Source organism: Hoeflea algicola, assembly GCF_026619415.1.
In the GTDB taxonomy this organism is placed as follows: Bacteria; Pseudomonadota; Alphaproteobacteria; order Rhizobiales; family Rhizobiaceae; genus Hoeflea; species Hoeflea algicola.
This window is the reverse complement of record NZ_JAOVZR010000001.1, coordinates 1,024,951-1,138,196: the sequence shown is the minus strand read 5'-3', so window position 1 is coordinate 1,138,196 and position 113,246 is coordinate 1,024,951. Positions and strand designations below refer to the sequence as shown.

Below are 113,246 nucleotides of genomic sequence, written 5' to 3'. Positions count from 1 at the left end.
CCGTCCGACAACGCCACAGGCAATTTCGTGCGCGTAGTGCAACGTGTGCCGATCAAGATCACACTGGACGACAATCCGCTGTCCGGTCGACTTGTTCCCGGGCTTTCGGCGCGGGTTTCGATCGGCGTAACCGACACCGAAGGGCGGCCTCGATGACCACCGGTTGCCCGGACACCCCCGTGGCGGGTGTCCCGGGGGTGGACACGCGGAACAATGCCAGCGATTTTGCTGGTGACGGGTGTCGTGCTTTCGGCATTCACCGAGGCACTTGCGGCCACAGTCCTGTCGTTTGCGCGCTTTGACATGCCGGGCGATATTCATGCATCGCCCGACGAATTTTCATTGCTTGATGTCAGTTATGCTGCTGCCAAGCTGGTGGCATTTCTGCTCGCACCCTGGTTGATGCAACGGCTGTCGGCGCAAACCTGCCTCCGTGCGGCGACCGGCGTTCTTGCGCTTGCATGCGGGCTGAGCACCTTGACTTCTGATCTTGATCTGCTGCTTGCCTTGCGGGCGATTCAAGGTGTGGCCGGCGCAGTGCTTCTGGTCAGTGGGCAGACCATGTTGCTCCAGAGTTTTCCCCGTTCGAGCCAGCCTGTTATCCAGGCCTTGTTTGCGTTGGGGGCAGTGGTCGCCCCGGCAACGCTGACCCCATCCATGCAGGGTTGGCTGGTGGACACACTGTCATGGAGCTGGATCTTTCTGTTGATGGTAATCATCGGTTCGATCGCGACAGTGCTTCTTGCCCTGACCGATTTCGGCCGCGAGACGGAAATATGCAAGTCGCGCTTCGATTGGGTTGGGCTTTGCCTGTTTACGACCGCCGCTTTCTGTTTGACTTATGTGCTGAGCCGGGGAAACCGTTGGGACTGGCTGGAAGAACCTTTCATCGCCGCTCTGGTGGCGCTTGGCGGAACAGCGTTCGTGCTCCTTGCCATCCATCATTTTCGTTCGTCCAGCAGCGATACTCTCATGAACCTGTCGGTGTTTCGAAATCAGGGATTTGCCTTTGGTTTCGCTGTGAGCTTTGCAGCCGGTTTCGCGCTGTCCGGGAGTTCCTATCTCATTCCGTCGTTTGCGATTTCAGTGCTGGGAATGACAGCTACGGATGCAGGCTTGCTGTTGCTTCCAAGCGCAGTGATGTTTGCAAGCAGCCTGTTGCTGATGGCGTTTCTCATAAGGAGATTTGGGGTTTCGCCTTTCGTATTCGTTCCGATCGGAATCCTAACCTTTATGCTGACAATGTGGATGCTGTCCGGCTCCAGTGGCGAGAGCGGTTTTCCGGACATGATGCCGGCGATCCTGCTGCGGGGGATGGCGCTTGGGTTCCTGTTTCTGGCGATCACGCTGATCACGCTAGTCGGGCTTCCCCGATCCACAGTGGCCCACGGTATCGGCCTTTTCAACGCCGGCCGGCAGACGGGTGGGTTGGCCGGTGTGGCTTTCATGCAGACGCTGATCGAAAACCAGACTGCCCTGAACAAGAGTGTTCTTTTGGCCCACATTGTGCCGGGCCGGGTTGCCGTGTCTGACCACCTCGCGATGCTGACAAAGCTATTGATTGCACGTGGCATGGAAGTGGGCGCTGCTACACGGGCTGCGATGCAAATGATGGGCCGCGAGATCGGTGTTCAGGCAGCTGCAATCGCTTATGACCGCGCCTTTTTCACCATTGCGGTGTTTTTCCTTGCTGCTGCTCCGGTGCTGATCACAACAAGAATTGTCATATCAAAAGTCATACCCAAGCTCGGTTCCGGCTCGGACTGAAACGTCACACAGGCAAGTTGCCGCGCGGCGCTTTGGCGTGATGAGAGGAGGGGCCTGTGCCGTATCAGCTCGCGAGCGCCAGCACGGTTTGCGGAGCAAAATGCAGGTCGATGGTCTGCCCAGCTGACGGCGGCGGGCGAGTCGGGTCGTTGAAGGTGTCGACCGACAGCCGGGCCTCGCCGACTTCAAGCTTGATGCGAATAACAGCGCCAAGAAAATCGACGGCAACGATGCGCGCCCGCAGCGTCTGGTCGCCGTCGCGGTGCTCCAGCCGCAGCGATTCAGGGCGTAGCGCCAGCCGGAGGGTGTCGCCAGGTTTGGCGTTTTCTGGCAACGACATGCCGGAAATGCTGGCGGAACCGACGCTGGCTTCACCGCGGCTGGCATCAACCACGGTGGCGTCGAGTTGGCTCAGGGTGCCGACAAAGCCTGCGACAAAGGCCGTGCGCGGATGATTGTAGATCTCGTAGGGCGTGCCAATCTGCTCGATCCGGCCCTCATACATGACCATCACGCGGTCCGACATCGATAGCGCTTCTTCCTGGTCGTGAGTGACGAAAATCGTGGTGATGCCGAGTTCCTGCTGGATCGCGCGGATTTCCTCGCGCAGCGACACGCGGATCTTGGCATCCAGCGCCGAGAGCGGCTCATCAAGCAACAGCACCGACGGGCGCGGCGCCAGCGCACGGGCCAAGGCGACTCGCTGCTGCTGGCCGCCGGAAAGCTGCCAGGGAAACCGCTCGGCCAGTTGCGGCAGCTTGATCAGCGCCAACATTTCGGTGACGCGGGAATCGATCTCGGCGCGGTTGGCGCCGGCCACCTTGAGGCCGAAACCGATATTGCCGGCCACGGTCAGATTCGGAAACAGCGCATAGGACTGGAACACCATGCCGATGTTGCGCTGGCTGGGCTTGAGATAGGTGACGTCGCGGCCGTCGATGCTGATCGAGCCAGAACTGGGTGTCTCGAAACCGGCGATCATGCGCAAGATCGTGGTCTTGCCGCAGCCCGAGGGCCCGAGGAACGAGACGAACTCGCCGCGGCCGACCTTGATGTCGGCGTCGCGCACAACCCGCATTGATCCGAAGGATTTCGAGATGCCGTCAATGGCAATATAGGGCGTGTCGGTCATCAGTCTTTCACCGGTGTAGCTGGTTTGGGCGCAAGCCGCGCAACAAGTTGGATGAGGCCCATGCAGCCCCAGGTGATGGCAAAGGCGATCACTGCCAGCGCTGCCGGCTCATAGGCGCGATTGGCGCCCAGCAGTTGCATGTAGGGCCCGAAGGCGGGGCGGTTGAGCAGTGCGGCAAGGGTGAATTCGCCGATGACGATGGCCAGCGTCACAAACGCGCCTGAGAGCACGGCAATTAGCACATTTGGCAGGATCAGCCGGCTGAGAATTGTAAACCAGCCGGCGCCAAGTGATTGTGCCGCTTCGGTGAGCGTCGCCACATCGATGGTGCGCAGCCCGGTATCGACCGCGCGATACATGTAGGGCAGCGAGAGCATCGCGTAGCCGAACATCAGCAGGATGTTGGTGCCCATGGCGGTGCCGGTCAGCGGCAGCCAACTCGAGGTGTTGTAGAGCCGGATATAGCCGAACACGACGACAATGGCCGGAATCACCAGTGGCAAGAGGGTGATGAATTCGACATAGGGCCGCGCGCGCGGCAGCTTGAGCCTGACCCAGTAGGCCGTTGGCACCACCAGCAGCACACCGAACAGGATGGTGAAGATCGCCATGATGACGGAATAGCTGAAGGTTTCCTGAAACCGCGGGTCGGCCATCACCTTGGCATAGGCATCGAGCGAATAGACGCCGCGCCGCATTTTCAGCGAAAACTCGGTCATGCCCATCAGCGGCAGGATGAAGTAAAGCGCCCCGAAGGCGATCGCGGCCCAGGCCGAGAGACGAATCATCATTGCTGCCACCTCTCCGAGCGCGCCCGGAGCACGATATAGATTGTGTTGGCGATGCCGGTGACGACGATCATGCCGAAGGCCAGCGCGTAACCCAGATAGGGATCGCCCAGCACATCGCCGCGGATCTGTGCAAACAACAGGATCGGCACGATGTTGAGCGATGAACCGGTCAGCGCGATGGCGGTGGCGACAGCGCCAAAGGAATTGGCAAACAACAGCGCCATGGTGCCCAGAATCGACGGAAACAGAATCGGAAACGCCACCATCCGCCAATATTGCGGTCCGGTGGCGCCGAGAATGGCGGCAGCTTCACGCCATTCGCGCTTTAATCCGTCAAGTGCGGGCGTGATGATCAGGATCATCAGCGGAATCTGGAAGAACAGATAGGTTATCGTCAGGCCCCAGAAGCTCAGGATATTGAAGCCGAGCAGGCGCAGGTCGAGGCCGAAATTGGTTTTCAGGAACACCGTCACCAGCCCGATCGGGCCCAGCGTGGCGAGGAAGGCAAAGGCCAGCGGCACCCCGGCGAAATTCGAGGCAACCCCGGAAAAAGTCAGCAAGGGGCCGCGGACGAATTTGGGCAGGCCGCCCAGCGTCATCGCCGCGGCCATGCAGAAGCCGATCAGGCAGCCAAGCGATGATGAGGCGAGCGATATCTTGATCGAGACCCAGTAGGCGGAACGAGATCGAGGCGGTGTTGAGGCCGATCACATTGTCGAGGGTGAAACCGCCGTTAGCGGAGCGAAACGCACCGATGACGATGTACATGGTCGGCATGATCAGAAACAGAATCACGAACGCGGCGAATGGCGCCAGCCCGAGCCAGTGCAATGGCAGCCTTTTGCTCAGCGGAGGGCGCGGGCGGCTGGAGGTGTCGGATAAGGATTGGGATGTCATCAAGCCATGTTCGAAAAGCGGAAAATGAGGGTCGCCCCGCGGCGGGCGCGGAGCGACAGGTCAAATGGCCTGATTACTGGACGTTGGCACCGACGACGGCGTCCCATCCGGCAACAACGGCTTCCTTGTTGGCGTTGACTTCATCAAGCGTCGGGAAGTAGGCCTTGGCATAGCCTTCTGCCGGCGGCAGCTTGTCGAGCAGATCCTGCGGGATCACGCCGCGTGCAGCCATGTCGTTGAAGCGGATCGGGTGGCAATACCCGGCGAGCCAGCCAAGCTGACCTTCATCCGAATAAAGATACTCCATCCACAATTTGGCGGCGTTGGGGTGCGGCGCATAGGCGCTGATTGCCTGCACGTAGACGCCAGCCAGGACGCCCGTTGCCGGAACAATGACTTCAACCGGCGGGTTGCCTGCAAGCGTGTCCTTGGCTGCAAGCGCGTTGTAATCCCACATCGCCACGATCGGCGTTGCGCCTTGAGCCAAAGTGCCGGCCTTGCCGATGACCGGGACAAAATTGCCGGCCTTGTTCATTTCGGCGAAGAACTCGAGGCCCTTCTCGCCAGCGTCCGTGCCGGAAGCGCCGCCCCTTGAAAGACCGGCAGCCAGCGCTGCCAGAATGGCCTGGTTGGAAGCGCGCGGATCACCGGCAAGCGCCACCTGGCCAGCATACTCGGGCTTGAGCAGATCGGCCCAGTCCATCGGGGTGTTGGTGACCAGGTCCTTGTTTACCAGGAACGCCATCACGCCGTAGTAATCGCCGTACCAGAAACCGTCGGCATCCTTGGCGCCATCGGGAATCGAATCCCATGTCGAGACCTTGTAGGCCTGTGTCAGACCTTCAGCCTTGGCAGCGGGGCCGAAGGCGAGGCCGACGTCGATGACGTCCGGTGCCTGCGGGCCGGTGTTGTCCTTGTTGGCCTTGATGGCTTCAAGTTCGTCGGCTGAACCCGCGTCCGGGTTGAGCTCGTTGACGGTGATTTCGGGATATTTGGCCTTGAAGCCGGCAATCACGCCGCCATAGCCGCACCAGTCATGCGGAAGTGCGATCGTAGTGAGCATACCTTCGGCCTTGGCGGCGGCAACCAGTTCATCCATCGACTGGCTGTCGGCCGCACCGGCAAAGTTCATCGTGAAAGCGGTGGTGGTTGCAAGCACCACGCCAAGCTTGTGAAGTCTGGACATTTTGAACGCTCCTGTTGCCGCCGAGGCGGTATGTTGTTTGTTTTACGAGCGGCCTGTGGCTGTTTCAGCGGCCGCTGTGCAGCCATCTATCCTCTCAGTGTGAAGGTTAGACGACATCGGTACGTTCGTCGTCCGGAGCGAAGTCAATCTCAATTCCGCACATTCTGCAAGCGCCATGCGGGCGCTGATATATAAGAGTGTGGGAAAACGGTGTGTTGGCATCGTTATCGCCCGAAAAACGACACGTGGGCTGACGTTGTCTTTCGGGTCGGAGACATCCACGCCATCATGCTTGGCCTTGTATTTGTAGATAATTGTACTGCTGATCCTAGGCTTGCGGCAAACCTCAACAATCGGAAGAACCGCCTCCTGCTCTTTCGATGTTCCGATAATTTGTTGTTCCGTAACCGTCATTGCTTCATCCGCCCGTCTTCTTGTTGTGACGAGATCTGTCGATTTGTGTAGTGATTTCAGTATAATAGGCCTCGGTCAGTCAGCGTCCGACGGATGCGCTCGTTAAGATGGGTCGACGCCTCTTGACAAGCGTGGTGGTTGTGGTGCGAGATAAGGTGTTCTCAGATTAGGTTGAGAATTTTTTTAAGGAATTGAAAGACATAGCTCTTCAGAGTGCTTATGGAGATGGTTTGCCGATACGGTTTGGCGAATTTTTCACGGAATAGCCAAATATGTTCGACTTGGTCGCGGGGGCGCCAAGTTGCCGACCGGCTCCAGAAGCAACAAATGCAAGTGTTGATGTTTGAAGAAGGGCTGTAGGGGTAGCAGGCATGCAGAAATTGAAGGCTGCACTTGATGGTGCAGTCAAAGACGCCAAGCTGTGGAGAGGCGTTTGCGACGAAGCCGCCCGAGTTATTGGCGGGACTGGTGGAGTGTTTTTACCCTTCAATCCCATAATAGATCCAAAGAGAATTGCGTTTTCAGAAAACCTCGGCCCGTTTGTCGAGCATTATGCGTCTCTCCAGGTGGGTTTTTACGATATCAGACCTGAAACAACATCGTTGTTGAAGGGCCTTGGTATCATTTGTCATGAGGACATTCCGGTCAGTGAAAGGCCTTCCGCGTCAGAAGGGGCGGTGGTTTTTGACCGCTACAAATTCGATCATTTTACATCGATGCACATTCGATGCGGGAATGAAGACTGGTGCCTTGCAATACGTAATCCAAGAGGTTGGAGTTGCCCCCTGAAAGTGGTCCACCAACTGGGATAGATTATCCCTCAAATTGGAGGATCAGCGATGGCTGGAAAACGAGAGAAGCCGGAAGAGATTGTATCGAAGCTTCGGCAGGTTGAAGTTCTGCAAGGGCAAGGTGCGACGATTGCTGACGCGGTGCGCCAGATCGGCGTGACACAGCAGACGTTTTATCGATGGCGGAAGCTCTATGGCGGGATGCAGCGATCTCAACTCACTCGGCTGAAAGAGCTGGAGAAGGAGAACCAGCGGCTTCGGCGGGCGGTGTCTGACCTGACACTGGACAAACTCATCCTGACCGAGGCGGCAAAGGGAAACTTCTAAGCCCTTCGCGTCGGCGCAAGTGCATCGACCATGTGCGGCGGGAGCTCGGCGTATCAGAACGCCGCGCCTGCCGCACGCTCGGACAACACCGATCCACACAGCGCAAGGTGCCACAGGGCCGGGCAGATGAAGAACGGCTGACCGATGATATCATCGAACTGGCCGACAAGTACGGGCGCTATGGGTATCGCATGGTCACCGGTCTGCTGAACAACGCGGGCTGGCAGGTAAACCATAAGCGGGTTGAGCGCATCTGGCGGCGTGAAGGGCTGAAAGTGCCACAAAAGCAGAAGAAAAAGGGGCGGCTTTGGCTGAACGACGGATCATGTGTGCGTCTCAGACCGGAACGGCCAAACCACGTCTGGTCCTACGACTTCGTCCAGGATCGAACCGCTGACGGCCGCGTCTATCGGACGCTGAATATCATCGACGAATACACCAGGGAGGCACTCATGATCCGCGTGGACCGCAAGCTCAACTCAACGGACGTGCTGGATGCTCTGACAGACCTATTCATCCTGCGCGACCCGCCGGAATACATTCGGTCGGACAATGGGCCGGAATTTATCGCCCAGAAAGTGCGGGATTGGATTGCAGCTGTTGGAGCCAAGACGGCCTACATAGAGCCAGGCTCACCATGGGAGAACGGATACTGCGAAAGCTTCAACGCCCGGTTCCGCGACGAGCTGCTGAACGGCGAAATCTTCTACAGCCTAAGGGAGGCGCAAATCCTGATCGAGCAATGGCGTATCCACTACAACACCGTCAGGCCGCATAGCGCTCTGGGCTACCGCCCGCCCGCGCCGGAAAGCATTGTCCCGATGGACCAGACGCCCATGATGCACTAACAATCAAACCGGACCACCTGATGGGGGCACGCCACGGTGCGCACCTCTCCCGTTTTGGGGCAGACAACATCAACTGTCGGGCCCGCGTAATCGACAAACAGCCGCTCGCCTGCAGGATGACGCTGACGCATCACCGGAGACAGCTTGCCTTCCCAGCGGGTGTAGAGCTCACAGTATCGGCTATAGCCGTATCCATCGTGATGAACCCCGCGATACTCCTCCCACAGCAGCGACAGCGTCACGCCCTTGCGCCGCAACTCGGCATGCACATGCGCCCAGACAGGCTGAGGAACCGCGCGACGGACATCGCCGGGGCAAACGGGAAACAGGCGGTTCTCAAGGTCGGCGTCCGACAGATCAGCAGACAGAGGCCAGCTCAAACCTTCCAGATCAGCGCGCCGAAAATATTCCGAAATCGTCGCACGGGCCACGCACAGGCTTTGCGCCACCTGGCGGCCTGAAAATCCATCCGCCCGAAGCCGCAGGGCTTCCCTTATCTTCCGCATAGGCAATCTCTTCATAAAGGGCTCTCTCCATCCAAAGGAACGGAACAGTAGCCCTGTTACAGATCGCCTCGCAGCAGCCTAAACTGGGTTGAAATGGGGGTGGCCGGATGCCCCGGAATCCCCGGCCGGATCAAATCGGAATGGGTGGCCGGATGCTATCGGAATCAGTGGCCGGATCGCCCCGGAATACGCAATAGACCCCTGTCTTGGGGTGCTTCTCCGGTCCCGGCATTCTCAACCCCATGTGTCCACCTCTGTGTACAACAGTCGGTGGCTGATAACCTTGGGTATTCAAATAGTTGAATGAAATCAACCGGAAAGAATGGTGGGCGATGAGAGACTCGAACTCCCGACATCCTCGGTGTAAACGAGGCGCTCTACCAACTGAGCTAATCGCCCCCAGTTCGGTGGCGCTTCCTTTAGGATGTTCGCGGCGAATGCGCAAGAAAAATTCACGTTGTACGACGCATTAATCTTGGTTTGCGCTGTGTGGCGTCGTGAACTGACACCGGGAGGCGAGGCCGTGTTTGTGGAGAGAATGTATGTTTGTTGTTTTCCTTTGCACTCGGCGCTTGACACCCTCGAACGAACGCCGTAATCAGCCGCTCACAGGTCGCCGGTAACGGACGATCTGAAGAGCGCGGGTGTAGCTCAGCTGGTTAGAGTGCCGGCCTGTCACGCCGGAGGTCGCGGGTTCGAGCCCCGTCACTCGCGCCATTTTTTCATAGACTTGAATATGTTTTCTCAACCATCTCCTTCAGGGGGATGGTTGCCCTGCGGATCGGGGTTTTTGTCGGCCAAAAATCTTTCGGGCCGGGGCAATAAGATTTACCGGTGGACCAAGGCTGCGAATCAACTCGCCTTGCAAATGCGGCAACCACCGTGCGGGCGTAATTCCCCTGTGCTCTCAGGAACTTCCCAAACCGTCCTGTGCTGTTGAAAATATCAACGCTCGCAGCCGAATTGCGTCACAATGGCGCGAAAGCTGATAGTATCGCTCCAATCGACCCGCGCGCTCTTGCACACATTAGCGGGCTGCGGTAACCACGCCGCGTTGCAACATGATAAACCGTGAGGGCAGGGGCCGGTTCCATACCTTGAGGCAAGGGCCGGGGCTTTGACTACAGCGGGCACAGGAATGGACGTCATGACGGAACTTCTGGGCGCATATTTGCCGGTGGCTATTTTTATTGGCGTGTCGCTGGTGATCGGGGTGGCTTTGCTGATCGCGCCGTTCGCGATCGCCTACAAAAACCCTGATCCGGAAAAGCTTTCGGCTTACGAATGCGGTTTCAACGCCTTTGATGACGCGCGCATGAAATTCGATGTGCGCTTCTATCTGGTTTCAATCCTGTTCATTATTTTCGATCTCGAAGTGGCGTTCCTGTTTCCCTGGGCGGTGTCGTTCAGTGATATCGGCTGGATGGGCTTCTGGTCGATGATGATGTTTCTGGGTGTGCTGACGATCGGTTTCGTCTACGAATGGAAAAAGGGAGCGCTCGAATGGGAGTAAGCAACCAGACGCTGGTGGCGCCTGCGCCCAAGGGCATCATTGATCCCAATACCGGCAAGCCGGTGGGCCAGGACGATGCGTTTTTCGGCGACGTTAACAATGAGCTTGCCGACAAGGGATTTCTGGTCACCTCCACAGACGAGCTGATCAACTGGTCGCGTACCGGTTCGCTGATGTGGATGACCTTCGGTCTTGCCTGTTGTGCGGTCGAAATGATGCAGATGTCGATGCCGCGCTATGACGCAGAACGATTCGGATTTGCGCCGCGCGCCAGTCCGCGCCAATCCGATGTGATGATTGTCGCCGGTACGCTGACCAACAAGATGGCCCCGGCGCTGCGCAAGGTTTACGACCAGATGCCCGAGCCACGCTATGTGATCTCGATGGGCTCCTGCGCCAATGGCGGCGGCTATTACCACTATTCCTATTCGGTGGTGCGCGGCTGTGACCGTGTGGTGCCTGTTGACATTTATGTTCCGGGCTGCCCGCCGACGGCGGAAGCCTTGCTCTACGGTGTGCTGCTTCTGCAGAAGAAGATTCGCCGCACCGGCACGATCGAGCGCTAGGAGACCTGATGATGAGCCAAGCCCTCCAGGAACTTGCCGATTATCTGAGCGAGGCCAAGCGCGATCTGATCGATGGCGTTGAAATCGCCTTTGACGAGCTGACGCTGCTTGCGCAGCCGGCCAACCTGATCGATCTCATCACCTTCCTGCGCGACGACGCCCAGTGCAAATTTGTCAGCTTCATCGACTGTTGCGGCGTTGACTGGCCGGGTCGACCGGAGCGTTTCGACGTGGTCTATCATCTGCTCTCGCCCCATCAGAACATGCGGATCCGGCTGAAGGTGATGACCAGCGAGGATGTTCCTGTGCCGTCGATCACTTCGGTCTATCCGGGTGCCGACTGGTTTGAACGGGAAGCCTACGATCTTTTCGGGATCCTGTTTACCGGACACCCGGATCTGCGCCGGATTCTCACCGACTACGGTTTTGAAGGCCATCCGCTGCGAAAAGACTTCCCGCTGACCGGGTTTGTCGAAGTGCGCTACGATGACGAAGTCAAGCGCGTGGTCTACGAGCCGGTGGAGCTCAAGCAGGAATTCCGCAACTTCGATTTTCTCTCCCCTGGGAAGGCACCGATTATGTGCTTCCGGGCGATGAAAAAGCCAAGGGGTGAGGACCGGAACCATGAACGAACACAACGTCCGCAATTTCAATATCAATTTTGGCCCCCAGCACCCAGCGGCGCACGGCGTATTGCGCCTGGTGCTCGAGCTTGACGGGGAAATCGTCGAGCGCGTCGACCCGCATATCGGGCTGTTGCATCGCGGCACCGAAAAGCTGATCGAGGCCAAGACCTATCTTCAGGCGCTGCCCTATTTCGACCGGCTCGATTATGTCGCACCGATGAATCAGGAGCACGCCTATTCGCTGGCAGTTGAAAAACTGACCGGCGTGACGGTGCCGAAACGCGGCCAGTTGATCCGGGTGCTTTACTCGGAGATTGGCCGGATTCTATCGCATCTGCTCAATGTCACCACCCAGGCGCTCGATGTCGGCGCGTTGACGCCGCCGCTCTGGGGTTTCGAAGAGCGCGAAAAGCTGATGGTGTTTTACGAGCGGGCCTGCGGCCCACGACTGCATGCGGCCTATTTCCGGCCCGGCGGTGTGCACCAGGATCTGCCGCATGATTTGGTCGAGGATATCGGCAAGTGGTGCGATCCGTTCCTCAAGACCTGCGATGACATCGAGGTGCTGCTGACCGACAACCGGATCTTCAAGCAGCGCAATGTCGACATCGCCGTGGTCAGCCTCGACGATGCTTGGGCGTGGGGCTTTTCCGGCGTGATGGTGCGTGGTTCAGGCGCTGCCTGGGACCTGCGCCGGTCGCAACCTTATGAATGCTACTCGGAACTCGATTTCGACATTCCGGTTGGCAAGAATGGCGATTGCTATGATCGTTACCTGATCCGCATGCAGGAAATGCGTGAATCGGTGAAGATCATGAAGCAATGCGTCGAGCTGTTGCTGGGCAAGGAAAAAGTCGGCCCGGTAACCAGCGCCGATGGCAAGATCGTGCCACCCAAGCGCGGCGAGATGAAACGCTCGATGGAAGCGCTGATCCACCATTTCAAGCTTTACACCGAAGGCTACCGGGTACCCGAAGGCGCGGTTTACGCCGCCGTCGAAGCGCCCAAGGGCGAGTTCGGCGTCTATCTGGTGTCGGATGGTTCCAACAAACCCTATCGCTGCAAGATCCGGGCGCCGGGTTATGCGCATTTGCAGGCGATGGATTTCATTTGCCGCGGCCACCAGCTGGCCGATGTGTCAGCGGTGCTCGGTTCGCTCGACATCGTGTTTGGCGAGGTCGACCGGTGAAGCATTACGCAGCGCCATCGACGCTTTTCATCTGCGCGGTTGAACCCGCGAACGCGCCGCGTTGCGGCGAGATTTCATAGGCCGGTAGAAAGACCAAAGAGAACCCCATGTCCGTTCGTCGACTTGCCGAAGATAGTGTCCAACCCGAGCAGTTCGCCTTCAACCGCGATTATGCGGCCCAGGCCAAGGTATGGATCAAGAAATATCCCAAGGGTCGTCAGCAATCGGCGGTGATTCCGCTGTTGATGCTGGCCCAGGAGCAGGATGGCTGGGTGACCAAGCGCGCCATCGAGGGCGTCGCCGACATGCTCGGCATGCCCTATATCCGGGCGCTGGAAGTAGCCACGTTCTACACTCAGTTTCAATTGAAGCCGGTGGGTACACGGGCGCATATCCAGGTTTGCGGCACCACGCCGTGCATGCTGCGCGGCTCGGAAGAGCTGATGGAAGTCTGCCGCTCGAAAATTCATCCGAAACCACTCCATCTTAACGACAGCGGAACGCTGTCTTGGGAGGAGGTCGAATGTCAGGGTGCCTGCGTCAACGCGCCGATGGTGATGATTTTCAAGGATTCCTACGAAGACCTGTCACCGGAGCGGCTGGCCTATATCATCGACCGCTTTGAAGCCGGGCGGCCCGAGGAAATCAGACCCGGTCCGCAGATCAACCGGACCTATTCGGCGCCTGAAAGCGGGCTGACCAGCCTGACCGAAGAAATCAAGCCGGGCGGCAAGGGGACTGCGAAGTCGGCCAGATCCAAGGCCAAGTCGCCGGAAGCAACCAAGGCAGGGCGGCCAAAGTCGCCAGCCACCGAGTCAGTGGCAAGATCGCCTTCGGCCGCGAAGGCCAATGTCAAGGCAGACGCGAAGACCGCCGCCACTGCCACTCAGGCGCCGGAGATGAAGGCTGTCAGCAAGGCTTCGTCCGCCGCAGGCACAGCCAAGACCGCCAAGGCGCCGGTGCTTGACGACAAGAACCGGCCCGCTGGAATCGAAAAACCAGCACAACCGGATAATCTCAAGATGATTTCGGGCGTCGGTCCGAAAATCGAGGGCACGCTCCATTCGCTTGGCATCTACACCTTTGCGCAGGTGGCTTCGTGGAAGAAGGCCGAGCGCGAATGGATTGACGGATATCTTAATTTCAAGGGCCGCATCGATCGCGAAGACTGGGTCGCGCAGGCCAAGGCGCTCGCCAAGGGTGGCGAAGCCGAATACATCAAGGTCTTCGGCAAGAAGCCGCGATAGAGGTGAATGATGTTAGCTGACAAAGACCGGATTTTCACCAATCTCTACGGTGTCTATGACAAGTCGCTGAAGGGCGCGATGGCGCGTGGCCACTGGGATGGCACCAAGTCGATCCTGGAAAAGGGCCGCGACTGGATCATCAGCGAGATGAAGGCTTCGGGCCTGCGCGGCCGCGGCGGCGCCGGGTTCCCGACAGGCCTGAAATGGTCGTTCATGCCCAAGGAAAGCGATGGTCGCCCGCATTATCTGGTGATCAATGCTGACGAATCCGAGCCCGGCACCTGCAAGGACCGGGACATCATGCGCCATGATCCGCATACGCTGCTCGAAGGCTGCGTGATTGCCGGTTTCTCGATGGGCGCCTACGCCACCTACATCTATGTGCGCGGCGAATATATGCGCGAGCGTGAAGCGCTGCAGGCGGCAATCGACGAGTGCTATGAGGCGGGGTTGCTGGGCAAGAATTCCAAGCTCGGCTACGACATGGACATTTATCTCCACCATGGCGCCGGCGCCTATATCTGCGGTGAGGAGACGGCGCTGCTCGAAAGCCTTGAGGGCAAGAAGGGCCAGCCGCGGCTGAAGCCGCCGTTCCCGGCCAATGTGGGGCTTTATGGTTGCCCGACCACAGTCAACAATGTCGAATCGATTGCTGTGGCGCCGACCATTCTGCGCCGTGGCGGCGCCTGGTTCGCCGGTATCGGCCGGCCCAACAACACCGGCACCAAGCTGTTTTGCGTGTCGGGTCACGTCAATACGCCGTGCACCGTGGAAGAGGCGATGTCGATCCCGTTCCGCGAACTGATTGAAACCCATTGCGGCGGTATTCGCGGCGGCTGGGACAATCTGCTGGCGGTGATCCCGGGCGGCTCATCCGTACCGTGCGTGCCCGGCGCTGACATCATCGACACGCCGATGGATTTTGACAGCCTGCGTGATCTCAAGTCGGGTCTTGGCACTGCGGCGGTGATCGTGATGGACAAGTCGACCGATATCGTCAAGGCGATCTGGCGGCTGTCGGCGTTCTATAAGCATGAGAGTTGCGGCCAGTGCACGCCGTGCCGTGAAGGCACCGGCTGGATGATGCGGGTAATGGAACGCATGGTCAAAGGCAACGCGCAGAAGCGCGAGATAGACATGCTGTTTGATGTCTCCAAGCAAATCGAAGGCCACACCATTTGTGCGCTTGGCGATGCTGCTGCCTGGCCGATCCAGGGTCTGATCCGGCATTTCCGTCCGGAAATGGAAGCGCGGATCGACCAGTACACACGCAATGCCACCCAAAGCCGCAACACGCGGCTGGAAGCGGCTGAATAAGAAGTCCGTATAAGTCGGACCTGCAAGGTAAGGAAACGTCACGAGGGATGCGAGCCAACAGACGACTAAGGAGAGACTGATGTCGATGTTTTCCATTCCCACAGACAAGAACATGAATGAGATGATGAAACCGATGAACAGCAAGACCGATCGGACCAAGGGGAGTGAATTCACCGTTACGCCCCTGATGGTTTATCCGTTGGGTGCTGCGGCGGCAGCAACCGCGATCGGTTTCGGTATTGCTGGTCAGATGACCGGAATGATGATGGGCGCAGTACAGGCCGCCGCTAAGTCCCAGGGCGCGCTCTTCGGCGCGACGCCGGATCTGAGCTGGATGGTGCCGGGTCTTGCCGAAGACCTTCCGCCGGAAGTCTCGGAAGAACCCGAAGCATCGGAAACCAGCGCCCGCGCCGATAGTCGGGCGGGCGAGAAGGCCGGAACAGGTGATGTCGTCACCTTGAAGCCGGCGGCCAGATCGGTTAGCTCTGCAGCCGACGTTGCGCCGACCGAGGTCAAAACGAAGCCGGTCGCGGCGAAGCCTGCGAGGGCGAAGAGTGCAAAGTCGGCGCCTGCCGCTTCGCGCAAGAGCGGGACGACAAACGGCAAGGGCAAAGCGGTACAGCGAGCTGCGGTCGCCAAGCCTGCCGACACGCCCTCGGTCGATACACTCCATCGTCCGGCAGCGCTTGAGAAGCCGGAAGTGCCGGATGATCTGAAACTGATTTCCGGTGTCGGGCCGAAACTCGAACAGGTGCTCAACGGGCTTGGCATCTGGACTTACGCGCAAGTGGCCGACTGGACAGTAGAAGAGACTGCCTGGGTGGAGAATTACTTGCAGCTCGGCGGACGAATTGGGCGTGACGACTGGATCTCCCAGGCGCGCGCGCTGGCAGAGGGCGGCACAGCCGCCGGATAAGATTTACCGGGTCGGGCGGCGTGATCGCTGCCCGGCTGAACACACTCAGGTCCCGTCAGGGGATGGTACGCGGTCGTATCGACCGTCTGCAAAGGTAGGACTGCTTGCATGGCCAAGGTCAAGGTTGATGGAAACGAGATCGAAGTGCCGGATCACTACACGCTGTTGCAGGCGTGTGAGGACGCCGGCGCGGAAGTGCCGCGGTTCTGTTTCCACGAACGGTTGTCGATTGCCGGCAATTGCCGCATGTGCCTGGTTGAGGTGAAGGGCGGACCGCCCAAGCCGACGGCTTCCTGCGCCATGGGTGTGCGCGATCTGCGCCCCGGACCCAACGGCGAGACACCGGAGGTGTTTACCAATACGCCGATGGTCAAGAAGGCACGCGAAGGGGTGATGGAGTTCTTGCTCATCAACCACCCGCTGGATTGTCCGATCTGCGACCAGGGTGGCGAGTGCGACCTGCAGGACCAGGCGATGGCGTTCGGGATGGACAGCTCGCGCTTTGCCGAAAACAAGCGTTCCGTCGAAGACAAATACATCGGCCCGCTGGTCAAGACGATCATGAACCGCTGCATTCACTGCACGCGCTGCGTTCGCTTCACCACCGAGGTCGCCGGCATTTCCGAACTCGGCCTGACCGGTCGTGGCGAGGACGCCGAGATCACCACTTATCTCGAGCATGCGATGAGCTCGGAATTGCAGGGCAACGTGATTGACCTGTGCCCGGTCGGTGCGCTGACTTCGCGACCCTATGCCTTCCAGGCGCGGCCATGGGAACTCACCAAGACCGAATCGATCGACGTGATGGACGCCGTTGGCTCGGCGATCCGGGTTGATACCCGCGGTCGCGAAGTGATGCGGGTGATGCCGCGGGTTAATGAGCAGGTCAATGAGGAATGGATTTCCGACAAGACCCGCTTCATCTGGGACGGGCTGCGCACGCAGCGGCTTGACCGGCCTTATGTACGGCGCGACGGACGGCTGCAGGCCGCTTCCTGGAGCGAAGCCTTTGGCGCGATTGCGGTCGCAGTCTCGGCCGCCAAGCCCGAGCGGATCGGCGCGATTGCCGGCGACCTGGCGACGGTTGAGGAAATGTATGCGCTCAAATCGCTGATCAGTTCGCTCGTATCGACCAATATCGATTGCCGTCAGGATGGGACTGCGCTGGATCCGTCGCTTGGACGCGCCAGCTATATTTTCAATCCGACCATCGAGGGCATCGAGGATGCCGATGCGATCCTGATCATCGGCTCCAATCCGCGCCGCGAGGCCGCCATTATCAATGCGCGGATCCGCAAACGCTGGCGGATGGGCGAATTGCCGATCGCGCTGATTGGCGAACAGGCCGACTTGCGTTTTGCGCATGAATATCTGGGCGCAGGGCCTGAGACGTTGAAGGAACTGGTCGACGGCACAAACAAGTTTGCCGCCAAGCTCAAGCGCGCCAAGAAGCCGATGATCATCATCGGCCAGGGTGCGCTGGCGCGTAGTGACGGTGGCGCGGTGCTGGCCAATGCGGCCAAGCTCGCCGATGCGGTTGGCGCGGTGAAGGGCGACTGGAACGGCTTTGCGGTGCTGCACACGGCAGCCGCAAGGGTCGGCGGCCTGGATCTCGGTTTCGTGCCGGGCGAGGGCGGGCTTGCAGCTGCGAAAATGCTGACCGACACGGATGTGTTGTTCCTGCTCGGCGCCGATGAACTTGACTTCACCAGGAAGACCGCCGGGTTTACCGTCTATATCGGAACCCATGGCGATAACGGTGCGCATCATGCCGACGTGATCCTGCCGGCGGCGACGTACACGGAAAAATCCGGCACCTATGTCAACACCGAGGGCCGCGTGCAGATGACGAATCGGGCGGCATTCGCACCGGGTGAAGCGCGTGAGGACTGGGCCATATTCAGGGCGTTGTCGGAAGTTCTGGGCAAGAAACTGCCATTTGATTCACTTCCCGAATTGCGGGCGGCGCTTTACGCCGAATATCCGCATTTTGCCGAAATTGACGAAATTCTGGCCAGTGATAGCGGCGCAATTGCCGCAGTTGCGAAGAAACCGGCGAAGATGAACAAATCGGTGTTTGCGTCGACGGTCAAAGACTTCTATTTGACCAATCCGATCGCACGCGCTTCGGCGGTGATGGCTGAATGCTCGGCCTTGGCGAAGACCGCCAAGGCAGTGGCGGCGGAATAGGGGCGAGAAACATCATGGACGGTTTCATCACAACTTATGTCTGGCCAGGAGTCATCATGCTGGGCCAATCCCTGCTGATGCTGGTCGCTCTGCTGCTGTTCGTGGCCTATATTCTTTACGCCGACCGCAAGATCTGGGCTGCCGTGCAGCTTCGCCGCGGCCCCAATGTGGTCGGCCCCTGGGGATTGTTCCAGTCCTTTGCCGACCTTTTGAAATTCGTCTTCAAGGAACCGGTGATTCCGGCAGGCGCCAACAAGGGCGTGTTCCTGCTGGCGCCGCTGGTGTCGGTGACGCTGGCGCTTGCAACCTGGTCGGTGATTCCGGTCAGCGCCGGTTGGGTGATCGCCGACATCAATGTCGGCATCCTGTTCGTGCTGGCGATTTCCTCGCTCGAGGTTTACGGCATCATCATGGGTGGTTGGGCCTCGAACTCGAAATATCCGTTCCTGGGCGCGCTGCGCTCGGCGGCGCAGATGGTGTCCTACGAGGTGTCGATCGGCTTCGTGATCGTTGCGGTTTTGCTGACCGTGGGCTCACTCAATCTGACCGATATCGTGATGTCGCAGGCCAATGGCATCGGTACTGGCGTGGGCCTGCCCAATTCGCTGCTCGACTGGAACTGGCTGGTGCTGTTCCCGCTGTTCATTATCTTCTTCATTTCGGCTCTGGCCGAAACCAACCGGCCGCCCTTCGATCTGCCGGAAGCTGAATCCGAACTTGTCGCCGGCTTCATGGTCGAGTACGGCTCGACGCCTTACATGATGTTCATGCTGGGTGAGTATGCGGCGATTGTGCTGATGTGCGCGCTGACCACGATCCTGTTCCTGGGTGGCTGGCTGCCGCCGCTGGATGTGTGGTTCCTCAACTGGGTGCCGGGCATCATCTGGTTCGTGCTCAAGACCTGCATGGTGTTTTTCATGATCTCCATGGTCAAGGCGTTCGTGCCGCGCTACCGCTATGACCAGCTGATGCGGCTTGGCTGGAAGGTGTTTCTGCCGATTTCACTGGCGATGCTGGTGATCGTTGCCTTCGTGCTCAAGCTGACGGGGACGGCTCCTTGATCATGACATTCCTTACCCCCAACCGGTCCATCGGACCGGACAAGAGCGGAGACTGACAATGGCCTTGGCTCAAGCTGCAAAATCGCTTTTCCTGAAAGAGTTCGTCGCCGCGTTCGTGCTGTCGATGCGCTACTTCTTCGCGCCAAAGGCGACCCTGAACTACCCGTTCGAAAAGGGGCTCGTGAGCCCGCGGTTCCGCGGCGAACATGCGCTCAGACGCTATCCGAACGGCGAAGAACGGTGTATTGCCTGCAAATTGTGCGAGGCCATCTGCCCGGCACAGGCGATTACCATCGAGGCCGGCCCGCGCCGCAATGACGGCACCCGCCGCACGGTGCGCTACGACATCGACATGGTGAAGTGCATCTATTGCGGGTTCTGCCAGGAAGCCTGCCCGGTCGACGCCATCGTCGAGGGCCCGAATTTCGAATTCGCGACCGAAACGCGCGAAGAGCTCTACTATGACAAGGACCGGCTGCTCGCCAACGGCGACCGCTGGGAACGGGAAATCGCTCGCAATATCGCGATCGATTCACCCTACAGGTAATTATGGACGGTGCGCATCCGCGCACCGATCCTGAGGACGCACGGGGAGGGACGTGGCTTGTGCCACGCCAACCTCAATCGGGGCAGGGGCCAAGCGCTACTGTCACTCGGGGAAAGACGAAAAGGCGCCGATCATGGGTCTGCAGGCTCTGTTTTTCTATTTGTTTGCCTTCGTGGCAGTGGCATCCGCCTTCATGGTGATCACGGCACGCAATCCGGTGCATTCCGTGTTGTTCCTGATTCTCACCTTCTTCAACGCAGCTGGATTGTTCCTGCTTACAGGCGCCGAATTCCTGGCGATGATCCTGTTGGTGGTCTATGTCGGCGCGGTGGCGGTGCTGTTTCTGTTCGTGGTGATGATGCTCGATGTGGATTTTGCCGAAATGAAGGCGGGTGCGCTCGAATATGCGCCGATGGGCGTGGTGGTCGGGTTGATCCTGGCTGCGGAACTGATCGTGGTTCTGGCTGGCAACACCTTTATCTCGTCGGCGGCGGTCAGTGGCGCCAGCCCGATCCCGGCGCTGTCGCAGCGAACCAATACCGAAGCGCTCGGCGATGTGCTGTATACGGACTTCATCTTCTACTTCCAGACAGCCGGAATGGTGCTGCTGGTGGCCATGATCGGGGCCATCGTGCTGACACTGAGGCATCGTGAACATATCAAGCGGCAAGACATCTCCCATCAGGTTGCCCGGACGCCGGAGACCGCCATCAAGGTGGTCAACGTCAAGCCTGGCCAGGGCATTTGAACGCGGAGGCGTGAAGGAACAAGCGAATGGAAATCGGACTTCCCCACTATCTGACAGTCAGTGCGATCCTGTTTACGCTCGGCGTCTTCGGGATCTTCCTGAACCGCAAGAACGTGATCATCATGCTGATGTCGATTGAACTGATCCTGCTTGCCGTCAATGTGAACATGGTTGCGTTCTCGATGCACCTCAACGACATGGTCGGCCAGGTGTTCGCGCTCATGGTGCTGACGGTTGCCGCAGCGGAGGCCGCCATCGGGCTCGCCATTCTCGTCGTCTTTTACAGAAACCGCGGCTCGATCGCCGTGGAAGACGTCAACATGATGAAGGGCTGAGAGAGCCATGTACCAAGCTATCGTCTTTCTTCCCCTTATCGGCGCGCTCATTGCCGGTCTTGGCGGCCGTGCGATCGGTGCCAAGGCGTCGGAATATGTGACGACCCTGTTTCTGATCGTTGCGGCGCTGCTGTCGTGGGTGGCGTTCTACTCGGTCGCCATCGGGGATGGCGAAACTGTCCGCATCCCGGTGATGCGCTGGATGGAATCGGGTGCTTTCAGCGTCGATTGGGCGCTCAGGATCGACACACTGACCGCGGTCATGCTGGTGGTGGTCAACACCGTGTCCTGCCTGGTGCACGTTTATTCGATCGGCTACATGCATCATGACCCGCACCGCCCGCGGTTCTTTGCCTATCTCTCGTTCTTCACCTTCGCCATGCTTGCACTGGTGACATCGGACAACCTGCTGCAGATGTTCTTCGGCTGGGAAGGGGTTGGCGTCGCCTCCTATCTGCTGATCGGTTTCTGGTACAAGAAGCCATCGGCCAATGCCGCGGCGATAAAGGCGTTCGTCGTCAACCGGGTCGGTGACTTTGGCTTCCTGCTGGGCATCTTTGGTCTGTTCGTGCTGTTCGGTTCGGCCTCGTTCGAAACGATCTTTGCCGCTGCCGTGGATTTCCTGCCGGCAGAAGGTGCACCGGCCGGCGATGCGGTGATCAACCTGTTCGGCATGCAGCTCGACAAGGCGCACGCGATCACCGGTGTCTGCCTGCTGCTTTTCATGGGCGCGATGGGCAAGTCAGCCCAGTTCCTGCTGCACACATGGTTGCCTGACGCGATGGAAGGCCCGACTCCGGTGTCGGCGCTGATCCATGCCGCCACCATGGTGACGGCGGGCGTGTTCCTGGTGGCGCGGATGTCACCGATTTTCGAACTGTCGCCCGACGCCTTGACCGTAGTTGTCTCAATTGGCGCTATCACGGCGTTCTTCGCCGCTACCGTCGGTCTGGTCCAGAACGACATCAAACGGGTGATTGCCTATTCGACCTGTTCGCAGCTCGGCTACATGTTCGTAGCGCTCGGCATCGGCGCCTATGGCGCGGCAATCTTCCATCTGTTCACGCACGCCTTCTTCAAGGCACTGTTGTTTCTTGGTTCCGGCTCGGTGATCCACGCTGTCTCCGACGAGCAGGACATGCGGCGCATGGGCGGGTTGCGGAAAAAAATTCCCGTAACTTACTGGATGATGATTATCGGTACGCTGGCGCTGACCGGCGTCGGCATTCCCGGCACCATGCTGGGTACCGCCGGCTTCTTCTCCAAGGACATCATCATTGAATCCGCTTATGTTGCGGAAAACCCGGCTGCCGGCATCGCCTTCGGACTGTTGGTGATCGCGGCGATGTTTACCAGCTTCTATTCCTGGCGGCTGATCTTCATGACCTTCCACGGCAAGCCGCGGGCATCAGCCGACGTGATGCATCACGCGCATGAATCACCGTTGGTGATGCTGGTTCCGCTGTTCATTCTGGCCGCGGGCGCGTTGTTTGCGGGTGTTCTGTTCGAGGGATACTTCTTCGGCCATGAATATGCAGAATTCTGGAAGGGGGCACTGTTTACGCTGCCCGACAACACGATCCTCGATGAATTCCATCACGTGCCGTTGTGGGTCAAGCTGAGCCCGTTCGTGGCCATGCTCCTGGGACTGCTGACGGCCTGGTTCTTCTATATCCGCTCGCCCGAAACGCCCAAGCGGCTGGCCGAGGATCATCGCGTCCTCTACCAGTTCCTGCTCAACAAATGGTATTTTGACGAGCTTTACGACTTCATCTTTGTCCGTCCCGCCAAATGGCTTGGCCAGTTTCTGTGGAAGCAGGGCGATGGTCGCGTCATTGACAGATACGGCCCCGATGGCATTGCCGCTCGGGTTCAGGACATCACCGGCCGGGTCGTCCGACTGCAGTCCGGTTATCTCTACCACTACGCCTTCGTGATGCTGATCGGAATTGCAGCGCTTGTCACATGGATGATGCTCGGGAGTGCATTCTGATGACCGATTGGCCTCTTCTGTCCGTCGTCACTTTCATACCTTTGATCTGTGTCCTGTTCATCCTGCCAATCAAGGATGACACAGAGATTGGTCGTCGCAATATTCGCCAGGTGGCGTTGCTCGGCACCACCGCGACCTTCATCATGTCGTTGCTGATCTGGGCGAATTTTGATGCAGCCGATCCCGGCTTCCAGATGGTGGAAGCCATCGATTTGCCCGGATCGATGTTTTCCTACGCGATGGGTGTGGATGGCATCTCGATGCTGTTCGTTATCCTCACTACCTTCCTGATGCCGCTGTGTGTGCTGGCCAGCTGGAAGTCGGTGGAGACGCGCGTACGCGAATACATGATCTCCTTCCTGATCCTGGAAACAATGATGATCGGCGTGTTCTGTGCGCTCGATATCGTGCTGTTCTACGTCTTCTTCGAGGCCGGCCTGATACCGATGTTCCTGATCATCGGCGTATGGGGCGGCAAGCGCCGTGTCTATGCGAGTTTCAAGTTCTTTCTCTATACGCTCGCCGGTTCGGTGCTGATGCTGCTGGCGATCATGGCGATGTTCTGGGATGCAGGCACGACCGATATCCGGGCGCTGCTGGCGCATGATTTCCCGGCGGAGATGCAGACCTGGCTATGGCTTGCGTTTTTCGCGTCGTTTGCAGTCAAGCTGCCGATGTGGCCGGTTCATACCTGGTTGCCGGATGCGCACGTGGAAGCGCCGACCGCGGGGTCGGTAATCCTGGCAGGCATCTTGTTGAAGCTCGGCGGCTACGGCTTCCTGCGGTTTTCGCTGCCGATGTTCCCGCTGGCTTCCGCCGATTTCGCGCCGTTCATGTTCACCCTTTCGGTGGTGGCGATCATCTATACCTCGCTGGTGGCGATGATGCAGACCGACATGAAAAAGCTGATCGCCTATTCGTCGGTGGCGCATATGGGCTACGTGACTCTGGGTATCTTTGCCGCCAACCAGCAGGGCGTGCAGGGGGCAATCTTCCAGATGCTCAGCCACGGTTTGATCTCGAGTGCGCTGTTCCTTTGTGTCGGCGTGATCTATGACCGGCTTCACACCCGTGACATTGCGGCGTATGGCGGGCTGGTCAACAACATGCCGAGATACGCTGTTGCGTTCATGATCTTCACCATGGCCAATGTCGGCCTGCCGGGCACCTCCGGCTTCGTCGGTGAATTTCTGACGCTGATGGGCGTTTTCCAGGCCAATACAATGGTGGCGCTGTTTGCCACGATCGGCGTGATACTGTCGGCTGCCTATGCCTTGTGGCTTTACCGCCGTGTCGTCTTCGGCGCGCTGGAAAAGGAAAGCCTGAAAGCCATGCTCGACCTGTCGGGCCGCGAGAAGGCGATCCTGTATCCGCTGATCGTGCTTATTATCTTCTTTGGCGTCTATCCGGCGCCGATCTTTGATGCGACGGCGGCTTCGGTTGACGCGCTGATCAACAACTACTCGGCTTCGCTGCAAGCAGCGCGCGATCTCGCGCTGACTGTGAACTGAGCCACGGAGACTGCGGGACCATGACGCCAGATATCCTCTTTTCGAGCCTACAGCTTTCTGTGCCCGAGCTCATGCTGGCCGGGGGCGCCATGCTGCTGTTGATGGTGGGTGTGTTCTCCGGCGAGAAGTCGGTGACACTCGTCAACGGATTGGCCGTGGCGCTGCTGATTGCCGCCGGCCTGGTGCTTGTGCTGCTCACCGGCAATGGCGAAGCTTATAACGGGGCCTTCCTGTCCGACCCGTTCGCACGCTTCATGAAGGTGCTGGTGCTGATCGGCTCGATTACCGCGATGGTGATGACCGTGGGTCATGCCAAGGCAGAACGGATCGACAAGTTCGAGTTTCCGGTTCTCATCGTGCTGGCGACGCTCGGCATGCTGCTGATGATTTCGGCCAATGATCTGATTGCGCTTTATATGGGCATGGAACTGCAATCGCTGGCGCTTTACGTGGTCGCCGCGATCAACCGTGAGAGCTCGAGGTCGACTGAAGCGGGCCTTAAATATTTTGTTCTCGGGACCTTGTCCTCAGGGCTTTTGCTGTACGGCGCATCGCTGGTCTACGGCTACACCGGCTTTACCGGGTTTGACGAGATTGCCACGGCGATTGCCAGCAACGACCGCTCGCTGGGGCTGGTGTTCGGCCTGGTGTTCGTGCTTGCGGGTATCGCCTTCAAGATTTCGGCCGTGCCTTTCCACATGTGGACCCCGGATGTGTATGAAGGTGCGCCAACACCGGTGACGGCCTTTTTCTCGGCTGCGCCGAAGATTGCCGCCATGGCGGTATTCATTCGCATCGTGATCGAGGCGTTCGAACCGATCTCGCTCGACTGGCAGCAGATTGTCGTCTTCATGTCGATTGCCTCTATGGTGCTTGGCGCGTTTGCGGCGATCGGTCAGAAGAGTATCAAGCGACTGATGGCCTATTCGTCGATCGGTCATATGGGGTTCGCGCTGGTCGGTCTCGCTGCTGGCAGCCAGGCCGGGGTGCGCGGTGTCATCCTCTACATGCTGATCTACATGGTGATGACGCTCGGCACATTCGCCGTCATTCTGGCGATGCGTCGCAAGGAAGAGGGCAATGTCGAGCAGATCACCGATCTTGCCGGTCTTGCCAAGACCAATCCGTTCATGGCGTTGATGATGACGATCATGATGTTCTCGCTGGCCGGCATTCCGCCGCTGGCAGGGTTCTTCGGCAAGTATTTCGTCTTCGTTGCAGCCATCGAAGCCAAGCTCTACGCGTTGGCGATCATCGGCGTGCTGGCTTCCGTGGTAGGGGCCTACTACTATCTCAGGATCGTCAAGATCATGTGGTTCGATGAGCCGTCTGACAGTTTTGTTCCGGTGGCGGGCGAACTCAAACTGGTGTTTGGAATCGCCGGCCTGTTTGTGCTGTTCTTCGTGGTTATCTCCAACCCGCTGGGCCTTGCCGCCGATGTTGCCGCGAAGACATTCTTCTAGCATGCCGCGGTTGCCCGCATGAGGGGTCCAGATTTTCGACATATCGAGTTGGGGGATGTGGCATCCACCAATGCCGAATGCATGGACCGGGCGCGGTCGGGCGATCAGGGTGGATTGTGGATCACCGCGGCGCGCCAGACCGGTGGTCGTGGCCGCAGGGGGCGGGTCTGGGTATCCGAACCGGGCAATCTCTATGCATCGCTGTTGCTGATTGATCCAGCACCGTGGGAAGCGATGGCAAGCCTGCCGCTGGCTGTGACAATTGCTGTCCACGACGCGATATCGACGGTGTTGCCGAGCGATGCAGGCAAGCTGCGGATCAAGTGGCCCAACGATTTGTTGCTTGATGGCCGCAAGACCGCAGGTATTTTAATTGAAGCCGAACAGCTCCCTGGGGGCGGCACCGCGGTGGTAATCGGATGCGGCATCAATATCGCTCATCGTCCCGAAGCCGGGCTCTATCCGGCGACATGCCTTCACGAGCGGGGAAGTGCTGCTACGCCGCAGGAACTGTTCGCACGGTTGGTGGTGTCGATGGATTTGGCACTGTCAAAATGGGATCAGGGACGCGGCCTCACCGCCATCCGGGATGTCTGGATGACGCGTGTCGACGGGATCGGAAAACCGGTAACGGTGAATTTGCCAGACCGCCAAATACATGGTCTGTTTGACAGTATAGACGGCGAGGGCAGGCTAATTCTTGCAACGCCGGACGGGAACAAGCAGATGATCGCCTCCGGCGACGTGTTTTTCCCCGCTCATGGAAATGACCAGACAGGATAATTGATGACAAAAGACCAGGATCTCGTATTCATCCCGCTCGGCGGCGTTGGCGAAATCGGCATGAATCTCGCGCTTTACGGCTATGGCTCTCCCAAACAGCGTGAATGGATCATGGTTGATTGCGGGGTGACGTTTCCCGGGCCGGAACTGCCCGGTGTGGATCTGATTCTGCCCGATATCGATTTCGTCAAGAAGCTTGGCAATCAGCTCAAGGCAATCATTATCACCCACGCCCATGAGGACCATTATGGCGGGCTTGCGCCGATCTGGCCGCAGCTCAAGGTGCCTGTCTATGCCTCGGCGTTCACCGCCGGCATGCTGGAAGCCAAGCGCGCCTATGAGCGGACTCGGGCCGAAGTGCCGGTAACCGTTTTCAAGGCGGGTGAGCGGTTCCAAGTCGGTCCCTTCGAAATCGAACCGGTGGCGGTTAACCACTCGATTCCCGAGCCGTTCTCGCTGGCGATCCGGACGCCGCTGGGCAATCTCATTCATACCGGTGACTGGAAGATCGACGCCACGCCGTCGCTCGGACCGTTGACCGACGAGAACCGTTTCCGGCAGTTGGGCGAGGAGGGAATCCTTGCCATGATGTGCGATTCCACCAACGCCATGCGCGAGGGAATTTCGCCGTCGGAAAAAGAAGTCAGCCAGGGTCTGCGCGAAGTCATCGAGCAGGCTGAAGGCCGGGTGGCGATCACCACGTTCTCGTCCAATGTCGGCCGAATCCGGTCGATCGCCGAGGCTGCGCGCGACGCAGGACGGGAAGTTCTGTTGCTCGGCAGCTCGATCAAGCGGGTTGTCAATGTGGCGACCGATCTGGGCATGATGGACGGACTGCCCGGCTTTCTTGCCGAAGACGAATACGGATATATTCCGCGCGACAAGGTCGTCGTGATCCTGACCGGCAGCCAGGGTGAGCCGCGTGCGGCGCTGGCCAAACTGTCGCGCGACGAGATGCGCAATGTTGCGCTTGCTGCCGGCGACACGGTGGTGTTTTCGTCACGAACCATTCCCGGCAACGAGAAGGGCATTATCGAGATCAAGAACGCGCTGATCGATCAGGGCGTGAAGGTGATCTCGGACGGCGACGCACTGGTGCATGTCTCCGGTCACCCACGGCGCAGCGAACTGGTGCAGATGTACGAGTGGGTCAAGCCGAAGATCCTTGTGCCGGTGCATGGTGAGGCGGCGCATCTGACCGCGCAGGCCGCTCTGGCGCAGGCTTCCGGCATCGCGCTGACCCCGCGTGTGCGCAACGGCTCGATCCTGCGGCTGGCGCCAGGTGCGCCGGAAGTAATCGGCGAAGCGCCGCATGGCCGGGTCTACAAGGATGGCCAGCTGATCGGCGATTATGACGAGATGGGGATTTCCGAACGGCGCAAGCTGTCGTTCGCAGGCCATGTCTCGGTCAATGTGATGCTTGATCAGCGTTTTGAATTTCAACGCGATCCGGTGGTCTCGGCAATCGGCCTGCCGGCATTCGACAACAGCGGCGACGACATGGAGGATATTCTCTATGATTCCGTCCTGGGAGCGGTCGAGAGCATCCCGCGTGGGCGCCGCAAGGACATCGACGGGGTGCGCGAGGCAATCCGTCGCTCTGTTCGTGCAGCTGCGAACGAGGTATGGGGCAAGAAGCCCGTGGTGACAGTGTTCGTCAGCAAGGTGTGAGAGGACGATCATGCTTGGACGACTGAACCATGTTGCCATTGCGGTGCCTGATCTCGCCGCGGCAAGCGCCCAGTACCAGACCATGCTGGGCGCCGAGGTGACAGAGCCGCAGGTGCTGCCCGAGCACGGTGTCACCGTGGTGTTCATCATGCTGCCCAACACCAAGATCGAACTGCTTGAACCGTTGGGACCTGACTCACCGATTGCAGCGTTTTTGGCTAAGAACCCCTCCGGCGGGATGCATCATGTGTGCTACGAGGTCGAAGATATTCTGGCTGCCCGTGACAAGCTCAAGCAGGAGGGCGCGCGGGTGCTGGGCGACGGCGAACCGAGGATTGGCGCCCACAACAAGCCGGTGCTGTTTCTGCACCCGAAGGATTTCAACGGCACGTTGATCGAGCTCGAACAAGCCTGAGGCGATGCCGGCACGGCTACGCCGGCGGGGGTACCGCATTTGCATGGTTTTACCGCATTCAGGCGGTATGATGCGCATCAATGACTGGGCTAAGCCTGTAGAGACCGGCGCTGTAGAGGAATGAGACAATGGTTTTCGGAACCAGCTTTGCGATTTTTTTCATCATCTGGTGGGTGGTGCTGTTTACCGTGTTGCCGTTTTCAGCACGCAGCCAGGCCGACGAGGGGGAGGTGACGCTTGGAACCACCCACAGCGCGCCAGCGCATTTCCGCTTCGCGCCAATCTTCTGGCGCACCACGCTGATCTCGTTGGTGCTGCTTGCCATCTATTTGCTGATCACGCTGGGCGGCGGCTACACGCTCGATGACCTGATTGCCTTGGCTCCGGACTTCAAGTCCTGATTCCAAACTGATCTGCCTGCCAGGCGCCCGAGCGCAGCGGCTTACCCCGCGAATCACATTTTCATTGGAACTTTGCGAACCTCTCTCCGTTCACGAGAGGTACGCAACAACCAATGGAGACCAGGTATGGCGGAGACACCAGGCAAAACACCGACATTGACGGAAACCGACCTCGCTCAGGACAAGATGGGCGACAATGACCTGCAGGGCAACGATCAGGCCAGTGTACGCAACCAGCGGCACGCGGTTCCTGACGTTAAGCAGAAAGCAGATGACAGCGTCAAGGACAGCCTCAGGAAGATGGATAAGGACACTCGCGCCAAGGAAGAACTCGGCAAGGGCGCACGTAAGCAGGATTGAGCGGGTTGAATCCGGCGGCCGTGCGCGCGCTCTATGCGCTGCGCGGCAGGTGCCGTCACGGTGTCAGAGCGCCGGTTTGATCGGAACTCGCCAAATGCGGGCAAAAAAAACAAGGCAGAAGCCTTGTTGTTCAGGTGTCGCGTGATCTGTTTCCCGGTTGCCCGGGGGCTGCGAACAAAGCGCGCCTGAGATCTTATCCTCCCAAGACTTTGACCGCGAATTGGGCATTTCCTCAAAGGAATGCCTCATTTGTGTGCTTTATTTAACTCAATCCAAAGCGCTTGTCACGCGCTTTTTGGGTGGTTTGTAACATGAAGTGATTGGTTGGGACGAAGTGCCGCCGGATGGCGCAAGCTGGCGGCACTACGGGTTTTCTTTACCCCGCGAAGCGGATAAGAACGCACTGCGTAACTACCCTCATTTTGCCCGATTCTGCCTTCAAGGCTCAAGACCAAACCGGATCATCCCATGCGCTTGTCGAAGTACTTCCTGCCCATCCTCAAGGAAAATCCCAAGGATGCGGAAATCGTCTCCCACCGGCTGATGGCGCGGGCGGGCATGATCAAGCAACAATCCGCGGGGGTCTATTCTTGGTTGCCGCTGGGCAAGCGGGTACTCGACAAGGTTTGCAACATCGTCCGCGAAGAGCAAAATCGGGCCGGCGCCATCGAGATCCTGATGCCCACCATTCAGCCCGCAGACCTCTGGAAGGAAAGCGGCCGCTACGATGATTACGGTCAGGAGATGCTGCGCATCAATGATCGCAATGACCGCGAGATGCTCTACGGGCCGACCAACGAGGAAATGGTCACCGACATTTTCCGCTCCTACGTCAAGTCCTACAAGGATCTGCCGCTCAATCTCTATCATATCCAGTGGAAGTTCCGCGATGAGCGCCGGCCCCGCTTTGGCGTGATGCGCGGTCGTGAATTCCTGATGAAAGACGCCTATTCTTTCGATCTCGATTACGAGGCCTCGAAGGCTGCTTACAACCGAATGTTCGTGTCCTACCTTCGTACATTTGAACGTTGCGGGCTCAAATCGATCCCGATGCGCGCGGACACGGGGCCGATTGGCGGCAGCCTGAGCCATGAATTCATCGTGCTGGCCGAAACCGGCGAAAGCCAGGTCTTCTGCCACCGCGACTTCGAAGGCTTTGCCGTGCCAGGCGCGGACATGAACTATGATGATGCCGCCGCCGTCGCCGCCGTGGTCGAGAAGTGGACAACGCCGTTCGCCGCCACCGACGAAATCATGGAGGCGGAAGACTGGGCGCGCGATGCCTGGGATGGGCTCAGCGAAGATACCCGCGTCTCGGCCCGTGGCATTGAAGTCGGCCACATATTCCATTTCGGCACCAAATATTCCGAGCCGATGAATGCTTCTGTTCAGGGGGCAGACGGCAAGCAGCATTTCGTGTCGATGGGCTCTTACGGTATCGGTCCGTCGCGCTTGCTCGGCGCCATTATCGAAGCATCGCATGATGAAAACGGCATCATCTGGCCAAAAGGCGTGGCGCCGTTCGACGTCGGGCTGATCAACATGAAGCCAGGCGATGCGGGTTGCGATGCTGCCTGCGAGCAGATTGAGACAGCACTGGAGAATGCCGGGCTTGAGGTGCTTTACGATGACACTGATGAGCGCGCCGGTGGCAAGTTCGCCAGGGCCGATCTGATCGGTTTGCCACTGCAGGTCATCGCTGGACCACGGTCCGTCGCCGACGGCAATGTCGAAATCAAGGTCCGGGCAACCGGCGAGCGCGAGACACTGTCGATCGAAGCCGCCATCAACCGCCTCGCGCAAGCCCGCTAGGCGAAGGTTTGTCCAAAGGATAGCCACATGACCGATCCGGACGTCGCCACAGCAAGCAGTCCCCATCCAGTAGTCCCTGCGGGCCATGCAGATGCGCCGTCGGCCAAGCCGTTTTCTGCGTTTGAACGGATGGTGGCCTGGCGTTATCTGCGGGCACGGCGCAAAGAGGCCTTCATTTCGGTGATCGCCGGATTTTCCTTTGTCGGCATCACTCTGGGTGTGGCAACGCTGATCATCGTGATGGCGGTAATGAACGGGTTTCGCGGTGAGTTGATCACGCAGAATCCTGGGCATCAACGGGCATATGGTGGTTCAGCCGATCGACCGACCGCTTGATGATTATGTTGCTCTGGCGGAACGGTTGAAGGCAGTCGACGGCGTGATTACCGCGATCCCGCTGGTGGAAGGCCAGACGCTGGCTTCGGGAGTGGGCGGCGCGGGAACCGGTGCGCTGGTGCGTGGCATCAGTCCGGAAGACCTGCAATCGATGAAGATTGTCGCGGAGAATGTCAGGTCCGGCGACCTGGTCGGATTTACCTCAGGTGAGGGTGTGGCGATTGGATCGCGGATGGCGCAGTCGCTGGGGTTGGTCGCGGGTGACCTGATCACGCTGGTGGCGCCGGAGGGCGATGTCACGCCATTCGGCATGACGCCGCGGGTCAAGGCCTATGCGGTGTCGGCGATTTTCGAAGTCGGCATGTCGGAATATGATTCCTCGATCATCTACATGCCGCTCGAGGAGGCACAACTCTACTTCAACTCCGAAGGGCTGGTGCAATCGATCGAGATCTTTGTCAAGAATCCCGACAATATCGACGAGATGCGGCCGCTGATCGAGGCTGCGGCGAACCGGCAGATCTTCATTACCGATTGGCGGCAACGCAACCAGACCTTCTTCTCGGCATTGCAGGTCGAGCGCAACGTGATGTTCATGATCCTGACGCTGATCATTCTGGTGGCGGCGCTGAATATCATTTCGGGGCTGATCATGCTGGTCAAGGACAAGGGTCACGATATCGCCATCCTGCGTACCATGGGGGCGACGTCCGGAGCGATCATGCGGATCTTCTTCATGACCGGCGCGGCGATCGGCGTGACCGGCACCTTTGCCGGTTTTCTGCTCGGCGTGGTGGTCTGCCTCAATGTCGAGAGCATCCGACAGTTCTTTTCCTGGATTTCCGGCACATCGCTGTTCAATCCGGAACTCTATTTCCTCAGCCAGTTGCCTGCCGACATGGATTCGGGCGAGACCGTGGTTGTGCTGGTCGTGGCGCTGGTTCTGTCTTTCATTGCCACGTTGATTCCCTCGTGGCGGGCTTCCAAGCTCGATCCGGTACAGGCGTTGCGATATGAATGAAACGGCCTCTGGCGGCGTCCGCCCCGTTCTTGAACTGGTCAATGTCGGACGCCATTTCGTCCAGGGTACAAACCAGATATCAATTCTGGACGGTGCGAATTTTGCGCTGCAGCCCGGCGAAACGGTTGCGCTGGTTGCGCCATCGGGCACCGGCAAATCGACTCTTTTGCATCTGGCGGGGCTGCTTGAGCGGCCCGATGAGGGCGACGTGATCATCGACGGCGAGGCTTGCGGCCAGCTTTCTGATGACCGCCGCACCGCGATCCGGCGCTCCGAGATCGGCTTCGTCTACCAGTTTCATCATCTTTTGCCCGAGTTTTCGGCGCTTGAAAACATCATGATGCCGCAACTGATTTCGGGCTTGTCGAATGCCGACGCCAAGGAGCGCGCCGCGCAATTGCTCGATTACATGCGGATCGGCCATCGCGGCGAGCACCGGCCTTCGGAGCTTTCGGGCGGCGAACAGCAACGGGTGGCGATTGCCCGGGCGGTGGCCAATGCGCCGCTGATCCTGATGGCGGACGAGCCGACCGGCAATCTCGACCCCGAGACCGCCGGCTATGTGTTTGAAGCGCTCGACGCGCTGGTCCGGCAATCGGGATTGTCGGCGGTGATAGCCACCCACAACCACGACCTGGCCGGTCTGATGGACCGCCGCGTGACATTACAGGATGGCATGGTCGTCGAACTGGATTGAAGCTTGTCCGCGCTGAAGTGCCTGTCGTTGATCAAGGCAGTTGGCGATGTGAAATTGGTCGTGTTTGCGGCTTCTAAGCTGTTGCCAGCAACGCAACACCCATCAAAATCAGCAGGGCCCATTTCATTCGCCGCGCCAGATCACCTTCGCCGAGCAACAGGCTCCCCATCAGCACGGTCAGCAAGACGCTGATCTCACGGGTAGGAGCAACATATACGACTGGCGTGAAGGTAAGTGCATACAGAACAAGCACATAGGCAAGCGAACTGAATACCGCGACTGCCACCACATCAAGCCTGTGTTCCCGCCAATAGTATGCCACGCGCTCTTTGCGTTTTAAGGCGATTGGCGTGAGAAGTATGGTGCGTCCGATGTTTGAAACGAAGTCGAGAAGAATTGGCGAGACCAACACGACAGAAACGGCGTACGCATCCCAGATGGTGTAGCTCCCAATCAGCACGCCCGCACCGATGCCAAACCCGATCGACGTGGTCAGGTTTTTCGCGCGGCTTTTTATTCCCCCTGTCAGACCAACCACGCCGATAATCACAGCGCCCGCTCCAAGCGCGACTTGAGCGGTCATGTTCTCGCCAAGAAACAAAACGGCGAAAGTCGTCGACAGAAAAGGTCCGGTGGCGCGCGCCGTCGGATAGACCAGTGACAAGTCGCCTTTTCGGTATCCTGTCTGCAAGAGCAGGAAATAACCAAGGTGGAGCGGTATGCTGCCAGCCACGAACAGAATTTCCCAAAACCCGAAATGTGGCCTGTCGGTTATGATGATGTAGCCGGCAATCGGAATGTATATCAGCACCGAAACAGCTGAGAAAAGCCAGACGAGTTCTGGTCCGCCATTTATACGTTTGACGAGGAAATTCCAGGTTGCGTGGCAAAAGGCGGCCGCAAGTACGAGCGTAAATCCGAAGACAGTCATGATATTCCTCAGGGGGCGGAGTCAGACGTGTTTCATCACGCTCTTGCCGCTTCCTCCAGCCTTTTTCGTTCTTGGGTGTCGCTTCACGAGCCTCACAATGGCCCTCGGACCGATCTGCATAAGCAACCGGACCAACATCTGCGCTTTGATAGGAAAATTGGCATTATCAGTTTTTCGGGAACAATCAAAACCGCATAGTTGCTTGATCAGGCTGCGACAGAATCCGTAAGATTCGAAATACTGCAAAGCTGTCGTCCGACCGCCATTGGTTCATGGGGTCCGACACCAAGAGGCCGATATCAACTCTCAAACAAAAAAGGCATGGCGAGCGCCGCCATGCCTTTGCATTCGTATTGATTGTGGCGGTGTCAGCGCAGGCGCTTGGCAGCCGTTGCCGGGACCAGTTCGCCGGCCAGGCGGCGGTCGAGATAATCCTCGCACTCGCCGATCAACTCGTCGACCTTACCGGTGAAGAAGTGGTTGGCGCCGGGCATGGTCTTCTGGGTGATCAGAATGCCCTTTTGCAGCTTGAGTTTTTCAACCAGGCCAATGACGTCCTTTTCCGGCGCCACTTTGTCTGCATCGCCATGGATGATCAGGCCGGACGAGGGGCAGGGCGCCAGGAACGAGAAGTCATAGGTGTTGGGCTGGGGCGCGATCGAGAAGAAGCCCTCGATTTCCGGGCGGCGCATCAGCAACTGCATGCCGATCCAGGCGCCAAAAGAATAGCCGGCAACCCAGCAGCTCTTGGAATCGGGGTGCAGGCTCTGAACCCAGTCGAGCGCGCCTGCGGCGTCGGACAATTCACCCGCGCCATGGTCGAATTCGCCCTGGCTGCGACCGATGCTGCGGAAGTTGAAGCGCAGCGTGGTGAAACCGCGCTGCTGGAACATATAAAACAGGTTGTAGACGATCTGATTGTTCATAGTGCCGCCGAACTGTGGGTGCGGATGCAATATGATGGCGATGGGCGCGTTCTTTTCCTTGCCCGGCTGGTAGCGGCCTTCGAGGCGGCCGGCGGGGCCATTGAAAATGACTTCAGGCATTCGTACTCCATACGTGAGCTGGGTTCGCGCGCCTGCGGTGCGTCAACTTGGACACGGGCCGGCGGGTGGATATCGCGTCCGCGCTCTTGACGGCGGCGGGGCGGCTCCCTAGAACCTAGTTTAGAATCATTCGAAACTGCAGCGGGTTTGCTGAAAGTGTGAGTGTCTTACGGCATTGGGCACTGAAAATTCAAGAAAAATGCGCCTGCATCTTTATGCAGGCCTTGCAACAGGTGAAGGACACCATGGCGAACGGGCGCCTCTACCTCGATCACAACGCAACCGCGCCGCTTTTACCAGCGGCGAGGGCAGCGATGATTGATGCGATGGCGCTGCCGGGCAACCCTTCCTCCGTGCATGCGGAAGGCCGCAAGGCGCGGGCATTGGTGGCCAAGGCCCGTGATGCCGTCGCTCGGCTTGCAGGCGTTCCGGCTGCTCAGGTTACCTTCACGTCGGGTGCCACCGAGGCTGCCAACCACGTGCTGACCCCGGATTTCAGAATGGGGCGGGCGCCGGTCAGGCTGTCGCGACTGTTTGTCTCGGCGGTTGAACATCCGGCGGTCCTTGCCGGCGGACGATTTGCGCCCGACCAGGTCACGATTGTGCCGGTTGACGGCCATGGGCGGATTGATCTTGGGGCGCTTGAAGAGGCGTTAGCGGCGCAAGACCCGTCTGACGGACAGATCATGCTGGCGCTGCAACTTGCCAACAATGAGACTGGCGTGATCCAGCCTGTGCGGCAAGCGGCCGATCTGGTGAAAGCGTATCACGGGTTATTGGTGGTCGATGCCGTGCAGGGCGCTGGCCGGCTGCCGTTATCGATTGCGGAGCTGGGAGCTGATTTCCTGATTCTCTCGGGTCACAAGGTCGGCGCGGCCAAAGGGATTGGCGCCTTGATTAGCGCCGGCGAAACGCTGATGCCGGCGCCGCTGCTGGCCGGCGGAGGCCAGGAGAAGGGCCATCGCGGTGGCACCGAGAACCTGACCGGGATCGTCGGCTTCGGCGCTGCAGCAGAGGCCGCGATCGTTGCGCTTGGCAGCGTGGTCGAACTTTTGGCGCTACGTGACCAAATGGAATCGGAAATGCGCGCCATTGCGCCGGATGTCATCATCCATGGTGGCGAAGTCGAGCGGTTGGCCAATACCTGCTTCTTCGCACTGCCCGGTCTCAAGGCCGAAACGGCGCAGATCGCCTTCGACGTGGAAGGCGCTGCGGTGTCGGCGGGGTCGGCGTGTTCGTCGGGCAAGATCGGGCCGAGCCACGTGCTCGCGGCGATGGGCGCCGATGCTGAACTGGGCGCGATCCGGGTCAGTCTGGGTCGTGACCACGGCCAGGAAGACATTGCGCAATTCCTGGATGTGTTTAAACGCATCAATGCCCGGCGGATTGCCCGCCAGGGCGCGTAAGCCGCGGCCTGACGCCGCGCACGAAATTCCATTCGCGAACCAAGTTATTTCGCGAATGACATGGCGCAGACAACCGTCTCGCCCTACATAGTGATGGGCCTGCAAGGGCGTATCACACGACGTTAACAAGCTGCCGGCCTTGACCCGGCGAGATTGGAGAGCGCCATGCCTGCGGTGCAGGAGACCATTGATCAGGTCCGCCAAATTGATGTGGACCAATACAAGTACGGTTTCGAAACGGAAATCGAGAGCGATACCGCGCCGAAGGGTCTTACCGAAGACACCATCCGGATGATATCAGCCAAGAAAAACGAGCCAGAATGGATGCTCGAATGGCGTCTCGACGCTTTCAAGCGCTGGCTCACGATGGAGGAGCCGACCTGGGCACGGGTCGACTATCCGAAGATCGATTTCCAGGACATCCACTACTACTCCGCGCCCAAGAGCACATCGGGGCCGAAGTCGCTTGACGAGGTCGACCCGGAATTGCTCCGGGTTTACGAGAAGCTCGGGATTCCGCTCGGCGAGCAGGAAATTCTGGCGGGCGTTGAAAGACCGAAGATCGCTGTCGATGCGGTGTTCGATTCAGTGTCAGTGGTCACCACCTTCAAGGCGGAGCTAGCGAAGGCCGGCGTGATCTTCATGTCGATCTCGGAAGCGATGCGCGAGCATCCGGAACTGGTGCAGAAATATCTCGGCACCGTGGTGCCGGTGACCGACAATTACTACGCCACGCTCAATTCGGCGGTATTCACCGACGGCTCGTTCGTGTTCGTGCCCAAGGGCGTGCGTTGCCCGATGGAATTGTCGACCTATTTCCGCATCAACGAGAAGAACACCGGCCAGTTCGAACGCACGATGATCATCGCCGAGGAGGGGGCCTATGTCTCCTATCTCGAGGGATGCACCGCGCCGCAGCGCGACGAGAACCAGTTGCATGCGGCCGTTGTCGAACTGATTGCGCTCGACGATGCCGAGATCAAGTACTCGACCGTGCAGAACTGGTATCCGGGCGACAAGGAGGGCAAGGGCGGGATCTACAATTTCGTGACCAAGCGCGGCGATTGTCGTGGCAAGAACTCGAAAATTTCATGGACCCAGGTCGAAACCGGTTCGGCGATCACCTGGAAATACCCGTCCTGTATCCTGCGCGGCGACGGTTCGCGCGGCGAGTTCTATTCGATTGCGGTGTCGAACGGCTATCAGCAGATCGATTCCGGCACCAAGATGATCCATCTGGGCAAGAACACCTCGAGCCGCATCATCTCGAAGGGGATTTCGGCGGGCAACTCCAACAACACCTATCGCGGCCAGGTTTCGGCCCACCGCAAGGCGTCAAATGCCCGCAACTTCACACAGTGCGACAGCCTTCTGATCGGAAACCAGTGTGGCGCCCACACAGTGCCCTATATCGAGGCCAAGAACTCGACCGCTCAGTTCGAACACGAAGCAACCACTTCCAAGATTTCCGAGGACCAGCTGTTCTACTGCCTGGCTCGCGGCATTCCCGAGGAAGAGGCGATCGCGCTGATCGTCAACGGCTTCGTCAAGGACGTGATCCAGGAACTGCCGATGGAATTTGCGGTCGAAGCGCAAAAGCTGATCGGAATCAGTCTTGAAGGAAGCGTGGGATGAAACTTGAACCGGAAACCAAGGTCGAAATCGACAAGCTCAAGGGCCGTTACAAGGACCTGGGCGGTTCCATTGATGATCTTCTGGAAGCTATTTCCAGAGGGTCAACAGGAACCAGCGAGAAGATGCTGAGTACCGAGTTGCACCGCGCGCGCATGGAATTGGCGTCCATTGCGCGGCGTTTGCAAGGTTTGCAGAACGATGATGACTGAGGCACCGGGTCAGATCTGGAGTGCAAGATGAGCGTCGATATGACAGCTGTGGCCTGGTATGCGGTGATCTGCGGTGGTCTGTCGGCGCTGGCGCCAAGCTTTGGCGGACGCGGGTTGCGGATAATCATCGGCGGGATTGTCGGCATCATCGCCGCAACTTTGCTGCCAGCAGTCAGATCGACTCTGGGATTGTAGGGCACGTCGGCGGGAACGGACCGGAAACCAGATCGATGCTCCAACTGCCTGTGCGGATGGTTTCGGTCGGTTTATTGTAACGGGTTTGGGGCCTGCGCCGACGGCCAAGAGATAAACGTGAATTCGATTTGGGAAATAACGACATGCTAGAGATCAAGAACCTTCACGCCCGCATCGCCGAAGACGGTACGGAAATCATTCGCGGCCTCAACCTGAAGGTCAAGGCAGGCGAAGTGGCGGCCATCATGGGGCCGAACGGCTCGGGTAAATCGACCCTGTCCTACATTCTGGCGGGCCGCTCCGATTACGAAGTGACCGAGGGCGACATTCTGTACAATGGCGAGAGCATTCTTGGGCTCGACCCGTCCGAACGTGCAGCCAAGGGCATTTTCCTGGCGTTTCAGTACCCGGTGGAAATTCCCGGCGTCGCCACCATGCAGTTCCTCAAGGTGGCCATGAACGAACAGCGCAAGGCGCGCGGCGAAGAAGAGCTGAAGACCCCGGATTTCATCCGCCTGGTCAAGGAAGCAGCCGCCGGCCTGCATATCGACATGAACATGCTCAAGCGTCCGCTCAATGTCGGGTTTTCCGGCGGCGAGAAGAAGCGTGCGGAAATCCTGCAGATGAAACTGCTGGCGCCGCAGCTGTGCGTGCTCGACGAGACCGATTCGGGCCTTGATATCGACGCACTGAAGATCGTGTCCGATGGCGTCAACGCGCTGCGCTCGCCCGATCGCGCTGTGATCGTGATTACCCACTACCAGCGGCTGCTCGAGCACATCGTGCCCGACAGCGTGCATGTGCTCTACAAGGGCCAGGTGATCAAGACCGGCGACAAGGACCTTGCGCTCGATCTGGAAGCCAATGGTTATGCCGGGATTATTGAAGCCGCCGCCTGAGTGGCGTTGATGGACGGGCCGGAAAGCCGGTCAGGAGAGACAGCATGAATTTGCAGACAAAACCGCCCCGGACCGCCGCAGAACAGGCGATCGTGGACAGCTTCACCGAGATGATGGGCGATTTGCCCGGCGATGCGCCCGTGACCAAGGCGCGCGACCAGCTGCTTTACGATATCTCCCAGGCCGGGCTTCCGACCCGGCGGGTCGAGAGCTGGCATTACACCGATTTGCGCAATCTGTTGCGTGGTGTGGCCGATCCTGAAAGCGGGGCGGCCAAACAGATCGACCCGCTGGTTGGCGGCAGTCTGGTGCTGCCGGTGGTACAGGGCCGCAGCGCCGAGCTAACGTCTCCCGACGGCCTGAGCCTCGAACCATTCATGGATCTGCTGGTGTCCGGCGAAGCAGCCAAAATGCTGACCGAGCGTGGCGCTGACGATCTGATCGGGCGTTACAATGGCGCCTTTGTCGGTGACGGGTACCGAATGAGCGTTGCCGCCGATACCGAGTTCGAAGAAATTGTCGAACTGCAGTCGGTGCAGTCAGGCGGGCAGGTTCACAACCGTTTTGTTGTGAATTTCGAGCGTAAATCGAAGGCGACCGTGATCGAGCGCCATCTTGGCGACGCCGGCCAGACCGGTCTGTCGACCTCGATCAGCACGCTCGATGTGGCCGATGGCGCCGAGGCGACGTGGATCATCCTGCAGGGGCGCGGTAACAATGATCAGCACCTGGCCCAGCTCAATGCCCGGCTTGGTACTGACGCGCGGCTCAAGGTGTATATCGTCAACGCCGGTGGCAAGCTGGTTCGCCAGGAGGTGCATATCGAGGTTGCGGGCGAGGGCGCCCATCTCGACATGCGCTGCATCAATCTGCTTGCCGGCGACAGCCATACCGATGTGACGCTGACACTGGGTCATGATGTGCCCAACACAACCTCTTCGGAGATCATCCGCAACGTGGTGCTGGATCGCGCCCGCGGCGTGTTCCAGGGGCAGATCCGGGTTAACCGCGAAGCGCAGAAAACCGACGCGCAGATGGCCTGCAACACGTTGCTTCTGTCCGATGACGGTGAGTTTGCGGCCAAGCCGGAACTGGAGATTTTTGCCGACGACGTGATTTGCGCGCACGGGGCAACGGTGATCGATCTCGACAGCAGTCATCTGTTTTATCTGATGGCGCGCGGCATCACCGAAAAATCAGCGCGCTCGCTGTTGGTCAACGGCTTTGTCGACGAGTTGATTGATGAGCTCGACAATGAGGATCTGGTTGAGGTGCTGAAAACCCTTGTTGAACAATGGCTTGTCGACCATGCCTGAGATCTTGAATCACGAGTATGATGTTGACGTGATCCGCAAGGATTTTCCAATCCTTTCGCGGATGGTGCATGGCAAGCCGCTGGTCTATCTCGACAACGGCGCTTCGGCGCAGAAGCCGCAGGTGGTGATTGACGCGGTCAGCCGTGCCTATTCGAACGAATATGCCAATGTGCATCGTGGCCTGCATTTTCTCTCCAACGCCGCCACCGACGCCTATGAGAATGCCCGCGAGATCGTGCGGCGATTTCTCAATGCGCCATCGGTCGACAATGTGGTGTTCACCAAATCGAGCACCGAGGCGATCAACACGGTGGCCTATGGCTATGGCATGCCAAAGATTGGCGAAGGTGACGAGATCATCATTTCGGTGATGGAGCACCATTCGAACATTGTGCCCTGGCACTTCTTGCGCGAACGTCAGGGCGCCAAGATTGTCTGGGTCGGCGTTGATGATCAGGGCCGGCTCGACCCGGATGATTTCCGCAAGGCGTTGACCGACCGGACCAAGATGGTGGCGGTGACGCATATGTCGAACGTGCTCGGCACCGTGGTCGACGTCAAGGAGATCTGCCGGATCGCCCACGAGCAGGGCGTGCCGGTGCTCATCGATGGCAGTCAGTCAGCGGTGCATTTGTCGGTCGACGTGCAGGATATCGACTGCGACTGGTTCGTGATGACCGGTCACAAGCTTTACGGCCCTTCCGGAATTGGTGTGCTCTACGGCAAGACCGAGGCGCTGAAGGCGATGCAGCCATTCATGGGCGGCGGCGAGATGATCGTCGACGTGTCCGAAGATGGTGTCACCTACAATGATCCGCCGCACCGTTTTGAGGCGGGAACACCGCCGATCGTGCAGGCGATCGGGCTCGGCGTTGCGCTTGATTACATGGACGGGATAGGCCGCGAGCGGATTGCCGCCCACGAGGCCGATCTGGCGCGGTATGCAACGGAGAAACTGTCGGCGGTCAATGCACTCAGAATGATCGGTACAGCGCCGGACAAGGGAGCGATCTTCGCCTTCGAGATCGAGGGCATTCACGCCCATGATGTCTCGATGCTGATCGATCGGTCCGGGGTTGCCGTGCGGGCGGGAACGCATTGCGCGCAACCGCTGCTCAAGCGGTTCGGGGTAACGTCGACTTGTCGTGCCTCATTCGGGATGTACAATACCCGCGCGGAAGTAGACGTGCTGGTCGAGGCGCTTGACAAAGCGCGATCTTTTTTCGCTTGAAGGAGCAAAGCCGATGAGCGACGCACCCACAGATGACACCAACGAAACCGGCAATGCGGTGGCGGAATCAGCGATTCCGCGCGAAGAGCTGGCGCGGCTGAGCGACGATATCATTTCGGCGCTGAAGACCGTCTATGACCCGGAAATTCCTTCCGACATCTACGAGCTCGGGCTGATCTACAAGATCGACATCGAGGATGACCGGATGGTCAAGATCGAGATGACGCTGACTGCACCGGGCTGCCCGGTGGCAGGCGAAATGCCGGGCTGGGTCGAAAACGCGGTCAACACGGTTGAAGGTATCTCGGGCGTAGAAGTGTCCATGACATTTGACCCGCCGTGGTCGCCTGACCGGATGAGCGAAGAAGCCCAGGTTGCCGTCGGCTGGTATTGATCTACGCGCTCGGGCATGTCAGCTTCTTGTTAAGTTGACTGCTCCACACTACATTCATGGAACGAAGCAGCGGGCCTTGAACCCGTTCTGCGGAAGGAGACCGTAATGGGTTTTGCCGTGATGAGTTTGACGCAGGCTGCGGCCGACCGCGTCAAGACAGTATTGAAAGCGGCGTCGGGTGCCGAAGGCATCCGCGTCAGCATCAAGAAGGGTGGCTGTGCCGGGATGGAATATGCCATCGATCTGGCCACCGAGGCCAATCCCAAGGATGATCGGATCGAGCGCGATGGTGCGGTTATATTCGTGGCGCCGGAAGCGGTTTTGTACCTTCTTGGCACCGAGATGGATTACGAGGTGACCAAGCTGCGCTCCGGGTTCACCTTCAACAATCCCAACCAGACATCGGCCTGCGGCTGCGGTGAATCGGTCGAACTTAAGCCTGCCGATCTGGCCAAGCTGGCAGCCGAGGGCAACCCGGTGGTGCGTACCGATTGAGTTGGCCAATATCTCACGCAGGTTGAGTTAAGACGTTTGCAAGTTGAGTCCTGAAGTGCCCGCAAGTCGCTGATTTTGCGGGCATTGTTGTCTTTAGGACGTGTGTGACGGCAATGCCAGTGCTGGAGTTTGGCGGGATCTCCCGTCATCGTCTTGCCAGACTTGATCCCGCATTCAGCAGGCGACCGTTCGCGAGCCGGGGGCCCAAACCTGTTCAACACATGAAAGCGTGTCTCACCGCGCTGACGCGCGGTGGCTGGTATCCGGATCAAGTCCGGGGTGACGGAAGCCGGAGATGATCAGACCTCTTCCGGATTCCTGAAGTGTGCTGTGATTTGGCTTGCCTAACTCCGCATCTTTTCGCCCATCGGGTCGAACGGTGCTTCCAGCGCGATCCGGGCCGGGCGGCGGATGCCCATGATCTCTATCTCGAACATGCCGCTGCCGCCGTTGCTGGCAAGTGCTGCCGGGATGTAGCCCTGCGCCATCGATTGGCCGATGGTGTGGGCATAGCCGCCGGAGGTAATCCAGCCAACCACGCGCCAGTCGCCATCGCGCAGCGTGCCGCCTTCGGGCTTGGCGATTTCTGTGCCGTTCGAATCAAAGCGCGGCGCACCATAGCCATGCGGTGCCTCGACGGTGCCGTAGTCGGTGTCGCCGACCTTGGCCCAGACCGGCTCGTCTCCCATCACATCGGCGTCGAGCGCATCAACCAGGAACGAGGTCCGCATCAGTTTCGGACCGTCGGCATGTTCCTTGGCGGCGGCTTCGCGACCGATGAAATCGTTTTTCGTGAGTTTGATGAAGCGATCCATGGCGGCTTCGTAAGGGCCGTAGATGGGTCTGAGTTCACGGAACCAGGTCGGGAAATTCTTCTCAAGCCGCATCGACAGCAGCGCGCGCATGCCGAAGTCGGTGATTCCGAACTCTTCGCCCGCTGCCTTGATGGCGCGGTAGACGGCCTGCTGGTAGGCCGGTTCCATCCAGATTTCGTAGCCGAGGTCGCCGGTATAGGTGACGCGATTGACCATGCATGGCGCTCCGCCAACATCCATCTGACGGAAATCCATGAAACGGAAGGCCGCGTTGGAAACGTCGTCATCGGTGAGTTTTGCCAGCAGATCGCGGGCGCGGGGGCCGGCAATCGATAGTCCTACCAAGGTAAGGTCATAGCGGTGGATGCGGACGTTGCCATCAGCGGGCAGGTGCTTGTTGAACCAGCGCATGTGATAGCGTTGTGCGGCTGAGGAACCCCAGACCATGAAGTCCTCGTCGCCAGCTTTGGCGATGGTGAAATCGCCGATCAGCTTGCCGAATTCATTGAGCATCGGGGTCAGTACGATACGTCCGGGCTTGGGCATGGTATTGGTCATCAGGTGCGACAGCCAGGCCTCGGCGCCCAGACCGCTGACCCGGTATTTTGCGAAATTGGCGATCTCGGTGACGCCGACCCTCTCACGCACAGCACGGACTTCGTTGCCTATGTGCTTAAAATCATTGGATCGGTGGAAGGACAGCACGTCATGAGCTTCGTCCGCAGTGGGGGCGAACCACAAGGGTGTCTCCAGTCCCCAGCTGTCGCCCATCACGGCGTGATTGTCGCGCACCATGACATCGTAGAGCGGTGTGGTCTGCTGCGGGCGGGCGGCGGGCAGTTCCTCGTTGGGAAAGGAGATCGAGAATCGGCGGGAGTAGTTCTCGCGCACCTTGGCATTGGTGTAGCGCAGAGTTGCCCACTCGCCGTAACGCGATACGTCCATGCCCCAGATATCGGCACCGGGATCGCCATGGACCATCCAGTTCGACAGCGCCAGGCCAACACCGCCGCCCTGGCTGAAGCCGGCCATCACCGCGCAGGCGGTCCAGTAATTTGTCAGGCCCGGCACGGGGCCGACCAGCGGGTTGCCATCGGGCGCAAAGGTGAAGGGGCCGTTGATGATCTGCTTGATGCCGGCGTTTTCCATCGCCGGGAAATGCTTGAACCCGACTTCCAGTGACGGCGCGATGCGGTCGAGATCCGGCGCCAGCAATTCGTGGCCGAAATCCCACGGCGTGTCGATTGGCGACCAGGGCTTGCTGGCTTTCTCATAAGTGCCAAGCAGGATGCCGGAGCGTTCCTGCCTGGTGTAGATCTCGCCCTTGAAGTCAATGACGCCAACCAGTTCGCGGCCGGTCTTGGCGTTGAACTCAAGCACTTCGGGCATTTCCTCGGTAAGCAGATACATGTGCTCCATGGCCAGAAGCGGCAATTCAAGACCGACCATGCGGCCGACTTCGCGCGCCCACAATCCGCCGGCATTGACCACGTGATCGGCTTTCACCGTGCCTTGCTCGGTAATGACATTCCAGGTGCCGTCGGCCTCCTGGGTCAGCTCGGTGACGCGGTTGCGCAGTACGATCTCCGCGCCAAGCTTTTGCGCGGCCTTGGCGTAGGCATGGGTGGTGCCGGAGGGGTCAAGATGGCCTTCGACAGGATCCCACAGAGCGCCGACGAAATTGCTCTCGTTCATCAGCGGGAACATCGCCTTGGCTTCGGATGGGGTGATCAGTTCGGTTTCCATGCCGAGATAGCGGCCCTTGGCGTGGACCAGGCGCAGGAAATCCATGCGCTCGGGGCTGTCAGCCATCATCACGCCGCCGGTCAGGTGCAGGCCACAGGACTGGCCGGAGAGCGCTTCAAGTTCCTCGTAGAGGCTCACCGTGTAGGCCTGCAGCTTGGCGACATTGGGGTCGCCATTGAGTGTGTGAAAGCCACCCGCCGCATGCCATGAGGAACCAGAGGTCAATTCCGAGCGTTCAATCAGCATGACATCGCTCCATCCGGCCTTGGCAAGATGATAGAGCACTGAACAGCCAACGACGCCGCCCCCGATCACAACTGCTCTGACATGCGATTTCATGGTCCACCCCCGGCCTGATTTAGGCGGCAGATTGCGAAATCGTATCCCGCCGCACAAGAGGTAATTGCGACATCGCCGCTAAAACCGAGCAGCGCAGGCTTGCCATTATCTTTGACGACCATAGTTTTTTCACAACGCCCTTATTTAAATCGGATTTTTTGGGCTAAAAGGATTCAGGGCCTGTTCACCATGGCGCTGTAGATTGGAACGGATGACACACGCGCGGACCATAGATTGCCGAGCGCGCGGTCCCTTGTGGCCGCGAAGGCTGCCGCATGTCTTGTGTTTGGCCATGGCACTCGCAATCCCGTCCACGGCTGGTCAGGCGCTGGAAATCTTTGGGCTGAAACTGTTCGAAGACGAGCAGGCTGACACCGTCGCAGTTGTCGATCCGTTGTCTTACAGCGTTTCGCTGGAAGTCAGCGGTGCCGATCCCGACGGTTCCTTGCGCAGCGAACTGGAAGTGGCGTCGCAACTGGTCCAGGGTGCCGAACGCCCGGTTTCCGGCTCGATCGGGCTGATTCAGCGGGCCAACAGCGATTTTGAGCAATTGGTGGCGGCGCTTTATGAAAACGCCCGTTATGGCGGGCAAGTGCAGATCCTGATTGCAGGCAAGCGCCTGGCCGATCTGCCGCCTGACGCCGATTTGCGAAGCACCGGACCGGTTCCGGTGCGGATCATGGTCGTACCAGGGCAGCAATTCCGTTTTGGCGACGTGAACATCCGCGATGTTGATGGTCGCGCCTATACTGCCGATGCGCAGGGACTGACCCCGGGCAGCCTGGCAAAATCGACAGTGATTCTCGATGCCGAGAAAGCGCTGGTGAAAGAACTTGAAAAGACCGGCCACCCGCTGGCGCGGATTTCCGACCGCGATGTGGTGGCTGATCACGCAACCGGTGTGATCAATGTGTCGCTGACGCTTGAAGCCGGGCCAGTGGCGCCGTTCGGGCAGACCGCTGTCGACGGCGCCCAGTCGGTGGATTCGGATTTCATCGCCATGATGGCCGGCATTCCCGAAGGCGAACAATATGATCCGGCAGCTCTGATGGCGGCTGCCAAGCGGCTGCGGGCGCTGGAGGTGTTTTCCAGCGTCACCGTGCGTGGCGGCGAAAACCTGACAGAGGCCGGTGCGGTTCCGGTCGAGGTCAATGTGTCGGAACGCAAGCACCGCTTTCTGGGTCTTGGCGCGACCTATTCTTCCACCGACGGCGGTGGCGCGGAGGCCTATTGGGGGCACCGCAACCTGTTCGGTCGTGCCGAGAAGCTACGGGTTGAAGGCTCGGTCAGCGGGCTTGGCAGCACCAGCGAGGCCGAGGACATGACCTGGCGCGGAGCGGTGTTGTTTGAAAAGCCCGGTGTGCTGGGGCCGGCTTCGAAATTCACCTCGCGGCTTGAACTGGAGCAGGAAAACCCGGACGCCTATCGCCGATTCTCGGTCGTGGGCGCTGTGGGTGTTTCCTATGAACTGACGGAAAAACAGACGGTTTCCGCCGGTGTCGAGGTAGAATATGCCACGCTGACCGACAGCTTCAATGTTGACCAGGAGACAATCACGATCGCACTGCCGCTCGAATATGTGCGCGACACCCGTGACAACCGGCTCAACCCGGCCTCCGGCACACGGTTGTCGCTACTGGTCGAACCGGCCCACGAGATCAACAATGGGGCCACCTTTGTAAAACTGCGCGCTGAGGGCTCGGCCTACCGGGCGCTGGACGCGGCGAAGCGTTTTGTGCTGGCCGGGCGGGTTGCTGCCGGGGCGATCTATGGTGCGAGGCTGTCAGATGTTCCGGCCAACCGACGGTTTTATGCCGGTGGTGGCGGCTCGGTCCGCGGATACGGATATCAGGATATTGGTCCGGTGGACGCCACAGGCGCGCCGACTGGCGGTTTGGCGATGATCGAAACCTCGGCTGAACTGCGCATCAGCATCACCGACACGATTGGCATTGTCCCGTTCGTTGATGCTGGCATGGTCAGCGCCGGCAACAGTTTTTCCGGTGCCGAATTCAAGGTCGGCGCCGGTGTGGGTCTGCGTTATGCTACCCCGTTCGGGCCGTTGCGGGTTGATGTGGCGCTGCCACTCAACAAGGGCCCGACCGACCCGGATTACGGAATTTATGCCGGGATAGGGCAGGCCTTCTGAGATGACCGCCGCAACAACGAGCAAACGGCGCCCGGGAGTGTTCTGGCGCGCGGCGCGGTGGTTCATCATTCTCATTCTTGTCATCGCCGCCTTTCTGATTCTGCTGGTTTCGACCACGCCTGGCGGGCGGCTGATTGTGCTGACACTGAACCGCCTCGGGTCGGGGGCGGAGCAGAGCGTTGAGATCGACCGGATCGACGGGTTGTTGTCGGGCTCGACGTCGATCGGTCATGTGTTGGTCAAGGATGCCGAGGGCGAGCCGTGGCTGCTGATCAAAGGCATCAAGATCGATTGGTCGCCGCTGGCGCTACTCAGCGCCGGGCTGGCGATTGATGATCTGACCATTGAGCGGGTCGAGTTGGCACGTTTACCGAAACCTGCAGAGAAGCAAGATGAAGTAAGCAGCGAACTGGTGCTGCCACTGGCGCTGGATATCAAGCGGCTGTCCGCGCCCGACATTCTGCTTGGCGAACCGGTTGCCGGCCGGGTGGCTCGGCTTGAGGCGAAGGGCAGTCTCCAGGTCGATGCGAGTGTTTCCACCGCGCTGGCCGATCTCGTGGTCAAGCGGATCGATGGGGTTGGCGGCGAACTTACTGTCGATGCGGATTACCGGAAGGGCGAGGACCTGCTCAATGTTTCTGCCAAGCTGTCGGAACCACCGGGGGGAGTGCTGGCGCATTTGCTGCAACTGGCGCCGCAGGATGCCATCAGCGTCAGCGCAACGTCGCAAGGCACGCTTGCCGACTGGAAACTCAATGTGGCCGGCACGATCAACGATGAAATTGTTGCCGAAGCGCATTTGCAACTGATCGCCGGTGAAGCTGGCGAAGCAGTTTCGCTGCAGGCCGAAGGCGCGTTTGAGCAGTTCCTGCCGCCAACGCTTAGCCAGATTGTTGCAGGACGCAGCGCGTTGAGCCTTGAAGGGGTGATTGAGCCGGACCGCAGCGGCGCGGTGATCGACATCTTCACCTTTGCCTCGGCGCGGCTGTCGGCGGAAGGACGTGGCCGGGTGGCGCTAGAGGGCGAAGTCGATCTGACCGCGTCGATCTCGCCGCAACCGGGTGCCGGGATGCTGAGTTTCGGCACGGACGGCGCGCAGGTCAGCCTGTCCGTTCCTGAAGCGGAAATGCGGGTGTCGGGCAATGCCGAGGAGGCGAGCATCCATCTGGTGGCTTCGACCGCGCGCATCGAGGGTGCCGATTTCAGTGCCGACGAGGTGTCGGCGGTGGTTGATTTCGGGCAATTTTCGATGGCCACCCGCAGCGGCGAGGGAACCATCAAACTCGATATTGGCGCGGTCGGATCGACCAACGAGATCGTCGCCCGCGCGGTTGCCGGTGGCGTTAATGTATCTGGGGCGGTGGCTCTGGCCGAAGATGGGTCTGTCAGCAGCGACAAGATTACGCTTAAATCCGGTGTCACCAATGTTGCGCTCGAAGACATCACCGTCGGGACTGCCGGTGACCTTGCTGCCCGCCTTTCAGGGGCTGTGCGCAGCGCAGTGCTGTCGGATCAGGCCGGGGGCGTGCTCGGCGAAGAGCTCAAATTTATAGCCGAGGTGGTTCGCGACGACGTCGGTTCGGTTTCGGTGCGTGACTTTCAGCTTTCTTCCCAATTCGCCACCGCATCGGGTGGCGTGGCGCTCGACAGCGATGGCCAGATTGCCGGTGATGTCGAGGCCGAGCTGAGCAATCTGGCAGGTTTTAATACGGCGGTCAGCGGCGGGCTGAAACTCTCGGCGACGCTCTCGGGACAGAGTTCCGCGCCGGCGTTTGAAGCAAAACTGTCGGGCAATGCGCTGGCTGTTCAGGGGCGAGACCTTTCCGGACTGCTGCTTGAAGCCAGCGGCGTGGCCGATACCGCGGCGCCGCAGGCGGATATCGAGCTGAGCGGAACCCTTGACGGGCAACCGATTGCCGGAACAGCCAGGCTGGCGCAGGCCGGTGGGGTGGTGCAGATCGACCCGTTGCGGCTGCAGGTGGCTGACAACCTGATTTCCGGAACGCTGGTTCTTGACGAGACCTACCGTCCCAAGGGCACAATTGAACTCGATCTGAAAGGCATTGGCCCATTGGCAGCGCTGGCCTTGCAGAACATTAGCGGCAATGGCGGCGGCACGATCAAATTTGACGTGCGCGACAGCCGTTCTCTGGCTGACATAGCACTGGATTTCCCGAAATTGAGCGGTGAGGGCTATGCGGTGCGCGATGCGCGTATCGCCCTGAGCGTGGATGATCTGATGGGCACGCCAAGCCCTGTGGGCACGCTGGATGTTGCCTCAGTGAAGGCTGGTGAGACGGATGTATCGGGGCTGCGGGTCGAGTTTTCGCAGGCACAGGGGTGGACGGTGTTTGACGCCAAGGCGCAAGCCGCCGGGTTCCCGGTTGCGCTCAAGGGACGGGTTCGGCCGGGTGAGGCAGGAACTGAACTGGAGTTTGAAAGCGGGCGCACCGCCTACCAGGGGCTGGCCATAACGCTGAGTGACCCGGCGCGGGTGGTGATCCGTGACGGGGTGGCCAACATAGAACGGTTGGCGATTTCGCCCGGCGGTGGCCGGATCGCGGTGTCGGGCACCGCTGGCGAGAAACTCGATATTGTCGCAGACCTGTCAGGGTTGCCGCTTGCATCGGCCAACGCGGTCGCGCCGGGCGCGGGGCTTTCGGGAACGCTGTCGGGGCAGGTCAAGATCGGCGGCACTGGTGCGGCACCGGTGGTCAGTTATGATCTCAATGTCAGCAATCTGCGGGCAGCCGCGGCCTCCTCTGTCGCCGACGTGCCGCTGGCGGTTACGGCGACCGGCGGTCTTCAAGGCGGCAGGCTCAGCTTCAACGCTCGGGCGGAAGGCAGTGGTCTGTCTTTTACTGCGACCGGTGGCCTCGATACCGCCGGTGCAAAGCAATTGTCTGCCAATATCAACGGCACGGTGCCGTTCTCTCTGCTTTCGCGGCAACTGGCCGCGCAGGGGCTGGCGCTCAGTGGTGCCGCCAATGCCGACATCTCGATTTCCGGAACGGCGGCGGCGCCGCAGATCGCCGGGACAATATCGACATCGGATGCGCGGCTGGTCGATGGCCGGTCCGGGTTGGCAATTGACAAGCTGACGGCCGAAGTGGGGTTGACACCAGGTCAGGCATCGATCCGGTCGCTATCCGGAACATTGTCCTCTGGTGGCCAGATCAGCGGTTCGGGAACCATCGGTATTCAACCTGGATCAGGCTACCCAGCTGATTTGAAACTCAAAGTGATGCGCGGACGCTATGCTGACGGCCAGATGGTGGCGACACGCTTTGATGCCGATTTGGCGCTTTCGGGCGCGCTTCTGGAACGACCGTCGCTTAGTGGCACGGTGCAACTCGACGAGACGACGATTACCGTGCCCGATAGTCTGCCGGCCTCGATTTCACAGCTTGATGTTACCCACAAGAACGCATCAGCAGCTGTGGAAGCGCAATCCGAGCGGTTGTCGGCGGATGCTGGCGGCGGCGGTTCGGGCGGACTTGGGCTTGATCTGACCGTCCGTGCAACCCGGATCTTTGTTCGCGGCCGGGGGATGGACGTGGAACTTGCAGGATCGGTGCGGTTGTCCGGCAGCTCGAATTCGCCCTCGGCCGCCGGGGGATTCGAGCTGGAGCGGGGCCGGTTGAGCATTCTGGGCAAACGGCTTGATTTTGATAGGGGCAAGATCGGCTTTGCCGGATCGATGGTTCCAGTTCTGGATTTCGCCGCATCGAACCGGGCCGGCAGTACGACTGTCACGGTTCTGGTGACCGGGCCGGCCGATCGGCCTGAATTCAGCTTCACATCGAGTCCGGAATTGCCCGAAGATGAAGTGTTGGCGTTGCTGATCTTCGGCCGCTCGCTCAACGATCTTTCGGCGATTCAGATTGCCCAATTGGCCGAAGCCGCAGGACAACTGACCGGTGTGGTCAAGGGCGGCGGATTGGTGGAGAAACTACGCCGGGCCACTGGCGTTGACGATATCGACGTGCGCACCGACGAGGACACCGGCGAAACCTCGCTGGGGGTCGGAAAATACCTCAATGACCGGACCTATTTGGGACTCGAGAGCGGCACCGGTGCCGGATCCAGCAAGGCGCGCATCGATCTGGATATCGGCCGCGGCGTCAAGTTGCGTGGCGAAGCCGGTGCGGACGGAGAAACCAAGGGCGGCATCTTCTTCGAACGCGAATATTGAGCCGCTTTCAAGCATGATCACCACAAGTTGAACGGTTGCGGGCGTTACAGCCTGCGACGCGTCGTCGCCGGTGATTGAAATTCTCTCCAAAGAGCCACATTTTGGTGTTTGATAAGATCGATCATCCTGCAGGGAACCAATCCATGAGTAAAGCGTTTTCAAAGTCCAAAGATGCCATCGCCGCGTTGACGCCGGAGCAATTCCGAGTGACCCAGCAAAACGGCACCGAACGGCCGTTTACGGGTGAATACAACGATAACAAGGCTGCTGGAATCTATGTCGACATTGTTTCGGGAGAGCCGTTGTTTGCCTCGTCCGACAAGTTTGAAAGCGGTTGTGGCTGGCCCAGTTTCACCAAACCGATCGTACCCGCGCACGTCACCGAATTGCGGGATGCCAGCCTTGGCATGGTCCGCATCGAGGTGCGCTCCAAACATGGTGACAGCCATCTCGGCCATGTGTTCCCTGACGGACCGCAGGACCGGGGAGGGCTCCGTTATTGCATCAATTCCGCCTCGCTGAGGTTCGTTCCAAAGGACGAAATGGAAGCCGAAGGCTATGGCGAATATATTGAACAAGTAGAGGATATCTAGATGACTGAACGTGCAGTACTAGCCGGGGGATGCTTTTGGGGTATGCAGAATCTGATCCGCAAACTTCCGGGCGTTTTGAATACCCGCGTCGGCTATACCGGTGGTGATGTGGAAAATGCCACCTACCGCGATCACGGTACCCATGCCGAGGGAGTCGAGATCATCTATGATACCAACCGGATCAGTTATCGCCAGCTTCTGGAATTCTTCTTCCAGATCCACGATCCATCAACCCCGAATCGGCAGGGTAATGACCGCGGCATGTCCTACCGCTCGGCGATCTACTACACCGACGAAGAGCAACGCCAGATTGCGCTCGACACCATCGCCGATGTCAATGCTTCTGGGCTATGGCCAGGCAAGGTTGTGACCGAGGTTGAACCGGTGGGTGAGTTTTGGGAAGCGGAGCCTGAGCATCAGGACTATCTTGAACGGATTCCCAATGGCTATAGTTGCCATTTCCCACGGCCCGACTGGGTGTTGCCCAGACGCGAGGCGGCCGAGTAGCTCAAGCCCATAGGCTTGACGATAAAGGAGCCAGTGGCAATAACCGATATTGCCACTGCGACGGTATCGGGCGGCTGCCCAGGCCCGGTGCAAGACTGCGGAAAGGTCACGTCATGCAATTCGGCTCTCTACACCGCACCGCACCGGAACTGAGGGGTCAGCACTGGATTGACGGCGAAGGGCAGGCGCGGCCCCCGTTGGCCTTGTCCGAGTTGGGTGGCGGCCTGAAGATCTTGTTTTGCTTCCAGCATGCCTGTCCCGGATGCCATTCGCGCGGCTTTCCGGTGCTGCGCTATCTGCATCATCACTTGGCTGCACGGGGCGTCGGCTTTGCGGCGATCCAGACGGTGTTCGAGGACTTCAAGGACAACACCGTCGACAAGCTCAGGATCAACCAGCAACGCTTTGAACTTCCCATTCCGTTCGGCCATGACCTGGCGCGGGAAGATGAGACCTATCCGAGTTTCATGCAGGATTACCGCTCGGCGGGCACGCCGTGGTTTACTATCATCGATCAGAACAATCAGGTTATCTATGCCGATTTCGGTCTCGACCCGCGTCGCTTCCTGGAAGCGCTGGGATTTGAGAGCCTGGAATTCGAGATCGATTGAGTGGGCGCCGGCGCTGGTATCGGCGTGCGACGCAACAGGGAATGAAGCCAATGAGCATTGCAGGACTGAAATTCGACAACAGCTACGCGCGCGAACTCGAAGGGTTTTACGTACCATGGAAGGGCGCCGAGGTGCCTGCACCGAAACTGGTCCGCTTCAATCGAGAACTGGCGGTGGAGCTGGGGCTTGATGCCGATGCGCTCGACAGCGCCGAGGGTGCAGCCATTCTTTCGGGCCATACAGCGCCGGAGGGAGCTACACCGCTGGCGATGGCCTATGCCGGGCACCAATTCGGCGGTTTTTCACCGCAGCTCGGCGACGGCCGGGCGCTGCTTCTGGGAGAGGTGATCGACAGCCACGACGAGCGCCGCGACCTCCACCTCAAAGGTTCCGGCCGGACGCCGTTTTCACGCGGTGGCGATGGCAAGGCGGTGCTCGGGCCGGTGCTGCGTGAATATATCATCGGGGAGGCGATGCATGCGCTGGGCGTGCCGACCACGCGGGCGCTGGCGGCAGTAATGACCGGCGAAAGCATCATGCGTCAGGCCGGCGCGGAACAAGGTGCTGTGCTGGCGCGGGTGGCGTCGAGCCATTTGCGGGTGGGCACGTTCCAGTTCTTTGCAGCGCGCGGCGAAACCGACCGTTTGCGGCAACTCGCCGACTACGCCATCGCCCGACACTACCCGGCGCTCGCAGGCAAGCCCGACCGTTATCTGCAACTGCTTGTGCAGGTGCGCGACCGGCAGGCGGCGCTGATTGCCAAGTGGATGCTGATTGGCTTCGTGCACGGGGTGATGAACACCGACAACATGACGATTTCCGGTGAGACCATCGATTACGGCCCCTGCGCCTTTCTCGATGTCTACGACCCGAAGATGGTGTTCTCGTCAATCGACCAGAACGGGCGTTACGCCTATGGCAACCAGCCGCAAATTGCCCAGTGGAATCTGGCGCGGCTGGCTGAAACCCTGCTCGACCTGATCAACCCCGATGACAGCGATGCGGCGGTGCGGATGGCGAGCGAGGTAATAAACGGTTTTCCAGAAGCCTATCAGGACGCATGGCTTGAAGGTATGCGCCAAAAACTTGGCCTTGAGTGCGAGGAAGATACTGACATGGAACTTGCCACCGACCTGTTTTCGGTGATGGAAGGCCAGAATGTTGATTTCACGCAGCTGTTCCGCAGCCTCTCCCATGTCGCAGCGGGCCAAGCTGAAGCCGCACGGACCTTGTTTGACGATCCTGCCGTCTTCGATGGCTGGCTTGCAGCCTATCGGGAGCGGTTGCTGCGTGAGCCGGGCACGGTCCAAGAGCGTGCTGCGGCGATGAACCGCGCCAATCCGGTCTATATCCCGCGCAACCACATGGTGGAAGCAGCCCTTGAGGCGGCAGCCAAAGGCGATCTCAAGCCGTTCGAACGGCTGGTCGAGGTGTTGGCAAACCCATTTGAGGCGCGCGCCGGACTGGAAGTCTATGCGCTGGGCGCGCCCTCTGGATTTGGCGCCTACACTACCTATTGCGGCACCTGACGGCCCGAACCACCCGGTCGCTCACGGTCCAGCCTACAGCTTTGATTGATCAATTGCCTGATGGCGGTAGCCATGCGCACTGCCGCGCGCCATAGTCGTCCGGCAACCGGATTCGTGAACGGAAAGGACGCGGCATGGGCGTCGACTTTGACTGGGTGATCCTGGGCATATTGGCGGCCTTCATTGCCTATTCGTTGTTGACGAAAGCGGTTGATCGGTCGCTGCTGACGCTGCCGATAATCTTCATGGGGGTGGGGTATCTGGTCTCCGACCCGTTGCGTGCCGCCGCGCCGCCGGAAATTCTGAGCGAGGGCAAGCGGTTGCTGGCGGAATTCACGCTGGTGCTGGTGCTGTTCGCCGATGCCTCGCATGTGCGGTTTTCCCAGCTCAAGCAGAATTGGCAGTTGCCGGGCCGGATGCTTTTGATCGGCCTGCCGCTGTCGCTTATTTTTGGAACGCTGGCGGTTTACCTGATCAGCCCCGAGGGCGGGATTGCGATGGCGTTGCTGACGGCGGCGCTGCTTTCGCCCACCGATGCGGCGCTCGGACAAGCCGTGGTTTCGAGCCCTGATGTGCCGGAGCGGCTGAGTGAAACAATCAATGTCGAAAGCGGGCTCAATGATGGACTGGTGCTGCCGGTGGTGCTGCTGGGCGCGATCCTGGCCTCGGCGGGGGTGTCGGACGCCAATACCGACGGGCTTGCCATCGCCGCCCTGATCCAGATCGTGCTCGGGCCGCTGGCGGGCATTGCGGTCGGCTGGAGCGTGGCGCGGCTGCTCGATCTGGCGCAAACTCGGCAGCTGATTGCCGAATCCGCCGAGGGCGTGGTGTTTGTGGCAACCGCCTTTGCTGCATATGTGTTTGCCGAGGTGATTGGTGGCAATGGTTTTATCGCCGCCTTTGTCGGCGGCATGGTGTTCGGAAACACCTATCGGCACCATATCCGCTTCATCCGCGAATTCATGGATGGCGCCGGGCAATTGCTGACGATGACGTCGTTTCTGGTGTTTGGCGCGCTGTTGCTGCCCGACGGCATTGAGCATGCCACGGCAAGTGCTGTGATCATTGCCGTGCTGTTTCTCACCGTGGTGCGGATGGCGGCGATCTGGCTGTCGCTGCTGGGCACCGGGCTCAAGATCAAGGAGAAGCTGTTTTTAGGCTGGTTCGGGCCGCGCGGGTTGGCCTCGATCCTGTTCACGCTGATCATCATGGACGAATACGTGTTTGCCAACGCGGACGAGCTGCTGGCCTGCGTTTCGATGACGGTGGCGTTTTCGATCCTTGCCCACGGCCTGAGTTCGACACCGCTGGCAAGGCGTATTGGCAAAACCTGACGCCGGAGGCGTGGGAGGCATCCCCGGAGCACGCCCGGGGATGATGCCGATAAGGGCTGTGCGCCCTCAGGCCTTTTTCAAAAACTCGGTGCGCAGCACCAGCCCCTTGATCTTTTCGACCCGGCATTCGACCTCGTCGGGATTGCCGGTCAGCCGGATGCCCTTGACCATAGTGCCGCGCTTGACGGTCGACGAGGTGCCCTTGACCTTGAGGTCCTTGATCACGGTGACATTGTCGCCATCGTTCAATACCGTGCCGTTCGAGATCCCGGGTTTCGTCGCTCATCTCGTTCGCCTTTGTGTTTGAGTTCGCAGAGGTTTAGCCCGCGGAGACGGGAAATGAAAAGGGGTGAGCGCCGGATTGTCCGGAAAAAACGTCAGCAGCGGTCGAGTGGCTGTGCCTGGCGTACAGTGATCTGCCCGTCATGGACGCTGGTGGTCAGGAACCGGGTGCTGTGGCGCCGTTAAGAACCACACAGGTGAGGTGGCCGGAATAATAGGCACCGGTGTCGATGGCGATGCGATTCGGGTGGATTTCCGGCAGGCTCGATTCGGTCGGCGTATGGCCGTGAACGATGGTCTTGGGCAGTGGCCCGGCGAAGCTAAGGAATTTTTCGCGGATCCAGCGGGTGGTGCGGGGTTCCTGGGCTGCGAGCCCGAGATGTGGATCGATGCCTCCATGGACGAGGGCATGGTGCTCACCTTCGACCATCCAGCTGGCGGCGCGAAGTGTGGCGATATGGCCGGGAAATTCGCGGGTGAACGTTGTGGCGAGGCTGTCGATCGGATCACGCGCATCCAGCCCGTAGGACTGCAGGGTGGCGATACCGCCATTGGGATACCAAACCCGCACCACGTCTTGGTGATCGTCATCAGGAGTGATGAAGCGCAGCAGGAATTCCTCGTGATTGCCCAGCACCAGCCGCGAATCGGGGTATTGGGCCAACGCCCCGATCACCAGATCAAGGCAGCCTCGGCTGTCGGGCCCGCGGTCGATGACATCGCCCAGAAAAACGATCCGCGCCACACGCCCGGCCATGTCCTCGCCGATCGCCTCCAGCAGTGCCGCCAGTAGGTCGCTGCGGCCATGAACATCGCCGATGGCATAGGTGAGGGGCATTTTCACTCCGGGCTCAGAGATTCGGTTTTCCATATCGGCAGAAGTCTAACCGGGAAATTGGATGGGTGCGCGGCGGCGTGGAGAATTATATTTGGCCGAATTTGCGCGGACGCCTGGCGCCTAGTTGCACCAGGACTGTTTGTAGCCGCGCCAACGATGCGCCAGACCCTCGTCAATCAGCGTATCTCCGAGCGAGCGGCCGTTGCGGTAGATGCTTCTGAGCTTGCGGCCGTAGACATCGCGGTCACGGGTTTCGGTTCGCCGTAATTCCGCCGGGCCGGCATTGAGCAATTCCACCAGCCGGATCTGGGCCTGGTTTGCCAATGTGCGTTCGCGATGACAGGCGGGGCGGGAGATTTCCGGCGTGTTGATATCGGCGATCCTGATTTTCTCGCCGTCAAGGTAGATCGTGTCGCCGTCGATGACGCAGTTTATCCGGGCGCTGCCGCTGCAAACGGAAAAAGAGTGATGAAATTGCGCCGCGTCCCTGACGCTTCCGAGCGACGGCAAGGCGAGCGACGGCTGGAGCAGGTTGTAACTGATGAGCGCCAGCAGCAAGCCGGCCAGCAAAAATGGAGCGGAGCGTCGTGGCAGGGACTGCGGGTGGGTTTTGGAATGTTTGCGGGCGGGGCGGTCGGCGCCGGCGAGCGCAAACTGGCCACTGGCGAATCGTCGTCTTGGCTTGAACCGGTAAACCTTGCCCATCGCGCCTCTCCTTGCGCCATGGTGACAACAACGGGTTGAGAAATGGTTCCGTCAAGCCAATGCTGGAGCCAGAGAAGGCGGTGCGCTGCAAAATGTTCCTGTTAAAATGGCCCCAAATGGGTGTACAAGCGCGGTTGGAACACCAAATACATTGAGAGCGCCTTGTTTGGGCGCCTTTGCCATATCGGCTTCATTTCCAACCAAGGACGAATTTCGTTTGAAAAACCAAGTACGTACGACCTTCACCGACCGCCGCCAGGATGCCATGGAGGCCAAAAAGAAACTGCTGGAAAAAATGAAGGCAGCGCCGAAGGCTGATGACCCGGAGGTTGTCGCCAGGCGCGCCGAGCGCGAAGCGGTGGCAAAGGCGCGCGAAATTCGCCACGCCGAACGCGCGCGGCTGAAGCTCGAAGAAGAAGCACGCAAGGCAGCGCAGGAAGCAGCTGATGCGGAAGCGGCCTACGCGGCTGAACATGCCGAACGTCTGGCCCGCGAGGAAGAAGAAAAGGCGCGCGCCGAACGCGCGGTTGCCGATATGGCCGCCATGAAGGAGAAGCGCGACCGCCGTTATGCGGCCCGCAAGGCCAGGTAATACCGAGGCTTGGGCCGGGTTCACCCCGGCCGATCCCACCCCTCACCAACAATATCTGCGACTTAGCTACGCTAAGGTCGCGGTTTTTTTGTATCCTCTCCTACCAAGGGAGAGGTAGGGTGCCGCGTGTTTGCCAAATTTGGCTCTCCCCATTGTGGGAGAGGAAGCAATTTCAGCGCCTTAGCCGCAGGCTAAGTGCTGGGAATTGCACGTGAGGCGATTGCGCCGTCCTTGTCCGGCTTCCACCGCTCCGTCGCCGTTCTCAGTCCCCGCCGTCGTCCGGGTTCACACTCTCCGTCGTCATCCTCGGCCACCGAGCCGAGGATCCATTCCGTGATGTTGCAACTTGCGGTATCTTTTGCCGATGGCGGGGTATGTCTACATGCTCGCCAGCCGGAAGGGCGGGACCATTTATATCGGCGTGACCAATGATCTGGGCCGTCGCGTGCCTGAACATGTGGCTGGAACCGGATCGCGCTTCACCAACCGTTACGGCGTGCGGCGACTGGTCTGGTATGAGGAGCATTTCGATATCCGCGATGCCATCCAGCGTGAGAAATCGCTCAAGCGCTGGCCGCGGCAGTGGAAGATCGAACTGATCGAAAAGACCAATCCGGACTGGTTTGAATTGTTTCGCGGTACCGGTTGGTGATGACCAGTGCGATTAACGCTGTGTCCGACGATGGGGCTTGCCGTGCTGCGGGATCACGGAATGGATCCTAGGGTCGGGGCCCTAGGATGACGAAGTGTGGGGGAATCGTCTTGGCACCATCTGACCGTCGTCCTGGCTCATTCTCCCCGTCGTCATCCTCGGCCTCCCAGCCGAGGATCCATCCCGTGCTGTTGCGTGAGAAATTGAGCTGCCTGTATGCCGCGTTCTAGTGTGAGAGGTGGGGCGAGCGCTGGCCGTAACAACGGACGGACAATCTCATAGAGAAGTCCAATCCGGATCGGTTTGAATTGTTTCGCGGCACCGGGTGGTAATGGGCCAATGTAATCGGACCCTTGCCCTGCGATGGGTCTTGCCGTGCTGCGGGATCACGGAATGGATCCCTGGGTCGGAGCCCTAGGATGACGAAGTCCGGGGGAATCGTCTCGGCACCATATGACTATCGTCCTGGCATTCTCCCCGTCGTCATCCTCGGCCTCCGAGCCGAGGATCCATCCCGTGCTGTTGCGTGAGAAACTGAGCTGCCTGTATGCCGCGTTCTAGTGTCAGAGGTGGGGCAAGCGCTGGCCGTAACAACGGACGGTTAATCTCGTAGAGAAGTCCAATCCGGATTGGTTTGAATTGTTTAGCGGCACCGGGTGGTGATGGGCCAATGTAATCGGACCCTTGCCCTGCGATGGGTCTTGCCGTGCTGTGGGATCACGGAATGGATCCTAGGGTCGGAGCCCTAGGATGACGAAGTCCGGGGGAATCGTCTGTCTCGGCAGCATCTGACTATCGTCCTGGTTCACTTTCCCCGTCGTCATCCTCGGCCTTCGAGCCGAGGATCCATTCCGTAATGTGGGGGTGTGGACGAATCGTCTCTGACCGCACCAACGCGCGGTGGCTGGATCCCGGATCAAGTCCGGTATGATGGAGGCGAGTGTTGCGTGACCCCCTCACCAACAAAATCTGCGACTTAGCTGCGCTAAGGCCGCGATTTTGTGTCCTCTCCCACCAAGGGAGAGGGAGCGTGCCGCGTTTTCCGTCTTCTCCTCTTCCCAATTTGGGAGAGGAAGCAATCAGCATCTTAGCCGCGGGATAAGTCCTAGAAATTTCAGGTGAGGGCGCGCGTTCAATGTTCTCGCGGAACCTTCAATATGCGATCCAAATCGTATCGAGTTCCCATGGAGCCATGCCTTTTTAGCCAATCCGGGAATCTGTTCTCAAGAGTTTTATAATCCCTGCTTTTTACCGCTTCTAAATCGGCCTCTTTTTTCTGTTGGCCAGCGAACAGATGGAGCAAAAAGCTCATGGCATTATTGTCACCGAGCTCAGGCAAAATCAAATTCGTCTCACAGTAGTGCAAGGCAATCGGTTGAAGAACACGATGAATTCGCGCAATAGCTTCGGTTGTTGCAATCCTGCTCGTGGACTTCAATGGCTTCGCTTGAGACGCCTTGAGGTGAAAATCGCTGTGACTAATTTTTCTGTTTCGCCAGTCCCGCGCAGCCTCCGTCGCTTTGAGAGATTCTGAGACAAGCTGATCGATCTCAAGTTTTAAATCTTCGATGACCAAATCCGGTAATGCTCGGACTGTGAGGTTTTTGGATTTCCTCTGCGTAGCCGGGTCCGTTAAGCGGCAAACGCCCAGTTGGACATATTCAAAAAACACGGTTTGGATTGCAAAGGACACGCCACCATTGGCACTATTGATGAGTTCAACTGTGTTCGAATCATGGAACAAAGTCTCGTGGATATCCCATGTGCTTGATACCCAATACAATTCCTGTAAGCACAAATGAAAAGTGGAGCCCAACTCATCTCCCATTTTCTCTTTGTACCGCTGTAGAGCTTCCTCTGCTGTTCGTATCGTCATCTCATATCGTCCGAATTCGTTGATTTCAGAACATCTTCGTTTCCACTACGCAATAGGGCCGCGCAGTGCGCGGCCCTATAAAATTTGTTTTTGGCCCTAATTTGGCTATCTAGCTGCACCCGCTCGTTGCCCCGCAGGTGTCGCACTTCTCGCAGGTGCCGTTGCGCACCATGGTGAAGTTCTGGCATTCGGTGCACATGTTGCCGGTGTAGCCCTGGGCGAGGGACCGGGCGCGGCGGGCGGCGGCCTTGGCCTTGGCGTCGCGGGCCTCGGATTCGGCGATGTCGGAGAACAGCTCTTCCGCCTCGTTTTCGACCAGCGCGATTTCGGCGGCCAGTTCCTCGGCACGCTCTTCATAATCGCGCCTGAAGGCGATGGCGCCGTCGGTCTCGATCTCCTCGGGCTGGGACTTGACCGCCAGATTGGCCGATCCCTTGGCCGAGCCAGAACTCTTGGAGGCGAACGATCCGGTGATCACCGAGGCGCCGGAGGAGGGGGCGTTGGCGGCCTGGCCCTTGGGCTCGGAGTTTGCGCCAATGCCATGGCCGGTAACGACCTTGAGCGAGGCGCCACGGGTCAGTCCCTTGGAGAACGGGCTCGCCTTGCCCTCGGAAATCCCCTTGCCCATCGTGGTGTTGGAGAAGTCCGACATGTCGACATGGGCCAGATCGTTGCGGCCGAGATAGGAGACGGCCAGTTCCCGGAACACATAGTCGAGGATCGAGGTGGCGTTCTTGATGGCGTCATTGCCCTGAACCATGCCGGCGGGTTCAAACCGGGTGAAGGTGAAGGCCTCGACATATTCCTCCAGCGGCACGCCATATTGCAGGCCGATCGAGATGGCGATGGCGAAATTGTTCATCATCGCCCGGAAGGCAGCGCCTTCCTTGTGCATGTCGATGAAGATCTCGCCCAGCCGGCCGTCGTGATATTCGCCGGTGTGGACATAGACCTTGTGGCCGCCGATCACTGCCTTCTGGGTGTAGCCCTTGCGCCGGTTGGGCATTCTTTCGCGATCGTGCACCAGTTTTTCGACCACCCGTTCGACGATCTTTTCTGTGACCGTGACAGCCTGGGCTGCTTGTGGTTGGGCAGCCAGTGCTTCGATTGCGTCGCCCTCGTCCTCATCATCCTCGATCAGCGAGGAATTGAGCGGCTGGCTGAGCTTCGAGCCATCGCGGTAGAGCGCGTTGGCCTTCAGCGCCAGCTTCCAGGAGAGCATGTAGGCGTTCTTGCAATCATCGACGGTGGCGTCATTGGCCATGTTGATGGTTTTCGAGATCGCGCCCGAGATGAACGGCTGGGCGGCAGCCATCATGCGGATATGGCTGTCGACCGACAGATAGCGCTTGCCGACCTTGCCGCAAGGATTGGCGCAATCAAACACCGGATAGTGCTCTTCCTTGAGGTGCGGTGCACCTTCCAGCGTCATCGCCCCGCAAACATGGATGTTGGCGGCTTCGATGTCCTTCTTGGCGAACCCGATGGCCGACAGCATGTCGAAGGAAAAGTCGTTCATCTGCTCGTCGGTGAGGCCGAGCACATCCTTGCAGAAGTCTTCGCCCAGCGTCCACTTGTTGAACACGAACTTGATGTCGAAGGCGGCCTTGGTGGCGCCGTTGATGGCTTCGATCTTCTCGTCGGTGAAACCCTTGGCTTTCAGCGAGCCGGGATTGATGGCCGGCGCCTGATTGATGTTGCCGTGACCGACCGCATAGGCCTCGATCTCGGCCAACTGGGCTTCGGAATAGCCCAATGTGCGCAGCGCTTCGGGCACGGCGTTGTTGATGATCTTGAAGTAACCGCCACCGGCCAACTTCTTGAACTTGACCAGCGCGAAATCAGGCTCGATGCCGGTGGTGTCGCAATCCATCACTAGGCCGATGGTGCCGGTTGGCGCGACGACCGAAACCTGAGCATTGCGGTAGCCGTGTTTTTCACCGAGCTCCAGCGCCTTGTCCCAGGCAGACGTTGCGTGGGCGATCAGGTCCGGATCGGGGCAGTCCTGATGGATCAGCGCCACCGGATCGACCGACAGGTCCTCATAGCCGCCGGTTTCGCCATGGGCGGCGCGGCGGTGGTTGCGGATCACCCGCAGCATGTTCTTCTTGTTTTCCTTGAAACCGGCGAAGGGGCCGATCTCGCCGGCCATTTCAGCCGATGTGGCGTAGGAAACGCCGGTCATGATCGCCGACAGGGCACCGCAGATGGCGCGACCTTCCTTGGAATCATAGGGAATGCCGGTGGTCATCAGCAAGCCGCCGATATTGGCAAAGCCCAGACCCAGGGTGCGGTACTTGTAGGACTGCTCGGCAATCTGGCGCGAGGGGAACTGGGCCATCATAACCGAGACCTCGAGCACGATGGTCCAGAGCCGGACGGCGTGTTCGTAATCGGCGATATCGATCTGCTTGGTGTCGGCGTCCTTGAACTGCAAGAGGTTGAGCGAGGCCAGGTTGCAGGCGGTGTCGTCGAGGAACATGTATTCCGAGCACGGATTGGAGGCGCGGATCGGGCCTTCCGCTGGGCAGGTGTGCCAGTCGTTCATGGTGGTGTTGAAGTGCAGGCCCGGATCAGCCGAGGCCCAGGCGGCATGGCCGATCTGTTCCCACAGGTCGCGCGCCTTCAGCGTCTTCATGATCTTGCCGTCCTTGCGGGCGGTCAGGTGCCATTCGCCGTCGGTTTCGACAGCGCGCAGGAAGTCGTCCTTGATCGAGACCGAATTGTTGGAGTTCTGGCCTGAAACCGTGAGGTAGGCTTCCGAATCCCAGTCGGTGTCGTAGGTCTTGAATTCAATATCGGTGTAGCCCTGCTTGGCAAACTGGATGACGCGCTTGACGTAGTTTTCAGGCACCTGGTTCTTCTTGGCGGCCTTGATTTCACGCTTCAGCGCCGGGTTCTGCTTGGGGTCGAAGCAGGCGTCGTTGTCGGCCTCGCAGTTGAGGCAGGCCTTCATGATCGCCTTGAGGTGCACGGCCACGATCTTCGAACCGGTGACGAGGGCTGCAACCTTCTGCTCTTCCTTGACCTTCCAGTTGATGTAGGCCTCGATATCGGGGTGATCGATGTCGACCACCACCATCTTGGCTGCACGGCGGGTGGTGCCGCCCGACTTGATGGCGCCTGCGGCGCGGTCGCCGATCTTGAGGAAGCTCATCAGGCCTGACGACTTGCCGCCGCCCGAGAGCTTTTCGCCTTCGCCGCGCAGATGCGAGAAGTTGGAGCCGGTGCCGGAACCGTATTTGAACAGCCGTGCCTCACGCACCCACAGATCCATGATGCCGTTGTCGTTGACGAGATCGTCCTCGACCGACTGGATGAAGCAGGCATGCGGCTGCGGGTGCTCGTAGGAGGATTCGGACTTCTTCAGCTTGCCGGTGAACGGGTCGACATAGAAATGGCCCTGGCCGGGACCGTCGATGCCGTAAGCCCAATGCAGGCCGGTATTGAACCACTGTGGCGAGTTGGGGGCAACGCGCTGGGTGGCGAGCATGTAGGCAAGCTCGTCCATGAAGGCGCAGGCGTCATCCTCGGAGGTGAAATAGCCGCCCTTCCAGCCCCAATAGGTCCAGGTGCCGGCGAGCCGGTCAAACACCTGACGGGCATCGGTTTCGGAACCGTAGCGCTCGTCTTCGGGAAGCTTTTCGAGGGCCTTTTCATCAGCGACCGAGCGCCACAGCCAGGACGGCACCGAATTTTCCTCTACCTTCTTGAGGCGGGCCGGGACACCGGCCTTGCGGAAATACTTCTGTGCCAGAATGTCGGCTGCAACCTGGCTGAACTGCACCGGCACATCAATGTCGGCCAGACGGAAGACGATGGAGCCGTCAGGATTCCTGATCTCGCTCGTGGCCTTGCGGAATTCGATTTCTGCGTAGGCGGACTGGCCGTCTTTGGTGAACCGTCGGTCGATGCGCATTGTAGTCCTCTTTAATAGCCTCAGCCGAGCGCATTCCTTGCGTCACGACAATATCTTCCCCGTAGGCAGCGTAGTCATTGCGCAGCCCATCTCAACTCGGTCACATGGTGTGGTTCCCGTACAGGGATCCTCTATCTTGTGGTTAGGCTGCTTGCAAACACTAAATATAGTATTAACAGAAGGTTTTTTCCAGCCCTATTCGCATTCAGCGACACCAATTCCGGACACAAAAACTTACCCCTCCGACCGCCGTGCAAACCAGCACGAAGTCAGACTTGTGGACCCGAAAATGACAGGATTTGACTGGCCTCGAAACATTCCAGCCACGCCGCCGCCGCAACGTTTGACCTATAAGCAGCGACTCGGGCGGACGCGTCAAGGGGTAGTTTGTACCCGATTAATGACCACCATATCTTGTGAGTTGGTGTTGTGGAAAACGAGGACAAACACGAAAATACCACCAGCGGGGCTATGCGCGGGGCAAAAAATACGGGGCAGGTCGGGCCCGCGTGCGGCCCGGCTGTGCAGGCAGGCGCGGCGATCATCCCCGAAAGCGCCGTCAGGCAGCCTTGTGGAGCTGCACGGCGTCGCGAATCACGTCTTTCAGCTCTATCTCGCTGACCAGGCTGATTGCCGCGGCGACTGGAAACCACTTGCGCTTGCGCTGGCCCTTTTCAGGCCACTGATCTTTTTGCTCGATCATTCGGACCAGATAGACCTCGACTTCGCACAGCGCGTTGCCGCGGCGCGGGCGATGCTTGACATAGCGATAATAGCCCACCGGTACGTCGGAACAGGCTTCGCCGATCAGGCCCGCTTCTTCCCAGGTTTCCCTCAGCGCTGCCTCAACGCCGTCCTCGCCGCGTTCAACCCAGCCCTTGGGCACAATCCACCGGCCGGTGTCGCGGCTGGTAATCAACAGCATTTCACGGCTTTCGCCCGTCCCCCGGACCACGACGGCGGCGACCTGACGTTTGGGCTTGCTACCGCCGCCAGCAGGGAGGCGGAACAGATCAAGCAGACTTTTCAGGCGGTCGAATGTGGTCATGGTGCGCGAATCGTCTCCTTGTCTGTCTTTGGCGTGGAATATTATCCTGGCACTGGATTGTGACTGTTTTGAAACACTGAAAATAAACATCACGGCCGTTCGATGCGGCAATGGAATTCAAATCTGCACCGGGCTTGGGTTCTCAACCCCAAGGTGCGGGTAGAGGGTAGAAAATCCGCAGTCAAAAAAGGGGACACAGTGGTGTCTGTGTCCCTGATATAAATGGTTGACGTCGTGAGTCCAAGGCCTCGTCAGCCTGAAGCCCGACTGTGGCCGGCCCGCGGGCTCAGAATTCGTCCCATTGCTGGGCAACAGCGGTTGCTGCTGCGCCAGGACCGCCGGAATGGCGTACCGCTCTGGGTGCGTGTGCCATCGGATTCGGCGTGGCGATAGTTGGTTTCGAATTGCCGGACGGTTGGGTTGTGGTCGTTTCATTGACGCTGAAAACGGCCAGTTTTGCCACCAATCTGTCGGCATTGGTGGCAAGGGCACGAATCGACTTGGTGGTGTCAGAGACAAGGGCGGTGTTTTGTTGGGTCGTCTGGTCCATGCTGACGACCGCCGAATTGATTTCGGAGATGTCGGTGGCCTGTTCACGTGCGGTGTCGACGATCTTGGCGATGTACTCGTTGATGTGCTTGACCTGATCGCCGATCGAGCGAAGCGCTTCCCCGGTCTGGTTGACCAGGGTAACGCCACTGCTGACGTGGGTTGTTGATGTTTCGATCAGGGCGTTGATTTCCTTGGCGGCGCTTGCCGAGCGCTGCGCCAGTTCACGCACTTCCTGAGCCACCACCGCGAAGCCTCTGCCTGCCTCCCCGGCGCGGGCGGCTTCCACTCCGGCATTGAGAGCCAGCAGATTGGTCTGGAACGCGATTTCGTCGATAACGGTGATGATCTGTCCGATTTGACGCGAAGATCCTTCGATTTCGGTCATGGCGTTGACGGCCTTGGAAACAATCTCTTCGGAGACAGACGCATCTTTCGTGGCTTCGTCGACCAGGCGTCCGGCCTCCCCGGCACGCTCAGAGGCTGTCTGGACGTTTTCGGTGATGCGTCCGATCGCTGCGGCGGTTTCCTCCAGTGAGACGGCCTGTTGTTCGGTGCGCTGGGAAATTCGCTCGGCATCGCTGCACACACCGTTGGAGCCTTCGCTCATCTGGCGCGCGGAATCGCCGAGTTCAGCGACCAGTTGTTCGAGTGATTGCATGGATGAGTTGAAATCGCCTCTGAGAACCTCAAGCGTATCGTCAAAACGGTCGGTGATGCGGAAACGAAGATCTCCCTCGGCCAATTGACGAAGCCCACGGCCAAGAGAGTCCATGGCGAACTGCAGACGCTCAGTGTCGCCGGTACGTTCAGCTTCGCGACGTTTGGCGTCCTCGAGGTTCTGTTGCTGGGCCTGTTCTGCCTTCTGCGACATTTGACTCGCCTGCTCATTGGCGATTTGGGTGTTGTGCATCGCTTCGTCGTTCTGGGCAAAGGCCTTGGCGAGCGAATGACCCAAAGCCACCAGGGCGCCTGCCTCCAGAATGAGGATGACAGCATGCAAGATGACGCGGCTTAGATTCGTATCGCCTGGAAAAACGGCTGCGGGAATAATGAAAAACAGCACGAGATGATGCACAGCCGTCAGACCTGAGAATGCCAGTATCGGCCGCCAGTCGACCCAGGATGCGCAGATCGCCAGGCTGGCGAAGAAATACATATGCATGTCAATCTGAAGGGGTGATCCGGAAAACGCGTAGACCAGCAAGGCAACGCTTGCCGCATGCGCCAGCGCCGTTGAGATCTGAGTTGCCGTGCCGGTGCGGTCACGCCACCATGTCAGGGTTGCGACAACGGCGATTGCAGCGCCGCCGCCCAGAACGATGACCGGATCGGCTTCCATGCCCCACCAATATCGAAGGGCCATCATGCCGACGTTGATCCATAACAGCGATACGATTGCAATGGCGGCGCGGGTGCGGAGCGAGGTCATGTAACTCATAGCGAAGGTGTACTCCTGCAAAAGAATGCGAGACTGCCGTCGAGAACCAGCATTGCGCCGGACTTAAACAAGCGGAAAGCGAAGCCGGGTTCGTCTGAATGGGCGATTGCGGCATAGGGAGCGTCGGTGCCGTTGATGACCGATCCACCGGCGTCAGCGATGACCCCGATGACCCGTCCGGGTTCGCTCCAGGGCGGAACTATCACCAATGCCTGACCGTTCCGCGGAAAGATGGCGGCTGCCGACAACACAACAGCAATCACCGCAAGGTTGATACCGACAATGCGGCATTGGCTGAGCATGGTATTAGATGATGGTGTGGGGTGCTGCATGAAGATGAATGATGTGCCAGTAAGCTGCGATACATGCCTCGCAAGAAGGCTTAGCAAGCTGATGTCATTCCAGCCGGACCAGTTCTAACCGGTCTGAGTTGATTTAAATCTAAATATGCGACGGTTAAAAATGGCCCCCCAGATAAACCGGGTTTGTTGCGTGTTCGAGGCGGGTTGATGCCGCCATACACAAGCCGGACATGCCGCAGCGAGGGCCACAGAAGTATGGACCCGATCAGCAGGTGGCGCATTAATGATCATGGCTGCGAGGACCGCATCCACATCATCAATTGCGGCTGCTGATCAGTCGGAAAGCCCGATTCTTAAAAAAATGGTGGCTGGCTCAGCCGCGGGTATCCTTGGCGATCGGCTCGACATAGGCAAAGCCCATGTCCCATGGGAAATAGATCCAGGTATCCTGGCTGACCTCGGTGACGAAGGTGTCGACCAGCGGACGGCCCTTGGGCTTGGCGTAGACCGTGGCGAAATGGGCCTTGGGCAGCATGGCGCGGACAATTGCGGCCGTCTTGCCGGTGTCGGTCAGATCGTCGATGATCAGAACGCCTTCGCCCTCGGTCTCAAGAATGTCGACGTTGATTTCCTTGAGGACCTGCATGTCACCCTGGTTGACGTAGTCATGGTAGGAAGCCACCGAAACCGTGTCGATGCGGCGAATGTTGAGTTCACGCGAAATGATCGCTGCCGGAACCAGCCCGCCGCGGGTGATGCAGACGATGGTGTCCCAGGCCTGGCCGGAGCCGCTGAGCCGCCAGGCGAGCGCACGCGCATCACGGTGGAATTGGTCCCATGAGACCGGAAACGCTTTATCTGGAAGAGACATGACGTGCACCCTCGCATTGGCAAGCGCCAGATCGCGCTTGCGTTTGAGCTCAATCGCCGCAAATAGCCGGAATTCAGGCGTGAGCGCAAGGGAGAGGCGGTGGCAATGAATATTGTCCCGGCTGAAATCGGGTGGCAGCGGAACAAACGGCGGGCGAAACTGAGGCAACGCAATCCGGAGACCTTCTCAATGACCGCCCTAATCCTGTCGCTTGTGTTGTTTCTGTTTCCTCTTGCCTATAGCCTGGGGCCTGGCAACATGTTTTTCGTGGCCCTTGGCGCACGTCACGGGTTTGCCTCAACGATCCCCCCGAATTTGGGCTATCATCTGGCTACTCTGGTCGCGACTTTCCTGATTGGGCTGGGACTGGTCAGTGTGATCAATCCTGGCTCGATGGTGTTTGAGGTGATGAAGGCTGCGGGATCGTTCTATGTATTATGGTTGGCCTACAAGATGCTGCGGGCGGGCGCGGTTGCCAACGGCGCGGGCAAGGGGCAGGCGGTTTCGGGGATGGCGCGCTGCTTCTGGTGCTCAATCCCAAAGCCTATGTGATCATCCTGTTGATGTTTACTCAATTCGCGGGTGCCGGGCCCTTCGACCTATTGGGTCAGGTGGCGCTGATTACAGCGGTGTTCACAATAAACAATTTTCTGGCGTTTGTGCTTTGGACGCTGGCCGGAGACCGTCTTGGAAGTCTGTTTCGCGGAAAATCCAGCGCGCACATGCTCAATGCCGGCTTTGCCGCCGTGCTTGTCGGTGTAGCGCTATGGATGCTTTTGAACTGATTTACCACGCGTCATGATGCGCGGTCAGAGACGGGCCGCGCATCTTTCGCAATTGTGGTCAGCGAGACATCAGAACCGCAACCGGGGTGCGGTCGAGAAACGCCCTTGTAACGCCGCCAAAAAGCCATTCGCGCAGCCGCTGATGTGTATAGGCGCCCATGATCACCAGGTCGGCGTTGCTGGCTGTCACCTGCGCGGCGATGGCCTCAGCCGTTGATCCGGCCCCCTTTGAGACCGTGGTCACATTGGCGTGGACGCCGTGGCGCGAGAGGCTGGCGGCGATATCCGTACCGGCCAGTGGGGCGTCGATATCGGGCAATTTTTCGGCATTAACGATGACGATGTCGACGGACTTGGCCGCCTTGAGCAGGGGCAGGCCGTCATGGGCGGCCCGGGCTGCTTCGCGTGAACCGTCCCAGGCAATCAGGATCCGCTCGACCGGTGATGCGAGTTCTCCGCTCGGCGGCAAAAACAACACCGGGCGCCCGCCTTCAAACAGCAGAGCATCGATATTGGTTGCCATGTCTTCATCGGCTTCGCGGTCGGGTTGACGCACCATCACCAGATCGCAGGAGCGCGAGGTGGTCAGCGCCGATACCGCGCTGTCGCCGCCGGCCGAGCGCACCGGACGCCATTCATGCGACAGGCCGGCAGTGTTGCAGGCCAACTTGAATGCGTCGCCAACTTCGCGCATGCGTTGGTCGGCCTGCTCGTAAAGTGCTGCAATGGTGGCCGCGTCGGGCACATCGATGGGGGCGGACAGCACGACAAATTGCGAGGGCTCGCCATGGCAGCCGATCACATGGATTTTGTCGCTTTCTGCGAACCCGGCGATGGCGGAAGTGACCGGCGTGACATCGGCCACGGTCGAAAGTACGGCAAGAATCGTATAAAAACCCATGGGAAAAACTCCTCAAGTGGAATGCGGCGAAGCGCAGGGACGAGACAAAGGTCAGATCCCGCTTCCTAACCATGCGTCTGACATCATGGCTTCGCATTGATCCTTGTCAAACGACTGTGGCGGCCTTGTGGGAGGCGATATCCGATAGCATCGCTTCGACATCAGCCTTGGCGTTGTTGATCGCTTGCAGGTCGCGCCCCCGGATGACGATTTCGGTGGAGAATTTCTGTCCCGAAAAGCGTGGATAGGAGCCAATATTGACGTCAGGATGGGCCTTGGCAATCACCGCCAACGCGTCACCGATGTCGCCTTCGCCGAATGGGCAATCGACCTTGTCCGACAGGATCTTGATCCCGGTCTGCAGCGTTGGTAGGACATTGTCGAGCATCGCCTGGAAAACGGCGGGAACACCGGCCATCACATAGACGTTGCCGATGACAAAGCCTGGTGCGCGGCTGACCGGATTTTCGATGTGACGGCTGCCTACCGGCATCCGCGCCATACGCCGCCGCGCGTCGGTGAATTCCATGCCGCGTTCGACATACATCGCGCCGAGCAGGGCCACCGCGTCGGCATCATGGTCACAGGCGACACCGAAGGCCGCAGAGACCGCATCGGCGGTGATGTCGTCGTGGGTCGGTCCAATGCCGCCCGAGGTGAACACATAGGTATAACGCGCCCGCAGCGCATTGAGCGCCTCGACGATGCGTTCCTGTTCGTCGGGCACGATCCGGACTTCCTCGAGTTCGATGCCTGCGGCGGTCAGCATTTCCGCCAGATGACCGATATTCTTGTCCTTGGTTCGACCGGACAAGAGTTCATCACCAATTGCCAGTGCGGCGGCTGTCACGCGCGGGGCTTTGCTCATGGTCTTACTCCTATGACAAGGCGTTCTGGATAGACCCGTTGCCAGCCAACTTGCAAGCTCATACCTGGCTGCACGCGGATGCGACGACGGGTGAACAATCTGTGCTGTGTTTGAGGGGTTTCGGTGAACGATATAGTCGCTATCTCCTGATCCATGAACCGCCGCGGGCGGGGACCATACGAAGGAGAATGAGATGACGAAGGTTCTGATGCTTTATTATTCGAGCTGGGGTCACATGGAAGCGATGGCAAAGGCCGCTGCCAAGGGCGCCGCATCTGCCGGTGCGGAGGTGACGATCAAGCGGGTTGCCGAACTGGTTCCGGAAGAAGTGGCCAAAGCCGCCCACTACAAGCTCGATCAGGAAGCCGAAATCGCTCAGCCGCTGGAACTGGTCGATTACGACGCGATCATCTTCGGTGTCTCCACACGCTACGGCATGATGGCGTCGCAATTGAAGAATTTCCTCGACCAGACAGGACCGCTGTGGGCCGAAGGCAAGCTGATCAACAAGGTGGCTTCAGTGATGGTATCGACCGCCACCCAGCATGGCGGCGCCGAACTGGCAATCATTTCCACGCAAGCAGCCCTGCAGCACCACGGCATGATCATCGTGCCGCTGTCCTATGCCTACCAGGATCAGATGGGCAATGACGTCGTGCGTGGCGGTTCGCCCTACGGCATGACCACCACCAGCAATGGCGATGGTTCGCGGATGCCGTCCGAACAGGAACTCGAAGGTGCGGAATTCCAGGGCAAGCGGGTTGCGGAAATTACCGCCAAGCTGGTCGCCTGACACCATCCAGACGTTATCTTGATCCGCAAGGCGGATGACTGAACGCCCCGCATCTTGTGCGGGTCGTTTCCGATTTGTCGTCTAAACCGCGTGGATAGACTTGCTTGCTGGGGAATGGTCGTTTACCGACTAGAACACGTGCGGACGTGGCGAAACTGGTAGACGCAAGGGACTTAAAATCCCTCGGCCGCGAGGCTGTACGGGTTCGATTCCCGTCGTCCGCACCAGATTTTCCGACGTGGTCTTGTATCATCTAGATCATCCCCGAAAATGTGGTTTCAAACAGGTCCGGTCATCTTTGCAATGGCAACGGGCCGGGCATCAGCTGTTGTATTCGCCGAGCCGTGGTGCGCCTCTTGGAGAGGTGAGCGTGCGGCCGTCGATGCGGATCGGGCAACGGGTGGTGGTCATGGTGGCGCCGTCCTCGGAGGTCACCTGCTGCAGTGGGTCGAGTGCTGCAAAGCCTTCGGTTTGAGACAATCGCGGCCAGTCGAGAACTTCGGCACACCAAATGTCGGCGGGTTCAAGGCGGTCGAGCCAGGCCCGAGTCGTTCCGGTCTTGAGGAATTCTGCGAGAACCGGCTTAATTTCGTCACGCTTGCTGAACGCGATGGCTGGGTCGCGGTAGGGCGCAAGCGCCTCGCATTCCATTAGATCGGCGAGCGTGGCAATCGGCGCCATGGCAATCGCCAGATAGCCGTCGGCTGTCTGGTAGATGCCATAGGGGGCGGCGCCATGGACGCTGGCATTGGCAACGGCGCTGCGCGGCGGTTGTTTCCGGTCGCCATTGAAAAACGAGGTGAGTTGTTCGAACTGGGCATCGACAGCCGAACTCATCAGGTCAACTTCGACGAGACCGCCGCGACCGGTAACGCCACGGCGGACGAGGGCTGCGAGAATGCCCTGAACCAGATGGTTGCCGGTGGCCATGTCGAGAACCGCAAACGAGACCGGAACCGGGCCGTCGTCGCGGTTGCCCGACAGCCATGTCAGGCCCGACAGCGACTGGACCAGCAGGTCCTGGCCGGGCTTGTCGCGCCACGGCCCGGAGTTGCCATAGCCGGTGACCGTGCCATAGACGATGCGCGGGTTGATCGCCGCGACGCTGGCATGATCGAGCCCGATGCGCTCCATCACGCCGGGGCGGAAATTGTGGATCATGACATCGGCGGATGCGATCAGGGCCTGCACCTTTTCAAGATCGTCGGCGTTCTTGAGGTCGGCTGCCATGCTGCGCTTGTTGCGGTTGATGGTGTGGAACAGCAGGCTGTCATCGCCAAACATCTGATCGGCTACCACCAGCTTGCGGCACAGGTCTCCGCCTTGCGGGCGCTCGACTTTGATAACCTCGGCGCCGAGGTCGGCCAGGCGCAGCGCCGCCATGGGGCCTGCCAGAAACTGCGCGAAGTCGAGAACCCGAAGTCCTTCCAGTGGCAGGGCAGGGGCCAGCGGCAGGGCAGGAGCGGGCTTTGTGTCAGTCATCGGCGCATCCTCTATTGTTTGTATGCGAAAACTAGTTTTATATAAGAATTACGTCAAGCGCTTCGAGGAGGTCAGGCACCATGGCAGACGGTTACTACAGTGAAAAACGCGACATCCCTTTGTACAATGTCGAAACCTGGATGTACGAGGAGTTCGAGGTCGGCCAAAAAGTCCGCTCGATCCGCAGGACCATTTCGGAAGGCGAGGCGATGAGCTTCAATTGCCTGGTGATGGACAATCATCCCTATGTTGCCGACGAGATTTTCGCCCGCGAGGATGGAATGTTCAAGCGGCGGCTGGTGGCCGGCGCGATGGTGTTCTCCTACGGGTTGGGCCTGATGGCCAACAACAACATCAATGCTTTCAGCTATGGCTATGACCGGCTCAGATTCATTGCTCCGGTGTTCATTGGCGACACCATCCACACGGTACGCACCAATCTGGAGAAAACGCCGCGCACCGATGAACTCGGCAATGTGCGGGTGAGCTACGAGGTGTTCAAGGGCGAGGAGGAACTGGTGCTCTACTGCGAACATCTGCAAACGGTGAAATACCGCTACGGTCGGCCTACCGAGGTCGCCTGATTCGGGGCTGTCGAAAGATGTGGCGGCGGGCGGTCAGTCCGCCAGCCACAGTTTCTCGGCATTTTCATGGGTCAGCAACGCCCGCTCCCGCGCCGAGCAGTCCGCGATCAGCGCCTGGGTCGCAGCCACCCATGTCTCGATACTGCCGCCCAGGGTTACGACCGGGCTGTCGCTGCCCCACACCAGCCGTTCGAATCCGAAGGCGTCGATCACCGTTTCGACATAGGGGCGCAGATCATTGAGCGTCCAGCGGTCGGGATCGGCATAGGCGATGAAGCCGGACAGCTTGGCAATCACATTGGGGCGCTTTGCCAATGCGCGCAGATCCCGGGCCCAGTTGGCGTGGTCGCCGCCGCGAATATCGGGCACGCCGCCGTGATCGAGTACGAAGGTTACATCGGGGCAGGCATCGGCCAGTTCCGCAGCAATTGGTAATTGCCGGGCGAGAAAACACATATCGAAGGTCAGGCGGGTGGTTGCCAGCCGGTTGATGTTGGCGCGAAACAGAGGCTGGCGCGAAACCCCGTCGGGCACAACGTGCAAAACCCGGCGCAGACCCCTTACGGCAGGGCGCTGCAGTACATTCTCCACGTAAGTTGGAAACCCTTCGTTTTCCGGTCGGCAGGATGCGATGGCGCCGCAGATCAGGCTGTCGGGCACTGCCATCAGTTCCTCCACCATTTCGGTTTCGGCCATCTGCTGAGCCGGTGCGACATCGACTTCCATGTGCAATGTACGGGTGATGCCGACCCGGCGGGCAGTGCGGGAATAGTCCTCGAAAGATGCATTGGCGCGCAGGGCCGGGGCTTCATCAAGCCAGGGATATTCGAGCCTGTCCATGTCGATCAGATGCAGATGGGTATCAAAAAACATCGGTGGTGCGCCTTTCGTCGAGGTAGATTTGCCTTGACCATATTTGAAAGTTACGTTTACATACAAAAATCTCTAGCGAATTGGAAGCGCTTGTTGTGACGCCGCGCCAGAGGATTTGAATCGGGAGGACATTATGAAACGTTCGCATTTGCACCTTACGCTTGCCGCGTTGTTGCTGAGCACAGCCTCAGCCGGCGCAGGCCAGTTTGATGGAATAACGCTCGAAGCCAAACTGATTGGCGGCGAGCAGTACGAAAAACTCTACAGCCGTATCGCCGAGTGGGAAAAGGAGACCGGCGCCACGGTGCAGATCATCTCGAAGAAGAATCATTTCGAGCTGGACAAGGAATTCAAATCCGATCTCGCTGCCGGCACGACCGGCTGGTGCGTCGGCTCCAACCATTCGTCATTCGCCTCGCAGTACCCGGCGCTTTACACTGATTTGTCGGCATTGATCCCGGCCGAAACAGTGGCCGAATTTGTGCCTGCCAACATTGCTGCGGCGACGCTGGATGGCAAGCTGGTGATGCTGCCGCGTGCGCAGTTCGATGTTTCGGCGCTGTATTACCAGAAGAGCCTCTATGAGGACGCCGACAAGGCCGCGTCGTTCAAGGAAAAACACGGCTATGATCTGGCCCCGCCTGAAACCTGGGACCAGTTCCGCGAACAGGCTATGTTCTTTGCCGATCCGCCGAATTTCTATGGCACGCAGTATGCGGGCAAGGATGAAGCGATCAATGGCCGGTTCTATGAACTGATCGTCGCCAATGGCGGCAAGATGCTCAATGATGACTTCTCGCCTGCGTTCAACTCGGATGCTGGTAAGGAAGCGTTGCAGTGGTTTGTTGATCTCTACAAGGCCGGTGCGGTTCCTCCGGGCACGACCAACTATCTGTGGGACGATCTTGGCAACGGCTTTGCGTCAGGCACGATTGCGTTGAATCTGGACTGGCCGGGCTGGTCGGGCTTTTTCAACGATCCGTCCGCATCCAAGGTGGCGGGCAATGTTGGCGTGGCGCCGGCACCCAAGGGGTCGGCCGGCGTGCGGACCGGTTGGTCCGGCTTCCATGGCTTCTCGGTCACCGAGGCTTGCGCCAACAAGGAAGCAGCCGCTTCGCTGGTGGATTTCCTGACCAATGAGGACAGCCAGAAGCTCGAATCAAGCGCAGGCCCGCTGCCGACGCGATCGGCTGTGTGGGACTGGGTGATCGAGCAGGCCAAGGATGATGCCTACAAGAACGAAGTTCTGCAGGCTTTCCAGGAAACCGCCAAGACTGCGTTTCCGGTTCCGCCGACACCATACTGGATCGAAGCGGGCAACCTGATCTTCCCGGAACTGCAGGCAGCTATCCTCGGCGACAAGACCGTCGATCAGGCTCTGGCAGATGCATCGGAAGCGGTTGACGAGATGATGCAGGATAACGGCGTCTACTAGGGTCTCCCAAGACCTCGCGAAGCCGGGCACCTGGTGGCCGGCTTCGCCTTTTTCCTCATGCGATACGGGACGTGATGATGCGACGGCTCAAACTGCCGCCCTGGCTTAGTCTATTATTGCCGGCTCTTATTATCCTGGCTGCGGTCGTGCTGGTGCCGCTGGTGTTGTCTTTCTATTCGAGCTTCACGGCCTACCGGCTGACGAGGCCTGAGAGCATCTTCACCTGGATCGGGCTGCGCAATTACGTGCGGCTGTTCGGTGACGCGGGATTCTGGTGGGCCTTTGGCCGCACGGTTTTTCTGCTGACGGTTGCACTCAATGTGGAGATGTTGCTGGGGCTCGGGCTGGCGCTTCTGGTCAACAAGGTCACCTGGGGCCAGCGCGGGCTGCGCACCATCATGATGTTTCCGATGATGTTCTCGCCGATCCTGGTCGGGTTCCAGTTCAAGTTCATCTTCAACGACAATATCGGGTTGATGAACAATGCACTGCAGTCGCTAGGGCTGACCGAGGCCGCTATTCCCTGGCTGGTCGATGGCAAACTGGCGATGTTCGCGATCATCTTCGCCGAAGTCTGGATGTCGACCTCGGTCTTTGCCATCCTCATCCTTGCCGGGTTGTTTGCGGTTCCGCGTGATCCGCTGGAAGCGGCCAAAGTCGATGGCTGCACCTCGTGGCAGACGTTTCGCCACATCACGCTGCCGTTCATCATGCCGTTCATCAACATTGCTCTTGCCATCCGCAGCCTCGATGTGGCGCGGGCCTATGACATCGTCAAGATCATGACCAATGGCGGGCCTGCGCATCGTACCGAGCTGATTTGGACGATGCTGGCGCGGACCGGTTATGTGGATGCCAAGATGGGCCTGGCCAACGCCATGGGCTATATCTCGATCGCCCTGGCGATCTTCTTCACCATCTTCTTCTTCCGCAAGCTCAGTGCGTCGCGGCAGGTTGTCGGAATGGGGGACTGATCAGATGGAACTCAACGCCAAACACCGTTTCAATCGTCGTGCACTGAAGCTCGCCCATTTCGTGGCGCTGTTTATCGCGATGTCGATCATCTGCCTGCCCGGGCTCTGGGTGGTGCTGAACTCGTTCCGGCCAACCGTCGAGATCATGGCAAAACCGCCGGTCTGGATCCCCAACGAACTCAATCTCGACCACTACCGCGCCATGTTCGGTGCTGCGGGCGAGGGCGGCATTCCGGTGATCCGCTATTTCACCAATTCGTTGATCATCTCGGTGACCTCTACTGTCATCGCCATTCTGGTCGGCATGGCCGGTGGCTATGCGTTCGCGCGCTACCGGTTCCGCGGCAAGGCGGCGATCTTTGTGGGCATGATGCTGACCCGCGCAGTGCCCGGAATTGCCTTGTCTCTGCCGCTGTTCATCGTTTTTGCCAGGCTTGGCATCATCGATACTCATTTCGGGCTGATCCTGGCCTATGTCGCCATGAACGTGCCGTTTACGATCTGGCTGATCGACGGGTTCTTCCGGCAGGTGCCGCGGGAACTGGCTGAAGCCGCCGAAATTGATGGCTGCACCCGCTGGCAGGCGTTCTGGAAGGTCGAGTTTCCGGTAGCCAAGGCCGGGGTTGCCTCGGCCGGCATCTTCGCCTTCCTGACATCATGGAACGAATATGCGCTGGCCAGCCAGCTCACCCGGTCGGTCAATTCCAAGACCATGCCGGTTGGTCTGCTCGATTTCACTTCGGAATTCACGTTGAACTGGGGCGGGATGTCGGCGCTTGCGGTGGTGATGATCATCCCGGCGCTGATCCTCACCTTCCTCGTCCAGAAACACCTCATTGCTGGCCTCACATTCGGAGGCGTCAAGGGATAGTCATGGCTCAGGTCCACCTTAAAAACGTTGAAAAGAAATATGGTTCGCTGCGCGTCGTGCATGGCATCGACCTCGACATCGCCCACGGAGAGTTTGTGGTTCTGGTCGGTCCCTCCGGTTGCGGCAAGTCGACCACGCTGCGGATGATTGCCGGACTGGAGGATATCTCTGGCGGCGAGGTCTATATCGGTGACGCGCTGGTCAACGATCTGCCGCCGCGGGCGCGCAACATCTCGATGGTGTTTCAGAATTATGCGCTCTACCCGCATATGACCGTGCGTGAAAATCTTGGTTTCACGTTGAAGATCGCCAAGAAAACACAGGAAGAGATCGATGCGGCCGTGCATGCGGCGGCAACCATCCTGAGCCTCAACGAGTATCTCGACCGTCGGCCCTCCGAACTGTCCGGTGGCCAGCGCCAGCGCGTGGCCATGGGGCGCGCCATCGTGCGCCATCCCGACGTGTTCCTGTTTGACGAACCGCTGTCCAATCTCGACGCCAAGTTGCGTGCGCAGATGCGGGTCGAAATCAAGAAGCTGCACCACAAGGTCAAGACCACCATCATCTATGTGACCCACGATCAGGTCGAAGCGATGACGCTGGCTGATCGTATCGTCATCATGCGTGACGGCATTATCGAACAGCAGGGCACACCGCTCGAAGTGTTCGAGAACCCGGTCAACACCTTCGTCGCCACCTTCATCGGATCACCGCCGATGAACCTGATTCCGGCCACGATTGCTGCGGGTGGTGATACGCTTGAGATGGCGGAAGGCGTGCAACTGCCGCTGCCGTCAGCCTTCAAGGGGCTGAAGCCCGGGCGCAAGGTGACGCTGGGCTTCCGCGCTGACAATCTGATGCCGATCGGCCATGCCTTGCCGCAGGGCAGCGAGAGCGCCGAGATCGACATGACGATGTCGTTGACCGAACCGCTTGGCGCGGAAACGCTGCTCTTTGGCGAAATCGCCGGAGAGCAGGTTCAGGCCAAGATGCTCAACCCGCGTCCAGTCACCATTGGCGAGACGCTGCGTTTCCAGCTCGATCTGGCCAAGTGCCATCTGTTTGATGCTGAAACCGAACAATCGCTGAGGTAGTCATGGCCATTATCGAACGCGTCGAAGTTTTCATGGTCGATCTCAAGCCGAAAGTCTTGCGGACCGACGCCATCCAGTCGTTTGAAAGCCAGGAAACACCGATCCTGCGGATCACCGATGCTGATGGCGCCACCGGCACCGGTTACAGCTACACCATCGGGCAGGGCGGACCGGCGATCATGTCGCTGTTGCGCGACACGCTGGCACCGCGGCTGTTGGGGCAGGATGCGGAGAACATCGAGCGGATCTGGCGAGGGCTCTTGTTTTCAACCCACGCAACCGCGGTTGGCGCGATCACCTCGCTGGCGCTCGCCGCCGTCGATACTGCGCTGTGGGATATGCGCTGCCGCCGCGCCCAGCTGCCGCTTTACAAGATGGCCGGTGGCTCCAAGGACAGCGTGCCGATGTACACCACCGAAGGCGGCTGGCTACATATCGAAACCCAGGCGCTGGTCGATGATGCGCTCGCGGCGCAGGCCAAGGGCTTTTGCGGCTCCAAGATCAAGATCGGTCGTCCGCATCTGAGCGAAGATGACGCGCGCCTTCGTGCGGTGCGCGAAGCGGTCGGCCCGGGCTACGAGATCATGACCGATGCCAACCAGGCATTTTCGCGGGCTGAAGCCACACGTCGCGCGAAGGTGCTTGAGCGGCATGATATTGCCTGGTTCGAGGAGCCCATGCCGGCCGACGATGTGATGGAGCATGTGCGGCTTGCGGCCTCGACCAGTGTGCCGATAGCGGTTGGCGAGAGCATGTATTCGATCAGCCAGTTCAAGGATTACCTGACGCTGGGCGGCGCCTCGATCGTCCAGGTCGATGTGGCCCGCATCGGCGGCATCACGCCATGGCTCAAGGTTGCCCATATGGCCGAGGCGCAGAATGTGCCGGTGTGTCCGCATTTCCTGATGGAACTGCATGTGAGCCTGGTCTGCGCGATCCCCAATGCGCCCTGGCTCGAATACATTCCGCAGCTTGATTCACTCACCACCGAGGGCATGGAAATGAAGGACGGGCGGGCGATTCCCTCGGCTGAACCGGGCCTCGGCATCGCCTGGGACTGGGACGCCATCGCCGCTGCCAGGATCGATGGCCTGTCGATCGATATTTCGGCTTAGGAGCAATATCATGCAGCGAATGGGAATGGTGATCGGGCTGAAGCCCGAAAAGATTGCGGAGTACAAGAAGCTCCATGCTGACGTATGGCCCGGCGTGCTGGCCAAGATCAGCGAATGCAATATCCGCAACTACACGATCTTCCTGCGCGAGCCGGAAAACCTGCTGTTTGGCTATTGGGAATACCACGGCGAGGATTTTGCCGCTGACGCCGCGAAAATGGCGGCTGATCCGGAAACCCAGCGCTGGTGGGATGTCTGCATGCCCGCTCAGGTACCGCTGGAAAGCCGCGCCGAGGGCGAGTGGTGGGCGATGATGGAGGACGTGTTTCACCATGACTGACAGAACATCCTTGCCCGCACTCAATCAGAGCTGGCCGCGTCCGGCGCAGGCAATGCCGATCGTCATTTTCGGCGCCGGCTCGATTGTTACAGACGCGCATCTGCCGGCCTATCGCAATGGCGGTTTTCCGGTGGCCGGCATTTACGACCCTGATCTTGAAAAAGCACGGGCGCTGGCCGAAAAGTGGGGCGTTAGCGCCTACGAGACGGCTGAGGCCGCGGCTGCACAGCAAGGTGTGGTGTTTGATCTGGCGACCCCGCCCGACGTCCATGCCGACATTCTGCGGCAATTGCCTGAAGGCGCGCCGGTGCTGCTGCAAAAACCGATGGGCAGCGATCTTGCCGGCGCCACGGAGATCCTGAGGATTTGCCGCGAGCGCAAATTGCGCGCGGCTGTCAATTTCCAGCTGCGGTTTTCGCCGATGATGCTGGCGCTGCGCGACGCCATCGACAAGGGCGTGCTTGGTGAAGTGGTGGATTTCGATGCCTGGCTGGCGCTCGATACGCCTTGGCATCTGTGGAAATTTCTGGAAACCGCGCCGCGTGTCGAGATCTCGTTGCACTCGATACATTATCTTGATTTCGTCCGCAGTATCCTCGGCAACCCGCAAGGCGTGCATGCCAAGAGCCTGGGCCATCCTTCCTCCAAGATCGCACAGACCCGAACCGCCGCAATTCTTGATTATGGCGCGCGCACGCGTTGCGCGCTTTCGATCAACCACAACCACGCTTTCGGGCGCAAGTTCCAGGCCTGCGAATTTCGCATCTGTGGGCTTGAGGGTGCTGCCTATGTCAAGCTCGGGGTCAATCTCGATTACCCGCGCGGCGAGCCCGACGAGTTGTGGCTCAATACCGGTGGCGAATGGCAGCAGGTTCCGCTCGAGGGCGCCTGGTTTCCTGACGCCTTTACCCACCGGATGGCTCAGCTGCAACGCTTTGCCACCGGCGAGGAGGACGAACTGGTCTCTGGGGTGGAGGATGCCTGGTACACCATGGCACTGGTCGAGGCCGCCTATCAGAGCAGCGCATCGCCGGCGACGCCGCTGGCCACCAAGGATTGAGATATGCATACCGAGAAGATCTATTATGAAGACTACGAGCTGGGTGCATCGCGCGAAACGGTGGGACGCACAATTACCGAGACGGACTTCGTGGTTCATGCCGGTCATACCGGCGATTTCTTTCCCCATCACCTCGATGCCGAGTTCTGCAAGACGTTGCCGTTCGGTCAGCGCATCGCCCATGGCACGATGGTGTTTTCAATCGGCATCGGGCTCACCGCCAGCGTCATCAACCCGGTCGCGTTTTCCTATGGCTACGACCGGCTGCGCTTTATCCGGCCGGTTTTCATCGGCGACACGATTCATACTCGGGTGACGATCTCCGACAAGAAGCCGGATCCCAAACGGCCCGGCAAGGGACAGGTGATCGAACGCTGTGAAATCATCAACCAGAAGGATGAAACGGTTCTGGCGACTGATCATATTCTGCTGGTCGACATGAAGGATGCTGCGTGATGGATGCTTTTCTGCGACTTCACCCTGAAGACAATGTGCTGGTGGCGCTGAAAATGGTCGAAGCAGGCACCCCGATCTCCATTGATGGCCGCGATGTGGTGCTGACCGACAACATCGCCCGGGCTCACAAGATCGCCGCATCTCCGATTTCAGCCGGTGATGTCATCGTCAAATACGGAATGCCGATCGGTCGTGCCACCGCCAACATCGCCGTCGGGCGGCATGTGCATGTTCACAATATCCGTAGCGACTATACGCCGACCTATTCGCTGCGCGACACCGACGGCGTGGAAAGGAAAGCATCATGACCAGCAGCATCATGGGGTACCAGCGCAAGGACGGCCGGAAGGGTATCCGCAACACGATCGTGGTCGCCTATCTGGTCGAATGCGCGCATTTCGTCGCCACCGAAATCGCTCAGGAATTTCGCGATCAGGATGTTCAGGTGATCGGTTTTCCCGGCTGTTTTCCCAATGAATATGCGCAGGTGATGATGGAGCGGCTGTGCACACACCCCAATGTCGCCGGCGCGCTGCTGGTTTCACTGGGATGCGAGAGCTTCAACAAGCCGAGGTTGCACAATGCCGTTGAAGCCTCGGGACGGCCGGTCAATACGCTGGTGATCCAGATGAACAAGGGCACGGCCAAATCGATTGCTGCGGGTCGGGCCTGGGTCAAGGACGCACTCGATCAGGTTGCCGATGTACCGCGTGCGCCGATGGCGATGAGCGAACTGGTAGTTGGCACCATCTGCGGCGGCTCGGACGGCACCAGCGGTATTAGCGGCAACCCCGCAGCCGGCAAGGCGTTCGACCTGCTGGTAGAGCAGGGCGCTGCCTGTATCTTCGAGGAAACCGGCGAACTGATTGGTTGCGAGGAAGTAATGGCCGCGCGCGCCGAGACGCCGGAGCTCGGCGACGAGCTGCGCGCTGCCGTGGCCAAGGCCGCGCATTATTACGATACGCTGGGCTATGGCAGCTTCGCCGCTGGCAACGCCACCGGCGGACTTTCGACAATCGAGGAAAAATCGCTCGGCGCCTATGTCAAATCCGGCGCATCGCCGATTTCCGGCCTGATCAAGCCGGGCGACGTGCCGCCGCGCGGCGGATTGTATCTGATGGATGTTGTCCCTGACGGCGAAGTGCGCTTCGGATTTCCCAATATTTCCGACAATGCCGAAATCGTCGAGATGATTGCGAGCGGCGCGCATTTGACGCTGTTTGTCACCGGGCGCGGCTCGGTGGTCGGATCGGCAATCTCGCCGGTCATCAAGATATGCGCCAACCCCGACACCTGGAACGCGATGAGCGACGACATGGATGTCAATGCCGGCGCGATCATCGAAGGCCAGGCCACCCTTGATCAGGTCGGGCGCGAGATCTATGACACTGTCGTCAATGTGGCGACGGGTCAGCCAACCAAATCGGAAGCCCTGGGACACAGGGAATTTATTCTGACGTACAAATCCTTCGACCCAATCGGACCCGCCTGCCTTCCGGCTGCGTAGGTCAAGTTTCTGGAGAATTAGATGCAAAGACTGACAGGCAAGACCGTTCTTGCAACGGCAAGCGCTCAGGGTATCGGCAAGGCTACGGCGCTGCGCATGGGACAGGAAGGCGCCCGTGTGATCGCCACCGATGTCAACGAGACGGCACTGGCCGCGCTGCAAGGCGAGCCCGGAATTGAAACCCGCAAGCTTGACGTTACCGACAAGGCGGCAATCGCTGCGCTGGTGGCCGACATCGGGCAGATCGACGTGCTGTTCAACTGCGCAGGCTTCGTTCATGCCGGCTCGATCCTCGACGCCACCGAGGAAGAATGGGATTTCGCCTTCAACCTCAACGTCAAATCGATGTTTTACATGATCCGGGCGGTTCTGCCGGGCATGCTTGCCGCAGGTGGCGGCTCGATTGTGAATATCTCGTCGGTTGCCGGTGCGGTCACCGGGCCGCCAAACCGCTTCACCTACAGCGCCACCAAGGCGGCGGTTGCGGGGCTGACAAAATCGGTCGCAGCCGATTTCATCAAGCAGGGCATCCGCTGCAACGCGATTTGCCCGGGGACGGTCGAGAGTCCGTCGCTGGAAGACCGGATGCGCGCCCAGGGTGATTATGAAACCGCTCGCAAGGCGTTTCTTGATCGCCAGCCGATGGGCCGACTTGGCAAGCCTGAAGAGATTGCAGCGCTTGCCACCTATCTGGCCAGCGACGAGGCTGGCTTTACGACGGGCCATCTGCACGTGATCGACGGCGGTTGGACTAACTAGTTTTTGAGCCGGATCTTGCTATCCGGTTCTGATCCGATCTTGGACTTCGGCTTTTGCGCGTGGTGGACCTGATTCCCTACCCGCAAAAGGCGATGGAATGTGTATTTTGGCCGTGGGAGTCGGCGTTCGAACATTGTTGCGAGCGTGGGTAACACCATGGAGGACTTGGCGTCAGGACTGGCGGCGGGGTCTGTTTTTCAACAGGAGAATGGTATGAAATTCGTGCGTTTTGGTGAAGCGGGTCAGGAAAAGCCCGGCGTTCTGGACAAAAACGGCAATATCCGGGATCTTTCCGGCAAAGTTTCGGACCTGTCCGGCTCAGTGCTGAGCGATCTTGGCGCGCTCAAATCCGTCGACACAGAGAGCCTGCCGCTGGTTGAAGGCTCGCCGCGGCTTGGCGCCTGTGTCGCCGGAACCGGCAAGTTCATCTGCATCGGCCTGAACTATTCCGACCATGCCGCTGAAACCGGTGCGCAAGTGCCGCCGGAGCCGATCATCTTCATGAAGGCCACCAGCGCCATCTGCGGACCCAATGATCCGATCATCGTGCCGCGCGGCTCGGAAAAGACCGATTGGGAGGTCGAACTCGGTGTGGTCATCGGCAAGCCGGGCAAATATATCTCGGAAGCAGACGCGCTGAGCCATGTGGCCGGATATTGCGTCATCAACGACGTCTCCGAGCGTGGGTTCCAGACTGAACGCGCCGGGCAGTGGACCAAGGGCAAGTCCTGCGACAATTTCGGCCAGACCGGCCCCTGGCTGGTGACGCCGGACGACGTGGCTGATCCGCAGAACCTGGGTATGTGGCTTGATGTCAACGGCAAGCGCATGCAGGACGGCTCGTCGAAGACCATGGTCTATGGCGTTGCTCACCTGATCAGCTATCTCAGTCAGTTCTTCACGTTGCATCCCGGCGATATCATTTCCACCGGCACGCCTCCTGGCGTCGGCATGGGCATGAAGCCGCAGCAATATCTCAAGCCCGGCGACGTCGTCGAACTTGGTATCGAAGGCCTTGGCGCGCAGCGTCAGGACGTCGTCGCGGACGCCTAAGCAGACAAGCGGGGAGGAGACAGGTTCATGCAGATCGAAATGGCCTATGGCCAGAAGGGCATGATGCTGGATGTTCCCGCCGGTATCGAGACGACAATTATCCGCAGGAAGCCATTGCCCGTGCCGGACGATCCGGCGCGGGTGATCGAGATGGTGCTGGCGAACCCGATTTCCGCCGCACCGCTGAGCGAAGCGGCACGGGGTGCCAAGACCGCCTGTATCCTGATCTGCGACATTACACGACCGGTGCCCAACCGGCTTTTCCTGCGTCCTGTGATCGAACAGCTGACCGCGGCCGGCGTGCCGCTCTCGGGCATCACCGTGCTGGTGGCAACCGGGCTGCACCGGCCAAATCTCGACGATGAGCTGGCAGAGCTTGTCGGCGACCGTTGGGTTTTGGAAAACGTCACCTGCGTCAATCACTATGCCCGCGAGGACGCCGATCATGTGATGCTGGGCACGACGCCGGGACGCGGGGTGCCGGTGGGCATCGACAAGCGTTTCGTCGAGGCCGATATCCGTATTGCCACCGGGCTGGTGGAGCCGCATTTCATGGCCGGCTATTCCGGTGGCCGCAAGGTGATTGCCCCGGGCGTGGCGCATCATTCCACCATTCGCACCTTTCATTCGGCGCGGTTCATGGAAGATCCGGCGGCCTCGAGCTGCAATCTTGACAACAACCCTTTGCACGAGGAGCAGCTTGAGATCGTGCGCATGCTGGGCGGCACCATCTATGGGCTCAACACGGTGCTCGATGAGCATCGTAACCTGATTTTTGCGAGTTTCGGCGAGATCATCGAAAGTCATATGGCAGCGGTCGATTTTGTGCGCGATTCGATTGAGGTGAGGGTGCCGCGCAAGTTCGGCCTGGTTGTCACCAGTGCCGCCGGTTATCCGCTCGACCGCACCTATTATCAGACGGTCAAGGGCATGGTGACGCCGATCGATATTCTGGCCGAGGGCGGCACGCTGATGATCGTTTCCGAATGCGGCGAGGGCATCGGTTCGGAGGAATTCCGCGCAGCACAGCAACGGCTGGTCACGCTGGGGCCGGATGCGTTTCTGAAAACGCTGCTCAAGAAGGATTTTGCAGATATCGACGAGTGGCAGACCGAGATGCAGCTCAAGCCGATGCGGCTTGGCACCATCGTGCTGGTTGCGCCGGAACTGAGCGAGCAGGACCGCGCCGTTACCGGGGTTGAGTGTCACGATGACCTCAATACCGCTGTCCGGCTGGTTCTGGCGCGCACCGGGTTGCGTGAACTCGCGGTGGTGCCGGAAGGGCCCTATGTGGTGCCATTTTACGAGGCTGCCGAGTGAGTAAAATGCGGCACCTTCACCTCGATCCGGTGGGGGGAATAGCCGGCGACATGTTTGCCGCCGCATTGCTGGACCTGATGCCCGAACTGGAACCGGCGGCGCTCGATATCGCCGCGGCTCTTCTGGGTTCCGAGGCTGACGTCAGCCTTGATCGCAGCGCGGTTGGCGGTTTTGCCGGCGCCCGGCTGAAGGTGCGCTGCAGACCAGGCACCCACGCCCGTCATTTGCCGGACATTCTGGCTATGCTGGAAGGCTGTGATGCTCTGCCCAAGGCCGCCTGTGCAATCGCCTGCGATATCTTTACTCGGTTGGCGCAGGCCGAAGCCGAGGTGCATGGCAAATCGATCGACGCCATTCATTTCCATGAGGTAGGGGCAGCGGATTCAATCCTTGATATTGCGCTCGCCGGCTACCTGATCGATGCGTCGGGGGCTCACAGTTGGTCGGTTGGCGCGTTGCCGCTGGGCGGTGGAATAGTCAACACCGAACACGGTGTGATGCCTGTTCCGGCGCCGGCCACGGCGCGTCTGCTCAAGGGGTTTGTGATGTGCGACGACCGGGTGAGCGGCGAACGGGTGACGCCCACCGGAGCAGCCATCCTCGCACATCTGCGCACGATGATGCCGGCCGGATCCGGCGCCCCTGCGGGCAACCGGGTGATGGGCCGCACCGGCACCGGGTTTGGCTTCCGCACCTTGCCCGGTCGCCCGAACGCCTTGCGGGTGGTGGAACTGCTTGGTGCTGACCAGACTGGCGATGAGCAGATGCTGCTTCTGGCTTGTGAGATCGACGACCAGACCGGTGAAGACCTGGCCCATGGAGTTGAGATCATCCGCGCCACGCCGGGCGTGCGCGATGTCACGCAGATCGCCTGTCTCGGCAAGAAAGGCCGGATGGCGGTGTCGCTGCAGGTGCTCGCCGAACCGAGCGCGCGGGATACCATCTGCGCGGCGATTTTTGCGCAGACCACAACGCTTGGCATTCGCGAGCAGACGGTGCTGCGTCATGTATTACCGCGCGAGCAGACCGAACGTGAGGGTGTGCGGGTCAAGCTCGCGCAGCGCGGTGACACTGTGACGCGCAAGGCCGAGTTTGACGATATCGCCCGTAACAGTGAGGATCATGCCGGACGTGAGGCGTTGCGTCGAAAGGCGGAAGATAATGAGTGAAGCGCATTCGGATCAACTGGCCAAGATCATCCTGTCGATGCCGCACCCGGTGATTGCCGTCAGTGGTGGGGTCGACAGCCTGACGCTGGCCGCTTTCGCGGGCAATTTGCACCAATCAGCCGAAATGATCCATGCCGTCTCCCCGGCCGTACCGCAGGCGGCAACGGCGCGGGTGAGGCAGATGGCTGCCGAGCGGGGATGGTCGCTGCATCTGATCGATGCCGGCGAATTTTCAAATCCGAATTATCTCGCCAATCCGGCCAACCGCTGTTTTTTCTGCAAATCCAGTCTTTACGGCACGATGCGCGAGGTTACCGACGGGCAATTGCTGTCGGGAACAAATCAGGACGATCTGTCAGACTGGCGTCCCGGGCTGGAGGCGGCACAATACCACGATGTCCGCCATCCCTTTGTCGAAGCAGGCATGAACAAGGATGCGGTGCGGGCGCTGGCAAAAAATCTCGGACTCGCGGAGGCGGCACAATTGCCGGCCTCTCCGTGCCTGTCGAGCCGGGTGGAAACCGGATTGCCGATCAAAGCCGAGGAATTGCTGCTGATCGACCGGATCGAGCAGCATGTCCGCCTGTGTTATCCCGTGGCCACGGTGCGGTGCCGGATCCGGGCCGAAGGAATCGGTATCGAGATTGACCGGGAAGCGCTCGAGGGACTGGACGAGCAACGCCGCGCCCAGTTTGAGGCCGAGGTTTCCGAACTGGCCGGGCGCAGCGTCAAACTTGGCGCCTACCGGATGGGAAGCGCGTTTTTGCGCGCGGCGTCGTGAGCGTTCGATGAACGATGAAATCGAGTTCGACTGGGGTCGCACCGCACGCATCGGCATTGGGGAGGCTGTGTTGTGCGCGGGCAAGAGCGAAGTCCAGATCAGGGCCATCGTCGAACAGGTGCTGGCGCGGGGCGCCCGCTGCCTGCTTACCCGGCTCGAACCGGAACTGGCCGCCTCCCTGCCGATGCTTGATTACCATGCGGCGTCGCGGACCGGTTTTGTCGGGGAGAATGTAGCTTGCCCGGACGCGGCGGAGATCTGCATCGTTACCGCGGGCACCTCTGACGCTGGTGTGGCGCATGAGGCGGCGCGAACGCTGGCGTTCCATGGCGCGGCCAGCACCATGATTTTCGATGTTGGCGTTGCCGGCTTGCACCGACTGGTCGCAAGGCTGCCCGAGATTTCCGCCCATCGAGTGGTGATTCTGGTGGCCGGCATGGATGCGGCGTTGGCAAGCGTGGTGGCCGGGCAGGTGTCATCGGTGGTGATCGGGGTGCCGACCTCGACCGGCTATGGGGCCGCCAGAGGCGGCGAAACGGCGCTTAGCGCCATGCTTGCCAGTTGTGCGGCGGGATTGAGCGTCGTCAATATCGACAACGGCTTTGGCGCGGCCTGCGTGGCGCTCAGGCATCTTCAGCGTTTCAAGGACTGATAGCCGCGCCGGAGTTGTGTCTCAGCTCCAGCCGGTATCGAGCAGCGCATTGGCGGTGCCCAGTTGTGGTGCTGCCAATGTTGATTTTGGCCGTGTGCCGTCGATCCGCATCGGGATCGCGGTGGTATGCAGCGGGCCGTTCTTGAGCGCCACCGAATGCAGCATGTCTAGATCCTGCAGCACGCCCGACGCCAGCGTCTCGTCCCAGCTCAAAACCGGCGCCGCCCAGAAATCCTGCGCCATGGCAATTCTCATCCAGTGATCGGTTGTCTGCTTGGCCAAGGCTGCCCCGAGTGCGGCGGAGATGGTGTCGCGGTCGACGAACGGGTCAAGCCCGGCAAGCGGTCCCTCAACGCCGAAATGGCTCCATAATTCGGCGAGATCGTTCATGCCCAGTGCAATGTGTCCGTCGGCGGTCCGGTAGACGCCATAGGGGGCGGCCAGATAGGCGTGCGCCGGGTTTTCGCGTTGCCGTTTGGGCTTGCGGCCCCCATCATTGAGATGGGTGGTTAGAAGCTCGAATTGCAGATCGGTGATGGCTTCGAGCAGGCTGGTTTCGACCAGGCCGCCCTTGCCGGTGCGCTCGCGGCGGAACAGGAGCGCCAGAATGCCTTGAGCGAGCGCCGCACCTGCCAGCATGTCAGCCACCGGCAGGCCGATGGCGACTGGGCCGTCATCGGCTCCGCCGCTGAGCCACATTACGCCGGACCGTGCCTGGGTGAGAAGATCCTGCCCCGGCAACTCTTTCCAGGCGGTGTCGGCGCCATAGCCGCTGATCGATCCATAGATGATTTTCGGGTTGAGCGCCTTGACGGCCTCATAGCCAAAGCCCAGCCGTTCGATGACGCCGGGGCGAAAATTCTGGATCACTACATCGGCGCTGGCGACCAGATCGCGCAAGCGGGCGCGATCCTTGTCAGTCTTGAGGTCGATCTCCAGCGAACGCTTGCCGCGGTTGATGGCGTGGAAAATCGTGCTTTCGCCCTCAACGGAGACATTGGACACATAGAGATAGCGCGACAGGTCACCCTTGCCGGCGCGTTCGACCTTGACCACGTCGGCGCCGAGATCGGCGAGCCTCAGCGAGGCATAGGGACCGGCGAGGAACTGGCTGAAATCGAGAATGCGCACGCCTTCAAGCGGCAGATCGGACGTTGCCATATCAGTGGCTCTCCCGGTTGAAACTGGCGCGAAAGCGCTCGTTGAGGCGCGTTACCGCCTGATCCGGCTCCAGCTTGCCGCGCAGGGCATCGGCAACAATTTCAGAGCCTTCCTCCTGGAATTGCATATAGCCGTCGTGGCGCGGTCTCAGCCATGCGGTTTCGTGGGTCAGCCTTGTGTTGAAATAGGCGTCGAGCGTTTCGGCATTGACGGCCGGGTCGCTCCAGGCGAGCGCATTGCCGGGTTGACCGTTGGCTTTGACATAGAGGCCGCGCTGGCACTCGGCGCTGGCAACCCAGAGAGCAAATTCCGTGCACAATTGCGGGTGCGCGGTCTTGGATGAGATCGCTATGCCTGTACCACCCAGTGCCGATCCGAGAGGGCCGTTGCGACCCAGCACCGGCATGTCGGTGAAATGGATCCGGTGCTTTCGGTAGCCGTCGTTGGCATAGCCCTTGTAGAGGTAAACAAGCGGTGAGAGGTGATAGCGATCCGATGACGAAAGTTCATCGAGTACCGCGATCGGATCCATTTCATAAAAGGCATCATCCATGTGCTTGGCGACGGCGCGCAGCTGTTCGAGTACCTGTCGGCCGGTTTCCGGATCGATCAAATCGCCATAGCTGGTCGCACATGGATGGCCGACATTGGCAGCGAGCGTATAGAGGTTCATCAGCACGTGCGGGGAACGCAACGGCCAGATGACATGTCCGTCCTCGGCCTTGCGGATGACATCGCTCCAGTTTTGAACCCGCGGCGACAGATCGGCCCGGTGGGCCTGCACCTGAGTTGCCGCATCAATCGGCAGCGCCCATTGATGGCCATTCAGGAAGTAGCTCTGGAAACTGCGGCCGATGGAGTGATTGGCCAGTTCGGCCAGGGCATCTTCGCTGGCGAATTCTTCAAACGGCAGCAGGCAGCCGCGGTCAGCGACAGAGCCGACATGGGGATGGTCGATCACCATCAGATCATAACGGGCGGCGAGTTCGTCGACCGGGGTGGTTTCAAACCCCTGTAATGAGCGTTTGTCCCACTCGATCGAAACGCCTGGATGGGTTTCGGCAAATGCGCTCGCCGCTGCCACAACCGGATCATATCCGCGCGGGTCCGACCAGGTCATGCCCTTCAATACAACAGAATCAGTCATTTAGTCCTCCACAGAGCTGGAGGCAGTCTAGCGCAAAGCTTTCATCTGCGAAAGTGTATTTTATATATCATCTATTGTCGTGATCGCCAGCGAAGGTGTTGCTGCCCAGCAGCGCTGAAACCTCGCGGCCGGCATCTATCAGCAATGCCTTGGTTTCCTCGAGCGAGACGAAATGCGGGGTGCGCAGGCGGTTGACGAACGGGATCGTCAAGGCGGCGATGATAGCGCCGGAATAATCACGCAATGGCACCGAGATGTTGATTACACCCTCGATCACAGCCGATGGGCTTTGGCAGTAACCCCGTTTCCGGAAGGCATCGAAGTGGACGAGGAAGGAGTCGACAATGCTGGCTTCGCGATCCTTGGCGCGCTGCAGGAATTTTTTCTGCTCATTTTCTGTCAGGGCGCTGAACAGGATAGCGCCGGATGCAGTCTCTTCCATGGGCACACGCGCACCCAGCCGAACACTGGTGACATTGTTGCCGGGTGCATCAACCTGGGCGATGATGAGAATGTCGTCGCCATGCTGAATTGCCAGATGGATCGACTGGTTGACCTCGAGCGCCAGCTTGCGCATGGTTTCGATCGCCACCGAAGACAGCCGCCGGATCGGCGGGTGTCGGTGGGCGATTTCGAACAGCTTGGTTGTCAGCGCGTAGCGTTCGGTTGATGGTTCAAACGACACGTAGCCGCGCTCGGTGAGCACTGCCAGCATCCGAAAGATCTCGCTGATCGAACGCTCCAGTGCCTTGGCGATATCGCTCTTGCGCATGCCGTCGGCATCGGACGCCAGCAATTCCAGAATGTCGAGCCCCTTGGACAGAGCAGGTGCTGTGTACTTGCCGCTCTTCATGTCAACTGTATCCGAAGTGTCGGTCATGGCGTCCTCGTCCGATCAAACCTGACCAAGCCTTTGCCCGATAATGGCGAGCATTGCAAATTGTCGGGTTGTTGGTGACGCAGATCGATTTATTCATCAAGTTATGTTCCCCACGGGACAAAGCCGACGCAGGTTGGGGTCCCAATCTCAAGGTGGAAATCAAGAGCTTGCAGGGCGTCATCGGCGGCGATCGCCAAAAAGTTTACGCGGTCACTGTCCTGGTTGGCGACTGCCAGCAACTGGCCATCGGGGTCGGAAGCAAAATGGCGCGGGGTTTTGCCGCCGCTGGCCACATGATCGACCATTTCTGGTGTGCCTGTGGCCGGATCGATGGCGATGCGGGCGATCGAATCGTGGCCGCGGTTGGCGACATAGAGATGCTGGCCCGAGGGCGCCAGTGCCAATTCCGATGTGTGGTTGAGATCGGACCAGTCGGTCGGGATTGTGCGACACCGTCCGATGATCTCCAAAGCGCCCGAAGCCTGATCGACCCGCAGGCTGGTCACCGAGGAATCGAGTTCGCCGCAGACATGCAAAAACGCGCAGTCATGGGAGAACGCCATATGGCGCGGGCCGGTGCCGGGGGTGAGTGCTACCGTATGCGCCAGCGCAATTGCGCCGGCCTCGACCTCAAAACGGTAGACCATCAGGGCATCGGCGCCGAGATCTGAAACGACGATATGGCGGTTATCTGCTGTCGCCAGTGCTGCATGGGGATGCGAGCGGCCCTGACGCGGCAATTGTAGACCTGTGCCGGTTTGTTTGGTGCTGGCGACAATATCGCCGACGCCGGTTTGCGCATCGACGGCGACAAGCGCGAGCGCCTGATCGCGGCCACCGAGATCCTCGTCCCAGCCATGATTGCTGATCAGCACGTAACGCCCGGTGCGATCCAGGCTGAGATGGGCCGTGATCGAACCGGCTGAAGACTGGCGCCCCAATCTGGTGATGGTGCGGTGATCGGGGGAGAGCGCAAAGCCGGTGACGGCACCTTCGGCCCACAATGGCATTTCGCTGCTCGCATAAAGCCGATCTCCCGCCGGGCTGGCGATCATGAAGGTCGGGTTCTCGATCTCCTCGAAGCGGGACAGTAGTTCAGCCGATGTTTGCGCCACATCAATCCGGAAGATCGAGATGCCCGGCGAGTTCGAGGTGGCGAAATAGCCGGTCGGGTGATTGCAGCCGCTGACGAAAAGATCGGAAATGGTCATGGTCAAATATCCTGTGCCACTGAACGTTCACGGCCATAGAGACTGACGAGAACGAGAATGCCAAGCCCGAGGCCTGCCTGGACCGCGGATGGATTGAAGCCCAGGCCGATGAGCAAGGTATTGACCTCGATCAGCACCGCGGCGCCGATCGCTGTGCCGACATAAGAGCCGGAGCCGCCGACCAGAGCGGTGCCGCCGATCACCACCGCAGCGATGGTCTGGAACAGGTAGGGCTCGCCGACCCCGGCATAGGCCGAACCGGAAAAACCAAGCAGCAGGATGCCGGCGAGGGCAGAGAAGAAGCCGCTGATGGCAAAGGTCACGGTCCAGGTGAAGACCGGGCGGATGAGTGCATAGCGCGCAGCACTCGGGTTGCTGCCAAGTGCGTAGAGCTGACGGCCAAAGGTGGTGCGCCTGAGCACCAGCACCACCAGCGCAATCAGCACGAACACGGCGGGCACCAGGCCGGGGAACGGCAAGGGGCCGAGTGTGCCGCCGATGGAGACGAAATCGGAGATGAACTGCGGTGCGCTGCCAGAGGGAAAGCCGCCGGTCCATTGCTGAACTGCGCCGAGCGCCACAGTGCCGACTCCGAGCGTGACAATCAGCGGATGAACGCCGAGGCCTGCTGAAATCAGCCCGTTGATGGCGCCGATGCCCATCGCCAGCAGGGAGACGATGACGAACACCAGCGCAAAGTCCATGCCGTCGCCATAAAGCTGGGCGGCCACGACATTGGCGACGCCGACCACAAACGGAATCGACAGATCAATGCCGCCAAGAATGATGACAAGCGTCTGGCCGACGGAAGCGACAGCGAGCAGCGCGCTGAGCACCAGCATCGACCGCAATGTGAAGATCGAGCCGTAGCCATCGATCAGGGCGATGCCGATCAGGTGCAGGATGACCACCATTACCAGTGCGCCATAGAGCCGGTTGCGTTTGAATTCGGCGCCAATCCTGGTGATCATGACCGGTCTCCTCGTGAAAACAGCCACCGTTCGATCTGGGTTGCGGAGACGGCGATCACCAGAATGGTGCCGTAGGCCATCTGCAGGATGAAGGTGGAAACATTGAAATAGACCAGCAGGCTCTGCAGCAGGAAGATTGCCGCTGCGCCGGTTACGGCATTGACCGGGCCGCCGCGCCCACCGGCGAGGCTGATGCCGCCGAGCGCCACTGCGGATATTGCCAGCAGCGTGTAATTTGCGCCGATATTGGGGTCGGCCGAACCGATCAGTGCGGTCAGCGAAAGTGCGGCGAAACCTGCAAACAGACCGCCGAGCACATAGGCGAGAAACCGCACCAGCGTGACATTGACGCCGGACGTGTAGGCGGCGCGGTCATCACTGCCGCAGGCCATCAGCAGCCCGATATAGGGAAGCCGGGAGAGTGCCAGCCAGATGGCGCCGATGGCGACGAGCGGCAGGATCGACCAGCCGCCCGACATGGTCCTGAGCCAGTCGGGAATGGTGCCGCTGGGGGAGGGCACCAGGGTTGTGGTCAATCCGCCGAGAATGAGGAAGGTGCCAAGCGTGGCGACAATCGGCTGTATACGCAGGATGGTGACCAGAAAGCCGTTGAAGGCGCCAAAGGCAATGCCGATTGCCATGCTGGCGGCAATCACCGGAACCGGTCCGCTCAAACCCGCCTTGCCAATCACGAAGACGACGATGATGACATTGATGAAGCCCATCAGCGGTCCGATGGAAATGTCGAGCCCGCCGCGGCCCGACAGGATTGATGGACTGGAGGCAAGCGCTGCGCCGATCAGCGGTGCGGCGAGACCAATCACGGTGCCCCAGGCCGCGGGTGCAAACCGCTGAGGGTTGAACCAGATGTTGAGGATCAGCAGGATTATCAGGATGGTGCCGCCGAAGCCGATACGGCCGATCAGGGTCCGCAATGTCAGCGGCTGACGGCCGGAGGCTGCGGAATCGGCAAGTGGGGTGCTGGTTGAAACGCTCATGCGGCCTCTCCGAACATGCCCGCAAGCACGCGTGCATTGGTCTTGTGCTCGCCGGACAATTCCACCGAGATGTCCTGATCGCGGAAAACGATCACCCGGTCGGCGAGATTGATGGCTTCCTCGATTTCGGTCGAGACGATCACCAGGGTCATGCCCTTGGCGGCGAGATCGCAAAACAGCCGGTAGAGCATGGTGCGGGTAGCCACATCGACGCCGCGGGTCGGATCGTTGAGCAACAACACGCGGGGTTCGCCTGCCAGAAGCCGGGCGACCAGCACCTTTTGCTGGTTGCCACCCGACAGCGAGGTGATCGGATTGCGGGGATCATCGGCAACGATTCCCAGCAATTGCTGATAATGGGCAAAACGGCGATTGCGCTTGCGCGGACTAATCAGGCCGAACAGCGTATCGCGCCCGGTCGAGCTGATGGCGAAATTGTCGAGGATTGACTGGGTCGGGAAAATGCCATTCTCGCGCCGGTCGCGCGGCAGAAAGGCAACGCCCAGACGGTTGGCGTGACGGCCGCCACGCAGCTTTTCGCGGGCGGTTGGCCCGGGCGTGTAAACGCCGCCCGTGACCGGCCGGTTCCAGCCTGCCAGGGTTTCCAGAAATCGTTCCTGGCCGTGGCCATCAAGGCCGGCCAGGCAGATGATCTGTCCGGCCGGAAAATTCAGTGTCACCGGTGACGCGCCCTTTGTATGGACCAGATCGACGGTTTCGAGCGATGCGGTGGTCTGGTTCATTGTGCCGTGCCTTCTTCAACAAGACCGCGGGCTGGTGGGGCCATCTTTGCGAGCAGGTCGGCGGCCGTGAAGCTGCCTCGCGCAAAAGAGCCTGCATGCATGCCGCTGCGCAGGATCGAGACATCGTCGGACAAGCGCATGACTTCCTCCATACGGTGGGAAATGAAGATCACCAGTTTGCCGTCAGCGGCCATGCGCTCCATCATCTGGAACACGGCTTCGCGGTCGCCATGGTCGAGCGCGGCAGTGGCCTCGTCGAGAATGAGAACTTTCGGATCGCGGGCAAGCGCGCGGGCGATAACGACGATTTGTTGCGAGGCCAGCGGCAGTTTGCCGGCCTCGATGTCGAGCGGCAACTGACGGGCGCCCAGCGTATCGAGAACCTTTTCGATCAACTGCTTCCGCTCGACCTTGCTGATGCGGCGGCGGAACGGGCCGTCGAGACCGAGCAGGATGTTATCGGCGACACTGCGGTCAGGTGCGATCAGTACTTCCTGGAACACGGTGGCCAAACCAAGATCGATCAGGTCGCGCAATCTGCCGAAGGGCAGCGGTTTGCCGTCGAACCGGATCGAGCCGCTGTCGGGCGTGACGATGCCGGACAGGATCTTGACCAGCGTGCTTTTGCCGGAACCGTTTTCGCCGAGCACGCAATGCACGGTGCCGGATTTGAAATCGATCGAAACATCGCTGAGCGCGACGGTTTCGCCGTAGGTCTTGGAGAGACCTTCAACAATCATCATGAGCTGTATTCCCGAACACCGGTCCGGCCTGTTGGGCCGGACCGGATTATGGAGGTGGTTAGTTGCAAGCCTTGGGGGACTTTGCATAGTCCCAACCCGGCACGGGGGCAGGGTTCTTGAAGTAACCGTCCATTTCGGCGGCCGGCAGCGGATCGCTGGCGGGGACCGGGAACACTGAAACCGAATCCGGTGTCATGCAGCTTTCATAGAGACCATCGAGATCGGCATTGGAGATTACCGGCAGCGGCACCATCAGCGTGTTGAGCTTCGGAGCCTGGCCCTGAAGCACCCGCACGGCAGCGCGGAACAGGGTCTGGGCTGTCATGTGCGGCAGCACGCCATGGCCTTCGAAACGGTAGGTGTCCTGGTTTTCCTTCCAGTAGCCGAGCGCGTCGCCGGTCATCGAACCGGTGATCAACGGTGCGTCGCGTCCGGCCTGCTTGAAGGCTTCGGCGACGGTGCGCGATTCTGAACCCGTGGTCCAGACTGCATCGACCTTGCCCGGATAGGTGGCCAGCGCCTGCAGCAGCACGCTCTTGGTCACATTGGCCGTCCAGTTGCCGTTGACGGTACGGGCAACCTTGATGCCGGGATGTTCGGCGAGCGCGGCGTCGGCGCCTGCCTTTTCCTGCAGTACGATCGGGTGACCGGCAAGACCTTCGACCATCATGATGGTGGCGTCTTCGCCAACAGTCATGGCAATCGCGTTGATCATGTCATAGCCCCAACGGTAGTAGTTGGAATCGACATTGATTGCATAGGGGCTGGTGACCGAACCGGCCGCGGTGATGAACGGAATGCCCGCGTCGTAGGCTGCCTTGATGGCATCATTGAGCGCTGTCGATGAGCTGACAATGGAGGTGATGACGGTGCACTTGCGGTCGATGAAGGTGCGGATCTGGTTGATCTGCTGGCCGACGTCGCCGTTCGAATCGGAAATTTCGAACGTGGCGTTGATGCCGGAATCATTGAGACCCTCGACCAGGCGCTTGAGTTCGTTGGTGACAGTCACGCGCCAGGGGTTGCCCTGGTAGGATTCCGAATGGCACCACTTCCAGTCACCATCGGCGACCTTGAAATCATCATAGGCCGACGGGAACATTTCTGATGATGCGCCGATATAAAGGCCGGGAAGATCGCCCGGCAGATCCTTGTAAAGTGCCTCATCGGCGAAAGCTGTGCTGCTTGTCAGCAGCAGGGCCGGCAACAGGTATTTCAAACTGGTCATGGTGTTTCCTCCTGATCATACGATTGGTCCTGTTCCGTTGCCGTCTTGCGGTGTACGGGCAGGTCGAAATTCATCTGCTGTGATTGATTGGCTGCGTCTTTTCGCGAACCGCTTGTCGACGCTGGAGAGCCTCCCTCTTCCGCTTCGTGTATTTCGTATATGATAGTTATTTTCATATGTAGATTAATTTGGCAAGTCTAGAACTTTGGGATAATGAACGCGGCAATCGGATTTAATGGTAATTTCGATATGCCCGCGATGCGCCGGCAAACCGGAACGGCTTGTTAAAGCATGTGCATTGTCGGTATAGCCGGGATCGCTGCTGCAGGCTTGGGAGGCGGGCGCATAAGTGCCGGTCGCGATCAAAAGAGGGCATATCAATTGGAACACGGGTCTGATCACAAGCCGTTCTTTACGGCGCTTTTTGAAGCTGCCATTGCGGCGGCGGATCCGGCGCTGTCGATCCGCAAGTATCTTCCGGAAAAGCCCAAGGGTCGCACCGTGGTGGTCGGCGCTGGCAAGGGAGTGGCGCAAATGGCGGCCGCGCTGGAAGCCAGCTGGGAGGCGCCGCTCGAAGGCGTGGTGGTGACCCGCTATGGGTATAGCGCACCAACCGAGAAAATTACCGTGCTGGAGGCCGCGCACCCGGTGCCTGACGAAGCTGGCCTTGCCGCAGCGCGTCGGCTGCTTGAAACGGTTGAAGGGTTGACCGAGGATGATCTCGTCATTGCGCTGGTGTGTGGCGGCGGCTCGGCGCTGCTGCCCGCGCCCGCTGGCAAGTTGACGCTCGCCGACGAGATCGCCGTCAACGAGGCGCTGCTTGCCTCCGGTGCACCGATTTCGGCGATGAATGTCGTGCGCAAGCATATTTCTTCAATCAAGGGCGGCCGGCTTGCCGCGGCGGCACATCCCGCGCGGGTTGTCTCGCTGATTGTCTCGGACATACCCGGCGATGATCCGGCGCTGGTTTCTTCCGGCCCCACGGTTCCCAATTCATCCAACAGCGACGATGCGCTTGCGGCGATTGCGGCCTATGGCATCAAGCTGCCTGACGCGGTGATGCAGCATCTGCGGTCAGAAGATGCGGCAGCGCCCGGGCCTCAGGACGCGCGGTTTACAGGCCATGAGGTTCACGTCATCGCCTCTGCCGCGCAATCTCTTGAGGCGGCTGCACAGGCTGCCGAGCAGCAAGGGGTTGCTGCGGTCATCCTGTCCGACGCCATGGAGGGCGAAGCGCGGGAGGTGGGGCGGTTGCACGCGGCGATTGCCCGCGAAATCCTGCTCAAGGACCGGCCGTTTAGGAAACCGGTCGTAGTGCTCTCAGGCGGCGAAACCACTGTGACAATCCGCGACAAGGGCGGACGCGGTGGTCGCAACAGCGAATTCCTGCTGGCTCTCGCCGTCGAAATCGAGGGCATGAACGGCATCTGCGCGCTTGCCGCAGATACCGACGGCATTGACGGGTCCGAGGATAATGCAGGCGCATTTGCCGATTCTACCAGTGTGACGCGGTTGCGCGCGGCGGGGATCGACGCCAAGGCCTGTCTGGCCGGGCATGATGCGTGGTCGGCGTTTGATGCGCTCGGAGATCTGTTCGTTCCCGGGCCGACAGGAACCAACGTCAATGATCTGCGCGCCATTCTGGTTCGCTAAGGTTTGGTGACAAGATTGCCTGTGTCAATGCGTCTGGCCCGGGCAAAAGCGCCGTCAGTCGAGCCAGAATCCCGGCACCAGCAGCACCAGCACAGCGAGAATTTCGAGCCGTCCCAGAAGCATCAGGAAGGCCAGGATCATCTTGGCTGGATCACCGAGCGAGGCAAAATTGCCTGCGGGTCCGATCACAGGGCCTATGCCGGGGCCGACATTGGCGAGTGCGGTGATTGATCCTGATATGGCGGTTTCGATATCGAGCCCGGTGGCGGCCAGTGCCACCGAACCCAGCGCCCAGACGCCGAAATAGGCGCAGACGAACAGGAACACTGTGCGCTGCATGTCCGGTTCGACGACAATATTGCCGTAGCGGACCGGGCGAACGGAGTTGGGATAGATCAGCCGCAACAGGCCGGAGCGGACCGAACTGGCGATGATGACCAGCCGGTAGGCCTTGATGCCGCCGGCAGTGGAGCCGGAACAGCCACCCAGGAATGTGGCCATGAAGAACAACGCCACCGGCAGTGGCCCCCACAGCGTGTAATCGGAACTGGCAAAGCCGGTCGTTGTGACGATCGAGACAACGTTGAAGGCGGCGTGGGTCAGCGCCATGCCGAAGCCTTCGCCCTGACCGAGCCGCAGGCTGAGCGCAATGGTGATCGAGAGCACCAGCAGAATTCCCGCATAGGCCAAAATCTGTGGATCGCGCAGTGCGTCGAGCCGGCCACGCACGGCAAACAGGATCATCACCGAGAACGGAAGCCCGGCCACGGCCATGAAAAAGGTCGCTGTCCAGATCAGGGCAGGCGACTGGAACGCCCCAAAAGACGCGTCATGGGTTGAAAAGCCGCCGGTGGCAATTGTCGTCATGGCGTGGTTGAGGGCATCAAGCTGGCTCATGCCGAGCAGGCTGTAAAGCACAGTGCAGGCCACCGTGAGACCAATGTAAATGGCAAAGAACGCCTGGATGAACGCTGCAAAACGGGCGAGCGGCTTTTCAGCGGTGTCAGACGATTCCATGCGGAATACGGAGAAGCCGCCGACCTTGAGAAATGGCAGAACCAGCAGTCCCAGCGCGACAATGCCGATGCCGCCCATCCATTGCAGAAGCGAGCGCCACAGCAACAGGCCCGGCGGGGCGTTATCAAGCCCTGAGATGACGGTCGCGCCGGTGGTGGTGACGGCGGAGACCGACTCGAACAGGGCATCGGCCATGTCCAACCCGAGCGACGAGAGATAGAACGGGATGGCGCCGGTGATCGAGAGCGTGAGCCACAACAAATTGACCACAAGGAAGCCGAGCCGCTTGGAGAAGGGCGCCATGACCCCGCGGTTGGCAGCGGCAGAGGCCAGGCAGATGGAGCCAACGACAAAAGCCGATATGGCAAAGACCTGCCAGTCCGGGTTGCCAAAATAGAAATCCAGCCCGGCGGGGATCAGCATCGCCGCGGATAGATACAAACCGGCCATGGATGCAATGAACACGGCGGATCGAATCGTTTGGCCGTTCACGCAGTGCCTCTTATCGAAAGCGATGGACCGGATCTGGTTGGCAACCGGCGGGTTCTCATGGCATAGACCGCTGATGTCCGAAAAACAATCACCTGACGGCTTCCGCACCCAAACCGATCTGGCGCTGGCGGAAATGCGCGCGCTGTTCGAGCCGACACCGCTGCAGCTCAATGACCTTCTGTCGACACGCTATGGCGCGCGGATCTGGCTGAAGCGGGAGGATTTGTCTCCCGTCCGGTCCTATAAGATCCGTGGCGCCTTCAACTTTATCCGCAAGGCTTTGCTGGAAAACCCGGCGCTCTCGCTGTTTGTCTGCGCGTCGGCGGGCAATCATGCCCAGGGATTTGCCTATGCCTGCCGGCATTTTGGCCGCAAGGGCGTGGTGTTCATGCCGGTGACGACGCCGCAGCAGAAGATCGACAAGACCCGGATGTTTGGCGGCGAATTCATCGAAATCCGGTTGACCGGCGACTTTTTCGACGCTTGCTTGGCGGCGGCGCTGGAGTTTGCCGACACTGAAAACGCACTGATGGCGCCACCATTTGACCATGCCGACATCATCGAGGGCCAGGCCACCGTGGCAGCCGAGATCACCGCGCAACTGCCCGCGGGTGAAACTCCGGACATGATCGTGCTGCCGGTGGGCGGTGGCGGGCTTTCGGCCGGTGTCGCACGCTATTTCGAAGGCCGCGTGCCTAACGACCGCTTTGTGCTGACCGAACCTGCCGGCGCGCCGAGCCTGAAAGAGAGCCTTGCCGCGGGACACCGGATCAAGCTGTCCAAGACCGACAATTTCGTCGATGGCGCCGCGGTGGCGCAGATCGGCGCTGTGAACTTCGATATCCTGGACCGCTTTGACGTTGATCAGGTGCTGCTGATTCCGGAAAACGCCATCTGCCTGACCATGACCTCGATCCTCAACACAGAAGGCATCGTGCTTGAGCCTGCGGGTGCGCTGTCGCTGACGGCGCTGGAGACGCTGGGACCGGAGAAATTGGCGGGCAAAAGTGTGGTGGCGGTCGTCTCCGGCGGGAATTTCGATTTCGAACGGCTGCCGGACGTCAAGGAACGGGCCATGCGCCATGCCGGGACCAAGAAGTATTTTGTGCTCAGGTTGGCTCAGCGCCCGGGTGCGCTGCGGGATTTTCTGTCGCTGCTCGGCCCCGAAGACGATATCGCCCGGTTTGAATACCTGAAGAAATCAGCACGCAATTTCGGATCGATTCTGATCGGCATAGAGAGCCGTGCGCCTGAGAACTTTATCAGCCTGATGAAAGCATTCGATGATGCCGGGTTGGGCTATCAGGACATTACCGACAACGAGATCATTTCCAACCTGATCATCTGACGCCTGCAGGTATCAATCGGCTTCGGTTGATTGGTGCTCAGAGATCGGCGATCCAGGCCGCGGTTTCAGCCGCCAATCGTTCTGTCGTGTCGGGCGAAAGCGCGTCTCCGGCAATCACATGGTTGTTGGGATCGTTACTGTCGGTGACTTCGATGCTTTTGATTGGGCCGCCCCATTTTTCCGCCATCGCCTTGACCAGGTCCGGCCGGATGACGCGGTCGAGCGGCGAATAGATAAACAGTGACGGTGCCGTCACCCGAGCCGGATTGACGCCGCCCGCGAGATTGACCAGGGCCGCCATCGGCAACAAGGCCAGGCTGGGATAGTCGTGAGTCCAGTATTGGGCGTGGCGTTCATTGCGTGGCTCGAATGAGCGGCGTTCGCCTAGAACCAGCCGCACCAGCTTGTTCGACCAGGGAACGGTGAGCAATCCGGAACCTGCCGCCTGAACGCCATAATTGGGCGAAATCTGCACCAGACCGGCAACATCGTGCATCAATTCAGGCTGGGTAGCGGCCCAGGTGGCAAGCGCTGCTCCGGTCGAAGTCGCCATGATGATGACGCGTTCGCCCAACCGATGGCCGATGGCAATAGCTTCGGCAAGATCATTGACCCAGCCATTGACCGAGCCTTCGAGCATGGCGTCGCCGCTGCGGCCATGGCCCTTTAGCCGCGCGAAATAGAGATTGGCGCCGAGTTGACTGGCAACCAGATCGGGCATCGGCCGAATTTCGCCGGGGCTCGCGGAGAAACCGTGAATGTAAACGATGGCAATCGGCGTGCGGGCACGCGAGACCGGGTAGGCCCAGACAATCTGGCGGGCATTGCCCGGTCGAAGATCTGCAAAGCGCGATTCGGAATCTGTCAGATACTGGTCGAGATCGGCGGGCAGGTCGGCGCTGTCAAATGCGATACTGGTATCCGCGGCAGGGCGTGGTCCCAGGGCAAATGCCGCGCCGCCGAGCACGACCAGTAGCCCTATGAAATACAGTACCTTACGTGTCTTTGACGTTCGCTTTGCCATTCCTGTTCGCTCTCTCCGGGCAGCCACCGTTTACCGAGGCGTGGGGTGAGGCGATGCTAGCTTAAGGTGGGGGAGCGCTCAATGGCTGCACCGCTGCCACACAGGGATGATCAGCTGTCTTTCAAATGGAAAGACGTTAGGGCGCTATGCGGGCTGATGGTTGTCCCGGAACATCCGGTAGTAGCTCTCGACCTTGGCCCGATTGTTGGACGTGAGCACCAGTTCAGCGCCTATCCGCGGTCCCCGGATCCATCGAATGGTTCCGACCAGAAGCCCCATCTCTTCCGTCTCCACGGTGATCTTGTCACCAATCGCCACCGGGATGTCGAGCGACAGGTTCAGACAGATGCCATGTTGCGACAGATCAAGCACCCAGCCAGGGGTTTTTTGGCCCATGCAGTCAATTTTGGTTCGAAGACGCGTCCTGTCCCGCTGGATCGCGCGACCATTAAATCCCTTCATGTCGGTTCTCTTCCCCCTGACTAATTGCACAGGAATTGTCGCAACATGCCGTAACAAAATTGCTAATGGCGTTCGTCAACATAGGACTCGGTTAAGAGCGGGTGAATCCCCGCGCTACAGCGGGTCGATGTCTGTGTCGCCAGAATTGAAACCTGATGCGAATTAAATCCGATCAATCGCCAAATCGACGTCGGGTGACCCCGCCGTGAAAGTGATCAGTCCGTATCGCCGTTCCTGTTCCGCTTGAAGTAGCTCTCCACCTTGGCTTCGGTGTTGGATGATGTGTCCAGTTCTATACCTACGCGGGACTGGCGGGCCCAGCGCACCACACCTGTCAGATGGCCCATTTCATGTGTGTTGAAAGTGATCGTGCTTCCAAACGCGACCGGGATGTCGGTGGAGAGATAGAGGCAGGCTCCGCGCTTGGACAGATCAAGTACTGCGCCAGGGGTTTCGCGCCCCTTGTAGTCGATTGTCGCGCGCATTCGTGTTTTATCGCGGCGCGCCGCGCGACCAACAAAACCCTTCATGTCCGTTTGCCTCCAATAGTTCAGCATGCGTCAAATATCGCAGATGCCAATAACTAAAGGCCTAAAGTTTTTCCCCAAGATGTTGCTTGTAAATAGTGAGGGTGTTGCAGCGTATTTACCGGTCAAACTAAGTGGTTTGGGCGGAGTTTTAAATTTTGTCTGGAAACTCCCGGCGCGTGTTGCGTCGGGAGCCTGCTTTATCTGTGTGGCTTAAAGCTTGATGCGGTAAAGCGCGAAGCCGTCGGTGCCTTCGCCTGCCGGTTCGATTGACACCCCCTTGATGTCGTTGACGAACTCCTTGCCCCTGGGCCCGGTGGAAAACAGCACGGTGGTGTCCTTGACCGGCGCAAAGCGCCAGTTGCCGTCCGCCGACGGGTTGATCGTGCCTTGCTCGACAATAAAGCGCACAATCACATCGCGGTTGGTGTCGGGAGCCTGGAAGACCACCTTGTCGGGACCGATTTCGGGGAAATTGCCACCACCGCCACCGCGGTAGTTGTTGGTGGCGACCACGAATTTCTGTTCCAGGTCAATGGCCTGTCCATTGTAGCTAAGATTTTGAATCCGGTTGGCGTCGGGGTTGAGCAGGTCGCCCTTGGAGGAATATTTGGGTGGCTGGGTGAGATCGACCTGATAGGTGACGCCGTCGATGACATCGAAATTGTAGGACGGGAAATCGCCATTAATTAGTTCGGCGTCCTGCGTCCCTGCCTCGATCTGGTTGAAGATGCCTGCTGACATTTCAAGCCAGTCTTTGACCTGTGCGCCGTTGATGACCACGGCCTGCACCGTGTTGGGGTAGAGATAGAGGTCGGCCACATTTTTGATCGCAATATCACCGGCGGGAACGTCGGTGTAGTAGTCAGCGCCACCGCGTCCGCCTGCCTTGAAGGGTGCGGCAGCCGAAAGCACAGGCAGATCCTTCCATTCGGTCTGCGACAGCATGTCGGTGATGTACCAGGTCTGCGCCTGGCTGACGATCTGCACCGACGGGTCATCGGCGACCAGTGCGAAATAGGAATGCAGCGGCGCCGATGTCTTGCCCACCGCGGTGCGCACATAGGCGAGCGTCGCATCATGGTCGGCCTGGGCAGCGGCAAGAACTTCGGATTTGTCGGGCACTAGCGCTACGACCTTTCGGTCCACCCGTTCATAGATCGGCCGGGCTTCGGAACTGTGGCCCGTCACCTTCCAGGAAGTCCCGTCGCGTTCCAGCATCAGGTCGATCAGGCCCAGATGCGAGCCCCAGAACCCGCCCATGACACCGGGCTTGCCGGAGATGGCGCCCTTGGCATTGTCGACACCAGCCATGTCGGCAAATTTCGGGCCGGGGAAATCGAGATGGCTGTGGCCGGTGACAATGGCGTCGATGCCGTCAACGGCAGCCAGCGGAATGGCGGCATTTTCGAGGTTTTCGGCCCAGACCTGCTGGCCCATGCCCGAATGCGACAGGGCGATGACCAGGTCGGCACCTTCTTCGCGCATTTGCGGCACCCAGGCTTCCGCGGTCTTGACGATATCGCGCGTGGCAGCCTTGCCGGTCAGGTGACGCGCATCCCAGGTCATGATCTGCGGCGGCACGAAGCCGATCAAGCCGATCCTGATCGGATGCTCGGCGCCGGTGCCATCGGTGATGGTGCGGTCGAGGATGATGTAGGGTTTTAGGAACAGGTCATCGTCGAGCGGATTGGCGGCAAGCACCCCCTTGGTGACGTTGGCGCAGACCATCGGGAAATTGGCGCCAGCCATGACCTTGAACATGTAGTCAAGGCCATAATTGAACTCGTGGTTGCCCAGCGTGCCGCAATCATAGCCCAGCACATTCATGGCGGCGATGATCGGGTGCAGGTCACCATCCTTCATACCGCGTTCGTAGGCAACATAATCGCCCATCGGGTTACCCTGCAGAAAATCGCCATTGTCGATCAGGATCGAATTGCGCGCTTCGGCACGCATCTGATCAATGATTGACGCCGTGCGGGCCAGCCCCATCGTGTCGTTGGGCTTGTCGCCATAATAATCATAGGGGAATACGTGAACATGCAGGTCGGTGGTTTCCATGATGCGCAAATGAGCCTGGTTGGCAGCCGCCCGCGCGGTGAACGGGTGAACCATGACAAGTGCGCTGGTGGCGGCAATGCCGCTGAGCAGCGAGCGCCGAGATATCGGGTGCAGCATGTCGAGAATACGTTGGTCTTTCATGGACTTTCTCCTCACCTTTGATCTAGAAAGGGTGCCGTGTCACCCGCGTGGTGCATTGAGGCGCGTCAACATGACATCCGTTTCGGCGGCTTCGCCGAGAGGGCATAGTCGGGGAGTGTGATCCCGACATGACAGTTGCGCAACCGAATAAGCACAGACGTGACGGCAAGCGGTGTAGCGGGCTGCGTCCGCGGCAAGGCAGAACCAGTACGAGGAGTTTGAGATGGCCGGAATTCTTGACAGCATCCGCAACATGTTTGGCAGCAGTTCTGCGCCGGCCACACCGGAGGCCGCCAACGAGCCCGAGATCTACAAGGATTTCCGGATCTATGCCGAACCGATGGCCGAGGGCGGCCAATGGCGCCTTGCCGGCCGCATCGTCATGGGTGAGGGAGAGGCGGAACGGGAATACAAATTCGTGCGCGCCGATGTTTTTTCCAGCCGCGATGATGTGCTGCCGATCACGATCCGCAAGGCACGCCAAATCATCGACGAGCAGGGTGCGGCGTTGTTTCCGTAACTAGTGGCAAATTCCAACAACACCTGAAAACCGATGGCGCTAGTCTTCGGTCGCGTGCTCAGCCAGATGCTTTCGCGAAGTTGAGGCCATCTCGTCGAGTTCTTTCTCGCTCATGCTGTCAAACCTCTCTCCTGATGCGCCCGGAGCTCGGAGTGGGCTGTCTCTCCGCGCTTGGCCGGCCGGTCAACCCAATGAGGTGGCTCCTTGCTACCTGTTTCTGGCCTGTGCAGATTCAAGCTATATCACCGGGAAGGTACTGCATCCTAATGGCGGCGAGCCGATTTCGAGCTGATTTCTGCATACAGGAATCGCAGTTGTGGTGCAGCACGATCAGCCCCGAATTGCGGCAATAACGGGGTGCGCTCGCCGCGAAAAAATCTCAATAGAATTTGGAACGGGCGCGAGTCGAAAGCGTTGTTCAGGCACGGCTTTCCTCGCTGGCCCCGGCCAGTCGGAAATGCCGATCCAAAGTATTCCAGACAGAGCGCCGTCCGGCGTCTCCCAACCGAAAGGATTACGAGATGACGAGCATCACCAAGGAAAATGTCTCCCTGATCGGCAGCGACAAGGTTGCCGGAACCGAAGTTTATGATCGCACCGGAGAGCATATTGGCTCGATCGAGAAAGTCATGATTGGAAAGCTCGACGGCAAAGTGTCCTATGCCGTACTCAGCTTCGGTGGCTTCTTTGGCATCGGCGACGATCATTACCCACTGCCGTGGGAGAAGCTGCGCTATGACGAGAAGCTTGGCGGATATCGCGCAGATATCACCAAGGAACAGGTCGAAGGCGCGCCGAAGTATAACCGCGATTCCGACTATGACTGGTCACAGTCCACCCAGGAACGGCTCTACGCCCATTACGGTCAGCCGCCTTACTGGATGTAAGCACACGGGCGTTGGTGCTGCCGCGTTTTCAGATATGAGTGTGGGACGCCAGATATCGCGATTGGATAATGGTCGACCGCTGATCCATGCGGCGGTCGATCTGTCCGTGTCAGACGAATATCCAAGCCAATGCGATTGCTGCGATTGCAATGGCGCGCTTGGCGATTGGGTCGGAGTCTTTCGCACCAATTCAACTGAGGCCGACATTCGGGCGATCGATGACCTCGCGCAGGGCAAAGCTGGAATTGATCTTGACGACGTGGGGCAGGGCTGAAAGCCAGTCGCGGTGGATCCGTTCATAATCTTCAAGATCTCGCGCCGCGATCCGAAGCACATAATCATATTCGCCGCTCATCAGGTAGCAGACCAGAACATTGGGACAGCGCTTCACCGCCGATTCAAACTCGGCCAGAGTCTTGGCGAATTGCCCCGACAGTGAAATATGGACGATGGCGATCATCCGGTAATCAAGTGCCTTGTGCGACACGCGGGCATGGTAGCCGTTAATGACACCAGTTCTTTCGAGAATGTCGAGTCGCCGTGAACAGGCGGATGCCGACAGGCCGACACGTTCGGCGAGCGCCGCATTGGAGATACGACCCTCTGTTTGAAGTGTACTCAAGATAGCGATATCAATGGTGTCTAGGTCACTCATTCGGAGAATGTCCGATTTTCTTGCAATTGTACGCAATAATATTCGAATGGGGCGGTTCGATCAAGTCCAGCTTGCAAGGACATCTCGGGCGGGAAATGATTCAATAGGCTGCATTGAAACTTCTGCCGGCGCAAATTTGCCGGTCAATCTCCCGGAGGAGACGTCAATGCGTGTAGGTTGCCCCAAGGAAATCAAGAACCATGAATATCGTGTCGGCCTCACGCCTGGCGCCGTGCGTGAATACGTGGTCCATGGCCATGAGGTCATTGTCGAGACCATGGCTGGCATCGGCATCGGTGCGGACGACGCTGCCTACCAGGCTGCAGGCGCCCAGGTGGTTGACTGCGCCGAAGATGTGTTCGCGCGCGCCGATATGATCGTCAAGGTCAAGGAGCCGCAGCCTACGGAATGGGCGCAACTGCGCGACGGTCAACTGCTCTACACCTATCTGCACCTGGCGCCAGATCCCCAGCAGACCAAGGGGATTCTGGCCTCGGGCTGTACGGCCGTGGCCTATGAGACCGTAACCGATGACCGTGGCGGCCTGCCACTGTTGGCGCCAATGTCTGAAGTGGCCGGACGGCTGGCAATCCAGGCTGGTGCGACATCGCTACAGAAGGCCAATGGCGGACGCGGTATTCTGCTGGGCGGGGTTCCGGGGGTATTGCCGGCCAAGATCACCGTGATCGGCGGCGGCGTGGTCGGCCTCAACTCGGCCAAGATGGCCGTTGGGCTCGGCGCCGACGTGACCATTCTCGACCGCTCGCTGCCGCGCCTGCGCCAGCTTGACGACATGTTCAATGGTCGAGTGCATACCCGCTATTCGACCATCGATGCGCTTGAGGAGGAAGTGTTCTCGGCTGACATGGTGGTCGGCGCCGTGCTGATCCCGGGTGCAGCCGCCCCGAAACTCGTCACCCGCGAAATGCTGTCGGGCATGAAGAAGGGCTCAGTAATTGTCGATGTCGCCATCGATCAGGGTGGCTGCTTCGAGACTTCGCACGCCACTACCCATGCCGATCCGACCTTCGAGGTTGATGGCGTGATCCATTACTGCGTCGCCAACATGCCGGGCGCGGTGCCGATCACCTCGACGCACGCTCTCAACAATGCGACGTTGCAGTACGGATTGATGCTGGCCGACAAGGGGCTGAAGGCGATTGCCGAGGACCGCCACCTGCGCGCCGGGCTGAACGTCCACAAGGGCCGCATCACCAGCCGTCCCGTCGCCGATGCGCTGGGCTACGAAATGGCTGATCCCGATCAGGTGCTCAAGGTTGCCTGAGCGACTGGCCGCAGAGCTTACCCCGCCGGTGGTTGTTCCGCCGGCGGCCTAGCATGCAGGATTGTTATATTTCGGCTTTTACGAGCGTCAGGATTTCATCATCGGAGAGCGGGCGAACAATCGCCTGGTTCTGGCTCACGGGCTCGAATCCCATCTTCTGATAAAGCGGCAAGGCGGCGGGATGATCGAGCGTGTTGGTCGACACGATCACCCGTGCAGGGGTGGACGACCAGGCGGTTAATAGGGCCTGTCCCAACATCCACTCGCCCAGTCCGCGCCGGCGGACGTGGTCCATCAACCCGAAATAGACCAGTTCCACGGTCGAGATCAAAAACATCCGACAACTCAAAGAATCCGGCGGGCGCGCCATCAAGGCTGAGCACGTAGATTCGGGTGGTCTTGGCGTGGACGATCTTGCTCAGCTTCTCGTTGTTCATCCGCAGACGGGTGACCCAATGCCATTCACGGCCGACCTGCCAGTGCAGGTAGCGATAAAAATGCAGTGGAATGTCGGTCGCCCGTATCAAGGTGGCGTGCAGATTGACCGGCAGCGGTTGCGTGATGCGCGGTCGTCTGGTCATTTCAAGATGGGTGACTGTGGCCTTGAGCGAACGCGGTTTGGCGGCTTTTGCCATCTCACGCGTCTCCCGTGACAATGGCGGTGTCGTCGCGGCCGCCCCATTCGGACCAGGATCCGTCATAGAGCATGTTGTCGCGGTGGCCGACCGATTGCAGCGCCAGGGTGATGACGGCGGCGGTAACGCCCGATCCGCAGGTGGTGACGACCGGCTGGTCTAGGTCGAGACCTGTAGATTCAAGAATTTCGCGCAACTCGCTGAGCGGCTTCAGCTTTCCACCATTGGACAGGATCGTGAACGGGACATTGCGAGCGCCCGGCATGTGACCGGATCGCATGCCCGCGCGGGGTTCGGCTTCCACACCGGTGAACCGGCCGGGACCGCGGGCATCGGCGATCTGCACCGACTGGTTGTCGATGATCGTACGCATGGCGTCAAAACCCGCAACTGCCTGCGCGTTGAATGTCGCAACAAACTGGCCCGGCTCTGGCGAGGCAGGCGCGCCAGTGTCGACTGGTCGCTCTTCCGTCTTCCAGGCATCGAAACCGCCATCAAGCACATAAACATTGTCAGCGCCGAAGATGCGCAGCATCCACCAGACCCGCGGCGCCG

At 59.6% G+C, this 113,246-nt stretch carries 108 protein-coding genes, 3 tRNA genes and 3 pseudogenes (2 of these 114 only partly in view); 73 read left to right on the top strand and 41 right to left on the bottom strand.

Annotated features, from left to right (window positions below):
* Together OEG84_RS25465 and OEG84_RS05675 are read left to right on the top strand one after the other, a co-directional pair.
* Window positions 1–156: the 3' end of an HlyD family secretion protein gene (locus tag OEG84_RS25465; protein WP_425602896.1), read on the top strand. The gene continues 171 nt to the left of window position 1, outside the view; the window shows 156 of its 327 coding nt (coding positions 172–327); the start codon falls outside the window, past its left edge; it ends in the stop codon at window positions 154–156.
* A 57-nt stretch (window positions 157–213) separates the two neighbouring features.
* A complete protein-coding gene (locus OEG84_RS05675; protein WP_267652819.1) occupies window positions 214–1,767 on the top strand; it encodes a DHA2 family efflux MFS transporter permease subunit in 1,554 nt (517 codons plus the stop codon).
* Between the two features lie 64 nt (window positions 1,768–1,831).
* Here OEG84_RS05675 and OEG84_RS05670 read toward each other — a convergent pair whose 3' ends face one another.
* The 3 genes and pseudogenes from OEG84_RS05670 to OEG84_RS05660 all read right to left on the bottom strand — a co-directional run bounded on the left by OEG84_RS05670 (window position 1,832) and on the right by OEG84_RS05660 (window position 4,527).
* A complete protein-coding gene (locus OEG84_RS05670; protein ID WP_267652818.1) occupies window positions 1,832–2,899 on the bottom strand; it encodes an ABC transporter ATP-binding protein in 1,068 nt (355 codons plus the stop codon).
* Window positions 2,899–3,687 (bottom strand): ABC transporter permease, encoded by a 789-nt coding sequence (locus OEG84_RS05665; protein ID WP_267656101.1) that lies wholly within the window; start codon window positions 3,685–3,687, stop codon window positions 2,899–2,901. The genes OEG84_RS05670 and OEG84_RS05665 overlap by 1 nt, the downstream gene beginning before the upstream one ends.
* Window positions 3,687–4,527, bottom strand: a pseudogene (locus OEG84_RS05660) (ABC transporter permease). The gene OEG84_RS05665 and the pseudogene OEG84_RS05660 overlap by 1 nt, the downstream one beginning before the upstream one ends.
* On the opposite strand from OEG84_RS05660, the gene OEG84_RS05655 reads away from it, so the two are divergent.
* Window positions 4,445–4,615, top strand: a complete 171-nt coding sequence (locus OEG84_RS05655) for a hypothetical protein (protein WP_267656309.1) — start codon at window positions 4,445–4,447, stop codon at window positions 4,613–4,615. The pseudogene OEG84_RS05660 and the gene OEG84_RS05655 overlap by 83 nt on opposite strands.
* Window positions 4,616–4,660: 45 nt before the next feature.
* Here the strand turns inward: OEG84_RS05655 and OEG84_RS05650 are convergent, their stop codons facing one another.
* Window positions 4,661–5,719: an ABC transporter substrate-binding protein gene (locus OEG84_RS05650; protein WP_267656100.1), complete on the bottom strand. Its 1,059-nt coding sequence runs from the start codon at window positions 5,717–5,719 to the stop codon at window positions 4,661–4,663.
* A gap of 96 nt (window positions 5,720–5,815) precedes the next feature.
* Window positions 5,816–6,187, bottom strand: a complete 372-nt coding sequence (locus OEG84_RS05645) for a hypothetical protein (protein ID WP_267652817.1) — start codon at window positions 6,185–6,187, stop codon at window positions 5,816–5,818.
* A 371-nt stretch (window positions 6,188–6,558) separates the two neighbouring features.
* Between OEG84_RS05645 and OEG84_RS05640 the strand changes: the two genes are divergently transcribed.
* Together OEG84_RS05640 and OEG84_RS05635 are read left to right on the top strand one after the other, a co-directional pair.
* Complete coding sequence (locus OEG84_RS05640; RefSeq protein WP_267652816.1) at window positions 6,559–6,999, top strand: hypothetical protein; 441 nt, start codon at window positions 6,559–6,561, stop codon at window positions 6,997–6,999.
* Between the two features lie 27 nt (window positions 7,000–7,026).
* A protein-coding gene (locus OEG84_RS05635; protein ID WP_267652815.1) for an IS3 family transposase occupies window positions 7,027–8,153 on the top strand; the annotation gives its coding sequence in 2 pieces (ribosomal slippage) (window positions 7,027–7,291 and window positions 7,291–8,153; 1,128 coding nt in all).
* Here the strand turns inward: OEG84_RS05635 and OEG84_RS05630 are convergent.
* Both OEG84_RS05630 and OEG84_RS05625 read right to left on the bottom strand, forming a co-directional pair.
* Window positions 8,150–8,659, bottom strand: a complete 510-nt coding sequence (locus tag OEG84_RS05630; protein WP_267652814.1) for a hypothetical protein — start codon at window positions 8,657–8,659, stop codon at window positions 8,150–8,152. The genes OEG84_RS05635 and OEG84_RS05630 overlap by 4 nt on opposite strands.
* 323 nt (window positions 8,660–8,982) lie before the next feature.
* Window positions 8,983–9,058 (bottom strand) — tRNA-Val (locus OEG84_RS05625).
* A 241-nt stretch (window positions 9,059–9,299) separates the two neighbouring features.
* On the opposite strand from OEG84_RS05625, the gene OEG84_RS05620 reads away from it, so the two are divergent.
* The 24 genes and pseudogenes from OEG84_RS05620 (at window position 9,300) to OEG84_RS05505 (ending at window position 33,377) form a co-directional block, all read left to right on the top strand.
* A tRNA-Asp gene (locus tag OEG84_RS05620) sits at window positions 9,300–9,376 on the top strand.
* A 430-nt stretch (window positions 9,377–9,806) separates the two neighbouring features.
* On the top strand, window positions 9,807–10,172 hold the full coding sequence (locus tag OEG84_RS05615; RefSeq protein ID WP_267652813.1) for an NADH-quinone oxidoreductase subunit A: 366 nt from the start codon (window positions 9,807–9,809) through the stop codon (window positions 10,170–10,172).
* Window positions 10,163–10,738, top strand: a complete 576-nt coding sequence (locus OEG84_RS05610) for a NuoB/complex I 20 kDa subunit family protein (protein ID WP_267652812.1) — start codon at window positions 10,163–10,165, stop codon at window positions 10,736–10,738. Before OEG84_RS05615 ends, OEG84_RS05610 begins: the two co-directional genes overlap by 10 nt.
* An 8-nt stretch (window positions 10,739–10,746) precedes the next feature.
* Window positions 10,747–11,351, top strand: a pseudogene (locus tag OEG84_RS05605) (NADH-quinone oxidoreductase subunit C).
* An 11-nt stretch (window positions 11,352–11,362) separates the two neighbouring features.
* Complete coding sequence (locus tag OEG84_RS05600) at window positions 11,363–12,553, top strand: NADH-quinone oxidoreductase subunit D (protein WP_267652811.1); 1,191 nt, start codon at window positions 11,363–11,365, stop codon at window positions 12,551–12,553.
* Window positions 12,554–12,660: 107 nt separating this feature from the next.
* A complete protein-coding gene (locus OEG84_RS05595; RefSeq protein WP_267652810.1) occupies window positions 12,661–13,800 on the top strand; it encodes an NADH-quinone oxidoreductase subunit E in 1,140 nt (379 codons plus the stop codon).
* A gap of 9 nt (window positions 13,801–13,809) precedes the next feature.
* A complete protein-coding gene (gene nuoF / locus OEG84_RS05590) occupies window positions 13,810–15,117 on the top strand; it encodes an NADH-quinone oxidoreductase subunit NuoF (protein WP_267656099.1) in 1,308 nt (435 codons plus the stop codon).
* A 79-nt stretch (window positions 15,118–15,196) separates the two neighbouring features.
* Window positions 15,197–16,033, top strand: a complete 837-nt coding sequence (locus OEG84_RS05585) for an NADH-quinone oxidoreductase subunit E (protein ID WP_267652809.1) — start codon at window positions 15,197–15,199, stop codon at window positions 16,031–16,033.
* 108 nt (window positions 16,034–16,141) lie between these two features.
* Window positions 16,142–18,223 (top strand): NADH-quinone oxidoreductase subunit NuoG, encoded by a 2,082-nt coding sequence (gene nuoG / locus OEG84_RS05580; protein ID WP_267652808.1) that lies wholly within the window; start codon window positions 16,142–16,144, stop codon window positions 18,221–18,223.
* A gap of 14 nt (window positions 18,224–18,237) precedes the next feature.
* The gene (gene nuoH, locus OEG84_RS05575) at window positions 18,238–19,284 is read left to right on the top strand and encodes an NADH-quinone oxidoreductase subunit NuoH (protein WP_267652807.1); all 1,047 of its coding nucleotides are present in this window, start codon (window positions 18,238–18,240) and stop codon (window positions 19,282–19,284) included.
* A gap of 58 nt (window positions 19,285–19,342) precedes the next feature.
* Window positions 19,343–19,831: an NADH-quinone oxidoreductase subunit NuoI gene (gene nuoI / locus OEG84_RS05570; protein WP_267652806.1), complete on the top strand. Its 489-nt coding sequence runs from the start codon at window positions 19,343–19,345 to the stop codon at window positions 19,829–19,831.
* Between the two features lie 133 nt (window positions 19,832–19,964).
* Window positions 19,965–20,579: an NADH-quinone oxidoreductase subunit J gene (locus OEG84_RS05565; protein WP_267652805.1), complete on the top strand. Its 615-nt coding sequence runs from the start codon at window positions 19,965–19,967 to the stop codon at window positions 20,577–20,579.
* A 26-nt stretch (window positions 20,580–20,605) separates the two neighbouring features.
* Complete coding sequence (gene nuoK, locus OEG84_RS05560) at window positions 20,606–20,914, top strand: NADH-quinone oxidoreductase subunit NuoK (protein ID WP_267652804.1); 309 nt, start codon at window positions 20,606–20,608, stop codon at window positions 20,912–20,914.
* A gap of 7 nt (window positions 20,915–20,921) precedes the next feature.
* Complete coding sequence (nuoL, locus tag OEG84_RS05555; RefSeq protein ID WP_267652803.1) at window positions 20,922–22,907, top strand: NADH-quinone oxidoreductase subunit L; 1,986 nt, start codon at window positions 20,922–20,924, stop codon at window positions 22,905–22,907.
* On the top strand, window positions 22,907–24,418 hold the full coding sequence (locus tag OEG84_RS05550) for an NADH-quinone oxidoreductase subunit M (protein WP_267652802.1): 1,512 nt from the start codon (window positions 22,907–22,909) through the stop codon (window positions 24,416–24,418). The genes nuoL and OEG84_RS05550 overlap by 1 nt, the downstream gene beginning before the upstream one ends.
* Window positions 24,419–24,438: 20 nt before the next feature.
* Entirely contained in the window at window positions 24,439–25,881 is a 1,443-nt protein-coding gene (nuoN, locus tag OEG84_RS05545; protein ID WP_267652801.1) for an NADH-quinone oxidoreductase subunit NuoN, read from the top strand.
* An 18-nt stretch (window positions 25,882–25,899) separates the two neighbouring features.
* Window positions 25,900–26,664 carry a biotin--[acetyl-CoA-carboxylase] ligase gene (locus OEG84_RS05540; protein ID WP_267652800.1) on the top strand — a complete coding sequence of 255 codons (765 nt, stop codon included), beginning with the start codon at window positions 25,900–25,902 and terminating at the stop codon, window positions 26,662–26,664.
* 3 nt (window positions 26,665–26,667) lie between these two features.
* On the top strand, window positions 26,668–28,335 hold the full coding sequence (locus tag OEG84_RS05535; RefSeq protein ID WP_267652799.1) for a ribonuclease J: 1,668 nt from the start codon (window positions 26,668–26,670) through the stop codon (window positions 28,333–28,335).
* A 10-nt stretch (window positions 28,336–28,345) separates the two neighbouring features.
* Window positions 28,346–28,750, top strand: coding sequence for a methylmalonyl-CoA epimerase (gene mce, locus OEG84_RS05530; protein WP_267652798.1), 405 nt, complete (start codon window positions 28,346–28,348; stop codon window positions 28,748–28,750).
* Window positions 28,751–28,878: 128 nt separating this feature from the next.
* Entirely contained in the window at window positions 28,879–29,151 is a 273-nt protein-coding gene (locus OEG84_RS05525) for a DUF1467 family protein (RefSeq protein WP_267652797.1), read from the top strand.
* Between the two features lie 126 nt (window positions 29,152–29,277).
* The gene (locus OEG84_RS05520) at window positions 29,278–29,511 is read left to right on the top strand and encodes a hypothetical protein (RefSeq protein WP_267652796.1); all 234 of its coding nucleotides are present in this window, start codon (window positions 29,278–29,280) and stop codon (window positions 29,509–29,511) included.
* 468 nt (window positions 29,512–29,979) lie between these two features.
* Window positions 29,980–31,323, top strand: coding sequence for a proline--tRNA ligase (proS, locus tag OEG84_RS05515; protein WP_267652795.1), 1,344 nt, complete (start codon window positions 29,980–29,982; stop codon window positions 31,321–31,323).
* Window positions 31,324–31,452: 129 nt separating this feature from the next.
* Window positions 31,453–32,680: pseudogene (locus tag OEG84_RS05510) on the top strand (lipoprotein-releasing ABC transporter permease subunit).
* Entirely contained in the window at window positions 32,673–33,377 is a 705-nt protein-coding gene (locus tag OEG84_RS05505; RefSeq protein ID WP_267652794.1) for an ABC transporter ATP-binding protein, read from the top strand. The pseudogene OEG84_RS05510 and the gene OEG84_RS05505 overlap by 8 nt, the downstream one beginning before the upstream one ends.
* A 73-nt stretch (window positions 33,378–33,450) precedes the next feature.
* On the opposite strand, the gene OEG84_RS05500 is transcribed toward OEG84_RS05505, so the two are convergent.
* Both OEG84_RS05500 and OEG84_RS05495 read right to left on the bottom strand, forming a co-directional pair.
* A complete protein-coding gene (locus OEG84_RS05500; protein WP_267652793.1) occupies window positions 33,451–34,308 on the bottom strand; it encodes a DMT family transporter in 858 nt (285 codons plus the stop codon).
* A gap of 368 nt (window positions 34,309–34,676) precedes the next feature.
* Window positions 34,677–35,354 carry an alpha/beta hydrolase gene (locus OEG84_RS05495; RefSeq protein ID WP_267652792.1) on the bottom strand — a complete coding sequence of 226 codons (678 nt, stop codon included), beginning with the start codon at window positions 35,352–35,354 and terminating at the stop codon, window positions 34,677–34,679.
* A gap of 245 nt (window positions 35,355–35,599) precedes the next feature.
* Here OEG84_RS05495 and OEG84_RS05490 point away from each other — a divergent pair, with 245 nt between their 5' ends.
* The 9 genes from OEG84_RS05490 (at window position 35,600) to sufA (ending at window position 43,134) form a co-directional block, all read left to right on the top strand.
* Window positions 35,600–36,760, top strand: a complete 1,161-nt coding sequence (locus OEG84_RS05490; RefSeq protein WP_267652791.1) for a cysteine desulfurase family protein — start codon at window positions 35,600–35,602, stop codon at window positions 36,758–36,760.
* Between the two features lie 165 nt (window positions 36,761–36,925).
* Window positions 36,926–38,395 carry a Fe-S cluster assembly protein SufB gene (gene sufB / locus OEG84_RS05485; RefSeq protein WP_267652790.1) on the top strand — a complete coding sequence of 490 codons (1,470 nt, stop codon included), beginning with the start codon at window positions 36,926–36,928 and terminating at the stop codon, window positions 38,393–38,395.
* Window positions 38,392–38,604 (top strand): hypothetical protein, encoded by a 213-nt coding sequence (locus OEG84_RS05480; RefSeq protein ID WP_267652789.1) that lies wholly within the window; start codon window positions 38,392–38,394, stop codon window positions 38,602–38,604. The genes sufB and OEG84_RS05480 overlap by 4 nt, the downstream gene beginning before the upstream one ends.
* A gap of 27 nt (window positions 38,605–38,631) precedes the next feature.
* A complete protein-coding gene (locus OEG84_RS05475; protein WP_267652788.1) occupies window positions 38,632–38,799 on the top strand; it encodes a hypothetical protein in 168 nt (55 codons plus the stop codon).
* A gap of 143 nt (window positions 38,800–38,942) precedes the next feature.
* Complete coding sequence (gene sufC / locus OEG84_RS05470) at window positions 38,943–39,698, top strand: Fe-S cluster assembly ATPase SufC (protein ID WP_267652787.1); 756 nt, start codon at window positions 38,943–38,945, stop codon at window positions 39,696–39,698.
* 44 nt (window positions 39,699–39,742) lie between these two features.
* Window positions 39,743–41,014, top strand: a complete 1,272-nt coding sequence (sufD, locus tag OEG84_RS05465) for a Fe-S cluster assembly protein SufD (RefSeq protein ID WP_267652786.1) — start codon at window positions 39,743–39,745, stop codon at window positions 41,012–41,014.
* The gene (locus tag OEG84_RS05460) at window positions 41,007–42,245 is read left to right on the top strand and encodes a cysteine desulfurase (protein ID WP_267652785.1); all 1,239 of its coding nucleotides are present in this window, start codon (window positions 41,007–41,009) and stop codon (window positions 42,243–42,245) included. Before sufD ends, OEG84_RS05460 begins: the two co-directional genes overlap by 8 nt.
* A 13-nt stretch (window positions 42,246–42,258) precedes the next feature.
* Window positions 42,259–42,639, top strand: coding sequence for an SUF system Fe-S cluster assembly protein (locus tag OEG84_RS05455; protein WP_267652784.1), 381 nt, complete (start codon window positions 42,259–42,261; stop codon window positions 42,637–42,639).
* A 105-nt stretch (window positions 42,640–42,744) separates the two neighbouring features.
* Window positions 42,745–43,134: a Fe-S cluster assembly scaffold SufA gene (gene sufA, locus OEG84_RS05450; RefSeq protein ID WP_267652783.1), complete on the top strand. Its 390-nt coding sequence runs from the start codon at window positions 42,745–42,747 to the stop codon at window positions 43,132–43,134.
* Window positions 43,135–43,478: 344 nt separating this feature from the next.
* On the opposite strand, the gene OEG84_RS05445 is transcribed toward sufA, so the two are convergent.
* Entirely contained in the window at window positions 43,479–46,034 is a 2,556-nt protein-coding gene (locus tag OEG84_RS05445; RefSeq protein ID WP_267652782.1) for a GcvT family protein, read from the bottom strand.
* A gap of 292 nt (window positions 46,035–46,326) precedes the next feature.
* Between OEG84_RS05445 and OEG84_RS05440 the strand changes: the two genes are divergently transcribed.
* The 7 genes from OEG84_RS05440 to OEG84_RS05410 all read left to right on the top strand — a co-directional run bounded on the left by OEG84_RS05440 (window position 46,327) and on the right by OEG84_RS05410 (window position 56,952).
* Window positions 46,327–48,183: an autotransporter assembly complex protein TamA gene (locus OEG84_RS05440; RefSeq protein ID WP_267652781.1), complete on the top strand. Its 1,857-nt coding sequence runs from the start codon at window positions 46,327–46,329 to the stop codon at window positions 48,181–48,183.
* Between the two features lies 1 nt (window position 48,184).
* Window positions 48,185–52,378: a translocation/assembly module TamB domain-containing protein gene (locus OEG84_RS05435; RefSeq protein ID WP_267652780.1), complete on the top strand. Its 4,194-nt coding sequence runs from the start codon at window positions 48,185–48,187 to the stop codon at window positions 52,376–52,378.
* Window positions 52,379–52,521: 143 nt separating this feature from the next.
* Window positions 52,522–52,971 (top strand): peptide-methionine (R)-S-oxide reductase MsrB, encoded by a 450-nt coding sequence (msrB, locus tag OEG84_RS05430; RefSeq protein WP_267652779.1) that lies wholly within the window; start codon window positions 52,522–52,524, stop codon window positions 52,969–52,971.
* Window positions 52,972–53,478, top strand: coding sequence for a peptide-methionine (S)-S-oxide reductase MsrA (gene msrA, locus OEG84_RS05425; protein ID WP_267652778.1), 507 nt, complete (start codon window positions 52,972–52,974; stop codon window positions 53,476–53,478).
* 113 nt (window positions 53,479–53,591) lie between these two features.
* Complete coding sequence (locus tag OEG84_RS05420; protein ID WP_267652777.1) at window positions 53,592–54,089, top strand: peroxiredoxin family protein; 498 nt, start codon at window positions 53,592–53,594, stop codon at window positions 54,087–54,089.
* A 50-nt stretch (window positions 54,090–54,139) separates the two neighbouring features.
* Window positions 54,140–55,618 (top strand): protein adenylyltransferase SelO, encoded by a 1,479-nt coding sequence (locus OEG84_RS05415; RefSeq protein WP_267652776.1) that lies wholly within the window; start codon window positions 54,140–54,142, stop codon window positions 55,616–55,618.
* 134 nt (window positions 55,619–55,752) lie between these two features.
* Complete coding sequence (locus OEG84_RS05410) at window positions 55,753–56,952, top strand: cation:proton antiporter (protein ID WP_267652775.1); 1,200 nt, start codon at window positions 55,753–55,755, stop codon at window positions 56,950–56,952.
* A gap of 66 nt (window positions 56,953–57,018) precedes the next feature.
* On the opposite strand, the gene OEG84_RS05405 is transcribed toward OEG84_RS05410, so the two are convergent.
* From OEG84_RS05405 to OEG84_RS05395, 3 genes are all read right to left on the bottom strand, one after another.
* Window positions 57,019–57,219 carry an alkylphosphonate utilization protein gene (locus OEG84_RS05405; RefSeq protein ID WP_267656098.1) on the bottom strand — a complete coding sequence of 67 codons (201 nt, stop codon included), beginning with the start codon at window positions 57,217–57,219 and terminating at the stop codon, window positions 57,019–57,021.
* A 172-nt stretch (window positions 57,220–57,391) separates the two neighbouring features.
* Entirely contained in the window at window positions 57,392–58,072 is a 681-nt protein-coding gene (locus OEG84_RS05400) for a metallophosphoesterase family protein (protein WP_267652774.1), read from the bottom strand.
* 120 nt (window positions 58,073–58,192) lie between these two features.
* Complete coding sequence (locus tag OEG84_RS05395; RefSeq protein WP_267652773.1) at window positions 58,193–58,777, bottom strand: thermonuclease family protein; 585 nt, start codon at window positions 58,775–58,777, stop codon at window positions 58,193–58,195.
* A gap of 217 nt (window positions 58,778–58,994) precedes the next feature.
* Here OEG84_RS05395 and OEG84_RS05390 point away from each other — a divergent pair, with 217 nt between their 5' ends.
* Together OEG84_RS05390 and OEG84_RS05385 are read left to right on the top strand one after the other, a co-directional pair.
* Window positions 58,995–59,369, top strand: coding sequence for a DUF6481 family protein (locus OEG84_RS05390; RefSeq protein ID WP_267652772.1), 375 nt, complete (start codon window positions 58,995–58,997; stop codon window positions 59,367–59,369).
* A 364-nt stretch (window positions 59,370–59,733) separates the two neighbouring features.
* Entirely contained in the window at window positions 59,734–60,021 is a 288-nt protein-coding gene (locus tag OEG84_RS05385) for a GIY-YIG nuclease family protein (protein ID WP_267656097.1), read from the top strand.
* Window positions 60,022–61,153: 1,132 nt separating this feature from the next.
* Here OEG84_RS05385 and OEG84_RS05380 read toward each other — a convergent pair.
* From OEG84_RS05380 to gpt, 6 genes are all read right to left on the bottom strand, one after another.
* Complete coding sequence (locus OEG84_RS05380; RefSeq protein ID WP_267652771.1) at window positions 61,154–61,897, bottom strand: AbiU2 domain-containing protein; 744 nt, start codon at window positions 61,895–61,897, stop codon at window positions 61,154–61,156.
* 109 nt (window positions 61,898–62,006) lie between these two features.
* Window positions 62,007–65,816 (bottom strand): vitamin B12-dependent ribonucleotide reductase, encoded by a 3,810-nt coding sequence (locus tag OEG84_RS05375; RefSeq protein ID WP_267652770.1) that lies wholly within the window; start codon window positions 65,814–65,816, stop codon window positions 62,007–62,009.
* A 559-nt stretch (window positions 65,817–66,375) separates the two neighbouring features.
* On the bottom strand, window positions 66,376–66,864 hold the full coding sequence (locus tag OEG84_RS05370; RefSeq protein ID WP_267652769.1) for an NUDIX hydrolase: 489 nt from the start codon (window positions 66,862–66,864) through the stop codon (window positions 66,376–66,378).
* Between the two features lie 286 nt (window positions 66,865–67,150).
* Window positions 67,151–68,854 (bottom strand): methyl-accepting chemotaxis protein, encoded by a 1,704-nt coding sequence (locus OEG84_RS05365; RefSeq protein WP_267652768.1) that lies wholly within the window; start codon window positions 68,852–68,854, stop codon window positions 67,151–67,153.
* Window positions 68,851–69,186, bottom strand: a complete 336-nt coding sequence (locus tag OEG84_RS05360; protein ID WP_267652767.1) for a hypothetical protein — start codon at window positions 69,184–69,186, stop codon at window positions 68,851–68,853. Before OEG84_RS05360 ends, OEG84_RS05365 begins: the two co-directional genes overlap by 4 nt.
* Window positions 69,187–69,529: 343 nt before the next feature.
* A complete protein-coding gene (gene gpt, locus OEG84_RS05355; protein WP_267652766.1) occupies window positions 69,530–70,027 on the bottom strand; it encodes a xanthine phosphoribosyltransferase in 498 nt (165 codons plus the stop codon).
* 189 nt (window positions 70,028–70,216) lie between these two features.
* Between gpt and OEG84_RS05350 the strand changes: the two genes are divergently transcribed.
* Entirely contained in the window at window positions 70,217–70,579 is a 363-nt protein-coding gene (locus tag OEG84_RS05350) for a LysE family translocator (protein ID WP_267652765.1), read from the top strand.
* Window positions 70,555–70,812 carry a hypothetical protein gene (locus tag OEG84_RS05345; protein WP_267652764.1) on the top strand — a complete coding sequence of 86 codons (258 nt, stop codon included), beginning with the start codon at window positions 70,555–70,557 and terminating at the stop codon, window positions 70,810–70,812. Before OEG84_RS05350 ends, OEG84_RS05345 begins: the two co-directional genes overlap by 25 nt.
* 58 nt (window positions 70,813–70,870) lie before the next feature.
* On the opposite strand, the gene OEG84_RS05340 is transcribed toward OEG84_RS05345, so the two are convergent.
* Both OEG84_RS05340 and OEG84_RS05335 read right to left on the bottom strand, forming a co-directional pair.
* On the bottom strand, window positions 70,871–71,713 hold the full coding sequence (locus OEG84_RS05340; RefSeq protein WP_267652763.1) for a universal stress protein: 843 nt from the start codon (window positions 71,711–71,713) through the stop codon (window positions 70,871–70,873).
* A gap of 106 nt (window positions 71,714–71,819) precedes the next feature.
* Window positions 71,820–72,581 (bottom strand): competence/damage-inducible protein A, encoded by a 762-nt coding sequence (locus tag OEG84_RS05335; RefSeq protein ID WP_267652762.1) that lies wholly within the window; start codon window positions 72,579–72,581, stop codon window positions 71,820–71,822.
* Between the two features lie 193 nt (window positions 72,582–72,774).
* Between OEG84_RS05335 and wrbA the strand changes: the two genes are divergently transcribed.
* Both wrbA and OEG84_RS05325 read left to right on the top strand, forming a co-directional pair.
* A complete protein-coding gene (gene wrbA, locus OEG84_RS05330) occupies window positions 72,775–73,374 on the top strand; it encodes an NAD(P)H:quinone oxidoreductase type IV (RefSeq protein WP_267652761.1) in 600 nt (199 codons plus the stop codon).
* A 140-nt stretch (window positions 73,375–73,514) separates the two neighbouring features.
* Window positions 73,515–73,601, top strand: a tRNA-Leu gene (locus OEG84_RS05325).
* A gap of 94 nt (window positions 73,602–73,695) precedes the next feature.
* On the opposite strand, the gene OEG84_RS05320 is transcribed toward OEG84_RS05325, so the two are convergent.
* Window positions 73,696–74,856 (bottom strand): CaiB/BaiF CoA transferase family protein, encoded by a 1,161-nt coding sequence (locus tag OEG84_RS05320; RefSeq protein ID WP_267652760.1) that lies wholly within the window; start codon window positions 74,854–74,856, stop codon window positions 73,696–73,698.
* A gap of 80 nt (window positions 74,857–74,936) precedes the next feature.
* On the opposite strand from OEG84_RS05320, the gene OEG84_RS05315 reads away from it, so the two are divergent.
* Window positions 74,937–75,440, top strand: a complete 504-nt coding sequence (locus tag OEG84_RS05315) for a MaoC family dehydratase (protein ID WP_267652759.1) — start codon at window positions 74,937–74,939, stop codon at window positions 75,438–75,440.
* Window positions 75,441–75,473: 33 nt separating this feature from the next.
* Here OEG84_RS05315 and OEG84_RS05310 read toward each other — a convergent pair whose 3' ends face one another.
* Window positions 75,474–76,313, bottom strand: a complete 840-nt coding sequence (locus OEG84_RS05310; protein ID WP_267652758.1) for an amidohydrolase family protein — start codon at window positions 76,311–76,313, stop codon at window positions 75,474–75,476.
* Window positions 76,314–76,446: 133 nt separating this feature from the next.
* On the opposite strand from OEG84_RS05310, the gene OEG84_RS05305 reads away from it, so the two are divergent.
* The 16 genes from OEG84_RS05305 (at window position 76,447) to larB (ending at window position 90,899) form a co-directional block, all read left to right on the top strand.
* Entirely contained in the window at window positions 76,447–77,748 is a 1,302-nt protein-coding gene (locus OEG84_RS05305) for an ABC transporter substrate-binding protein (RefSeq protein WP_267652757.1), read from the top strand.
* A gap of 74 nt (window positions 77,749–77,822) precedes the next feature.
* On the top strand, window positions 77,823–78,722 hold the full coding sequence (locus OEG84_RS05300; protein ID WP_267652756.1) for a carbohydrate ABC transporter permease: 900 nt from the start codon (window positions 77,823–77,825) through the stop codon (window positions 78,720–78,722).
* 4 nt (window positions 78,723–78,726) lie between these two features.
* Complete coding sequence (locus OEG84_RS05295; RefSeq protein ID WP_267656096.1) at window positions 78,727–79,593, top strand: carbohydrate ABC transporter permease; 867 nt, start codon at window positions 78,727–78,729, stop codon at window positions 79,591–79,593.
* Window positions 79,594–79,595: 2 nt separating this feature from the next.
* Window positions 79,596–80,687: an ABC transporter ATP-binding protein gene (locus tag OEG84_RS05290; protein WP_267652755.1), complete on the top strand. Its 1,092-nt coding sequence runs from the start codon at window positions 79,596–79,598 to the stop codon at window positions 80,685–80,687.
* A gap of 2 nt (window positions 80,688–80,689) precedes the next feature.
* A complete protein-coding gene (locus OEG84_RS05285; RefSeq protein ID WP_267652754.1) occupies window positions 80,690–81,802 on the top strand; it encodes a mandelate racemase/muconate lactonizing enzyme family protein in 1,113 nt (370 codons plus the stop codon).
* A gap of 10 nt (window positions 81,803–81,812) precedes the next feature.
* Entirely contained in the window at window positions 81,813–82,142 is a 330-nt protein-coding gene (locus OEG84_RS05280) for an L-rhamnose mutarotase (RefSeq protein ID WP_267652753.1), read from the top strand.
* The gene (locus tag OEG84_RS05275; protein ID WP_267652752.1) at window positions 82,135–83,202 is read left to right on the top strand and encodes a Gfo/Idh/MocA family protein; all 1,068 of its coding nucleotides are present in this window, start codon (window positions 82,135–82,137) and stop codon (window positions 83,200–83,202) included. The genes OEG84_RS05280 and OEG84_RS05275 overlap by 8 nt, the downstream gene beginning before the upstream one ends.
* A gap of 3 nt (window positions 83,203–83,205) precedes the next feature.
* Complete coding sequence (locus OEG84_RS05270; protein ID WP_267652751.1) at window positions 83,206–83,658, top strand: MaoC family dehydratase; 453 nt, start codon at window positions 83,206–83,208, stop codon at window positions 83,656–83,658.
* Window positions 83,658–83,966, top strand: coding sequence for a UxaA family hydrolase (locus tag OEG84_RS05265; protein WP_267652750.1), 309 nt, complete (start codon window positions 83,658–83,660; stop codon window positions 83,964–83,966). Before OEG84_RS05270 ends, OEG84_RS05265 begins: the two co-directional genes overlap by 1 nt.
* Window positions 83,963–85,165 (top strand): UxaA family hydrolase, encoded by a 1,203-nt coding sequence (locus OEG84_RS05260; protein WP_267652749.1) that lies wholly within the window; start codon window positions 83,963–83,965, stop codon window positions 85,163–85,165. The genes OEG84_RS05265 and OEG84_RS05260 overlap by 4 nt, the downstream gene beginning before the upstream one ends.
* 21 nt (window positions 85,166–85,186) lie before the next feature.
* A complete protein-coding gene (locus tag OEG84_RS05255) occupies window positions 85,187–85,924 on the top strand; it encodes an SDR family oxidoreductase (RefSeq protein ID WP_267652748.1) in 738 nt (245 codons plus the stop codon).
* A gap of 213 nt (window positions 85,925–86,137) precedes the next feature.
* Window positions 86,138–86,977, top strand: a complete 840-nt coding sequence (locus OEG84_RS05250; protein ID WP_267652747.1) for a fumarylacetoacetate hydrolase family protein — start codon at window positions 86,138–86,140, stop codon at window positions 86,975–86,977.
* Window positions 86,978–87,004: 27 nt separating this feature from the next.
* On the top strand, window positions 87,005–88,297 hold the full coding sequence (locus tag OEG84_RS05245) for a nickel-dependent lactate racemase family protein (RefSeq protein WP_267652746.1): 1,293 nt from the start codon (window positions 87,005–87,007) through the stop codon (window positions 88,295–88,297).
* A 5-nt stretch (window positions 88,298–88,302) separates the two neighbouring features.
* Window positions 88,303–89,466, top strand: coding sequence for a nickel pincer cofactor biosynthesis protein LarC (gene larC, locus OEG84_RS05240; protein ID WP_267652745.1), 1,164 nt, complete (start codon window positions 88,303–88,305; stop codon window positions 89,464–89,466).
* Window positions 89,459–90,247, top strand: coding sequence for an ATP-dependent sacrificial sulfur transferase LarE (larE, locus tag OEG84_RS05235; protein ID WP_267652744.1), 789 nt, complete (start codon window positions 89,459–89,461; stop codon window positions 90,245–90,247). Before larC ends, larE begins: the two co-directional genes overlap by 8 nt.
* 7 nt (window positions 90,248–90,254) lie before the next feature.
* The gene (larB, locus tag OEG84_RS05230) at window positions 90,255–90,899 is read left to right on the top strand and encodes a nickel pincer cofactor biosynthesis protein LarB (protein WP_267652743.1); all 645 of its coding nucleotides are present in this window, start codon (window positions 90,255–90,257) and stop codon (window positions 90,897–90,899) included.
* A 21-nt stretch (window positions 90,900–90,920) separates the two neighbouring features.
* On the opposite strand, the gene OEG84_RS05225 is transcribed toward larB, so the two are convergent.
* The 9 genes from OEG84_RS05225 to OEG84_RS05185 form a co-directional block, all read right to left on the bottom strand.
* Entirely contained in the window at window positions 90,921–92,060 is a 1,140-nt protein-coding gene (locus OEG84_RS05225; protein WP_267652742.1) for a CaiB/BaiF CoA transferase family protein, read from the bottom strand.
* A gap of 1 nt (window position 92,061) precedes the next feature.
* Window positions 92,062–93,207 carry an extracellular solute-binding protein gene (locus OEG84_RS05220; RefSeq protein WP_267652741.1) on the bottom strand — a complete coding sequence of 382 codons (1,146 nt, stop codon included), beginning with the start codon at window positions 93,205–93,207 and terminating at the stop codon, window positions 92,062–92,064.
* Between the two features lie 67 nt (window positions 93,208–93,274).
* Entirely contained in the window at window positions 93,275–94,087 is an 813-nt protein-coding gene (locus OEG84_RS05215) for an IclR family transcriptional regulator (protein WP_267652740.1), read from the bottom strand.
* A gap of 101 nt (window positions 94,088–94,188) precedes the next feature.
* Window positions 94,189–95,298: a lactonase family protein gene (locus OEG84_RS05210; RefSeq protein WP_267652739.1), complete on the bottom strand. Its 1,110-nt coding sequence runs from the start codon at window positions 95,296–95,298 to the stop codon at window positions 94,189–94,191.
* Window positions 95,299–95,300: 2 nt separating this feature from the next.
* On the bottom strand, window positions 95,301–96,269 hold the full coding sequence (locus tag OEG84_RS05205) for an ABC transporter permease (protein WP_267652738.1): 969 nt from the start codon (window positions 96,267–96,269) through the stop codon (window positions 95,301–95,303).
* Entirely contained in the window at window positions 96,266–97,267 is a 1,002-nt protein-coding gene (locus tag OEG84_RS05200; protein WP_267652737.1) for an ABC transporter permease, read from the bottom strand. The genes OEG84_RS05205 and OEG84_RS05200 overlap by 4 nt, the downstream gene beginning before the upstream one ends.
* Window positions 97,264–98,010, bottom strand: coding sequence for an ATP-binding cassette domain-containing protein (locus OEG84_RS05195; RefSeq protein ID WP_267652736.1), 747 nt, complete (start codon window positions 98,008–98,010; stop codon window positions 97,264–97,266). The genes OEG84_RS05200 and OEG84_RS05195 overlap by 4 nt, the downstream gene beginning before the upstream one ends.
* Window positions 98,007–98,753 (bottom strand): ATP-binding cassette domain-containing protein, encoded by a 747-nt coding sequence (locus OEG84_RS05190; protein WP_267652735.1) that lies wholly within the window; start codon window positions 98,751–98,753, stop codon window positions 98,007–98,009. The genes OEG84_RS05195 and OEG84_RS05190 overlap by 4 nt, the downstream gene beginning before the upstream one ends.
* A gap of 58 nt (window positions 98,754–98,811) precedes the next feature.
* Complete coding sequence (locus tag OEG84_RS05185) at window positions 98,812–99,981, bottom strand: substrate-binding domain-containing protein (RefSeq protein ID WP_267652734.1); 1,170 nt, start codon at window positions 99,979–99,981, stop codon at window positions 98,812–98,814.
* A 291-nt stretch (window positions 99,982–100,272) separates the two neighbouring features.
* On the opposite strand from OEG84_RS05185, the gene OEG84_RS05180 reads away from it, so the two are divergent.
* Window positions 100,273–101,634, top strand: a complete 1,362-nt coding sequence (locus OEG84_RS05180; RefSeq protein ID WP_425602824.1) for a glycerate kinase type-2 family protein — start codon at window positions 100,273–100,275, stop codon at window positions 101,632–101,634.
* Between the two features lie 54 nt (window positions 101,635–101,688).
* Here OEG84_RS05180 and OEG84_RS05175 read toward each other — a convergent pair whose 3' ends face one another.
* Window positions 101,689–103,143, bottom strand: a complete 1,455-nt coding sequence (locus tag OEG84_RS05175) for a TrkH family potassium uptake protein (protein WP_267652732.1) — start codon at window positions 103,141–103,143, stop codon at window positions 101,689–101,691.
* Between the two features lie 73 nt (window positions 103,144–103,216).
* Between OEG84_RS05175 and ilvA the strand changes: the two genes are divergently transcribed.
* Entirely contained in the window at window positions 103,217–104,491 is a 1,275-nt protein-coding gene (gene ilvA / locus OEG84_RS05170; RefSeq protein WP_267652731.1) for a threonine ammonia-lyase, read from the top strand.
* Window positions 104,492–104,528: 37 nt separating this feature from the next.
* Here ilvA and OEG84_RS05165 read toward each other — a convergent pair whose 3' ends face one another.
* The 4 genes from OEG84_RS05165 to OEG84_RS05150 all read right to left on the bottom strand — a co-directional run bounded on the left by OEG84_RS05165 (window position 104,529) and on the right by OEG84_RS05150 (window position 108,709).
* A complete protein-coding gene (locus OEG84_RS05165) occupies window positions 104,529–105,515 on the bottom strand; it encodes an alpha/beta hydrolase (RefSeq protein WP_267652730.1) in 987 nt (328 codons plus the stop codon).
* Between the two features lie 144 nt (window positions 105,516–105,659).
* Window positions 105,660–105,977, bottom strand: coding sequence for a PilZ domain-containing protein (locus tag OEG84_RS05160; protein ID WP_267652729.1), 318 nt, complete (start codon window positions 105,975–105,977; stop codon window positions 105,660–105,662).
* 215 nt (window positions 105,978–106,192) lie between these two features.
* Entirely contained in the window at window positions 106,193–106,507 is a 315-nt protein-coding gene (locus OEG84_RS05155) for a PilZ domain-containing protein (RefSeq protein ID WP_267652728.1), read from the bottom strand.
* A gap of 210 nt (window positions 106,508–106,717) precedes the next feature.
* Window positions 106,718–108,709: a bifunctional 2',3'-cyclic-nucleotide 2'-phosphodiesterase/3'-nucleotidase gene (locus OEG84_RS05150; RefSeq protein WP_267652727.1), complete on the bottom strand. Its 1,992-nt coding sequence runs from the start codon at window positions 108,707–108,709 to the stop codon at window positions 106,718–106,720.
* A 223-nt stretch (window positions 108,710–108,932) separates the two neighbouring features.
* Between OEG84_RS05150 and OEG84_RS05145 the strand changes: the two genes are divergently transcribed.
* Window positions 108,933–109,229, top strand: a complete 297-nt coding sequence (locus OEG84_RS05145; RefSeq protein ID WP_267652726.1) for an HlyU family transcriptional regulator — start codon at window positions 108,933–108,935, stop codon at window positions 109,227–109,229.
* 39 nt (window positions 109,230–109,268) lie between these two features.
* On the opposite strand, the gene OEG84_RS05140 is transcribed toward OEG84_RS05145, so the two are convergent.
* Window positions 109,269–109,343 carry a DUF3008 family protein gene (locus OEG84_RS05140; RefSeq protein ID WP_267656095.1) on the bottom strand — a complete coding sequence of 25 codons (75 nt, stop codon included), beginning with the start codon at window positions 109,341–109,343 and terminating at the stop codon, window positions 109,269–109,271.
* Window positions 109,344–109,750: 407 nt separating this feature from the next.
* Between OEG84_RS05140 and OEG84_RS05130 the strand changes: the two genes are divergently transcribed.
* A complete protein-coding gene (locus OEG84_RS05130; RefSeq protein ID WP_267652725.1) occupies window positions 109,751–110,116 on the top strand; it encodes a PRC-barrel domain-containing protein in 366 nt (121 codons plus the stop codon).
* A 190-nt stretch (window positions 110,117–110,306) separates the two neighbouring features.
* Here OEG84_RS05130 and OEG84_RS05125 read toward each other — a convergent pair whose 3' ends face one another.
* Window positions 110,307–110,771 (bottom strand): Lrp/AsnC family transcriptional regulator, encoded by a 465-nt coding sequence (locus OEG84_RS05125; protein ID WP_267652724.1) that lies wholly within the window; start codon window positions 110,769–110,771, stop codon window positions 110,307–110,309.
* A 166-nt stretch (window positions 110,772–110,937) separates the two neighbouring features.
* Here OEG84_RS05125 and ald point away from each other — a divergent pair, with 166 nt between their 5' ends.
* Entirely contained in the window at window positions 110,938–112,056 is a 1,119-nt protein-coding gene (ald, locus tag OEG84_RS05120) for an alanine dehydrogenase (RefSeq protein ID WP_267652723.1), read from the top strand.
* Between the two features lie 64 nt (window positions 112,057–112,120).
* Here the strand turns inward: ald and OEG84_RS25460 are convergent, their stop codons facing one another.
* Window positions 112,121–112,393 carry a GNAT family N-acetyltransferase gene (locus OEG84_RS25460; RefSeq protein ID WP_425602823.1) on the bottom strand — a complete coding sequence of 91 codons (273 nt, stop codon included), beginning with the start codon at window positions 112,391–112,393 and terminating at the stop codon, window positions 112,121–112,123.
* 299 nt (window positions 112,394–112,692) lie between these two features.
* Window positions 112,693–113,246, bottom strand: partial view of a 3-mercaptopyruvate sulfurtransferase gene (gene sseA / locus OEG84_RS05110; RefSeq protein WP_267652722.1) — the 3' portion only. Its footprint extends 310 nt past the window's final position; only the last 554 of its 864 coding nucleotides appear in the window; its start codon lies beyond the right edge, outside the window — the gene reads right to left on this strand; it ends in the stop codon at window positions 112,693–112,695.

Excerpts from the sequence above, each read along its gene's own strand:
- OEG84_RS05675 (WP_267652819.1), top strand. The coding sequence starts at position 214 with ATGCCAGCGATTTTGCTGGTGACGGGTGTCGTGCTTTCGGCATTCACC.
- OEG84_RS05670 (WP_267652818.1), bottom strand. The coding sequence starts at position 2,899 with ATGACCGACACGCCCTATATTGCCATTGACGGCATCTCGAAATCCTTC.
- OEG84_RS05665 (WP_267656101.1), bottom strand. The coding sequence starts at position 3,687 with ATGATTCGTCTCTCGGCCTGGGCCGCGATCGCCTTCGGGGCGCTTTAC.
- OEG84_RS05655 (WP_267656309.1), top strand. The coding sequence starts at position 4,445 with ATGACGATGTACATGGTCGGCATGATCAGAAACAGAATCACGAACGCG.
- OEG84_RS05650 (WP_267656100.1), bottom strand. The coding sequence starts at position 5,719 with ATGAACTTTGCCGGTGCGGCCGACAGCCAGTCGATGGATGAACTGGTT.
- OEG84_RS05645 (WP_267652817.1), bottom strand. The coding sequence starts at position 6,187 with ATGACGGTTACGGAACAACAAATTATCGGAACATCGAAAGAGCAGGAG.
- OEG84_RS05640 (WP_267652816.1), top strand. The coding sequence starts at position 6,559 with ATGCAGAAATTGAAGGCTGCACTTGATGGTGCAGTCAAAGACGCCAAG.
- OEG84_RS05630 (WP_267652814.1), bottom strand. The coding sequence starts at position 8,659 with ATGCGGAAGATAAGGGAAGCCCTGCGGCTTCGGGCGGATGGATTTTCA.
- OEG84_RS05615 (WP_267652813.1), top strand. The coding sequence starts at position 9,807 with ATGACGGAACTTCTGGGCGCATATTTGCCGGTGGCTATTTTTATTGGC.
- OEG84_RS05610 (WP_267652812.1), top strand. The coding sequence starts at position 10,163 with ATGGGAGTAAGCAACCAGACGCTGGTGGCGCCTGCGCCCAAGGGCATC.
- OEG84_RS05600 (WP_267652811.1), top strand. The coding sequence starts at position 11,363 with ATGAACGAACACAACGTCCGCAATTTCAATATCAATTTTGGCCCCCAG.
- OEG84_RS05595 (WP_267652810.1), top strand. The coding sequence starts at position 12,661 with ATGTCCGTTCGTCGACTTGCCGAAGATAGTGTCCAACCCGAGCAGTTC.
- nuoF (WP_267656099.1), top strand. The coding sequence starts at position 13,810 with ATGTTAGCTGACAAAGACCGGATTTTCACCAATCTCTACGGTGTCTAT.
- OEG84_RS05585 (WP_267652809.1), top strand. The coding sequence starts at position 15,197 with ATGTCGATGTTTTCCATTCCCACAGACAAGAACATGAATGAGATGATG.
- nuoG (WP_267652808.1), top strand. The coding sequence starts at position 16,142 with ATGGCCAAGGTCAAGGTTGATGGAAACGAGATCGAAGTGCCGGATCAC.
- nuoH (WP_267652807.1), top strand. The coding sequence starts at position 18,238 with ATGGACGGTTTCATCACAACTTATGTCTGGCCAGGAGTCATCATGCTG.
- nuoI (WP_267652806.1), top strand. The coding sequence starts at position 19,343 with ATGGCCTTGGCTCAAGCTGCAAAATCGCTTTTCCTGAAAGAGTTCGTC.
- OEG84_RS05565 (WP_267652805.1), top strand. The coding sequence starts at position 19,965 with ATGGGTCTGCAGGCTCTGTTTTTCTATTTGTTTGCCTTCGTGGCAGTG.
- nuoK (WP_267652804.1), top strand. The coding sequence starts at position 20,606 with ATGGAAATCGGACTTCCCCACTATCTGACAGTCAGTGCGATCCTGTTT.
- nuoL (WP_267652803.1), top strand. The coding sequence starts at position 20,922 with ATGTACCAAGCTATCGTCTTTCTTCCCCTTATCGGCGCGCTCATTGCC.
- OEG84_RS05550 (WP_267652802.1), top strand. The coding sequence starts at position 22,907 with ATGACCGATTGGCCTCTTCTGTCCGTCGTCACTTTCATACCTTTGATC.
- nuoN (WP_267652801.1), top strand. The coding sequence starts at position 24,439 with ATGACGCCAGATATCCTCTTTTCGAGCCTACAGCTTTCTGTGCCCGAG.
- OEG84_RS05540 (WP_267652800.1), top strand. The coding sequence starts at position 25,900 with ATGAGGGGTCCAGATTTTCGACATATCGAGTTGGGGGATGTGGCATCC.
- OEG84_RS05535 (WP_267652799.1), top strand. The coding sequence starts at position 26,668 with ATGACAAAAGACCAGGATCTCGTATTCATCCCGCTCGGCGGCGTTGGC.
- mce (WP_267652798.1), top strand. The coding sequence starts at position 28,346 with ATGCTTGGACGACTGAACCATGTTGCCATTGCGGTGCCTGATCTCGCC.
- OEG84_RS05525 (WP_267652797.1), top strand. The coding sequence starts at position 28,879 with ATGGTTTTCGGAACCAGCTTTGCGATTTTTTTCATCATCTGGTGGGTG.
- OEG84_RS05520 (WP_267652796.1), top strand. The coding sequence starts at position 29,278 with ATGGCGGAGACACCAGGCAAAACACCGACATTGACGGAAACCGACCTC.
- proS (WP_267652795.1), top strand. The coding sequence starts at position 29,980 with ATGCGCTTGTCGAAGTACTTCCTGCCCATCCTCAAGGAAAATCCCAAG.
- OEG84_RS05505 (WP_267652794.1), top strand. The coding sequence starts at position 32,673 with ATGAATGAAACGGCCTCTGGCGGCGTCCGCCCCGTTCTTGAACTGGTC.
- OEG84_RS05500 (WP_267652793.1), bottom strand. The coding sequence starts at position 34,308 with ATGACTGTCTTCGGATTTACGCTCGTACTTGCGGCCGCCTTTTGCCAC.
- OEG84_RS05495 (WP_267652792.1), bottom strand. The coding sequence starts at position 35,354 with ATGCCTGAAGTCATTTTCAATGGCCCCGCCGGCCGCCTCGAAGGCCGC.
- OEG84_RS05490 (WP_267652791.1), top strand. The coding sequence starts at position 35,600 with ATGGCGAACGGGCGCCTCTACCTCGATCACAACGCAACCGCGCCGCTT.
- sufB (WP_267652790.1), top strand. The coding sequence starts at position 36,926 with ATGCCTGCGGTGCAGGAGACCATTGATCAGGTCCGCCAAATTGATGTG.
- OEG84_RS05480 (WP_267652789.1), top strand. The coding sequence starts at position 38,392 with ATGAAACTTGAACCGGAAACCAAGGTCGAAATCGACAAGCTCAAGGGC.
- OEG84_RS05475 (WP_267652788.1), top strand. The coding sequence starts at position 38,632 with ATGAGCGTCGATATGACAGCTGTGGCCTGGTATGCGGTGATCTGCGGT.
- sufC (WP_267652787.1), top strand. The coding sequence starts at position 38,943 with ATGCTAGAGATCAAGAACCTTCACGCCCGCATCGCCGAAGACGGTACG.
- sufD (WP_267652786.1), top strand. The coding sequence starts at position 39,743 with ATGAATTTGCAGACAAAACCGCCCCGGACCGCCGCAGAACAGGCGATC.
- OEG84_RS05460 (WP_267652785.1), top strand. The coding sequence starts at position 41,007 with ATGCCTGAGATCTTGAATCACGAGTATGATGTTGACGTGATCCGCAAG.
- OEG84_RS05455 (WP_267652784.1), top strand. The coding sequence starts at position 42,259 with ATGAGCGACGCACCCACAGATGACACCAACGAAACCGGCAATGCGGTG.
- sufA (WP_267652783.1), top strand. The coding sequence starts at position 42,745 with ATGGGTTTTGCCGTGATGAGTTTGACGCAGGCTGCGGCCGACCGCGTC.
- OEG84_RS05445 (WP_267652782.1), bottom strand. The coding sequence starts at position 46,034 with ATGAAATCGCATGTCAGAGCAGTTGTGATCGGGGGCGGCGTCGTTGGC.
- OEG84_RS05440 (WP_267652781.1), top strand. The coding sequence starts at position 46,327 with ATGGCACTCGCAATCCCGTCCACGGCTGGTCAGGCGCTGGAAATCTTT.
- OEG84_RS05435 (WP_267652780.1), top strand. The coding sequence starts at position 48,185 with ATGACCGCCGCAACAACGAGCAAACGGCGCCCGGGAGTGTTCTGGCGC.
- msrB (WP_267652779.1), top strand. The coding sequence starts at position 52,522 with ATGAGTAAAGCGTTTTCAAAGTCCAAAGATGCCATCGCCGCGTTGACG.
- msrA (WP_267652778.1), top strand. The coding sequence starts at position 52,972 with ATGACTGAACGTGCAGTACTAGCCGGGGGATGCTTTTGGGGTATGCAG.
- OEG84_RS05420 (WP_267652777.1), top strand. The coding sequence starts at position 53,592 with ATGCAATTCGGCTCTCTACACCGCACCGCACCGGAACTGAGGGGTCAG.
- OEG84_RS05415 (WP_267652776.1), top strand. The coding sequence starts at position 54,140 with ATGAGCATTGCAGGACTGAAATTCGACAACAGCTACGCGCGCGAACTC.
- OEG84_RS05410 (WP_267652775.1), top strand. The coding sequence starts at position 55,753 with ATGGGCGTCGACTTTGACTGGGTGATCCTGGGCATATTGGCGGCCTTC.
- OEG84_RS05400 (WP_267652774.1), bottom strand. The coding sequence starts at position 58,072 with ATGCCCCTCACCTATGCCATCGGCGATGTTCATGGCCGCAGCGACCTA.
- OEG84_RS05395 (WP_267652773.1), bottom strand. The coding sequence starts at position 58,777 with ATGGGCAAGGTTTACCGGTTCAAGCCAAGACGACGATTCGCCAGTGGC.
- OEG84_RS05385 (WP_267656097.1), top strand. The coding sequence starts at position 59,734 with ATGGCGGGGTATGTCTACATGCTCGCCAGCCGGAAGGGCGGGACCATT.
- OEG84_RS05380 (WP_267652771.1), bottom strand. The coding sequence starts at position 61,897 with ATGACGATACGAACAGCAGAGGAAGCTCTACAGCGGTACAAAGAGAAA.
- OEG84_RS05375 (WP_267652770.1), bottom strand. The coding sequence starts at position 65,816 with ATGCGCATCGACCGACGGTTCACCAAAGACGGCCAGTCCGCCTACGCA.
- OEG84_RS05370 (WP_267652769.1), bottom strand. The coding sequence starts at position 66,864 with ATGACCACATTCGACCGCCTGAAAAGTCTGCTTGATCTGTTCCGCCTC.
- OEG84_RS05365 (WP_267652768.1), bottom strand. The coding sequence starts at position 68,854 with ATGAGTTACATGACCTCGCTCCGCACCCGCGCCGCCATTGCAATCGTA.
- OEG84_RS05360 (WP_267652767.1), bottom strand. The coding sequence starts at position 69,186 with ATGCAGCACCCCACACCATCATCTAATACCATGCTCAGCCAATGCCGC.
- gpt (WP_267652766.1), bottom strand. The coding sequence starts at position 70,027 with ATGTCTCTTCCAGATAAAGCGTTTCCGGTCTCATGGGACCAATTCCAC.
- OEG84_RS05350 (WP_267652765.1), top strand. The coding sequence starts at position 70,217 with ATGACCGCCCTAATCCTGTCGCTTGTGTTGTTTCTGTTTCCTCTTGCC.
- OEG84_RS05340 (WP_267652763.1), bottom strand. The coding sequence starts at position 71,713 with ATGGGTTTTTATACGATTCTTGCCGTACTTTCGACCGTGGCCGATGTC.
- OEG84_RS05335 (WP_267652762.1), bottom strand. The coding sequence starts at position 72,581 with ATGAGCAAAGCCCCGCGCGTGACAGCCGCCGCACTGGCAATTGGTGAT.
- wrbA (WP_267652761.1), top strand. The coding sequence starts at position 72,775 with ATGACGAAGGTTCTGATGCTTTATTATTCGAGCTGGGGTCACATGGAA.
- OEG84_RS05320 (WP_267652760.1), bottom strand. The coding sequence starts at position 74,856 with ATGACTGACACAAAGCCCGCTCCTGCCCTGCCGCTGGCCCCTGCCCTG.
- OEG84_RS05315 (WP_267652759.1), top strand. The coding sequence starts at position 74,937 with ATGGCAGACGGTTACTACAGTGAAAAACGCGACATCCCTTTGTACAAT.
- OEG84_RS05310 (WP_267652758.1), bottom strand. The coding sequence starts at position 76,313 with ATGTTTTTTGATACCCATCTGCATCTGATCGACATGGACAGGCTCGAA.
- OEG84_RS05305 (WP_267652757.1), top strand. The coding sequence starts at position 76,447 with ATGAAACGTTCGCATTTGCACCTTACGCTTGCCGCGTTGTTGCTGAGC.
- OEG84_RS05300 (WP_267652756.1), top strand. The coding sequence starts at position 77,823 with ATGATGCGACGGCTCAAACTGCCGCCCTGGCTTAGTCTATTATTGCCG.
- OEG84_RS05295 (WP_267656096.1), top strand. The coding sequence starts at position 78,727 with ATGGAACTCAACGCCAAACACCGTTTCAATCGTCGTGCACTGAAGCTC.
- OEG84_RS05290 (WP_267652755.1), top strand. The coding sequence starts at position 79,596 with ATGGCTCAGGTCCACCTTAAAAACGTTGAAAAGAAATATGGTTCGCTG.
- OEG84_RS05285 (WP_267652754.1), top strand. The coding sequence starts at position 80,690 with ATGGCCATTATCGAACGCGTCGAAGTTTTCATGGTCGATCTCAAGCCG.
- OEG84_RS05280 (WP_267652753.1), top strand. The coding sequence starts at position 81,813 with ATGCAGCGAATGGGAATGGTGATCGGGCTGAAGCCCGAAAAGATTGCG.
- OEG84_RS05275 (WP_267652752.1), top strand. The coding sequence starts at position 82,135 with ATGACTGACAGAACATCCTTGCCCGCACTCAATCAGAGCTGGCCGCGT.
- OEG84_RS05270 (WP_267652751.1), top strand. The coding sequence starts at position 83,206 with ATGCATACCGAGAAGATCTATTATGAAGACTACGAGCTGGGTGCATCG.
- OEG84_RS05265 (WP_267652750.1), top strand. The coding sequence starts at position 83,658 with ATGGATGCTTTTCTGCGACTTCACCCTGAAGACAATGTGCTGGTGGCG.
- OEG84_RS05260 (WP_267652749.1), top strand. The coding sequence starts at position 83,963 with ATGACCAGCAGCATCATGGGGTACCAGCGCAAGGACGGCCGGAAGGGT.
- OEG84_RS05255 (WP_267652748.1), top strand. The coding sequence starts at position 85,187 with ATGCAAAGACTGACAGGCAAGACCGTTCTTGCAACGGCAAGCGCTCAG.
- OEG84_RS05250 (WP_267652747.1), top strand. The coding sequence starts at position 86,138 with ATGAAATTCGTGCGTTTTGGTGAAGCGGGTCAGGAAAAGCCCGGCGTT.
- OEG84_RS05245 (WP_267652746.1), top strand. The coding sequence starts at position 87,005 with ATGCAGATCGAAATGGCCTATGGCCAGAAGGGCATGATGCTGGATGTT.
- larC (WP_267652745.1), top strand. The coding sequence starts at position 88,303 with ATGCGGCACCTTCACCTCGATCCGGTGGGGGGAATAGCCGGCGACATG.
- larE (WP_267652744.1), top strand. The coding sequence starts at position 89,459 with ATGAGTGAAGCGCATTCGGATCAACTGGCCAAGATCATCCTGTCGATG.
- larB (WP_267652743.1), top strand. The coding sequence starts at position 90,255 with ATGAACGATGAAATCGAGTTCGACTGGGGTCGCACCGCACGCATCGGC.
- OEG84_RS05225 (WP_267652742.1), bottom strand. The coding sequence starts at position 92,060 with ATGGCAACGTCCGATCTGCCGCTTGAAGGCGTGCGCATTCTCGATTTC.
- OEG84_RS05220 (WP_267652741.1), bottom strand. The coding sequence starts at position 93,207 with ATGACTGATTCTGTTGTATTGAAGGGCATGACCTGGTCGGACCCGCGC.
- OEG84_RS05215 (WP_267652740.1), bottom strand. The coding sequence starts at position 94,087 with ATGACCGACACTTCGGATACAGTTGACATGAAGAGCGGCAAGTACACA.
- OEG84_RS05210 (WP_267652739.1), bottom strand. The coding sequence starts at position 95,298 with ATGACCATTTCCGATCTTTTCGTCAGCGGCTGCAATCACCCGACCGGC.
- OEG84_RS05205 (WP_267652738.1), bottom strand. The coding sequence starts at position 96,269 with ATGATCACCAGGATTGGCGCCGAATTCAAACGCAACCGGCTCTATGGC.
- OEG84_RS05200 (WP_267652737.1), bottom strand. The coding sequence starts at position 97,267 with ATGAGCGTTTCAACCAGCACCCCACTTGCCGATTCCGCAGCCTCCGGC.
- OEG84_RS05195 (WP_267652736.1), bottom strand. The coding sequence starts at position 98,010 with ATGAACCAGACCACCGCATCGCTCGAAACCGTCGATCTGGTCCATACA.
- OEG84_RS05190 (WP_267652735.1), bottom strand. The coding sequence starts at position 98,753 with ATGATGATTGTTGAAGGTCTCTCCAAGACCTACGGCGAAACCGTCGCG.
- OEG84_RS05185 (WP_267652734.1), bottom strand. The coding sequence starts at position 99,981 with ATGACCAGTTTGAAATACCTGTTGCCGGCCCTGCTGCTGACAAGCAGC.
- OEG84_RS05180 (WP_425602824.1), top strand. The coding sequence starts at position 100,273 with ATGTGCATTGTCGGTATAGCCGGGATCGCTGCTGCAGGCTTGGGAGGC.
- ilvA (WP_267652731.1), top strand. The coding sequence starts at position 103,217 with ATGTCCGAAAAACAATCACCTGACGGCTTCCGCACCCAAACCGATCTG.
- OEG84_RS05165 (WP_267652730.1), bottom strand. The coding sequence starts at position 105,515 with ATGGCAAAGCGAACGTCAAAGACACGTAAGGTACTGTATTTCATAGGG.
- OEG84_RS05160 (WP_267652729.1), bottom strand. The coding sequence starts at position 105,977 with ATGAAGGGATTTAATGGTCGCGCGATCCAGCGGGACAGGACGCGTCTT.
- OEG84_RS05155 (WP_267652728.1), bottom strand. The coding sequence starts at position 106,507 with ATGAAGGGTTTTGTTGGTCGCGCGGCGCGCCGCGATAAAACACGAATG.
- OEG84_RS05150 (WP_267652727.1), bottom strand. The coding sequence starts at position 108,709 with ATGAAAGACCAACGTATTCTCGACATGCTGCACCCGATATCTCGGCGC.
- OEG84_RS05145 (WP_267652726.1), top strand. The coding sequence starts at position 108,933 with ATGGCCGGAATTCTTGACAGCATCCGCAACATGTTTGGCAGCAGTTCT.
- OEG84_RS05130 (WP_267652725.1), top strand. The coding sequence starts at position 109,751 with ATGACGAGCATCACCAAGGAAAATGTCTCCCTGATCGGCAGCGACAAG.
- OEG84_RS05125 (WP_267652724.1), bottom strand. The coding sequence starts at position 110,771 with ATGAGTGACCTAGACACCATTGATATCGCTATCTTGAGTACACTTCAA.
- ald (WP_267652723.1), top strand. The coding sequence starts at position 110,938 with ATGCGTGTAGGTTGCCCCAAGGAAATCAAGAACCATGAATATCGTGTC.
- OEG84_RS25460 (WP_425602823.1), bottom strand. The coding sequence starts at position 112,393 with ATGTTTTTGATCTCGACCGTGGAACTGGTCTATTTCGGGTTGATGGAC.